Annotated in this window: 109 protein-coding genes (1 of these 109 running past the window's edge); 33 read left to right on the forward strand and 76 right to left on the reverse strand. The window is 69.6% G+C overall.

What is annotated here, in order from left to right; translation table 11 throughout:
* Positions 1 to 101: 101 nt before the first annotated feature.
* From P3H15_RS13530 to P3H15_RS13570, 9 genes are all read right to left on the reverse strand, one after another.
* Positions 102 to 1,604, reverse strand: coding sequence for a glutamate synthase subunit beta (locus P3H15_RS13530; RefSeq protein ID WP_276137710.1), 1,503 nt, complete (start codon positions 1,602 to 1,604; stop codon positions 102 to 104).
* On the reverse strand, positions 1,597 to 6,180 hold the full coding sequence (gltB, locus tag P3H15_RS13535) for a glutamate synthase large subunit (RefSeq protein ID WP_276137711.1): 4,584 nt from the start codon (positions 6,178 to 6,180) through the stop codon (positions 1,597 to 1,599). Before gltB ends, P3H15_RS13530 begins: the two co-directional genes overlap by 8 nt.
* Positions 6,181 to 6,454: 274 nt before the next feature.
* Complete coding sequence (locus P3H15_RS13540; RefSeq protein WP_276137712.1) at positions 6,455 to 7,294, reverse strand: TM2 domain-containing protein; 840 nt, start codon at positions 7,292 to 7,294, stop codon at positions 6,455 to 6,457.
* Entirely contained in the window at positions 7,287 to 8,369 is a 1,083-nt protein-coding gene (gene lgt / locus P3H15_RS13545; RefSeq protein ID WP_276137713.1) for a prolipoprotein diacylglyceryl transferase, read from the reverse strand. The genes P3H15_RS13540 and lgt overlap by 8 nt, the downstream gene beginning before the upstream one ends.
* Entirely contained in the window at positions 8,366 to 9,169 is an 804-nt protein-coding gene (trpA, locus tag P3H15_RS13550) for a tryptophan synthase subunit alpha (RefSeq protein WP_276137714.1), read from the reverse strand. Before trpA ends, lgt begins: the two co-directional genes overlap by 4 nt.
* Positions 9,166 to 10,485, reverse strand: coding sequence for a tryptophan synthase subunit beta (gene trpB / locus P3H15_RS13555; protein WP_087556303.1), 1,320 nt, complete (start codon positions 10,483 to 10,485; stop codon positions 9,166 to 9,168). Before trpB ends, trpA begins: the two co-directional genes overlap by 4 nt.
* A 62-nt stretch (positions 10,486 to 10,547) precedes the next feature.
* Complete coding sequence (trpC, locus tag P3H15_RS13560) at positions 10,548 to 11,357, reverse strand: indole-3-glycerol phosphate synthase TrpC (RefSeq protein WP_012687986.1); 810 nt, start codon at positions 11,355 to 11,357, stop codon at positions 10,548 to 10,550.
* Positions 11,358 to 11,443: 86 nt separating this feature from the next.
* Positions 11,444 to 12,148, reverse strand: coding sequence for a TIGR02234 family membrane protein (locus tag P3H15_RS13565; RefSeq protein ID WP_276137715.1), 705 nt, complete (start codon positions 12,146 to 12,148; stop codon positions 11,444 to 11,446).
* Positions 12,145 to 13,731 (reverse strand): anthranilate synthase component I, encoded by a 1,587-nt coding sequence (locus P3H15_RS13570; RefSeq protein ID WP_276137716.1) that lies wholly within the window; start codon positions 13,729 to 13,731, stop codon positions 12,145 to 12,147. Before P3H15_RS13570 ends, P3H15_RS13565 begins: the two co-directional genes overlap by 4 nt.
* A gap of 59 nt (positions 13,732 to 13,790) precedes the next feature.
* Here P3H15_RS13570 and P3H15_RS13575 point away from each other — a divergent pair, with 59 nt between their 5' ends.
* Positions 13,791 to 14,255, forward strand: a complete 465-nt coding sequence (locus tag P3H15_RS13575; protein ID WP_276137717.1) for a peroxiredoxin — start codon at positions 13,791 to 13,793, stop codon at positions 14,253 to 14,255.
* On the opposite strand, the gene P3H15_RS13580 is transcribed toward P3H15_RS13575, so the two are convergent.
* A complete protein-coding gene (locus P3H15_RS13580; protein ID WP_276137718.1) occupies positions 14,243 to 15,022 on the reverse strand; it encodes a dioxygenase in 780 nt (259 codons plus the stop codon). The two genes, P3H15_RS13575 and P3H15_RS13580, sit on opposite strands and share 13 nt — an antisense overlap.
* A gap of 202 nt (positions 15,023 to 15,224) precedes the next feature.
* Here P3H15_RS13580 and P3H15_RS13585 point away from each other — a divergent pair, with 202 nt between their 5' ends.
* Positions 15,225 to 15,734: a MarR family winged helix-turn-helix transcriptional regulator gene (locus P3H15_RS13585; protein ID WP_276137719.1), complete on the forward strand. Its 510-nt coding sequence runs from the start codon at positions 15,225 to 15,227 to the stop codon at positions 15,732 to 15,734.
* 30 nt (positions 15,735 to 15,764) lie between these two features.
* Here the strand turns inward: P3H15_RS13585 and P3H15_RS13590 are convergent, their stop codons facing one another.
* From P3H15_RS13590 to P3H15_RS13650, 13 genes are all read right to left on the reverse strand, one after another.
* Positions 15,765 to 15,944: a 2-hydroxymuconate tautomerase family protein gene (locus P3H15_RS13590; RefSeq protein WP_072945232.1), complete on the reverse strand. Its 180-nt coding sequence runs from the start codon at positions 15,942 to 15,944 to the stop codon at positions 15,765 to 15,767.
* A gap of 80 nt (positions 15,945 to 16,024) precedes the next feature.
* Positions 16,025 to 16,369: a phosphoribosyl-AMP cyclohydrolase gene (hisI, locus tag P3H15_RS13595; protein ID WP_095865270.1), complete on the reverse strand. Its 345-nt coding sequence runs from the start codon at positions 16,367 to 16,369 to the stop codon at positions 16,025 to 16,027.
* Positions 16,366 to 17,139: an imidazole glycerol phosphate synthase subunit HisF gene (gene hisF, locus P3H15_RS13600; RefSeq protein ID WP_276137720.1), complete on the reverse strand. Its 774-nt coding sequence runs from the start codon at positions 17,137 to 17,139 to the stop codon at positions 16,366 to 16,368. The genes hisI and hisF overlap by 4 nt, the downstream gene beginning before the upstream one ends.
* A complete protein-coding gene (locus P3H15_RS13605) occupies positions 17,136 to 17,969 on the reverse strand; it encodes an inositol monophosphatase family protein (RefSeq protein WP_276137721.1) in 834 nt (277 codons plus the stop codon). Before P3H15_RS13605 ends, hisF begins: the two co-directional genes overlap by 4 nt.
* A 9-nt stretch (positions 17,970 to 17,978) precedes the next feature.
* Positions 17,979 to 18,713 carry a bifunctional 1-(5-phosphoribosyl)-5-((5-phosphoribosylamino)methylideneamino)imidazole-4-carboxamide isomerase/phosphoribosylanthranilate isomerase PriA gene (gene priA, locus P3H15_RS13610; protein WP_005247511.1) on the reverse strand — a complete coding sequence of 245 codons (735 nt, stop codon included), beginning with the start codon at positions 18,711 to 18,713 and terminating at the stop codon, positions 17,979 to 17,981.
* Between the two features lie 19 nt (positions 18,714 to 18,732).
* On the reverse strand, positions 18,733 to 18,990 hold the full coding sequence (locus P3H15_RS13615) for a hypothetical protein (RefSeq protein ID WP_072945241.1): 258 nt from the start codon (positions 18,988 to 18,990) through the stop codon (positions 18,733 to 18,735).
* A complete protein-coding gene (gene hisH, locus P3H15_RS13620; RefSeq protein WP_124390018.1) occupies positions 18,987 to 19,622 on the reverse strand; it encodes an imidazole glycerol phosphate synthase subunit HisH in 636 nt (211 codons plus the stop codon). Before hisH ends, P3H15_RS13615 begins: the two co-directional genes overlap by 4 nt.
* 9 nt (positions 19,623 to 19,631) lie before the next feature.
* On the reverse strand, positions 19,632 to 20,813 hold the full coding sequence (locus P3H15_RS13625; RefSeq protein WP_276137722.1) for an MFS transporter: 1,182 nt from the start codon (positions 20,811 to 20,813) through the stop codon (positions 19,632 to 19,634).
* The gene (locus tag P3H15_RS13630) at positions 20,813 to 20,965 is read right to left on the reverse strand and encodes a hypothetical protein (protein WP_007297398.1); all 153 of its coding nucleotides are present in this window, start codon (positions 20,963 to 20,965) and stop codon (positions 20,813 to 20,815) included. Before P3H15_RS13630 ends, P3H15_RS13625 begins: the two co-directional genes overlap by 1 nt.
* Positions 20,966 to 20,978: 13 nt before the next feature.
* Positions 20,979 to 21,593: an imidazoleglycerol-phosphate dehydratase HisB gene (gene hisB, locus P3H15_RS13635; RefSeq protein WP_276137723.1), complete on the reverse strand. Its 615-nt coding sequence runs from the start codon at positions 21,591 to 21,593 to the stop codon at positions 20,979 to 20,981.
* Positions 21,590 to 22,732, reverse strand: a complete 1,143-nt coding sequence (locus tag P3H15_RS13640; RefSeq protein WP_276137724.1) for a histidinol-phosphate transaminase — start codon at positions 22,730 to 22,732, stop codon at positions 21,590 to 21,592. Before P3H15_RS13640 ends, hisB begins: the two co-directional genes overlap by 4 nt.
* Complete coding sequence (gene hisD / locus P3H15_RS13645) at positions 22,729 to 24,051, reverse strand: histidinol dehydrogenase (protein ID WP_276137725.1); 1,323 nt, start codon at positions 24,049 to 24,051, stop codon at positions 22,729 to 22,731. Before hisD ends, P3H15_RS13640 begins: the two co-directional genes overlap by 4 nt.
* Before the next feature lie 232 nt (positions 24,052 to 24,283).
* Complete coding sequence (locus P3H15_RS13650) at positions 24,284 to 26,227, reverse strand: acyl-CoA dehydrogenase family protein (RefSeq protein ID WP_276137726.1); 1,944 nt, start codon at positions 26,225 to 26,227, stop codon at positions 24,284 to 24,286.
* Positions 26,228 to 26,314: 87 nt separating this feature from the next.
* Here P3H15_RS13650 and P3H15_RS13655 point away from each other — a divergent pair, with 87 nt between their 5' ends.
* Together P3H15_RS13655 and P3H15_RS13660 are read left to right on the forward strand one after the other, a co-directional pair.
* On the forward strand, positions 26,315 to 27,592 hold the full coding sequence (locus tag P3H15_RS13655; protein WP_276137727.1) for a glycoside hydrolase family 1 protein: 1,278 nt from the start codon (positions 26,315 to 26,317) through the stop codon (positions 27,590 to 27,592).
* A 34-nt stretch (positions 27,593 to 27,626) separates the two neighbouring features.
* On the forward strand, positions 27,627 to 28,256 hold the full coding sequence (locus tag P3H15_RS13660) for a LysE family transporter (RefSeq protein WP_095865264.1): 630 nt from the start codon (positions 27,627 to 27,629) through the stop codon (positions 28,254 to 28,256).
* Positions 28,257 to 28,307: 51 nt separating this feature from the next.
* On the opposite strand, the gene nadC is transcribed toward P3H15_RS13660, so the two are convergent.
* From nadC to nadA, 3 genes are read right to left on the reverse strand one after another with little or no spacing between them, the layout of a single operon-like run.
* Positions 28,308 to 29,177 carry a carboxylating nicotinate-nucleotide diphosphorylase gene (gene nadC, locus P3H15_RS13665; RefSeq protein ID WP_276137728.1) on the reverse strand — a complete coding sequence of 290 codons (870 nt, stop codon included), beginning with the start codon at positions 29,175 to 29,177 and terminating at the stop codon, positions 28,308 to 28,310.
* On the reverse strand, positions 29,177 to 30,745 hold the full coding sequence (locus P3H15_RS13670) for an L-aspartate oxidase (protein WP_276137729.1): 1,569 nt from the start codon (positions 30,743 to 30,745) through the stop codon (positions 29,177 to 29,179). The genes nadC and P3H15_RS13670 overlap by 1 nt, the downstream gene beginning before the upstream one ends.
* Positions 30,742 to 31,779 (reverse strand): quinolinate synthase NadA, encoded by a 1,038-nt coding sequence (nadA, locus tag P3H15_RS13675; protein ID WP_276137730.1) that lies wholly within the window; start codon positions 31,777 to 31,779, stop codon positions 30,742 to 30,744. The genes P3H15_RS13670 and nadA overlap by 4 nt, the downstream gene beginning before the upstream one ends.
* Before the next feature lie 78 nt (positions 31,780 to 31,857).
* On the opposite strand from nadA, the gene P3H15_RS13680 reads away from it, so the two are divergent.
* A complete protein-coding gene (locus P3H15_RS13680) occupies positions 31,858 to 32,592 on the forward strand; it encodes an NUDIX domain-containing protein (RefSeq protein ID WP_124390009.1) in 735 nt (244 codons plus the stop codon).
* 9 nt (positions 32,593 to 32,601) lie between these two features.
* Here P3H15_RS13680 and P3H15_RS13685 read toward each other — a convergent pair whose 3' ends face one another.
* Positions 32,602 to 32,946, reverse strand: a complete 345-nt coding sequence (locus tag P3H15_RS13685) for an SDR family NAD(P)-dependent oxidoreductase (protein ID WP_276137731.1) — start codon at positions 32,944 to 32,946, stop codon at positions 32,602 to 32,604.
* Between the two features lie 95 nt (positions 32,947 to 33,041).
* Positions 33,042 to 33,641: a TetR/AcrR family transcriptional regulator gene (locus P3H15_RS13690; RefSeq protein ID WP_276137732.1), complete on the reverse strand. Its 600-nt coding sequence runs from the start codon at positions 33,639 to 33,641 to the stop codon at positions 33,042 to 33,044.
* Positions 33,642 to 33,724: 83 nt separating this feature from the next.
* On the opposite strand from P3H15_RS13690, the gene P3H15_RS13695 reads away from it, so the two are divergent.
* Complete coding sequence (locus P3H15_RS13695; protein WP_276137733.1) at positions 33,725 to 34,537, forward strand: SDR family oxidoreductase; 813 nt, start codon at positions 33,725 to 33,727, stop codon at positions 34,535 to 34,537.
* 3 nt (positions 34,538 to 34,540) lie between these two features.
* Here P3H15_RS13695 and P3H15_RS13700 read toward each other — a convergent pair whose 3' ends face one another.
* From P3H15_RS13700 to bioB, 3 genes are read right to left on the reverse strand one after another with little or no spacing between them, the layout of a single operon-like run.
* Entirely contained in the window at positions 34,541 to 35,098 is a 558-nt protein-coding gene (locus P3H15_RS13700) for a DUF2567 domain-containing protein (protein ID WP_276137734.1), read from the reverse strand.
* A 10-nt stretch (positions 35,099 to 35,108) separates the two neighbouring features.
* Positions 35,109 to 35,348: a hypothetical protein gene (locus tag P3H15_RS13705; RefSeq protein ID WP_276137823.1), complete on the reverse strand. Its 240-nt coding sequence runs from the start codon at positions 35,346 to 35,348 to the stop codon at positions 35,109 to 35,111.
* A 5-nt stretch (positions 35,349 to 35,353) separates the two neighbouring features.
* Entirely contained in the window at positions 35,354 to 36,367 is a 1,014-nt protein-coding gene (gene bioB, locus P3H15_RS13710) for a biotin synthase BioB (protein WP_276137735.1), read from the reverse strand.
* Positions 36,368 to 36,521: 154 nt separating this feature from the next.
* Here bioB and P3H15_RS13715 point away from each other — a divergent pair, with 154 nt between their 5' ends.
* The 4 genes from P3H15_RS13715 to P3H15_RS13730 all read left to right on the forward strand — a co-directional run bounded on the left by P3H15_RS13715 (position 36,522) and on the right by P3H15_RS13730 (position 39,821).
* Complete coding sequence (locus P3H15_RS13715; RefSeq protein ID WP_276137736.1) at positions 36,522 to 37,151, forward strand: TetR/AcrR family transcriptional regulator C-terminal domain-containing protein; 630 nt, start codon at positions 36,522 to 36,524, stop codon at positions 37,149 to 37,151.
* 77 nt (positions 37,152 to 37,228) lie between these two features.
* A complete protein-coding gene (locus P3H15_RS13720) occupies positions 37,229 to 38,359 on the forward strand; it encodes a lipase family protein (protein ID WP_276137737.1) in 1,131 nt (376 codons plus the stop codon).
* Positions 38,360 to 38,415: 56 nt separating this feature from the next.
* Positions 38,416 to 39,153, forward strand: coding sequence for a FadR/GntR family transcriptional regulator (locus P3H15_RS13725; RefSeq protein WP_276137738.1), 738 nt, complete (start codon positions 38,416 to 38,418; stop codon positions 39,151 to 39,153).
* Positions 39,150 to 39,821 (forward strand): sterol desaturase family protein, encoded by a 672-nt coding sequence (locus P3H15_RS13730; RefSeq protein WP_276137739.1) that lies wholly within the window; start codon positions 39,150 to 39,152, stop codon positions 39,819 to 39,821. The genes P3H15_RS13725 and P3H15_RS13730 overlap by 4 nt, the downstream gene beginning before the upstream one ends.
* Positions 39,822 to 39,864: 43 nt before the next feature.
* Here P3H15_RS13730 and P3H15_RS13735 read toward each other — a convergent pair whose 3' ends face one another.
* Genes P3H15_RS13735 through P3H15_RS13750 form a run of 4 tightly spaced genes read right to left on the reverse strand, consistent with a single transcriptional unit; the run spans position 39,865 to position 43,680 of the window.
* Positions 39,865 to 40,617, reverse strand: a complete 753-nt coding sequence (locus P3H15_RS13735) for a succinate dehydrogenase/fumarate reductase iron-sulfur subunit (protein ID WP_276137740.1) — start codon at positions 40,615 to 40,617, stop codon at positions 39,865 to 39,867.
* A gap of 1 nt (position 40,618) precedes the next feature.
* Complete coding sequence (locus tag P3H15_RS13740; protein WP_276137741.1) at positions 40,619 to 42,553, reverse strand: fumarate reductase/succinate dehydrogenase flavoprotein subunit; 1,935 nt, start codon at positions 42,551 to 42,553, stop codon at positions 40,619 to 40,621.
* Between the two features lie 21 nt (positions 42,554 to 42,574).
* A complete protein-coding gene (locus tag P3H15_RS13745) occupies positions 42,575 to 43,399 on the reverse strand; it encodes a hypothetical protein (RefSeq protein ID WP_072945277.1) in 825 nt (274 codons plus the stop codon).
* Positions 43,396 to 43,680 (reverse strand): hypothetical protein, encoded by a 285-nt coding sequence (locus P3H15_RS13750; protein ID WP_219458763.1) that lies wholly within the window; start codon positions 43,678 to 43,680, stop codon positions 43,396 to 43,398. The genes P3H15_RS13745 and P3H15_RS13750 overlap by 4 nt, the downstream gene beginning before the upstream one ends.
* A 172-nt stretch (positions 43,681 to 43,852) precedes the next feature.
* On the opposite strand from P3H15_RS13750, the gene P3H15_RS13755 reads away from it, so the two are divergent.
* Entirely contained in the window at positions 43,853 to 44,239 is a 387-nt protein-coding gene (locus tag P3H15_RS13755; RefSeq protein WP_276137742.1) for a VOC family protein, read from the forward strand.
* Between the two features lie 25 nt (positions 44,240 to 44,264).
* Complete coding sequence (locus P3H15_RS13760; RefSeq protein WP_276137743.1) at positions 44,265 to 44,639, forward strand: VOC family protein; 375 nt, start codon at positions 44,265 to 44,267, stop codon at positions 44,637 to 44,639.
* Between the two features lie 9 nt (positions 44,640 to 44,648).
* Here the strand turns inward: P3H15_RS13760 and bioD are convergent, their stop codons facing one another.
* Both bioD and P3H15_RS13770 read right to left on the reverse strand, forming a co-directional pair.
* Positions 44,649 to 45,344 (reverse strand): dethiobiotin synthase, encoded by a 696-nt coding sequence (gene bioD, locus P3H15_RS13765; RefSeq protein WP_276137744.1) that lies wholly within the window; start codon positions 45,342 to 45,344, stop codon positions 44,649 to 44,651.
* A complete protein-coding gene (locus P3H15_RS13770; protein ID WP_276137745.1) occupies positions 45,341 to 46,495 on the reverse strand; it encodes an 8-amino-7-oxononanoate synthase in 1,155 nt (384 codons plus the stop codon). The genes bioD and P3H15_RS13770 overlap by 4 nt, the downstream gene beginning before the upstream one ends.
* A 65-nt stretch (positions 46,496 to 46,560) precedes the next feature.
* Between P3H15_RS13770 and P3H15_RS13775 the strand changes: the two genes are divergently transcribed.
* Genes P3H15_RS13775 through P3H15_RS13790 form a run of 4 tightly spaced genes read left to right on the forward strand, consistent with a single transcriptional unit; the run spans position 46,561 to position 53,545 of the window.
* Entirely contained in the window at positions 46,561 to 47,853 is a 1,293-nt protein-coding gene (locus P3H15_RS13775) for an adenosylmethionine--8-amino-7-oxononanoate transaminase (protein ID WP_276137746.1), read from the forward strand.
* 54 nt (positions 47,854 to 47,907) lie between these two features.
* Positions 47,908 to 50,181: a glycogen debranching protein GlgX gene (gene glgX, locus P3H15_RS13780; RefSeq protein ID WP_276137747.1), complete on the forward strand. Its 2,274-nt coding sequence runs from the start codon at positions 47,908 to 47,910 to the stop codon at positions 50,179 to 50,181.
* A 13-nt stretch (positions 50,182 to 50,194) separates the two neighbouring features.
* Positions 50,195 to 52,552, forward strand: a complete 2,358-nt coding sequence (gene treY / locus P3H15_RS13785) for a malto-oligosyltrehalose synthase (protein WP_276137748.1) — start codon at positions 50,195 to 50,197, stop codon at positions 52,550 to 52,552.
* 54 nt (positions 52,553 to 52,606) lie between these two features.
* Entirely contained in the window at positions 52,607 to 53,545 is a 939-nt protein-coding gene (locus P3H15_RS13790) for an NADP-dependent oxidoreductase (RefSeq protein ID WP_276137749.1), read from the forward strand.
* 11 nt (positions 53,546 to 53,556) lie between these two features.
* Here P3H15_RS13790 and P3H15_RS13795 read toward each other — a convergent pair whose 3' ends face one another.
* Together P3H15_RS13795 and P3H15_RS13800 are read right to left on the reverse strand one after the other, a co-directional pair.
* Complete coding sequence (locus tag P3H15_RS13795) at positions 53,557 to 54,186, reverse strand: TetR/AcrR family transcriptional regulator (protein WP_276137750.1); 630 nt, start codon at positions 54,184 to 54,186, stop codon at positions 53,557 to 53,559.
* A gap of 91 nt (positions 54,187 to 54,277) precedes the next feature.
* Positions 54,278 to 54,466: a DUF1918 domain-containing protein gene (locus tag P3H15_RS13800; RefSeq protein ID WP_005247576.1), complete on the reverse strand. Its 189-nt coding sequence runs from the start codon at positions 54,464 to 54,466 to the stop codon at positions 54,278 to 54,280.
* 109 nt (positions 54,467 to 54,575) lie between these two features.
* Between P3H15_RS13800 and P3H15_RS13805 the strand changes: the two genes are divergently transcribed.
* The gene (locus P3H15_RS13805) at positions 54,576 to 54,725 is read left to right on the forward strand and encodes a hypothetical protein (protein WP_276137751.1); all 150 of its coding nucleotides are present in this window, start codon (positions 54,576 to 54,578) and stop codon (positions 54,723 to 54,725) included.
* Positions 54,726 to 54,765: 40 nt separating this feature from the next.
* A complete protein-coding gene (gene treZ, locus P3H15_RS13810; protein ID WP_276137752.1) occupies positions 54,766 to 56,499 on the forward strand; it encodes a malto-oligosyltrehalose trehalohydrolase in 1,734 nt (577 codons plus the stop codon).
* Here treZ and P3H15_RS13815 read toward each other — a convergent pair.
* A complete protein-coding gene (locus P3H15_RS13815; protein WP_276137753.1) occupies positions 56,466 to 58,031 on the reverse strand; it encodes an MFS transporter in 1,566 nt (521 codons plus the stop codon). The two genes, treZ and P3H15_RS13815, sit on opposite strands and share 34 nt — an antisense overlap.
* Positions 58,032 to 58,155: 124 nt before the next feature.
* Between P3H15_RS13815 and P3H15_RS13820 the strand changes: the two genes are divergently transcribed.
* The gene (locus P3H15_RS13820; RefSeq protein WP_276137754.1) at positions 58,156 to 58,680 is read left to right on the forward strand and encodes a TetR/AcrR family transcriptional regulator; all 525 of its coding nucleotides are present in this window, start codon (positions 58,156 to 58,158) and stop codon (positions 58,678 to 58,680) included.
* Between the two features lie 4 nt (positions 58,681 to 58,684).
* On the opposite strand, the gene ilvA is transcribed toward P3H15_RS13820, so the two are convergent.
* Genes ilvA through P3H15_RS13835 form a run of 3 tightly spaced genes read right to left on the reverse strand, consistent with a single transcriptional unit; the run spans position 58,685 to position 62,344 of the window.
* Positions 58,685 to 60,064 carry a threonine ammonia-lyase IlvA gene (gene ilvA, locus P3H15_RS13825; protein ID WP_241031270.1) on the reverse strand — a complete coding sequence of 460 codons (1,380 nt, stop codon included), beginning with the start codon at positions 60,062 to 60,064 and terminating at the stop codon, positions 58,685 to 58,687.
* A 16-nt stretch (positions 60,065 to 60,080) separates the two neighbouring features.
* The gene (locus P3H15_RS13830; RefSeq protein ID WP_276137755.1) at positions 60,081 to 61,856 is read right to left on the reverse strand and encodes a pyruvate dehydrogenase; all 1,776 of its coding nucleotides are present in this window, start codon (positions 61,854 to 61,856) and stop codon (positions 60,081 to 60,083) included.
* A gap of 53 nt (positions 61,857 to 61,909) precedes the next feature.
* Positions 61,910 to 62,344, reverse strand: a complete 435-nt coding sequence (locus tag P3H15_RS13835) for a nitroreductase family deazaflavin-dependent oxidoreductase (protein WP_276137756.1) — start codon at positions 62,342 to 62,344, stop codon at positions 61,910 to 61,912.
* Positions 62,345 to 62,514: 170 nt separating this feature from the next.
* Here P3H15_RS13835 and P3H15_RS13840 point away from each other — a divergent pair, with 170 nt between their 5' ends.
* Positions 62,515 to 62,751, forward strand: a complete 237-nt coding sequence (locus tag P3H15_RS13840) for a hypothetical protein (protein WP_276137757.1) — start codon at positions 62,515 to 62,517, stop codon at positions 62,749 to 62,751.
* 18 nt (positions 62,752 to 62,769) lie between these two features.
* Here P3H15_RS13840 and dnaE read toward each other — a convergent pair whose 3' ends face one another.
* From dnaE to lspA, 5 genes are all read right to left on the reverse strand, one after another.
* On the reverse strand, positions 62,770 to 66,306 hold the full coding sequence (dnaE, locus tag P3H15_RS13845) for a DNA polymerase III subunit alpha (RefSeq protein ID WP_276137758.1): 3,537 nt from the start codon (positions 66,304 to 66,306) through the stop codon (positions 62,770 to 62,772).
* A gap of 98 nt (positions 66,307 to 66,404) precedes the next feature.
* On the reverse strand, positions 66,405 to 67,322 hold the full coding sequence (gene rarD, locus P3H15_RS13850; RefSeq protein ID WP_276137759.1) for an EamA family transporter RarD: 918 nt from the start codon (positions 67,320 to 67,322) through the stop codon (positions 66,405 to 66,407).
* Positions 67,319 to 67,996: a hypothetical protein gene (locus P3H15_RS13855; protein ID WP_276137760.1), complete on the reverse strand. Its 678-nt coding sequence runs from the start codon at positions 67,994 to 67,996 to the stop codon at positions 67,319 to 67,321. Before P3H15_RS13855 ends, rarD begins: the two co-directional genes overlap by 4 nt.
* A gap of 1 nt (position 67,997) precedes the next feature.
* Positions 67,998 to 68,924 carry an RluA family pseudouridine synthase gene (locus P3H15_RS13860; protein WP_005260233.1) on the reverse strand — a complete coding sequence of 309 codons (927 nt, stop codon included), beginning with the start codon at positions 68,922 to 68,924 and terminating at the stop codon, positions 67,998 to 68,000.
* Entirely contained in the window at positions 68,921 to 69,517 is a 597-nt protein-coding gene (gene lspA / locus P3H15_RS13865; RefSeq protein ID WP_276137761.1) for a signal peptidase II, read from the reverse strand. Before lspA ends, P3H15_RS13860 begins: the two co-directional genes overlap by 4 nt.
* A gap of 51 nt (positions 69,518 to 69,568) precedes the next feature.
* On the opposite strand from lspA, the gene P3H15_RS13870 reads away from it, so the two are divergent.
* The gene (locus P3H15_RS13870; protein ID WP_276137762.1) at positions 69,569 to 70,522 is read left to right on the forward strand and encodes a hypothetical protein; all 954 of its coding nucleotides are present in this window, start codon (positions 69,569 to 69,571) and stop codon (positions 70,520 to 70,522) included.
* Complete coding sequence (locus P3H15_RS13875) at positions 70,522 to 71,274, forward strand: sensor domain-containing protein (RefSeq protein ID WP_276137763.1); 753 nt, start codon at positions 70,522 to 70,524, stop codon at positions 71,272 to 71,274. The genes P3H15_RS13870 and P3H15_RS13875 overlap by 1 nt, the downstream gene beginning before the upstream one ends.
* A 100-nt stretch (positions 71,275 to 71,374) precedes the next feature.
* Here the strand turns inward: P3H15_RS13875 and P3H15_RS13880 are convergent, their stop codons facing one another.
* From P3H15_RS13880 to P3H15_RS13995, 24 genes are all read right to left on the reverse strand, one after another.
* Positions 71,375 to 71,875, reverse strand: coding sequence for a hypothetical protein (locus tag P3H15_RS13880; RefSeq protein ID WP_012688046.1), 501 nt, complete (start codon positions 71,873 to 71,875; stop codon positions 71,375 to 71,377).
* 150 nt (positions 71,876 to 72,025) lie between these two features.
* Positions 72,026 to 73,360, reverse strand: coding sequence for a DNA polymerase IV (locus P3H15_RS13885; protein WP_276137824.1), 1,335 nt, complete (start codon positions 73,358 to 73,360; stop codon positions 72,026 to 72,028).
* A gap of 46 nt (positions 73,361 to 73,406) precedes the next feature.
* Positions 73,407 to 76,541 carry an isoleucine--tRNA ligase gene (gene ileS, locus P3H15_RS13890; protein ID WP_276137764.1) on the reverse strand — a complete coding sequence of 1,045 codons (3,135 nt, stop codon included), beginning with the start codon at positions 76,539 to 76,541 and terminating at the stop codon, positions 73,407 to 73,409.
* Between the two features lie 261 nt (positions 76,542 to 76,802).
* The gene (locus P3H15_RS13895; protein WP_276137765.1) at positions 76,803 to 77,054 is read right to left on the reverse strand and encodes a hypothetical protein; all 252 of its coding nucleotides are present in this window, start codon (positions 77,052 to 77,054) and stop codon (positions 76,803 to 76,805) included.
* 49 nt (positions 77,055 to 77,103) lie between these two features.
* The gene (locus P3H15_RS13900) at positions 77,104 to 77,949 is read right to left on the reverse strand and encodes a DivIVA domain-containing protein (RefSeq protein ID WP_276137766.1); all 846 of its coding nucleotides are present in this window, start codon (positions 77,947 to 77,949) and stop codon (positions 77,104 to 77,106) included.
* Positions 77,950 to 78,051: 102 nt separating this feature from the next.
* Positions 78,052 to 78,354 (reverse strand): YggT family protein, encoded by a 303-nt coding sequence (locus P3H15_RS13905; protein WP_012688051.1) that lies wholly within the window; start codon positions 78,352 to 78,354, stop codon positions 78,052 to 78,054.
* Positions 78,355 to 78,487: 133 nt separating this feature from the next.
* Entirely contained in the window at positions 78,488 to 79,165 is a 678-nt protein-coding gene (locus P3H15_RS13910) for a cell division protein SepF (RefSeq protein ID WP_072945350.1), read from the reverse strand.
* A gap of 85 nt (positions 79,166 to 79,250) precedes the next feature.
* A complete protein-coding gene (locus P3H15_RS13915; RefSeq protein WP_276137825.1) occupies positions 79,251 to 79,976 on the reverse strand; it encodes a YggS family pyridoxal phosphate-dependent enzyme in 726 nt (241 codons plus the stop codon).
* Positions 79,977 to 80,023: 47 nt separating this feature from the next.
* Positions 80,024 to 80,767 (reverse strand): peptidoglycan editing factor PgeF, encoded by a 744-nt coding sequence (pgeF, locus tag P3H15_RS13920; RefSeq protein ID WP_276137767.1) that lies wholly within the window; start codon positions 80,765 to 80,767, stop codon positions 80,024 to 80,026.
* Entirely contained in the window at positions 80,764 to 81,963 is a 1,200-nt protein-coding gene (gene ftsZ, locus P3H15_RS13925) for a cell division protein FtsZ (RefSeq protein WP_276137768.1), read from the reverse strand. Before ftsZ ends, pgeF begins: the two co-directional genes overlap by 4 nt.
* A gap of 217 nt (positions 81,964 to 82,180) precedes the next feature.
* A complete protein-coding gene (locus P3H15_RS13930) occupies positions 82,181 to 83,065 on the reverse strand; it encodes a cell division protein FtsQ/DivIB (RefSeq protein WP_276137769.1) in 885 nt (294 codons plus the stop codon).
* Positions 83,062 to 84,573, reverse strand: coding sequence for a UDP-N-acetylmuramate--L-alanine ligase (gene murC / locus P3H15_RS13935; protein ID WP_276137770.1), 1,512 nt, complete (start codon positions 84,571 to 84,573; stop codon positions 83,062 to 83,064). Before murC ends, P3H15_RS13930 begins: the two co-directional genes overlap by 4 nt.
* Positions 84,570 to 85,718 carry an undecaprenyldiphospho-muramoylpentapeptide beta-N-acetylglucosaminyltransferase gene (gene murG, locus P3H15_RS13940; protein WP_276137771.1) on the reverse strand — a complete coding sequence of 383 codons (1,149 nt, stop codon included), beginning with the start codon at positions 85,716 to 85,718 and terminating at the stop codon, positions 84,570 to 84,572. The genes murC and murG overlap by 4 nt, the downstream gene beginning before the upstream one ends.
* On the reverse strand, positions 85,715 to 87,250 hold the full coding sequence (gene ftsW / locus P3H15_RS13945) for a putative lipid II flippase FtsW (RefSeq protein WP_276137772.1): 1,536 nt from the start codon (positions 87,248 to 87,250) through the stop codon (positions 85,715 to 85,717). The genes murG and ftsW overlap by 4 nt, the downstream gene beginning before the upstream one ends.
* On the reverse strand, positions 87,247 to 88,746 hold the full coding sequence (gene murD, locus P3H15_RS13950; RefSeq protein WP_276137773.1) for a UDP-N-acetylmuramoyl-L-alanine--D-glutamate ligase: 1,500 nt from the start codon (positions 88,744 to 88,746) through the stop codon (positions 87,247 to 87,249). Before murD ends, ftsW begins: the two co-directional genes overlap by 4 nt.
* Positions 88,747 to 88,750: 4 nt before the next feature.
* Positions 88,751 to 89,830, reverse strand: a complete 1,080-nt coding sequence (gene mraY, locus P3H15_RS13955) for a phospho-N-acetylmuramoyl-pentapeptide-transferase (RefSeq protein WP_072945365.1) — start codon at positions 89,828 to 89,830, stop codon at positions 88,751 to 88,753.
* Positions 89,827 to 91,341: a UDP-N-acetylmuramoyl-tripeptide--D-alanyl-D-alanine ligase gene (gene murF / locus P3H15_RS13960; RefSeq protein WP_276137774.1), complete on the reverse strand. Its 1,515-nt coding sequence runs from the start codon at positions 91,339 to 91,341 to the stop codon at positions 89,827 to 89,829. The genes mraY and murF overlap by 4 nt, the downstream gene beginning before the upstream one ends.
* Positions 91,338 to 92,951, reverse strand: a complete 1,614-nt coding sequence (locus P3H15_RS13965; RefSeq protein WP_276137775.1) for a UDP-N-acetylmuramoyl-L-alanyl-D-glutamate--2,6-diaminopimelate ligase — start codon at positions 92,949 to 92,951, stop codon at positions 91,338 to 91,340. The genes murF and P3H15_RS13965 overlap by 4 nt, the downstream gene beginning before the upstream one ends.
* A gap of 170 nt (positions 92,952 to 93,121) precedes the next feature.
* A complete protein-coding gene (locus P3H15_RS13970) occupies positions 93,122 to 94,972 on the reverse strand; it encodes a penicillin-binding protein 2 (RefSeq protein ID WP_346348775.1) in 1,851 nt (616 codons plus the stop codon).
* The gene (locus P3H15_RS13975; RefSeq protein ID WP_276137777.1) at positions 94,969 to 95,643 is read right to left on the reverse strand and encodes a hypothetical protein; all 675 of its coding nucleotides are present in this window, start codon (positions 95,641 to 95,643) and stop codon (positions 94,969 to 94,971) included. Before P3H15_RS13975 ends, P3H15_RS13970 begins: the two co-directional genes overlap by 4 nt.
* Entirely contained in the window at positions 95,640 to 96,656 is a 1,017-nt protein-coding gene (gene rsmH, locus P3H15_RS13980; RefSeq protein WP_276137778.1) for a 16S rRNA (cytosine(1402)-N(4))-methyltransferase RsmH, read from the reverse strand. The genes P3H15_RS13975 and rsmH overlap by 4 nt, the downstream gene beginning before the upstream one ends.
* 196 nt (positions 96,657 to 96,852) lie before the next feature.
* The gene (mraZ, locus tag P3H15_RS13985; RefSeq protein ID WP_005247637.1) at positions 96,853 to 97,284 is read right to left on the reverse strand and encodes a division/cell wall cluster transcriptional repressor MraZ; all 432 of its coding nucleotides are present in this window, start codon (positions 97,282 to 97,284) and stop codon (positions 96,853 to 96,855) included.
* Between the two features lie 498 nt (positions 97,285 to 97,782).
* Complete coding sequence (locus tag P3H15_RS13990) at positions 97,783 to 98,211, reverse strand: DUF3040 domain-containing protein (protein WP_012688068.1); 429 nt, start codon at positions 98,209 to 98,211, stop codon at positions 97,783 to 97,785.
* Positions 98,212 to 98,443: 232 nt separating this feature from the next.
* A complete protein-coding gene (locus P3H15_RS13995) occupies positions 98,444 to 98,824 on the reverse strand; it encodes an SAV_6107 family HEPN domain-containing protein (protein WP_276137779.1) in 381 nt (126 codons plus the stop codon).
* Positions 98,825 to 99,081: 257 nt separating this feature from the next.
* On the opposite strand from P3H15_RS13995, the gene P3H15_RS14000 reads away from it, so the two are divergent.
* From P3H15_RS14000 to P3H15_RS14020, 5 genes are read left to right on the forward strand one after another with little or no spacing between them, the layout of a single operon-like run.
* The gene (locus tag P3H15_RS14000; protein ID WP_072945379.1) at positions 99,082 to 99,693 is read left to right on the forward strand and encodes a GNAT family N-acetyltransferase; all 612 of its coding nucleotides are present in this window, start codon (positions 99,082 to 99,084) and stop codon (positions 99,691 to 99,693) included.
* A complete protein-coding gene (locus tag P3H15_RS14005) occupies positions 99,690 to 101,264 on the forward strand; it encodes an NAD(P)/FAD-dependent oxidoreductase (RefSeq protein ID WP_276137780.1) in 1,575 nt (524 codons plus the stop codon). Before P3H15_RS14000 ends, P3H15_RS14005 begins: the two co-directional genes overlap by 4 nt.
* Positions 101,261 to 102,073 (forward strand): carotenoid biosynthesis protein, encoded by an 813-nt coding sequence (locus P3H15_RS14010; protein ID WP_276137781.1) that lies wholly within the window; start codon positions 101,261 to 101,263, stop codon positions 102,071 to 102,073. Before P3H15_RS14005 ends, P3H15_RS14010 begins: the two co-directional genes overlap by 4 nt.
* 31 nt (positions 102,074 to 102,104) lie before the next feature.
* A complete protein-coding gene (locus P3H15_RS14015) occupies positions 102,105 to 102,818 on the forward strand; it encodes a DUF3153 domain-containing protein (RefSeq protein ID WP_276137782.1) in 714 nt (237 codons plus the stop codon).
* Positions 102,815 to 103,975, forward strand: coding sequence for a glycosyltransferase family 2 protein (locus tag P3H15_RS14020; protein ID WP_276137783.1), 1,161 nt, complete (start codon positions 102,815 to 102,817; stop codon positions 103,973 to 103,975). The genes P3H15_RS14015 and P3H15_RS14020 overlap by 4 nt, the downstream gene beginning before the upstream one ends.
* On the opposite strand, the gene metF is transcribed toward P3H15_RS14020, so the two are convergent.
* A complete protein-coding gene (gene metF, locus P3H15_RS14025) occupies positions 103,968 to 104,933 on the reverse strand; it encodes a methylenetetrahydrofolate reductase [NAD(P)H] (RefSeq protein ID WP_276137826.1) in 966 nt (321 codons plus the stop codon). The two genes, P3H15_RS14020 and metF, sit on opposite strands and share 8 nt — an antisense overlap.
* Positions 104,934 to 105,003: 70 nt before the next feature.
* Here metF and P3H15_RS14030 point away from each other — a divergent pair, with 70 nt between their 5' ends.
* The 4 genes from P3H15_RS14030 (at position 105,004) to P3H15_RS14045 (ending at position 110,497) form a co-directional block, all read left to right on the forward strand.
* Positions 105,004 to 106,221: a polyprenyl synthetase family protein gene (locus P3H15_RS14030; protein ID WP_276137784.1), complete on the forward strand. Its 1,218-nt coding sequence runs from the start codon at positions 105,004 to 105,006 to the stop codon at positions 106,219 to 106,221.
* A gap of 8 nt (positions 106,222 to 106,229) precedes the next feature.
* Positions 106,230 to 107,828, forward strand: a complete 1,599-nt coding sequence (gene crtI, locus P3H15_RS14035; protein ID WP_276137785.1) for a phytoene desaturase family protein — start codon at positions 106,230 to 106,232, stop codon at positions 107,826 to 107,828.
* Positions 107,829 to 107,949: 121 nt separating this feature from the next.
* Positions 107,950 to 109,554: an alpha-(1->6)-mannopyranosyltransferase A gene (locus P3H15_RS14040; RefSeq protein WP_276137786.1), complete on the forward strand. Its 1,605-nt coding sequence runs from the start codon at positions 107,950 to 107,952 to the stop codon at positions 109,552 to 109,554.
* 7 nt (positions 109,555 to 109,561) lie between these two features.
* Complete coding sequence (locus tag P3H15_RS14045) at positions 109,562 to 110,497, forward strand: phytoene/squalene synthase family protein (RefSeq protein ID WP_276137787.1); 936 nt, start codon at positions 109,562 to 109,564, stop codon at positions 110,495 to 110,497.
* A 7-nt stretch (positions 110,498 to 110,504) separates the two neighbouring features.
* On the opposite strand, the gene P3H15_RS14050 is transcribed toward P3H15_RS14045, so the two are convergent.
* Positions 110,505 to 110,873, reverse strand: a complete 369-nt coding sequence (locus tag P3H15_RS14050) for an Rv2175c family DNA-binding protein (RefSeq protein WP_276137788.1) — start codon at positions 110,871 to 110,873, stop codon at positions 110,505 to 110,507.
* A 110-nt stretch (positions 110,874 to 110,983) separates the two neighbouring features.
* Here P3H15_RS14050 and pknB point away from each other — a divergent pair, with 110 nt between their 5' ends.
* Positions 110,984 to 113,002 carry a Stk1 family PASTA domain-containing Ser/Thr kinase gene (gene pknB, locus P3H15_RS14055; RefSeq protein ID WP_276137789.1) on the forward strand — a complete coding sequence of 673 codons (2,019 nt, stop codon included), beginning with the start codon at positions 110,984 to 110,986 and terminating at the stop codon, positions 113,000 to 113,002.
* A gap of 41 nt (positions 113,003 to 113,043) precedes the next feature.
* On the opposite strand, the gene P3H15_RS14060 is transcribed toward pknB, so the two are convergent.
* Both P3H15_RS14060 and P3H15_RS14065 read right to left on the reverse strand, forming a co-directional pair.
* The gene (locus P3H15_RS14060; RefSeq protein WP_276137790.1) at positions 113,044 to 114,429 is read right to left on the reverse strand and encodes a class II 3-deoxy-7-phosphoheptulonate synthase; all 1,386 of its coding nucleotides are present in this window, start codon (positions 114,427 to 114,429) and stop codon (positions 113,044 to 113,046) included.
* Positions 114,430 to 114,471: 42 nt separating this feature from the next.
* Positions 114,472 to 114,963 (reverse strand): polyadenylate-specific 3'-exoribonuclease AS, encoded by a 492-nt coding sequence (locus P3H15_RS14065; protein ID WP_276137791.1) that lies wholly within the window; start codon positions 114,961 to 114,963, stop codon positions 114,472 to 114,474.
* Between the two features lie 67 nt (positions 114,964 to 115,030).
* Here P3H15_RS14065 and P3H15_RS14070 point away from each other — a divergent pair, with 67 nt between their 5' ends.
* Positions 115,031 to 115,343 carry the 5' end (the start) of a glycosyltransferase 87 family protein gene (locus P3H15_RS14070; RefSeq protein WP_276137792.1) on the forward strand. 1,010 nt of this gene lie beyond the right edge of the window, so only the first 313 of its 1,323 coding nucleotides appear in the window; it begins with the start codon at positions 115,031 to 115,033; its stop codon lies off the right edge, out of view.

A 115,343-nucleotide genomic window follows, 5' to 3' on the forward strand; every position in this document is an offset into this window, starting at 1 on the left:
GAATACGGTCACCGGTGGCGGTAGCAGGTCCAAGTGTGCATACGATCTTCGTGCGTCGGTTCACGGCCTCGAGCCTAGTCGCCCCGCGCGCCCTTCTCCATTTAGACGACTGCCAGCGGAAGCGCCGTCGGATGCACCGGCGACGGGAGGTCCGACGCCCCGGTCAGGTACACGTCGACGGCGTGCGCCGCGGACCGGCCCTCCGCAATCGCCCACACGACGAGCGACGCGCCGCGATGTGCGTCCCCGCAGACGAAGACCCCGGGTGCGGTGGTCTGCCAGTCCGGGCCGCAGGAGAGCGCTCCGCGCCGGGTCGGCGACAACCCGTAGTCGTCGAGCAGCGGACCGAGATCGACGCCCTCGAAACCGATCGCGAAAAGTGCCAACTCGCAAGGCAATTCGATCTCCTCGCCGACCGGCGTGATGATGCGTTTGCCGTCCTCACGGGTGACTTCGACCTCGGCGAGCACCATGGACCGGACGTTCCCGTTCGCGTCGCCGAGGAACCGCTGCACCGCGACCTGGTACCGGCGGACACCGCCCTCGGCGTGCGCGGGCGACGTCCGGAGCACCATCGGCCACGCCGGCCACGGCGTCGCGGCCTCGTCCCGCTCGGTCGGCAACTCCGGGTTGTAGTCCAGCAGGGTCACCGACAGGGCGCCCTGGCGGTGCGCCGTTCCGAGGCAGTCGGCGCCGGTGTCGCCGCCGCCGATGATGACGACGTGTTTGCCCTTGGCGGTGATGTCCGCGGGACCGTCGCCCTCGCATTCCTTGTTCGAGGTGACGAGATGTTCCATCGCGAGATGAATACCGTTCAGCTCCCGGCCTTCGACGGTGGTGTTGTCGCGGGCCCGCAGCGCACCGATCGCGAGCACGACCGCGTCGAAGTTCGCGCTCATCTGCTCCACGGTGAGGTCGACGCCGACCTCGCAGTCGGTGACGAAGTGGGTTCCCTCGGCGCGCATCTGCATCAGGCGCTGATCGAGAATTGCCTTCTCCATCTTGAATTCCGGGATGCCGTACCGCAGCAGTCCCCCGAGCCGGTCGTCGCGCTCGTAGACGGTGACGTCGTGCCCCGCCCGGGTCAGCTGCTGAGCTGCCGCCAGACCGGCCGGACCGGAACCGACCACCGCGACCTTCCGTCCCGTGGCGATCATCGGCGGTGTGGGCACCACCGTCCCCGACTCCCACGCGACGTCCGCGATGGCCTGCTCGATCCGCTTGATCGTGACACTGCCCGTCGTGTGCGTGTCGGCGAGCGAGAGCACACACGCCGACTCGCACGGCGCCGGGCACACCCGGCCCGTGAACTCCGGGAAGTTGTTGGTGGCGTGCAGCCGCTCGCTCGCCGCCGACCAGCGGCCGCGCCGCACGAGGTCGTTCCACTCCGGGATCAGGTTGCCCAGCGGGCAGCCCGCACTTCCCGAGTGGCAGAACGGGATTCCGCAGTCCATGCACCGCGCGGCCTGTTCGGACACCTCGGCGGCCCGCTCCGCGGAACTCTGCGGCGCGTACACCTCGTTCCAGTCGTGTATCCGCTCCGCGACCGGGCGCTTGCGCGCCTCCTTCTTCACGATGTGCAGAAAGCCCTGGGGATCAGCCACGTGCCGCCTCCATGATCGCGGTGTCGACGTCGAGTCCCTCCGCCTTCGCCATCCGGGTCGCGTCCAGCACCCGCTGGTAGTCGACCGGCATCACCTTGGTGAACAGCGCGGACCGCCGGGGCCAGTCGGCGAGCACCGACGCCGCGACCGCGGAACCGGTCCACCGGTGGTGCCGGGTGACGGCGCCGCGCAACCAGTCCAGATCGTCCGGGTCGGGTTGCATCAGCTTCACCATCGCCTGGTTCACGTCCTCCGGGTCCAGGTCGAGGACATACGCGATGCCGCCGGACATGCCGGCCGCCATGTTCCGTCCGGTCGGTCCGAGGATCACGACCCGCCCACCCGTCATGTACTCGCAGGCGTGGTCGCCGACACCCTCCACGACGGCGGACGCACCGGAATTGCGCACCGAGAAGCGTTCACCGACGCGTCCGCGGAGATAGACCTCCCCGGAGGTGGCGCCGTAGAGCAGGGTGTTGCCCGCGATCACCTGCGTCTCCGGGACGAACAGGACGTCGTCGGCGGGACGGACCACGATCCGCCCACCCGACAATCCCTTGCCGACGTAGTCGTTGGCGTCCCCGGTCAGGTCGATGGTGATGCCCGGCGGAAGGAACGCGCCGAGCGACTGCCCCGCCGAACCGGTGAACGTGAGCCGGATCGTGTCGTCCGGCAGCCCGGCGGCGCCGTAGCGGCGGGTGACCTCCGCGCCGAGCAGCGTGCCGACGGTCCGGTTGACGTTGCGCACCGGCATCTCGATCTCCACGGCGTGGGCGTCCTCGAGGGCACCCTCCGCCAGCTGGATGAGCGTGCGGTCCAGTGCCCGGTCCAGTCCGTGGTCCTGGTCGCGGTCCCGGCTCCGCTGCGACAGCGGCTCCCCGTCCGGCCCGGTGGGCACTGCGAAGATCGGGGTGAGGTCGAGGCCGCGGTTCTTCCAGTGGGCGATCCCCTGCGCGGTCTCGAGGACGTCGGCGTGACCGACGGCCTCGTCGATGCTGCGGAACCCGAGGTCCGCCAGGTACCGGCGCACGTCCTCGGCGACGAACCGGAAGAACTCCTCCACGAACTCCGGTTTGCCGGTGTACCGCTTGCGCAGCTCCGGGTTCTGGGTGGCGACGCCGACCGGGCAGGTGTCGAGGTGGCACACCCGCATCATGATGCAGCCCGCCACGATCAGTGGGGCGGTGGAGAACCCGAACTCCTCCGCACCCAGCAGCGCCGCGACCACGACGTCCCGCCCGGTCCGCATCCCGCCGTCGCACTGGACGGTGATCCGGTCGCGGAGACCGTTGAGCACGAGCGTCTGCTGGGCGTCGGCCAGCCCGATCTCCCACGGCGCCCCGGCATGCTTCATCGACGTCAGCGGAGTGGCGCCGGTACCGCCGTCGTTGCCGGAGATGAGGACCACGTCCGCGTGCGCCTTGCTGACCCCGGCGGCGACGGTTCCCACCCCCACCGAGCTGACCAGCTTCACGTGGACCCGGGCCCGATCGTTGGCGTTCTTCAGGTCGTGGATCAGCTGCGCGAGATCCTCGATCGAGTAGATGTCGTGGTGCGGCGGCGGGGAGATCAGCCCGACCCCCGGCGTCGAGTGCCGGGTCTCCGCGACCCACGGGTACACCTTGTACGCCGGCAACTGGCCGCCCTCGCCGGGCTTGGCGCCCTGCGCCATCTTGATCTGGATGTCGCTGGCGTTGATCAGGTAGTCGCTGGTGACGCCGAACCGCCCGCTCGCCACCTGCTTGACGGCGCTGCGCCGCGACGGATCGTAGAGCCGGTCGACGTTCTCGCCGCCCTCACCGGAGTTGGAGCGTCCGCCGAGATTGTTCATCGCGACGGCCATCGTCTCGTGGGCCTCGGCGGAGATGGAGCCGTAGCTCATCGCGCCCGTGTTGAACCGGGTGACGATCCGCTCCACCGATTCCACCTCGTCCAGCGGCACCGGCGGCCGCACCCCCTCGCGGAACGTGAACAGGCCGCGCAGGGCGCCACCGGCCTCGGCGAGCCGGTTCACCTCCTCGCTGTACTTGGCGAACACCTCGTGCCGACCGGTGCGGGTGGCGTGCTGCAGCAGGAACACCGTCTCCGGGGTGAACAGGTGCAGTTCGCCGTCGCGGCGGAACTGGTACTCGCCGCCGTCCTCGAGGCGCCGGTGGGCGAACTCGGCCGGGTTGTCCGGGTACGCCTGCCGGTGGCGGACGGTGACCTCGCGGGCGATCTCGTCGAGACCGGCGCCACCCAGTTTGCTGACCGTGCCCGTGAAGTACTCCTGGACGAGGTCGCGGTCCAGGCCGATCGCCTCGAACACCTGCGCCGCGGTGTACGAGCCGACGGTGGAGATGCCCATCTTCGACATCACCTTGAGCACACCCTTGCCGAGCGCGGTGAGGTAGTTCCGGACGGCGATCGTGTGCTCGACTCCGGTGAGTTCGCCCTCGGACACGAGGTCCTCGATCGACTCCATCGCGAGGTAGGGGTTGACGGCGGCGGCGCCGTACCCGATGAGCAACGCCAGGTGGTGGACCTCGCGGGCGTCACCGGATTCGACGACCAGCGCCACCTTGGTGCGTTCCTTCGTCCGCACCAGGTGGTGGTGCACCGCGGCCACCGCGAGCAGTGACGGGATCGGCGCCCGCGTGTGGTCGGAGTCTCGGTCCGAGATCACCAGCGTCCGGTAGCCGTCCGCGATGGCGGCGCTCGCCTGCGCCCGCAGCTCCTCGATCGCCTCGGCCATCCCCGCGCCGCCGCGCTCGACGTCGTACAGCGCGCGCAGCACCGCCGCGGCGAGCCCGGGATGGTTGCCGTCAGCGTTCACGTGGATGATCTTGTTCAGCTCTTCGTTGTCGAGCACCGGCCACGGCAGCACGATCTGCCTGCACGACGCCGCGGTCGGCTCGAGCAGATTCTGCTCCGGGCCCATGACCCGCGACAGCGAGGTCACGATCTCCTCGCGGATCGCGTCGAGCGGCGGGTTCGTGACCTGCGCGAACAGTTCGACGAAATAGTCGTAGAGCAGCCGCGACCGCTGCGACATGACGGCGATCGGCGTGTCCGTCCCCATCGAGCCGAGTGGCTCGCCGCCGGACGTGGCCATCGGGGCGAGCAGGATGCGCAGATCCTCCTCGGTGTACCCGAACGCCACCTGCCGCCGCACCACCGACTCGTGGTTGTGCTGCGCGTGCGGGCGATCCGGCAGCGTCTTCAGTTCGAGCAGACCGGCGTACAGCCACTCGGCGTACGGCCACTCCGCCGCGAGCCGCATCTTGATCTCCTCGTCGGGCACGATGCGGCCCTCGGACGTGTCGACCAGGAACATCTGCCCCGGCTCGAGGCGGCCCTTGGCCACGACCTCCGACTGCGGGACGTCGAGGACACCGCTCTCGCTCGCGAGGACCACCCGGCCGTCGACGGTCTGCCACCAGCGTCCCGGGCGCAGGCCGTTGCGGTCCAGCACGGCGCCGACGACGGTCCCGTCGGTGAACGTCACACACGCGGGCCCGTCCCACGCCTCCATCAGCGATGCGTGGAACTGGTAGAACGCCCGCCGGTCCGGGCACATCGACGTGTCGTTCTCCCACGCCTCCGGCACCATCATCATCACCGCGTGCGGCACGCTGCGGCCTGCGAGGTGCAGCAGTTCGAGCACCTCGTCGAACGACGCCGAATCCGACGCGTCGGGGGTGCAGATCGGATAGACCCTGCGCAGGTCGCCCGGGATCACCGCACTCGACAGCAGCGCCTCGCGGGCCCGCATGCGGTTCCGGTTGCCGCGGACCGTGTTGATCTCCCCGTTGTGCGCGACGAACCGGAACGGGTGCGCGAGCGGCCACGACGGGAACGTGTTGGTCGAGAACCGGCTGTGCACGATCGCGATCGCGCTCGCCATCCGCGGGTCGCGCAGGTCCGGGAAGTACCGCGCCAACTGGGACGTGGTGAGCATTCCCTTGTAGACGATCGTCCGGCTCGACAGCGACGGGAAGTACACGCCGCTGCCCGCCGACTCGATGTCGGGGGTGACCTGCTCGGCCCGCTTGCGCAGCGGGTAGACCAGGCGGTCGAGGTCGAGCCCGCCGGGCCGGATCCCGCCGACGGCGGGTGCGGCGACGAACAACTGGCTCATGTGCGGTGCGCAGGCGCGGGCCGTGGAGCCGACATCCGCGCCGTCCGGATCGACGGGCACCGGACGCCAGCCGAGGATCTGGAGGCCCTCCTCGTCCGCGAGGTCGGACACGCGTCGTTGCGCGGCCGCCCGCGCCTGCGGGTCCTGCGGGAGGAAGCAGATGCCCGCCGCGTACGTGCTGCTGCCGTCGTCCAGGGGCGCGGGGAGGTCGAACGGGGCGAGAGCCCCGAAGAATTCGGTGGGGAGCTGGAGCAGGATGCCGGCACCGTCGCCGCTGTTCGGTTCGGATCCCGCCGCGCCGCGGTGCTCGAGATTCTCGAGAGCGAGGAGGCCGTCGGAGACGATGGAGTGGGAGCGGCGGCCGTGCACGTCCGCGACCATGGCAACACCGCAGGAATCGACTTCCTGGTCCGGGTCGTACAAGCCCTGGGGACCGGGCAACTGCGAGAACAGCACCGATATACCTCCACATCGGCCGGGAAGACCACCAGTGTGTGCGCTCCGCACGTGCTGTCGGCGGCCTCCGCTAGCGGGGTCGCCACGACGGGCGCTAACTGCTTTTCGGGGGTCTACCGGGACAGCATCGGCCCGTGAAGGTTGTTACCGGACATACATCCGGCGCGCTCAGCTTACCAGGACCGATACCCGGCAAGATATGCCGAATCGGGCCCGGAACGGGCGGTGGCCCGTGTCGCATCAGCAACACGGGCCACACGGTGTCCGGGGATCGTCACTGGTCCCGCAAGGGCCGTCCGTACTGGTCCTTCACGCTCCCGGTCAGCATCATGATGCCGTCGACCAGCGGCCAGATGCCGCCGATTCCACAGGTCAGCCACGTCACGGCGATCTGCGCCACGGCGATGCCGGGCTGGTTCAGGTAGAACCGCCCGACGCCGAACGCGCCGAGGAAGATCTGCAGCAGTCCGGCGGTCAGCTTGGACTTGTCGGAGTACGGCTCACCCGTCAGCGGGTGCCTGCCGAACGGCGCCGACGGATCGGCGTACGCGTTGTAGCCGGGGGCGTACCCGGGCGGCGGGTACCCCTGCTGGGGGTAGCCCTGCTGCTGTCCGTACCCCGGCTGCTGGTACCCGGGCTGCTGGTAGTCCTGCGGCGATTGCGGAGCAGCCCCGTACTGCGCGCCGTAATTCGGATCCGGCGCCCCGTAGGTCGGACCGTCCGGCTGCTGGGGCTTCTCGTACCCGGTGTACGGCGCGGTCGGCGAAGTCGATTCGCCCACGTTCGGGAACGGGGCCGTCGGCTCGGTTCCGCCCGGCGACGGGTAGGTGGGCGTCGACCCCCAGCCCGGGCCGTTACCGACACCCGAATAGGTGTCCCAGCCCGGTCCCGTTCCGGACGACCCAGGTGACGGCGTCGCGTCGGACGTGGCGGGCGGCTGGGACAGCGAGGCCTCGGCGGTGGCGTCGTAGTCGAAGGGCGAGCCGAATTCGGGCGGCAGGCTCGAGTCGCTGCTGTTCTCGGTGCCGTCGCTGCTCTTTCCCAGGTCGACCTTGGGTGTGTCCTCGGATGCACCCTGGCCGGAATCGTCGGATGCTTTCCCCGGTTCAGTCATTCGCGTCATCCTTCTTGCTGTCGATGGTCTTCGTGCCCGCGTCGCCGCCGGCACTCGCAGTGCTCGCGGCCTTGTCGTCCGATACCGACTCCGATGCAGACGCCTTCCCGTCCTCGTCCCTGCCCTCGACCTTCTTCTCCCCTTCCGCCGGTGCGGTCTCGTCCGGCTCCGCCGGTGCGGTGCCGGCCGCGACCGGTTCGCCGTCGGCAGGCCGCAGGTCGGCCGGATCCTCGCGCCCCTTCGTGGCAGCGAAGAAATACACCACGGCCGCGACGAACACGAGGGCGGAGGTGAACGAGTTCACGCGGACACCCGCGATGAGGCTCGCGTGGTCGCTGCGCATCAGTTCGATCCAGAAGCGCCCGGCGCAGTACCCGGCCACGTACAGGGCGAAGAGGCGACCGTGCCCGATGCGGAATCGGCGATCGACCCACACCAGCAGGATCACGATCAGCACGTTCCACAGTGCCTCGTACAGGAACGTCGGATGCACCACGAACGCGACCTCGCCGGTGGACACCCCATCGATCAGCTGCGGAGACACCTGGCCGACGTCGTTGCGGCGCTCGAAGATCTCGAGCCCCCACGGAACGTCGGTCTCGCGACCGTAGAGTTCCTGGTTGAAGTAGTTTCCGAGCCGTCCGATCGCCTGCGCGAGCAGGATGGCGGGCGCGACCGCATCGCCGAGCGCCGGCAGCGGGATGCCGCGGCGCCGGCAACCGATCCAGGCACCGACCCCGCCGAGCGCCACGGCGCCCCAGATGCCGAGGCCGCCCTGCCACACCTTCAGGGCGTCGACGGGGTCGCCGCCCTCCCCGAAGTACGTCGGCCAGTCGGTCATCACGTGGTAGAGGCGGCCGCCGATCAGGCCGAACGGCACCGCCCAGATGGCGATGTCGAGGACGGTGCCCTTCTCGCCGCCGCGGGCGACCCAGCGACGGTCGCCCCACACGATCGCGACGACGATCCCGACGATGATGAACAGCGCGTACGCGCGCAGGGCCACCGGTCCGACATACCAGACACCTTGGGGCGGACTCGGAATGTAGGCCAGTACGTCCACAGTGGAAGTCACGACGCCACGGTAGCGGAGCGAACGCCCTCGGCGAGTTCCTCCGTCAGCGAGCGCACCGCGTCCAGACCGTTCTCCGCCGCGGTGACCAGCGCGGATCCGACGATGACCGCGTCGGCGTACGCGGCGATCTCGGCGGCCTGCGCGCCGGAGCGGACACCCAGTCCGACACCCACCGGAATGTCCGAGTGGGCGCGGACGCGGGCCGTCAGTTCGGGTGCCATCGACGACACGGCGTCACGGGCGCCGGTGACACCCATCGTGGACGCGGCGTAGACGAACCCGCTGCTGGCGTCGAGGGTGATCGCGAGACGCTCCTCGGTCGACGACGGCGCGACGAGGAAGATCCGGTCGAGGTCGTGTTCCTTCGACGCCGCGATCCACTCACCCGCTTCCTCGGGGATGAGGTTGGGGGTGATCAGCCCGAGGCCGCCTGCGCTCGCCAGATCGCGGGCGAACTTGTCGACGCCGTACTGCAGAACCGGATTCCAGTACGTCATCACGACGGCCTTGCCGCCGACGGAGGCGATCGCCTCGACCACCGTGAACACGTCGCGTACCCGGACGCCGTTCTTCAGCGCCGTCTCGGCCGCCGCCTGAATGGTGGGTCCGTCCATCACCGGATCGGAGTAGGCGATGCCGACCTCGACGATGTCGCAACCGGATTCGACCATCGCCTTGAACACGTCGATGGATTCCTGCACGGTCGGGAACCCGGCCGGGAGGTACCCGACGAGCGCGGCACGCTTCTCCTCGCGGCACTGCGCGAACGTCGGGGCGAGGCGCGAGAGTCGTTCGCTCACTTGGCCGAACCTTCCTTGTCAGTCGTGGTGGTCTCGGTCGAGTCGTCCGGATCGAACAGTCCGAACCACTTGGCTGCCGTGTCCATGTCCTTGTCGCCGCGCCCGGACAGGCTGACGACGATGATCGCGCCCTCCCCCAGTTCGCGGCCCAGTCGCAGCGCACCGGCGACGGCGTGAGCGGACTCGATGGCCGGGATGATGCCCTCCCGCTCGGACAGCAGACGCAGCGCGTCCATGGCCTCCGAGTCGGTGACCGGCTCGTAGGTGGCGCGGCCGATGTCCTTGAGGAGCGCATGTTCCGGGCCGACCCCCGGGTAGTCGAGGCCCGCGGAGATCGAGTGCGACTCGATGGTCTGGCCGTCCTCGTCCTGCAGCAGGTACGAGTACGCGCCCTGGAACGCGCCCGGGGTTCCTCCCGCGAACGTGGCGGCGTGCCTTCCGGTCTCGACACCGTCACCGGCGGCCTCGTACCCGACCAGTCGCACGGACGGGTCGTCGAGGAAGGCGTGGAAGATGCCGATGGCGTTGGAACCGCCGCCGACGCACGCCGTCACGGCGTCGGGCAGGCGACCCGTCAGCGCCTGCACCTGGACCCGCGTCTCCAGACCGACGACGCGCTGGAAGTCGCGGACGATGGTCGGGAACGGGTGCGGTCCGGCGGCGGTGCCGAAGCAGTAGTAGGTGTTGTGGGCGTTGGTGACCCAGTCGCGCAGCGCCTCGTTGATCGCGTCCTTCAGGGTCCTCGACCCCGACTCGACGGACACGACCGCGGATCCGAGCAGCCGCATGCGGGCGACGTTCAGTGCCTGCCGCTCGGTGTCGACGGCGCCCATGTAGATGATGCATTCCAGACCGAGGAGCGCGCAGGCGGTGGCGGTGGCCACGCCGTGCTGGCCGGCCCCGGTTTCCGCGATGATGCGGGTCTTGCCCATGCGCTTGGCGAGCAGCACCTGCCCGAGCACGTTGTTGATCTTGTGCGAGCCGGTGTGGTTGAGGTCTTCGCGCTTGAGGATCAGCCGCGCCCCACCGGCGAATTCGCTCATCCGCGTCGCCTCGAAGATCGGTGACGGACGGCCGGTGTAGTCGCGCTGGAGGCGGTCGAGTTCGTTCAGGAACGACTCGTCGCCGCGCGCCTTCTCGTATTCGGCGGTGACCTCCTCGATCACCGCCATCAGGGCCTCCGGCACGTGCCGTCCGCCGTACACGCCGAAGTGTCCTCCGGCATCGGGGTCGTGCGTTGTACGCTCGGCGATTCCGGCGCTGGCAGTCGGCAGATTGCCACCCTTGAAGACGGTTTCCTGATTACGTGAAGTCACAGGTCCAGTCTGCCTCGAGGCCGGGTTCCGCCGCCGTCCGGGTCAGGTCCGCCGGGGCTACCTCAGCGCGACGGCTTGGGGCAGGACGGGTGCGCGCCGGCGTTGACCAGATCGGCCACCGCCTTGCGCGGATCACCGCTGGTGACGAGGCCTTCGCCGACCAGCACCGCGTCGGCTCCCGCACCGGCGTACGCCAGCAGGTCGGCCGTGCCGCGCACCCCGGACTCCGCGATCTTGATGATCTCGGTGGGCAGTCCGGGAGCGATCTCGCCGAACGTGTTCTTGTCGACCTCGAGCGTCTTGAGGTTGCGCGCGTTGACACCGATGACCTTGGCGCCCGCCTCGATCGCCCGGTTCGCTTCTTCCTCGGTGTGGACCTCGACGAGGGCCGTCATACCGAGCGACTCCGTCCGGTCGATCAGCGACGCGAGCGCGTCCTGCTCGAGGGCGGCGACGATGAGCAGCACCATGTCGGCGCCGTGCGCGCGGGCCTCGTGGATCTGGTAGGGCCCGACGATGAAGTCCTTGCGGAGGATCGGGATGCTCACCGCGCGGCGGACGGCGTCGAGGTCCGCGAGGGACCCCTGGAACCGGCGCTCCTCGGTGAGCACGCTGATCACGCGGGCGCCACCGGCCTGGTAGGCGGCGGCCAGTTCGGCGGGATCGGCGATGTCGGCGAGCGCACCCTTCGAGGGGCTGGCGCGCTTGACCTCGGCGATGACTCCGATGCCCGGCTCGAGCAGGGCGGCCGCGGCATCGAGGGCCGGCGGTGCGGCGGCGGCGGCAGCCTTGACTGCGGCGAAGTCAAGGACGGCTTCGCGGGCGGCGACGTCGGCGCGCACCCCGTCGAGAATCGAGTCGAGAACGGTCATCGTGGCCCGAGTCCTTTCTGGGCAGAAACCCGATGTGAGGAACATCATCAGGGGTGAAGCCAGCCTAGATGGCACTCTGATTGTGTTTACGTCCGGGTACCCGGGTCTTCGTCCGAACCGTCAACTTGGTCGACAGGTTCGGCTTTCTTGTCTTCCACCGTGGGGTCCTCCCCCGCGTCCAGGGCGTCCCAGAGCATGCGCTGGGTGACGGTACCGTCGGCGGAATCGGCACCGGCCTTCTTCGCTGCGTCACGTCGCGCACCCGGGCTGTCGTACTTGGAGGACAACCCCGCCCGCACCCTCGGCCTGCGGACCAGTTCCACCGCGGCGGCGAGCGCCGCCAGGGCCCCCACCAGCACGAGAACGGCGGGTCCGGCGTGCACGGACACCGACTGGACCTCGGCCCGGCCCGGCAGCTCGGCCAGCCGCGCCGCCTCGTCGTCGGAGGCGCCGGACACGAGCAACCCCACCGCCGGGACGGCGGCCGCGACGGCCACCACCGCGACGAGCACACCCAGCACGCGCAGGGCCCAGCCCTTCACGGCGAACGACGCGGCGATCGCGGCGACCAGGGTCAGCGCCAGCGGCGTGAGCGCCGCCGCCCACGTGCCGCCCACGAGCACCGACGTGCGTTCCTCGCCGAGCCCGTCGGAGGAGGTGACCTCCACCCACGTCATCCGTGAGGCGCCCCACAGGCACACGGCGGCGACCGCGAGGAGCAACACCGCGATCATCGATCGGCGACGCCCCGCCCGCGCGGGGTCCCGGGCCGGCTCCGACGGATCGCTCACTGCCCGTCGCCTCCCAGGGTCTTCAGCGTGTGCGCCGCCGCGATCGCGCTGAGCACCGCCATCGCCTTGTTCCGCGCCTCGGTGTCCTCGTACTCGGGGTTCGAGTCGGCGACGACGCCCGCGCCTGCCTGGACGTACCCGATGCCGTCCTTGATCAGCGCGGTGCGGATCGCGATGGCCGTGTCGGCGTCGCCCGCGAAGTCGAGGTACCCGATGATGCCGCCGTAGATGCCGCGGCGGGTGGGTTCGAGTTCCTCGATCAGCTGCATCGCCCGGACCTTCGGCGCTCCCGACAGGGTGCCGGCCGGGAAGCAGGCGGTGACGGCGTCGAGGGCCTGCTTGCCGTCCGCGAGGTGACCGGTGACGGTGGAGACGAGATGCATCACGTGGCTGTACCGCTCGATGTGGCGGTAGTCGTGGACCTTCACCGTGCCCGGTTCGCAGACGCGCCCGAGGTCGTTGCGGCCCAGGTCCACGAGCATCAGGTGCTCCGCGTTCTCCTTCTCGTCGGCGAGCAGGTCCTTCTCGAGCAGGATGTCCTCCTCCTCGGTGTGCCCGCGCCACCGGGTGCCCGCGATCGGGTGCGTGGTGGCCACGCCTTCCGACACGGTCACCAGCGCCTCCGGGCTCGAGCCGACGATCGAGAACGCGGTCTCGTCGTCGCCGTTCGGCACGTTGAGGAGGTACATGTACGGGCTGGGGTTGGACGCGCGCAGCATCCGGTAGACGTCGATCGGGTCGGCGGTGCAGTCGATCTCGAAGCGCTGCGACAGCACCACCTGGAAGGCCTCGCCGGCCTCGATGTCGCCGACGAGTTTCTGCACGTCGGCGCCGAACCCTTCGGTCGTGCGCTGACGGCGGTAGTCGGGGGCGGGTTTCGCGAACGTGGACACGGTCGACGACGCCGGGGCCGACAGGGCGCGTGTCATCCGGTCCAGCCGCTCGACCGCGGAGTCGTAGGCCTCGTCGACGCGTTCGTCCGTGCCGTCCCAGTTGACGGCGTTGGCGATCAGGGTGATGGCGCCCTCGTGGTGGTCGACTGCCGCGAGATCCGTCGCCAGCAGCATCACCATCTCGGGGATCTGCAGGTCGTCGGTGGCGTGCTCGCCGATGCGCTCGATGCGCCGCACCGCGTCGTATCCGAGGAAGCCGACCATGCCGCCGGTCAGCGGCGGCAGATCGGGCAGCCGCTCGCTGCGGAGTAGTTCGAGGGTCTGGCCGAGGGCGGCGATCGGATCGCCGCCGGACGGTGCGCCCGCGGGAACGTTGCCGTACCAGGCGGCTTCCCCGTCGACGACGGTCAGCGCGGCGGGGCTGCCCGCGCCGATGAACGACCATCGCGACCAGGATCGGCCGTTCTCCGCCGACTCGAGCAGGAAGGTGCCGGGCCGGTTCGCCGTCAGCTTGGTGTAGGCGGACAACGGTGTTTCCGCGTCTGCCAGCACCTTGCGCGTCACCGGGACGACCCGGTGTTCGGCGGCGAGAGCGTGGAACTGCTCACGTGTGGTGGTCGAGTCGGACCCGCCGTCGGCCGGGGTGGCGGCGGACTCGGGTGCGGGAATCGTGGTGGGCTCGCCGTGCATGCCGACCATCATCCCAGGCGCACTCGCACCGTCTGCGTGCGCGGGTAGCCTCGGCACCCATGAAGCCAGGTCAGCTCGCACCGGAATTCACCCTGCCCGATCAGGACGGCATCGAACGATCGCTGTCGAGCCTCCTCGAGGACGGCCCCCTGGTGCTGTTCTTCTACCCCGCGGCGTCGACGCCGGTCTGCACCGCCGAGGCCTGCCACTTCCGGGACCTCGGAACGGAGTTCTCAGCCGTGGGAGCGTCGCGTGCCGGAATCAGCACCGATGCGGTGGCGAAGCAGGCGTCGTTCGCGCAGGCGCAGTCCTTCGACTACCCGCTGCTGTCGGACGGCGACGGAGCCGTCGCCGAGCTGTTCGGCGTCCGCCGCGGACTGCTCGGCAAACTCGCCCCGGTCAAGCGGTCGACGTTCGTCATCGACACCGACCGCACCGTGCTCGAGGTCATCTCGAGCGAGTTCCGCGCGAACACCCACGGCGATCAGGCACTGGCCTTCCTCCGGACGCGTCAGGCCACCTGAATCGACCGCTTGGCCAGTCCCATCCAGAAACCGTCGATCACCTGCCGGGGAATCTGCTCGGGGTCGCTCGACGCGCCGAGCGTGACGAAGAGCGGCGCGAAGTGCTCGATCGTCGGGTGCGCGTACGGCATGCCCGGCGCGAGCGAGCGGAAATCGATCAGCGAATCCACGTCGCCCGCGGCGAGACGCTCGTCCGCCCAGGCGTCGAATTCCGACGACCAGCCCGGCGCCTTCGCGTCGGGTGACGGGTCGCGCAGGAACGGCAGTCCGTGGGTGGTGAATCCGGAGCCGACGATCAGCACGCCCTGCTCGCGCAGGGGACGCAGCCGCTCACCGAGGTGCAGCAGGCGTTGCGGGTCGAGGGTCGGCAGCGAGATCTGGAGGACCGGGATGTCGGCGTCCGGATACATGACCGTCAACGGCACGTAGGCGCCGTGGTCGAGGCCGCGATGCGGCTGGTGCGACACGGTCTCGTCGTCCGGCATCAGGGACACGACCTGCGCCGCGAGTTCGGGGGCGCCGGGCGACTCGTACGTGGTCCGGTAGAAACGCTCGGGGAAGCCCCCGAAGTCGTAGACGAGGGGGGTGCCGGTGGTGGTGGATCCGATCGTGAGCGGCGCCGATTCCCAGTGCGCCGACACCATGAGAATGGCCTTGGGCCGTGGCAGGTCGCCCGCCCACTTCGCCAGCTGTGACACCCACAGGTCGCTGTCCACCAGCGGCGGCGCACCATGACTGAGGAACAGGGCGGGCATGGGGTTGGTCATCGCGACTCCTTCGGATCGAGGTCCCGCATCGACGAAGAAGCGAACTCGCCACCCACCGCAATGTTGAACCTTCAAGTTACTATAGGAGTCAACATGCGGGCGCGGCAACTATTCCCCGAGCACGAATCGGCCCCGCGGCGTGCTAACTATGGAGGACACGCTGCACACGCGTGGGGCGACGTACGGATGGAGGACACCACCGATGAGTGGTAACGACGAGGGCACATCGGCAGAGCCCGGCACCCGATGGCTCGACGCAGAGCAGCAGGAGGCATGGCTCACCCTCATCGCACTGGTCACCCGGCTCCCCGCCGCACTGGACACCCAGCTCCAACGCGACTCGGCCCTCACCCACTTCGAGTACTTCGTCCTCGCCTCGCTGTCCGGCGAAGCGAACCGGCGCCTGCAGCTGTCCCTGCTCGCCCAGCGCGCCAACGCGTCCCTGTCCCGGCTGTCCCACGTCGTCACCAAAATGGAGAAAGCCGGCTGGGTGCGCCGCGAAAGCATCCGCGGCAGCCGCGGCTCCGACGCCGTCCTCACCGACGAAGGCATGGCCAAGGTCGTCGAGGCCGCGCCGCCACACGTCGAATCCGTCCGGTCACTGATCTTCGACGGCCTCTCCCCCGACCAGGTCCGTCAACTGTCCGAACTGTCCGGCGCCATGCTCACCCAACTCGACAAGAGCATCGCCTCGGGAACCGGCAAGGCCTGACGCCGCTCACCCCAGCGGCGTCCCGACAGCTCACCCCAGCGGCGTCCCGCCGACACCCCAGCTGTCGCGCGGCACCTCGGTGATCGTCACCCACACCGTCGCCGCATTCTTACCCGTCGCGTCGGCGTAGGCCTTCGTGACGGCCTCGATCGTGGCGCGCTTCTGCTCCGCCGTGAGCCCCGGCGTCTGACTGATCTGAATAAGTGGCATGCGGCCATCCTGCCCGAGGGCATACGACATGCGGCCATCCTGCCCGAGGGCATACGAACAGCCCACCGAGGGCCGCCGCGCTAGTCGGCGGCGAGCAGGACGTCCGAGTCGAAGCAGGTGTGCGTGCCCGTGTGGCACGCCGCCCCCTCCTGGTCGACGACGAGCAGCACGGTGTCGCCGTCGCAGTCGAGCCGCACCTCGTGGACGTACTGCGTGTGACCGGACGTCTCGCCCTTCACCCAGTACTGCTGACGGGAGCGGGAATAGTACGTACCCTTACGGGTCTCGAGGGTGCGCGCGAGGGCCTCGTCGTCCATCCACGCCACCATCAGGACGTCGCCCGTCGACCGCTCCTGCGCGACGGCGCTGAACAGCCCCGCCTCGTTGCGCTTCAGCCGTGACGCGATGGCCGGGTCGAGACTCATCGGACGGTGATCCCCTCTGCACGCATGGACTTCTTGACGTCGCCGATCGTCATGTCGCCGAAGTGGAAGACACTGGCGGCGAGGACGGCGTCCGCGCCGGCCCCGACGGCGGGTGCGAAGTGCTCGACGGCGCCCGCTCCCCCGCTGGCGATCACCGGCACGTGCACGGCAGCGCGGACCGCGCGGATCATCGGCAGGTCGAAACCGGCCTTCGTGCCGTCCGCGTCCATCGAGTTGAGCAGGATCTCCCCGACGCCCAGTTCGGCGCCGCGGACCGCCCACGCGACCGCGTCGATGCCGGTGCTGCGCTTACCGCCGTGGGTCGTGACCTCCCACCCCGACGGGGTGTCCGGTTGGCCCTGCGGCACGGTGCGCGCGTCCACCGACAGCACGATGCACTGGGAGCCGAAGCGTTCGCTCAGTTCGCGGAGCAACTCGGGCCGCGCGATCGCGGCGGTGTTGACGCTCACCTTGTCGGCGCCGGCACGCAGCAACCGGTCGACGTCCTCGACGGTGCGGACACCACCGCCGACCGTGAGCGGGATGAATACCTGTTCCGCCGTCCGGCTGACCACGTCGAGCATGGTGCCCCGGTCGGCGGTCGACGCGGTGACGTCGAGGAACGTGAGCTCGTCGGCGCCCTGGGCGTCGTACGCTGCCGCCAGTTCGACGGGGTCGCCCGCGTCCCGCAGGTTCTCGAAGTTGACGCCCTTGACGACGCGTCCGGCATCGACATCCAGACACGGGATCACTCGAACCGCCAGAGTCATTGCGTACGCCCTCCTGAAGGCTCGGAACGGGGATCACCCAGTGATCCGAGGATATCGAGAATTTCGCCGTGCACCCCGGGCGATCCGGCGAGCACCGAGTCGGACGTCACGGTCCAGGGCTTGCCGCCCAGATCGGTCACCATGCCACCCGCGGCGCGCACCAGCGCCACACCGGCCGCGTTGTCCCACGCATTGTGGCCGAACACCACCGCACCGCCGAGTATTCCGGCCGCGGTGAACGCGAGGTCGACACCGGTGGACCCGTGGATCCGGATCCGCGAGGACACCCGGCTGAGCTGCGCGAGGACCTGCAGCCGGTACGCGCCGGGGATCCGTCCGCGACTGTCGATGTTCAGCGCCCCCAAGCCCACGATCGACGAGGCCAGCGACGTGCGGCCGAGCCTCGGCAGCGGCTGACCGCCCTCGAGCAGCGGGCCGTCCGCGACGGCCGCGTAGCGCCGCCCGACGAGCGGCAGCCAGGTGAGACCGAGAACGGGAACGCCGTCGTCGAGGAGCGCGAGCAGCGTACCCGCGGTGGGCAGACCGGCCGAATAGTTGAAGGTGCCGTCGATGGGGTCGAGCACCCAGACGGGTCCGCTGTCGAGGTCGGGTCCGCCGAACTCCTCGCCGTGGACGTCGATGCCGGTCCGGTCACGCAGTTCGCCGGTCAACCGCTTCTCGAGTTCGAGGTCGACGGCGGTCGCGAAATCGTCGGGGCCCTTGTGGACGGCGCTGGGCGCACCCACCCCGGAGACGAACCGGTCGTGCACCCCGTCGAGCAGCTCACTGGCGACGGCGAGAAGTTCCCGGGGATCGCGGGACAGGGCCATGGCGCGAACTCAGCCCGAGACCGCGGCGAGCGCCTCGGGGAGGGTGAACCGCCCCGCGTACAGCGCCTTGCCGACGATGGATCCCTCGACGCCCTGGTCGACGAGTCCGGCGATCGCCCGGAGGTCGTCGATGGTGGACACACCACCCGAGGCGACGACGGGGGCGTCGGTGGCCGCGCAGACCTGCGCGAGGAGTTCGAGATTGGGGCCGGTGAGAGTGCCGTCCTTGCTCACGTCGGTGACGACGTAGCGGGAGCAGCCGTCCTTGTCGAGCCGGGCGAGGGTCTCCCACAGGTTCCCGCCCTCGGTGACCCAGCCGCGGCCGCGAAGCTGATATTCGCCGTCGACGAGGCGCACGTCGAGACCGACGGCGATCTTCTCGCCGTACTTGGCGATGGCGCGGGCACACCACTCGGGGTTCTCGATGGCGGCGGTGCCGAGGTTGACGCGACCGCAGCCGGTGGCCAGTGCGGCCTCGAGCGACGCGTCGTCGCGGATTCCGCCGGACAGTTCCACCTGGACGTCGAGTTCCCCCACCACGTCGGCGAGGAGTTCACGGTTCGAGCCGCGACCGAAGGCGGCGTCGAGGTCGACGATGTGGACCCACTCGGCACCGTCGTTCTGCCATGCGAGGGCGGCATCACGAGGCGAGCCGTATCCGGTCTCGCTTCCCGCCTCCCCCTGGACGAGGCGAACAGCTTCACCGTTGACGACATCTACAGCAGGCAAAAGGACCAGGCTCACGTGCGACAACCCTAGTCGCTCAGCGGTCGGAACCCGGCTTCGGGTCCTCGGGGTCGCGGCCGTAGGCGTTGCGGGTCATGCGTTTCGACACGTAACCCATGGCGGCGATCGCACCGGCGACGCCGAGCAACCCGACGATCAGCCCGAGGACGGGGCCCGGTTTCAGCACCAGAATGATCACGGTCGCGAGGACCAGGACCGCGGTGGCGGCGCCCATCGCATACACGGCGAGCCGGCCGATCGACAGGTCGCCGCGCCCGTCCCCGGGTTCGGTCACAAACTGCGAACCCAGTTGCGGAGCAGTTCCGCGCCCGCGTCGCCGGACTTCTCGGGGTGGAACTGGGTGGCGGACAGCGCGCCGTTCTCGACGGCGGCGAGGAACTTGCCGCCGTGGTCGGCCCAGGTCAGGGCGGGCGGCGCCAGCCGCTCCGGCGTCGGCAGTTCCCAGGTCTGGGCAGCGTACGAGTGGACGAAGTAGAACCGGGTGTCGGGATCGATTCCGGCGAACAGCGTGCTGTTGGCCGGTGCCTCGACGGTGTTCCACCCCATGTGCGGCAGCACGTCGGCCTGGAGCCGTTCGACGGTGCCGGGCCATTCACCGCAGCCTTCCGCCTCGACGCCGAACTCGACGCCGCGTTCGAAGAGGATCTGCATGCCGACGCAGATCCCGAGGACCGGCCGCCCGCCCGCCAGACGCTGACCGATGATCCGCTCCCCCCGCACCGCGCGGAGCCCCTCCATACACGCCGCGAAGGCGCCGACGCCGGGAACGACGAGACCGTCGGCCGCGAGTGCGACCTTGTGATCGGACGTGACCTCGACGCGCGCGCCGGTCCGGGCCAGAGCGCGGGTGGCCGAATGCAGGTTGCCGGAGCCGTAGTCGAGGACGGCAATCGTGGAGACGGTCATGACACAACCTTATCCGGAGGCCGAACGACGCCGGAGGGCGCGGCCGACGACCGTTCCGGCGGCCGGGACCACCGCGACCGCCGTCGCCGCGACCCCGAACACCCAGGAGTACCCGGCCACCGACGCGACGGCTCCGAGTGCGAGGGAACCGAACCCGGTGCCGGCGTCGAACCCGATGTTCCAGCCGGCGCTCGCCGAGCCGAATCGGGCCGGTCCCGCGGCGGTGAAGATCATGACGAGCGACTCGTTCTGCACCGCGCCGAACCCGAACCCGAAGGCCAGCGCCGCGCACACCAGCAGCGGCACGGGCGCCGCTGTCGCCGCGGCGACGGCGAACAGGACCAGGCCGAGGCACACGACCGTCAGGGCGGGAATCAGGGCACGGCCCACCCCGAGCCGGTCGGAGACCGATCCCGCGGCGTACCGCCCGATCAGCGTCGCCCCGCTCGACACGGCGAGGATCACCCCGGCGAGCGACGCCCGCTCCGAGATCGCGATCGGCAGCAGGCTGGACAGACCGCCGAACGCGGCCGCCACGATCGCGATCGACAGCCACGGGGTCAGCACGGCGGCGAGCGGGATGCGACCCTGCGACGCGCGATCCGCGGGGGCGTGGGTCGCCGGGAGCCGCGTGACCGCGACGACCGCGAGCGCGGGAATGAGAGCGCCGATCACGAAGACGGGGGTCGCGGACCAGTGCGCCATGATCGCGAGCCCCGCCGGCAACCCGACCATCTGCGCGGCGGCCACCGCGATTCCCTGCGCACCCGTCGCGCGGCCGAGCATCTGCCGCGGAACGAGTTCGGCGACCAGCGCACTGCTCGCGACGGTGAGCATGCCGAAGCCCGATCCGCGGACGGCCGACACCGCCAACACCGGGATCGCGTCGGTGGAGAGCAGGAGGAGAAGCGACGGCGGCCCGAGCAGCATGCAGCCCGCGGCGAGCACCCAGCGGTGCCCCCATCTGCGCAGGAGCCGGGGCACGCCGAGTTGGGTGGCGACGGTCGCGGCCATGAACACGGCCGTCACGCTGCCGGCGAGAGTGTCCGAGCCGCCCGACAGCGAGACGATCAGCGGAACCACCGGCAGCAGCACCGCCCAGCCGCCGAACGCCGCGGCGCCCATCACCATCGCGGTGGGCAGACCGCGGGTGCGGAGCAGGCCGCGGCGCTCCCCCACTGCGACCGGCACTACATCAACCTGAGAACGCCCGCCACGGCTGCCAGCACCGCCAGTGCCAGCAGCACGCCCGAGGCCAGTTTGTTGAACTTCCACATGGAGTACGCGCCGCCCGCCGCGATACCCGCGGCGATGAACAGGACGTAGACGAGGACGACGCTCACGAATGCGTCCGGTTCACAGGCTGCCCTTGGTGGACGGCACGCCCGTGACGCGGGGATCGGGTTCGACGGCCTCACGCAGTGCACGGGCGACGGCCTTGAACTCGGCCTCGGTGATGTGGTGCTGATCGCGCCCGTAGAGCACGCGCACGTGCAGGGCGATGCGCGCGTTGAGCGCGATCGACTCGAACACGTGCCGGTTGATCACGGTCGCGTACGGCACCCCCGGGTACCCGCCGATGACGGCGTGCAGCAGGTGCTCCGGTTCGCCGGTGTGGACGCAGTACGGGCGCCCGGACACGTCGACCGACGCGTGGGCGAGCGTCTCGTCCATCGGGATGAACGCGTCACCGAACCGGCGGATGCCCTTCTTGTCGCCGAGGGCCTGCCCGAGCGCCTGTCCGAGCACGATCGACGTGTCCTCGACCGTGTGGTGCGCCTCGATCTCGATGTCGCCCTTCGCGTGGACGGTGAGGTCGAAACTCGCGTGGGAGCCGAGCGCGGTCAGCATGTGGTCGAAGAACGGAACTCCGGTGGAGACGTCGACGGTGCCGGTGCCGTCGAGGTTCAGTTCGACGGTGATGCTCGATTCCTTGGTGGTGCGCTCCACGCGGGCGATGCGGTCGGTCATCCTCGGTCTCCTGAGCTGGTGAGTTCGGTGGCGGCGATCTCGTCGCTCGCCACGATGAAGGCGTCGTTCTCGGAGGCCAGCCCGACGGTGGCGCGCAGGTATCCGGTGATCCCGACGTCCCGGATCAGCACTCCGCGGTCGAGGTAGGCCTGCCAGGCGCGGGCACTGTCGGTGAACTCACCGAACAGGATGAAGTTCGCGTCGCTGGGGATGACATGGAAACCCGTGTCCTCCAATGCCTTCGACACCCGCACCCGCTCCGCCGCGAGGGCGTGCACGCTGCCGAGCGTCTCGTTCGCGTGCCGCAGCGCCGCGCGGGCAGCGGCCTGCGTGACCACCGACAGGTGGTACGGCAGCCGGACCAGGAGCAGCGCCTCGATGAATGCCGGGGCGGCCGCGAGGTATCCGAGCCTGCCGCCGGCGAACGCGAACGCCTTGCTCATCGTCCGCGACACCACCAGCTTCGACGGGTACTCGTCGATCAGCGTCAGGGCGCTCGGCGCGTCGGAGAATTCGGCGTACGCCTCGTCGACGATCACGATGCCGGGCGCGGCGTCGAGGACACGGCGCAGTTCCGCGATGCCGACGCTGTGCCCGGTGGGGTTGTTGGGGCTGGTGACGAACACGACGTCGGGCCTGCGCTCGGCGATCGCCGCGGTCGCGGCGTCCACGTCCAGCGCGAAGTCGGCGCGGCGGAAGATCGGTAGCCACTCGGTCTCGGTGCCGTCCGCGATGATCGGGTGCATCGAGTACGACGGCACGAAGCCCATCGCGCTGCGACCGGGACCGCCGAACGCCTGCAGCAGCTGCTGCAGGATCTCGTTGGACCCGTTGGCCGCCCACACGTTGTCGACCGTGACCGGCACCCCGGTCTGGCGGACGAGGTACGCGGCGAGGTCGGTGCGCAGGGCCACCGCGTCGCGGTCCGGGTAGCGGTGCAGTTCGCGTGCGGCCTCCCGCACGGACTCCGCGACGTCGTCGACGAGCGCCTTCGTCGGCGGGTGCGGATTCTCGTTGGTGTTCAGCTGAACGGGGACCGTCAGCTGGGGCGCCCCGTACGCCGACTTACCGCGCAGATTTTCCCGGATCGGCAGGGCGTCGACCCCGATCGACGAACCGGGCACGTTCGCGGCGGTCACCGCAGCGCCTCGAACCGCAGCCGCACGGCCTCACCGTGTGCGGGCAGGTCCTCGGCGTTCGCGAGGGTGATGACGTGGCCGGAGACCTCCTTCAGCGCGGATTCGGAGTAGTCGACCACGTGGATGCCGCGCAGGAACGTCTGCACGCTCAGGCCCGAGGAGTGCCTGGCGCAGCCCGCGGTGGGCAGGACGTGGTTGGACCCGGCGCAGTAGTCGCCGAGGCTGACCGGCGCCCACGGCCCGACGAACACCGCGCCCGCACTGGTCACCTTCGCGGCGACGGCGGTGGCGTTCTCGGTCTGGATCTCGAGGTGCTCGGCGGCGTACGCGTTGACCACCCGCAGCCCGGCCTCCACGTCGGAGACCAGGACGGTGCCCGACTGGGTGCCGGACAGCGCCGCGGTGACGCGCTCCTTGTGCTTGGTGATCTCGAGCTGCGCGGCCAGCGCGGTGTCGACGGCGTCGGCGAGTTCGACGCTGGACGTGACGAGCACGCTCGCGGCCATCACGTCGTGCTCGGCCTGGCTGATCATGTCGGCGGCGACGTGCACCGGGTCGGCGGTGTGGTCGGCGAGGATCGCGATCTCGGTGGGGCCCGCCTCGGCGTCGATGCCGACCAGGCCGCGGCAGAGGCGCTTGGCGGCCGTGACGTAGATGTTGCCCGGGCCGGTGATGAGGTCGACGGGGGCGAGTTCGGAACCGTTCGTGTCGGTGCCGCCGTAGGTGAGCAGCGCGACGGCCTGACCGCCGCCGACGGCCCACACCTCGTCGACACCCAGCAGGGCGGCCGCGGCGAGGATGGTCGGGTGCGGCAGACCACCGAACCCGGACTGCGGCGGCGACGCCACCACGAGCGAGCGGACGCCGGCCGCCTGCGCGGGCACCACGTTCATCACGACGCTGGACGGGTAGACGGCGTTGCCGCCCGGGACGTACAGCCCGACGCGGTCGACGGGCACCCAGCGTTCGGTGACGGTACCGCCCGGGACGACCTCGGTGGTGGTGTCGGTGCGGCGCTGGTCGGCGTGGACCTTGCGGGTGCGTTCGATCGCGACCTCGAGGGCGGCGCGGACTGCGGGGTCCAGTTCGTGGAGGGCGCGGTCCAGTTCGGCCTGCGGCACCCGCACCTGCGCGGGGCGGACGCCGTCGAACTTCTCACTGAATTCGAGGGCGGCGTCGGCGCCGCGTTCACGGACCGCCTCGACGACGGGGCGAACCTGATGCAGGACCGCGTCCACATCCACTCCACCTCGAGGAAGTGCGGCGCGAAGTTCGGCCGTGGAAGGGGTACGACCACGAAGGTCGGTGCGGGCGAGCATGAGAGGTCCTCTCTGCGACTGTCGGGACACGGTGTCTCGGACGAGCGGACTGTTCTGCGGAGAACAGGGCTCGACACCGATTATCCAGGATAGGCGCACCCCGTTTTCACCGGTCGGCGGCCGACCGGGTTTCAAGTCGGTGGCCGTGCACGCAACAGCACCCGCCGACGTCGTGACGCCGGCGGGTGCCGCACTGTGCTGCGCGTCGTCCCGGCCGCGGGAACCTGGCGGCCTAGAGACGGGTCGAGTGCAGGAACCTCCTCGCCAGGTTCTCCTCGGTCGACGCGCCCGGCGTCCACTCGGTGATCCAGGGGCCGGTGCCCTCGCTGGGGTCGACCACTCCCCGCTCCAGCCACGCGTACCGTCCTTCGAGGATCGAGTGCGCGACCTGCTTGTCGGCGTCGTCGGTGTTGTGCCACAGACCGTCGAACAACTTCTCGACCCGCAGCGCCGCCTGTCGGCAGAACACGTCGGCGAGTTCGTAGGCCGCGGCGCCCTCGGCCTCGTTCTCCTCCCGCTGCATCTCCGCCTTGACGCAGGTGGCGGACATCGCGAACAGTTCGGCGCCGATGTCGACGACCCGGCCGAGGAAGCCCTGCTGCTTCTCCAGGGCAGCCTGCCACCGGGCCATGCCGTAGAACGTGGAGCGGGCCAGCTTGCGGGAGTGCCGTTCGACGAAACGCAGATGCTTGGCCAGGACTCCGAATTCGCCGAACGACGTCGGCACCTGCCCCTTGCCCGCCACGAGTTGCGGCAGCCACTTCGCGTAGAAGCCGCTCGCCTTGGCCGCCGCCCGGGCCTTCGCACCGGTGTCGGCGTGCGGGTCGGCGAGATCGCCCGCCGCCGTGAGGTGCGCGTCCACGGCCTCGCGCGCGACCAGCAACCGCATGATCTCGCTCGACCCCTCGAATATCCGGTTGATGCGCAGGTCGCGGTCCAGCTGTTCCACCGGCACCGCCCGTTCACCGCGGGCGGCCAGCGACGCCGCCGTCTCGTATCCGCGACCGCCGCGGACCTGGATCAGCTCGTCGGAGATGACGCAGGCCATCTCGGACGACCACAGCTTGGCGAGCGCCGCCTCGATCCGGATGTCGTTGCGACCCTCGTCGTTCATCTGCGCCGACAGGTCCACGACCGCCTCGAGCGCGTAGGTGGTCGCGGCCATGAACGACAGCTTGTTGGCGACGGCCGCATGCTCGGCGATGGCTTTGCCCCACTGGACGCGGACACCGGACCATTCGCGGGCGATCTTCAGCGACCACTTGCCTGCGCCGGCGCACATCGCCGGAATCGCCAGCCGGCCGGCGTTGAGGGTGGTGAGTGCGATCTTCAGTCCGTCGCCCTCCCGCCCGATCAGGTTCTCCCGCGGAACGCGCACCTTGTACATGCGGGTGACGCCGTTCTCGATCCCGTGCAGGCCCATGAATGCGTTGCGCCGTTCCACGGTGATGCCCGGGGTGTCCGCCTCGACGACGAAGGCGGAGATGCCGCCGCGATGGCCTTCACTCTTCGGTACCCGCGCCATGACGACGAGCAGTTCCGCGACGACGCCGTTGGTCGTCCACAGCTTCACGCCGTCCAGTTCGTAGGCGGCACCGCCCTCGATGGGTACCGCCGAGGACGCCAGCCGCGCCGGATCGGACCCGACGTCGGGTTCGGTGAGGAGGAACGCGGAGATGGCGCCGCGGGCGCAGCGCGGCAGGAATTCGCGCTTCTGTTCGGGGGTGCCGGCCAGCTTGAGCGGTTCGGGGACGCCGATCGACTGATGGGCCGACAGCAGCGCGCCGAGGCTCGGGTGCACCGACGCGACGAGCATCAACGCCCGGTTGTACGCGACCTGGGAGAGTCCGAGGCCGCCGTACTCCTCCGAGATCTTCAGGCCGAAGCACCCGAGGTCGGCGAGGCCGCGGACGTAGTCGTCGGGAATGCGGGACTGCGATTCGATGACGCTGCCGTCCATCTCCTCGCAGTATGCGCGGAGGCGGACGAGGAATTCCTCGGCCTTGGCGGCGTCCTCGGCAGCCGGCCGTGGGAAGGGATGAACCAGATCCAGCCGGAACCGTCCGAGAAACAGTTCTTTCGCGAAGGAGGGTTTGTCCCAGCCGGATTCCCTCGCCTCCTCTGCGACTGCTCGTGCTTCTTCTTCGGTGACCTTGGGAGCTGAGGTGTCGACCATGACGCGCCTCCTACTGGCGGGTAGTCCTACTCGCCAGTATCCCCCAATCTGCGCACTCGGGACAGCGTTTCCGCTACTGTTCGGCCGGTGCGGACCCCCACACGACTCCTGGGTGCCGGCGCGGTCCTGCTGTGCTTGCTGAGCCCCGCCGCCGCGGTGCATGCCGCCCCTCTCCCCGACGACTTCCTGTGGGGTGTGGCGACGTCCGGGTTCCAGTCGGAGGGTTCCTCCCCGGACAGCAACTGGCGGCGGTATTCCGACTCCGGCCGCACCCACGACGCGATCGGCACCTCCGTCGACTTCCGGCACCGGTACGCCGAGGACATCACAAGCGCCGCGGATCTGGGTGTCGACGTCTTCCGGTTCGGCGTCGAGTGGGCACGACTGCAGCCCGCGCCGGGCGTGTGGGACGAGACGGAGCTGCGGTACTACGACGACGTCGTCCGTGAGATCACCGGCCGCGGCATGACCCCGATGATCACGCTCGACCACTGGGTGTACCCCGGATGGGTCGCCGACCGGGGCGGGTGGGCGAACCCGGAGATCGTCGACGACTGGCTCGCGAACGCGCAGAAAGTGGTCGAGCGCTATGCCGGTATGGGCGCGCTCTGGATCACGATCAACGAGCCGACCGTGTACGTGCAGAAGGAGCTGTCATTCGGTGGCATCGGCCCCGACCGGGCGCCGCAGATGCTCGACCGGCTCGTCGACGTCCACCGCCGCGCCTACGACCTGATCCACGAGATCGACCCGGGCGCGCGGGTCAGCAGCAATCTCGCCTATATCCCGGCCGCCATGGACGCGCTCGACGCCACGTTCGCCGACCGCGTCCGCGACAAACTCGACTTCCTCGGCGTCGACTACTACTACGGTCTCTCCCTCGACAACCTCACCGCGGTGAACGCGGTCACCGACGCCTTCTACGACGTCAATCCCCAGCCGGACGGCCTCTACCACGCCCTGATGCGGTACACCCGCAAGTTCCCGGGACTACCGCTGTACGTCGTGGAGAACGGCATGCCCACCGACGACGGGACACCCCGCCCGGACGGCTACACCCGGTCCGATCATCTCCGCGATCACCTCTACTGGATGGAGCAGGCGCGGGCCGACGGCGCACCGGTGATCGGATACAACTACTGGTCGATCACCGACAACTACGAGTGGGGCACGTTCCGTCCCCGGTTCGGCCTGTTCACCGTCGACGCTGTGACCGATCCGACCCTCACCCGGCGGCCGACCGATGCGGTGGCGACCTACCGGGACGTCGTCGCGAACGGGCTCCCGCCCGGCTACGAACCCCGCCGTCGCGCCGGAATCTGTTCCCTCGTCGATCCGCCCCTCAGCTGCACGAATCCCCCGTAACGGGACCACCGCGGACGCGACGTACGATCAGCTCGTGTCGTGGCAGATGTGGTGTGCAGTGCTCGGGGCGTCCTGCGTGATCAGCCTGTCGCCGGGTGCGGGCGCGATCGCGTCGATGGCCACCGGAATGCGATTCGGGTTGCGGCGCGGCTACTGGAACATCGCCGGTCTCCAGCTGGGGTTGCTGTTGCAGATCGCGGTGGTCGCCGCGGGGCTCGGGGCGCTGCTCGCGAACTCGACCCTCGCGTTCACCGTGATCAAGTGGTTCGGCGTCGCGTACCTGGTGTATCTCGGCGTCCGGCAGTGGCGGGCGAGCGCAACCGATGTGTCCGGCGTCGACGGCGAGGTCGCCGAGACCAGCGGGCCCGCGATGACACTGCGCGGTTTCCTCGTCAACGCCAGCAACCCGAAGGCCGTCGTCTTCATGCTGGCGGTGCTCCCGCAGTTCATCACCCCGTCGGCGCCGCTGCTCCCGCAGTACCTGATCATCGCCGCCACCATGGTCGCGGTCGACGTCGCCGTCATGACCGGCTACACCGGCCTGGCGTCGAAGGTCCTGCGGCTGATGCGCTCACCGCGCCAGCAGCGGGCCACCAACCGGACGTTCTCCGGGTTGTTCTTCGTCGCGGCCACGTTCCTGGCGACGATTCGCCGTGCCGTCTGACCCGTGAGTACTTCTTAACCGCCGGCGGTTGAGAAGTACTCACGGGTGGGGTCACATGTCGAGGCCGAGATCCAGCACCGTCACCGAATGGGTGAGCGCACCGACCGCGAGGTAGTCGACCCCGGTCGCGGCGTACTCGGCCGCGACGTCCAGCGTGAGACCACCCGACGACTCCAGCTTGGTGCCGGGGGCGTTCGCGTCGCGGCGCTGCACGGCGATCTGCGTCTGCCACAGCGGGAAGTTGTCGAGCAGCACCAGTTCCACGTTCTCGGCGAGCACCTCGTCGAGTTGCGCGAGGCTGTCGACCTCCACCTCGCATTCGATGTCCGGCGCCGCGGCGCGCACGGCCCGCAGTGCCGCCACCACCGACCCCGCGGCGGCGACGTGGTTGTCCTTGATCAACGCGGCGTCGCCGAGACCCATGCGGTGGTTGACGCCACCGCCCACCCGGACGGCGTACTTCTGCAGCGACCGCAGCCCCGGCAGCGTCTTGCGGCTGTCGCGGATCTTCGCCCCGGTGCCCTCGACCGCATCCACCCACGCGGATGTGGCGGTGGCGATGCCGGACAGGTGGCAGACCAGGTTGAGCATCGTCCGTTCCGCGGTGAGCAGCCCCTGCGTGGGCGCGGACACCGTCAGCACGGCCTGGCCGGGCACGATCCGGGTGCCGTCGGCGACCCTGTCGAGGACGTCGTAGCGGCCCGCCCCGATCACCTCGTCGAGCACCAGCAGTCCCACGTCGAGGCCGGCGACGGTACCGTGTGCACGGGAGACCACGGACGCCTTGGCGACCGCGTCGGCCGGGACCGTGGACGCGGACGTCACGTCGGGGCCGTATCGCAGGTCCTCGTCCAGGGCGAGGCGCACGAGCGTACGGACCTCGTCCGCGTCCAGACCGCCCGGAAGGACGTGGTCGGCCATCACAGCACTCCTGTCAGTTGGGGTTGGAGAAGCTCGAGTTCGCCGTCACGCAGGCGCACGTGCGTGCTGCGGCGCCACTCGCCGGACGTCTCCGGGTAGTCGCTGCGGGTGTGGCATCCGCGACTTTCGGTGCGCGCGCCCGCGGCGAGCACGAGCGCTGCCGCCGTCAGGGTCAGCGCGGCGTCTTCGAGCGCAGTCTGTCCCTCCGGCACCGTGCGCGGCGCGGCGGCGAGGGCGGCGGCGACCGCCTCGAGGCCTGCGCCGTCCCGGACGACGGAGGCGTTGCCGGTCATCAACTGCTGCACCAGTTCCCGCGGCGCGGACGGCAGTGCTTGACGGCCGGGATCGGCCGCCTCGACGCGTAGGTCGGCGCGTTCGACGGCTGCGGCGCCGGCCCGTTCGCCGACCACCAGGCCTTCGAGCAGGCTGTTGGAGGCCAGCCGGTTCGCGCCGTGCAGCCCGGTGCGGGCCACCTCCCCCGCCGCGTAGAGGCCGGGGACCGAGGTGCGTCCGTCGACGTCGGTGACCACGCCGCCGCACGAGTAGTGGGCGGCAGGGGCGACCGGAATCAGCTGTTCGCGCGGGTCGATCCCGGCTTCCAGGCAGGACGCCGTCACGGTCGGGAACCGCCGCGCGAACCCGGGCAGCTGACGGGCGTCGAGGTAGACGTGGTCGTGTCCCAATTCCCGCAGCCGCGACGCGATGGCCCGCGACACGACGTCGCGGGGTGCCAGGTCGCCGCGCGGATGCACGCCCGCGGTCACCGAATCGCCGTTGGCGTCGACGAGGATCGCGCCCTCGCCGCGGACGGCCTCGCTGATCAGCGGGCGCCGGCCGAGACCGCCGGGGGTGAACAGCACGGTCGGGTGGAACTGCACGAACTCGAGATCGGCGACGGCCGCGCCTGCGTCGAGTGCGAGGGCGATGCCGTCGGCGGTGGCGCCGGGCGGGTTGGTACTGCAGGCGTACAACTGCCCGAGCCCGCCGGTCGCCAGGAGAACGGCGGGTGTGTGGATCACGCCGAGGCCGCGCGGGGAGTCGACGAGCACCCCGGTGACTCCGCGCGCATCGGTGAGCACGCGGACCGCGGAACTGTCGAACAGGACCGGAAGCCCCGCCGCGCCCAGCGCGCGCTGCACCTCCGCACCGGTGGCGTCGCCGCCGGCATGGATGATCCGCCGGGTGCTGTGCCCGCCCTCGCGGGTGCGTGACACGGTGCCGTCGCGGCCGCGGTCGAACACCGCACCCAGATCGGTCAATGCGGCCACGGCGTCGCGGCCGCCGGCCACGATCGACCGCACGGCCTCCTCGTCGCACAGGCCGACGCCGGCCTCGCACGTGTCAGCGACGTGAGAGTCCACCGAATCGGTGACGGCGTCACCGACCACGGCGATACCGCCCTGCGCGTACTGCGTCGCGGTGTCCGTCGTCCCACCCTTGCTGACGGTGAGCACGGTCAGCCCCCGCAGTGAGGCGGTGCGTGCGGCCGTCAGTCCGGCCACACCACCGCCCACCACTACGAGGTCGGCGTGCTCTTCCCAGGAAATCCCCCGGGCCGGGCTGCTCACTCGCCGCCGCCCGGGTTTCCGATCTCGATCATCCGCTGCACCGACTTGCGGGCACGCTCGGCGGTCGCGAGATCGACGTGAACCTCGTCCTTGCCCTCGAGCAGGCAGCGGAGCAGGGCGGCGGGGGTGATCATCTTCATGTACGGGCAGGACGCGCGGTCGTTGACGGCCTGGAAGTCGACCTCCGGCGCGGCCTTGCGCAACTGGTGCAGCATCCCGACCTCGGTGGCCACCAGAACCTGCTTGGCCCCGGTGGCACGGGCGGCGTCGAGCATGCCGCCCGTCGACAGGATCTTCACCTTGTCCTCGGGCACGAATCCCTCACCGGCGAGGTAGAGCGCCGAGGTGGCGCAACCGCATTCGGGGTGGACGAACAGTTCGGCACCGGGGTGCGCCTTCGCCTGCGCGGTGAGCTCGTCGCCGTTGATGCCGGCGTGGACGTGGCACTCGCCGGCCCAGATCTGCATGTTCTTGCGACCGGTGACGCGCTTGACGTGGGCGCCGAGGAACTGGTCGGGCAGGAACAGGACCTCGCGGTCGGGGTCGATCGACGCGACCACGTCGACGGCGTTGGACGACGTGCAGCAGATGTCCGTCAGACCCTTCACCTCGGCGGTGGTGTTGACGTACGACACGACGACGGCGTCGGGGTATTCCGCCTTCCACTCGCGCAGCTGATCGGCGGTGATCGAGTCGGCCAGCGAGCAGCCCGCGCGCTCGTCCGGGATCAGCACCGTCTTGGCGGGGCTGAGGATCTTCGCGGTCTCGGCCATGAAGTGCACGCCGCAGAACACGATGGTGTCCTCCGGGGCCTCGGCCGCGATGCGCGAGAGTGCCAGGGAGTCGCCGACGTGGTCGGCGACGTCCTGGATGGCGGGCAATTGGTAGTTGTGCGCGAGGAGGGTCGCTCCCCGCTCGCGTGCCAGCCGTTTGATCTCGGCAGCCCACTCTTCGCTCGCCTCGACGCCCGCGTAACCGCCGGGACCGTCCTGAATCTGCGGGTCGGTACCCGCCCACAACGTCGTGGTCGTCATGGCTTGCTCCTTCACCGTGAACTCGGGCGGGCTGGCCCGAATTTCCGAAATCGAGGTTTTCGACTTAGGATCGAAAACATGCCCAATAGTAACACCACGCATGAAGTGCTTACCGCGGTGTTCCAGGTTCGCCACTTCCCCGGCTATATCGACGCAGGTCACAGCGGTGATATGCGTCACGCGGGAGGCACCGGCGAGCTCGCCGTGCTGCTGTGGCAACGGGCCCTCGATCCGCAGGCCGGCGCATGGTCGCTGCCCGGCGGACTCCTCCGCGAAGACGAGGACCTCACGACGTCCGCGCGACGCCAGCTGGCCGAGAAGGTGGACGTGCAGGAGGTCTCCCACCTCGAGCAGCTGTCGGTGTTCAGCGATCCGCGACGGGTGCCCGGACCGCGCACCATCGCGTCGACATTCCTCGGGCTCGTCCCCCTCCCCGCCGACCCGCAGTTGCCGCCGGACACCGCGTGGCATCCGGTGTCCGCGCTGCCCGAGATGGCGTTCGACCACGGCACCGTCGTCCGGCACGCCCGGACCCGCCTCGCGGCCAAGCTCTCCTACACCAACATCGCGTTCGGTCTGGCGCCCGACGAGTTCTCCATGTCGACGCTGCGCGAGATCTACTGCGCCGCACTCGGTTACCAGGTGGATGCAACCAACCTCCAGCGCGTCCTCGGACGTCGCGGGGTGCTGACCCCCACCGGCAACACAGCGCCGTCCGGCCGCACCGGCGGTCGCCCGGCCGCCCTTTATCGCTTCACCGACTCCACCCTGCGGGTGACGGACGAGTTCGCGGCGCTTCGACCGCCGAGCTGAATCCGATCGTCAGGCGGCCGCGGATCCACCTGCCTGCGTGGTGCGCCGCCGCCACGCCGACGCGACCGAGGGCTCCGCGCCGAGCACCGAATCGATGCGGCCGAAGCGGCCGAGAACGCGGTCGAGAAACTGCTCGACCTGGCGGGGATCGTCCGGATCGGCGGCGACCGCGAGGAGTCGGTGACCGGACATGCCCGGCATGATCCGGGCCAGTTCCGCGACCGTGCGTGCGGTGACCGCAACGCACCAGCCCGAATCGAGCAACTCCTGCGCGGTGCGCCTGCCCTGCTCGCCGCCTGCGGCAGTCACCACCACGACACCACGGGCCGAGCCGGCTTCGTCGGTACGCATCATCTTCGCCTCCTGGGGATCGACATTTCCGACTCCAGGTAAGCGCCGGTACTCGAGACTGCGACGGGAGTGCGCTGTGAAATCGCCGGGAGACGGTGTCACACCCGGGCGAGACCCCGCCAGAACGTGTCGGATGCGGCGGTGACCACTTCGTCCACCGGCGCGTCGTCGAGCATTCCGCCGGCGGCGAGGGTCGCGATCCCGTGGAAGGTCGCGAACGCGACGAGGGCGATGCGCGAGGCGTCCCCGGGTCCGATGTCGCCCGCGGCCTGGGCCTCGGTGACGATCCGGACGGTCAGATCCATCGAGCTGTGGCCCGCCTCGACGACCTGGGAGGCGGCCCCGGGCGCGTGCTTGTTGCCGTACATCAGGGCCAGCAACTCCCGGTGCGCGAGCGCGAACGTCACGTAGGCGTCGGCGAGCGCCGCGAAGCGGGCCCGGGCATGGGGTTCGGCCTGGTCGACCGCGCGTTCGAGGGCGGCGGTGAGCCGCCGGAAACCGGATTCGGCGAGTGCGTCGAGCAGCGCCTGACGGTCGCGGAAGTGCTTGCTGGGTGCGGCGTGACTGACCCCGGCCTCTCGGGCGAGCTGTCGCAGGGACAGGCCGTCGACGCCGTCCCGCTCGAGGGTGCTCTCGGCGCGTGCGAGCAGCACCCGGCGAAGACTCCCGTGGTGGTAGGGCTGTTCGGCGGCGGACACGGCGCAAGCGTAACAAAATGTTGTCATTGACTACATAGATGGCACTGACTACATTCGGAATCACCCCACCGCTAGGAGCAGACATGCCTTTCGACGTATCCGGAACCACCGTCCTCGTCACCGGCGCGAGCGCGGGCCTCGGTGCCGAATTCGCCCGCCGGTTCGCCGGGCGCGGCGCCGACCTCGTCCTCGTCGCGCGGCGCGCCGACCGGCTCGACCAACTCGCCGCCGAACTCCGCGCCGCACACCACGTGACGGTCACCGTGCTCCCGTTCGACCTCGCGGCACCCGGCGCAGGCGCGCGGTTGCGCAGCGAACTCGCCGCGCGCGACATCCGCGTCGACTCGCTGATCAACAACGCGGGATTCGGGACGCACGGAGACTTCGCGTCCGCCGACCTGGAGCGGCTGACCTCCGAGATCCAGCTCAACGTCACCACTCTCGTCGAGTTGTCGCACACGTTCCTGCCCGACCTGCTCCGGGGGCGCGGCGCACTCGTCAACGTGGCGAGCACCGCCGCGTTCCAGCCGACGCCGGGCATGGCCGTCTACGGGGCGACGAAGGCGTTCGTCCTGAACTTCACCGAGGCGTTGTGGGCGGAGGCGCGAGGAACCGGCCTCACCGTGCTCGCCGTCTGCCCGGGCCCCACCCGCACCGAGTTCTTCGACGTCGTCGGCTCCGACGACGCCGCCGTCGGCCGCATGCAGACCGCCGACCAGGTGGTCGCGACGGCGCTGCGAGCCCTGGACCGGCGCAGCACGCCGCCGAGCGTCGTCTCCGGGCTGATGAACTGGGTGTCGTCGGTCAGCACCCGCTTCGCGACCCGCCGCATCGGCGCTCTCGCCAGCGGGCGCCTGCTCGGTGACGTGCGGATGCGGGCCTCCGTCACCCGGTAAGCGTCACGACGTCACCGTCGCGTCGTGCTCCTCCGGCTCGTCGAGTTCGACCGGCGCATCACCGACGCCGAGATCGTCGTACGGGTTGAGCGCGGCGAGCACCAACGTCACGACGCACGCGACGAGCGGTTGGAAGATCAGCACCAGCGGGGTCCCGATCCCCGGCGCGACTGCCACGACGGCACCGGCGGTCGAGGTGTCGGGGTCGGGGAAACGCAGGGCCGCCACACCGATTCCGCCGAGGGCCATCACGCAGGCGCCGGCCACGCTGCCGGCGAGTACGGCGCCCAGCGCCACCGGTCCGCGACTTCGCCGCGCCGTCCACGCCGCGACCGCGGTGAGGATGCCGACCACCAGGCCGGCACAGGCGAACATCCCGATCGCGTCGAACCGGTGCACGCTCTCCCCCGTCAGCGACACCCCACGGTCGGGGGACACCACGAGCAGGTGTTCGGGTGGTGCCAGGAGTCCCCACAGCACCCCGGCGAGCGCGCTCGCCACCACCGTCCCGCAGAAGATTCCGGCGGCAGATCGAACCCTGAAGCGCGGGAGCGTGGTCACGCGTCCGACGCTACCGCCGTCCGCGGCAGATCGAGTCGAACACACCGTGGCGGGAACATTTCGCCCACCAGCCGTCGGGGCTGATCTGCACCACCATCCGGCGGCCGCACGCCTCGCAGAAGCGGGGCGGTTCCAGCCCGAGTTGCGCGGCGGTGGGGACCGTGTCGTCCACACCGGCCACCACGCGGCGGCCGGTGTACGGGTTGTAGCGCTCCTCCAGACCGTCGGCGTCGCCCGCGGTCGTCTCCATGGTCGTCACAGGGTGTCGTTCAGGGCCTTGATCGGCATCTGCAGATCGACGAGCAGGTCGAGGTCCTGTTCCGCCGGACGGCCGAGGGTCGTCAGGTAGTTGCCGACGATGACGGCGTTGATGCCGCCGAGGATGCCCTGCTTGGCGCCGAGGTCGCCGAGGGTGATCTCGCGGCCGCCCGCGAAGCGGAGGATGGTGCGGGGCAGCGCGAGCCGGAAGGCGGCCACCGACTTGAGGGCCTCGCTCGCCGGCAGCACCTCGAGGTCGCCGAACGGGGTTCCCGGACGCGGGTTGAGGAAGTTCAGCGGGACCTCGTCGGGTTCGAGTTCGGCCAGGTTGGCCGCGAACTCGGCGCGCTGCGCGAGGCTCTCACCCATGCCGAGGATGCCGCCGCAGCACACCTCCATACCGGCTTCGCGGACCATGCGGAGGGTGTTCCAGCGTTCGTCCCACGTGTGGGTGGTGACGACGTTCGGGAAGTGGGACTTCGACGTCTCCAGGTTGTGGTTGTAGCGGTGCACCCCCATCGCGGCGAGCTGGTCGACCTGTTCCTGGGTGAGCATGCCCAGCGAGCAGGCGATCTGGATGTCGACCTCGTTGCGGATCGCCTCGATACCGGCGGCGACCTGGGCGAGCAGCCGCTCGTCGGGCCCGCGGACGGCGGCGACGATGCAGAATTCGCTGGCACCGGACTTGGCGGTCTGCTTGGCGGCCTCGACGAGGGACGGTATGTCGAGCCACGCGGCGCGCACCGGCGACTGGAACAGCCCGGACTGCGAGCAGAAGTGGCAGTCCTCGGGGCAGCCGCCGGTCTTGAGGCTGATGATGCCCTCGACCTCGACCTCGGGGCCGCACCACTTCATCCGCACGTCGTGCGCGAGGGCGAGCAGTTCCTCGAGGCGGTCGTCGGGAAGTTGCAGGACTTCGAGCACCTGGCTCTCGTTCAGCGCTTCGCCGCGCTCGAGAACCTGCTCACGCGCGAGGGCGAGGATGTCTGTCTGTACCGGGGCCGAGGTCACACGTATCTCCTGGAAAACGGGCCGATCACGTGCCGTGAGTCGACGGAACCGAAAAATTGAACACCGTACAAGTTGAACGGTGTTCACGTTAGATCCGTGATGGAATACTGTCAAAGCCGGAGCAAGCTTTTCGACGAGATTGGGAGATCACACAGTGCAATTGCGACGCGGCGACGTACTCGACGGCGCAATGGCCATCCTCGACGAGTTCGGCCTCGCCGACCTCACGATGCGCAGACTCGCAACGGCCCTCGGCGTGCAGCCCGGCGCCCTGTACTGGCATTTCCCCAACAAGCAGACGTTGCTCGGTGCCCTCGCCGACAAGATCCTCGAAGACGTCGACGCCCCGGTCACGGTGCCCGGATGGGACGCGGAGTTCACCGAATTGGCGCATCGGCTACGCACAGCGCTGCTCGCCCACCGTGACGGCGCCGAACTGGTCTCCGCCACCTACGCGTCCCGCATGACCAACTCCCGGGTGCGGGAAAGCTTCGCGGCGGTGGGTCTGCGATCCGGGCTGTCCCGCGAACACGCCGAACTGTCGTCCTACTCGCTGCTCTACTACGTCCTCGGCCACACGGTCGACGAGCAGTCGCGGGCGCAGATGGAATCGGCAGGCGCCCTCACCCGCGCCGCGCTCTCCCCCGACGCCCCGCAGTCGCAGATCGCGGCGTACGACGAGGATCTCCTCGACGGCGATCCGGCGGTGCGGTTCGACTTCGGTTTGTCGCTGTTCGTCGACGGAATTCGCGCGCGACTGAAAGACTCCGCCCACCGCCCTTGAGCGGGCACAATTGAGTGGACGCCGCGCTGGCCACTCGCGGACCGCGCGACGCCTCCCACGGCCCAGGGACGGACGCGATGACGTCTTCGCTCGGCCGCCGCGCCGGAACGGTCCTCGCGGCGGCACTCGCACTGTCGCTTCTCGGCGCGCCCACCCCGGCGCCGGCACAGACCGCGGTGGGCGACCCCGGTGCCGTCGTCGCCGAGACGCCGGTGGCGCCGGACGCGCGGCCGGCAGGTGTCACCGAGGCCACGTACGTCACGTACTGGACGACGGGGCCGATGAACGAACCCGCGCTCAGCACCGGCGCGGTCCTGCTGCCGCCCGGTCACGCGCCGCCCGGCGGATGGCCCGTGGTGTCCTGGGCCCACGGAACGGTCGGCATCGCCGACGCGTGCGCGCCGACGGTGACGGGGAAACTCGCCGGACCGTACGTCCGAGCCTGGCTAGACCAGGGGTACGCCATCGTCGCAACGGATTACGTCGGCCTCGGCACACCCGGCGTGCACCCGTACCTGGACGGCCCCACCGAGGCGCACAGCGTGATCGACATGGTGCGCGCGGCGCGGGCCGTCACGCCGTCCCTGTCGAACCGGTGGGTCGCGATCGGCCAATCGCAGGGCGGCCACGCCGCTCTCGTCGCCGCCTCGATGGCCACCACCTACGCACCCGATCTCGACTTCCGCGGCACCGTCGCCACCGGCGCCCCGTCGAATCTGGAGAACCTCGCGCCCCTCGTCGGCCCCGGTTTCCCGCAGCTCCCCCTCACCGGCAGCACGGTGTTCGTGGCGTACGCGCTCGCGGGACTGCGCGCGTCGCGGCCCGACCTGGACGTCGACAGCTACCTCACCCCGCTCGGCGTCGACGTCCTGAATCGCGTCGAGTCGCTGTGCTATGAGGAGGCGGCCCCGCAACTCGCCGGCATCTCCATCGGGCAGTTGATGTCGCGCCCCCTCGACGATCCGGCGGTCCTGGCGGCGGTGCGCACCACACTCGGAGTCCCCGTCCGGGGCTACGACCGGCCGTTGTTCATCGGCCAGGGAGTGTTCGACGACGTCGTCCCCATCGCCCTCACCTGGAAGTTCACCGCCGACCTCACCGCGAACGGGCAGCAGTTCCTCTTCCGGACGTATCCGACGGGCCACCTCACGACCATGCCCACGTCCCTGCCCGACACCACCGCGTTCGTCCGGAGCCTGTTCGGCTGAGATTCACTGGTAAGACCACTTGACCTCTTACCTGTAGCCGCCCTAGTGTCGGGGTCATGATGTTCGAGCCGATCGCGCGGAAATCCGCCTCCACCGAAGTCTTCGACCAGATCACCGCGCGCGTACTCGGCGGCGACCTCGCCGCCGGCGAGGCCCTGCCCAGCGAGCGGCGCCTGGCCGAGGCGTTCGGGGTGTCCCGGCCCGCGGTCCGGGAGGCGATCCAGAAACTCGCCCAGGCCGGGCTCGTCGAGGTCCGGCAGGGCGACGCCACGTCGGTCCGCGACTTCCGGCAGCACGGCGGGCCCGAACTGCTGTCCCAGCTGCTGATCCGCGGCGGTGAACCCGACTGGGCGGTGGTCCGCAGCGTCCTCGAGGCGCGGCGGATGATCGGCGTGCAGGTCGCCCGGCTCGCCGCCGACCGGGCCACCGAGAAGTCGGCCGCAGCTCTCCGCGAAGCCGTGGATCACCTTGCCTCCGAGAGCGATCCGGTCGCGCAGCAGGTCGGTGCACTGGCCTTCTGGGAGCGCGTCGTCGACACCGCCGATTCCATCGCGTTCCGGCTCATCTTCAACAGCCTCCGCAACGCGTACGAACCGACCATGACGGCGATGGCCGCCGTGATGGTCGCGGAGGTCGGCCGCGCCGACCTGTACCACCGGCTTGCGGAAGCCATCTCCGCACACGACGAGGACCTCGCGGCGCACACCGCCACCACCCTGCTCGACCTCGGGACGGCGGCCGTGACCGCCGTGATCGACACACTGCAACAACACGATTCGGAGAAGGACACATGACCACGACACCTCCCGCAGATCGCCGCCAACGCAGGTCGATCACCCTCCGCGACGCCGCCGACCAGTTCCGCCGCCACCCGTCACCGTGGATGATCGGCGGCATGCTCGCCGCTGCCGCGGTCGCCCGCGTCGTCGTCGGCGACTGGCAGGTCACCGATGCCGTCGTGCCGCTGGTGATGATGGCGGTGTTCCCGTTCGCCGAATGGGTCATCCACGTCTGCATCCTGCACTGGAAGCCCCGGAAGGTCCTGGGCCTGACCGTCGATTCGCTCCTCGCCCGTAAGCATCGCGAGCACCACGTCGATCCCCGCGACGTGCCGCTCGTCTTCATTCCGTGGCAGACCCTGATGTGGCTGATCCCGGTTCTCGTGGCGCTCGCAGTGTTCGCGTTCCCCCGCACCGGGCTCGGGCTGACCTTCCTCGTGGTGCTGAGCGTCCTGGGCGTCCTCTACGAATGGACCCACTACCTCATCCACAGCGACTACAAGCCGAACTCCCGCCTCTACCGCGCGATCTGGCGCAACCACCGCCATCACCACTACAAGAACGAGCACTACTGGTTCACCGTCACCACCTCGGGAACCGCCGACCGGATCCTGGGCACCGACCCGGATCCCGGATCGGTCGAGAAGTCGCCGACCGCCCGCAACCTCCACACGATGCGCTGACGCACCCGTGAGTACTTATCAACGTCGGGCGGTTAACAAGTACTCACGGGCGGCGACGCCGCAGCTTGTTGCCCAACCAGACGATCGGGTCGTACCGCCGGTCGACCACCCGTTCCTTCATCGGAATGATGGCGTTGTCGGTGATCTTGATCCCTTCGGGGCACACCTCGGTGCAGCACTTGGTGATGTTGCACAGTCCGAGACCGAAGTCTTCCTGCGCCGCGTCACGACGGTCCGCCGTGTCGAGGGGATGCATCTCCAGTTCGGCGACGCGGATGAAGAAGCGGGGACCGGAGAACGCCGGCTTGTTGTCGTCGTGATCACGGATGACGTGGCACGTGTTCTGGCAGAGGAAGCACTCGATGCACCTGCGGAATTCCTGCGACCGTTCGACGTCGATCTGCTGCATCCGGTACTCGCCCGGTCCGAGTCCCGGCGGCGGGGTGAACGACGGGATCTCCCTCGCCTTCTCGTAGTTGAACGACACGTCGGTGACGAGGTCCCGGATGACGGGGAACGCCCGCAACGGCGTCACCGTCACCACCTCGTCCTCCGTGAACGTCGACATCCGGGTCATGCACATCAGCCGCGGCTGACCGTTGATCTCCGCGGAACACGACCCGCACTTGCCCGCCTTGCAGTTCCATCGCACCGCGAGGTCCGGGGTCTGCGTCGCCTGCAGCCGGTGGATGATGTCGAGTACCACTTCACCCTCGTTGACGGGGATGGAGTAGTCCTCGAGGGCGCCGCCGTCGGCGTCGCCGCGCCATACCCGGAACTGCGCGTCGTATCCCATCTCAGGCCTTCCTTCCCGGATGTTCCGCGAGTTCGGCGTCGGTGTAGTACTTGGCCAGTTCGTCGATGTCGAACAGCTCCAGCAGTTCCGGTCGCATCGGAAGCTGCGGCTCGCGGGTGACCGTGACGTCCGGGACCACGGAATCGGGGTGCGCGGACATGTCGCCGACGACGCTGCACACCAGCAGGGTGTTGCGCCACTCCGCCTCCATGTTCGGGTGGTCGTCTCGGGTGTGCCCGCCGCGACTTTCCGTGCGCAGCAGGGCCGCCTGCGCGACGCATTCGCTGACCAGCACCATGTTCCGCAGATCGACGGCGAGGTGCCAGCCCGGGTTGAACTGACGGTGCCCCTCCACCTCGACGCCCCCGATCCGGCCCTTGATCTCGGTGAGTTTCTCCAGGGCGCGCGCGATCTCGTCTTCCTTCCGGATGATGCCGACGAGGTCGTTCATGGTCTGCTGCAGTTCGGTGTGGAGCGTGTACGGATTCTCGGTGGTGCCGGCCTCCCCGACCGCGGGATCGAACGGCGACAACAACATCCGGGCCGCGGCGTCCACCGCGTCGGCGGAGACGACCGGCCGCTCCTGCAGCGACTTCACGTATTCCGCGGCCCCGAGTCCCGCGCGACGGCCGAACACGAGGAGGTCGGACAGCGAGTTGCCGCCGAGCCGGTTGGAACCGTGCATCCCGCCCGAGCACTCCCCCGCGGCGAACAGACCTGCGACGCTGGACGATCCGCTGTCGGGGTCGACCTCGATGCCTCCCATCACGTAGTGGCAGGTGGGTCCGACCTCCATCTGCTCCTTCGTGATGTCGACGTCCGCGAGTTCCTTGAACTGGTGGTACATCGACGGCAGGCGCCGGACGATCTCGTCGGCGGGCATCCGGGAGGCGATGTCGAGATACACGCCGCCGTGCGGGGTCTGCCGTCCCGCCTTGACCTCGGAGTTGATGGCGCGGGCCACCTCGTCGCGGGGCAGCAGGTCCGGTGTGCGGCGGTTGTTGTCGGAATCCTCGTACCAGCCGTCGGCCTCTTCCTCGGTCTCCGCATATTGCCCTTTGAAGACGGGCGGGATGTACGAGAACATGAACCGCTCGCCCTCGGAGTTCTTCAGCACCCCGCCGTCGCCGCGGACACCCTCGGTCACGAGGATCCCCTTGACGCTGGGCGGCCACACCATTCCGGTGGGGTGGAACTGTACGAATTCCATGTTGATGAGGTTGGCGCCGGCGCGCAGGGCGAGGGCGTGTCCGTCGCCGGTGTACTCCCACGAGTTCGACGTCACCTTGAACGACTTCCCGATTCCGCCCGTGGCCATCACCACTGCGGGCGCCTCGAACAGCACGAAACGTCCACTCTCGCGCCAGTATCCGAAGGCGCCCGAGATCCGGTCGCCGTCCTTGGTGAGCTCGGAGACGGTGCACTCGGCGAAGATCTTGATGCGGGCCTCGTAATCGCCGGTGGCGGCGAAGTCTTCCTGCTGAAGCGACACGATCTTCTGCTGCATGGTGCGGATCAGTTCGAGTCCGGTGCGGTCACCGACGTGCGCGAGCCTCGGATACGTGTGACCGCCGAAGTTGCGCTGACTGATCCGGCCGTCGGGTGTCCGGTCGAACAGGGCGCCGTACGTTTCGAGTTCCCACACCCGGTCGGGGGCCTCCCGGGCGTGCAGTTCGGCCATCCGCCAGTTGTTGAGGAATTTGCCGCCGCGCATCGTGTCCTGGAAATGGGTCTGCCACGTGTCCTTCTCGTTGGCGTTTCCCATCGCGGCGGCGCAGCCGCCCTCGGCCATGACGGTGTGCGCCTTGCCGAACAGCGACTTGCAGACGACGGCCACGGACAGGCCCTGCTCCCGGGCCTCGATGACGGCTCGCAGTCCGGCGCCCCCGGCACCGATGACCACGACGTCGTACTGGTGCCGTTCGACTTCCGTCATTCCACTCCCTCTTCGGTGAAGTCAGTTGATCAGGCGCAGGTCGGAGATGGTGCCGCTGGCCACGAGCATCACGTAGAAGTCGGTGACGATCAGTGTGGCGAGGGTGGTCCAGGCGAGCTGCATGTGCCGCGTGTTCAGTTTGCTGACCCCGGTCCAGAGCCGGTAGCGGATCGGGTGCCGGGAGAAGTGGGTGAGCCTGCCGCCGGTGACGTGCCTGCAGGAATGGCAGGAGACGGTGTACGCCCAGAGCAGGATCACGTTGCCGACCATGATAAGGGTGCCGAGCCCGATTCCGAATCCGCCGTCGGCGCCGTGGAACGCGCGGATCGCGTCGTACGTGTTGATCAGCGAGACGACGAGTGCGACGTAGAAGAAGTAGCGGTGCGCGTTCTGGACGATCAGCGGCAGCCGCGTCTCCCCCGTGTACTTGCCGTGTGGTTCCGCGACCGCGCACGCGGGCGGCGAGAACCACACCGACCGGTAGTAGGCCTTGCGGTAGTAGTAGCACGTGAGCCGGAAGCCGAGCAGGAACGGCAGCACCAGGAACCCGAGCGGGATGATCATCGGCAACTCGCCGATGGGTGTCCCGAAGTCGCTCGAACCGGGCACGCACGAATCGCTCAGGCACGGCGAATAGAACGGGGTGAGGTAGTGGTAGTCCTCGACGAAGTACGCGGTGCGGACCCACGACCGGACCGATGCGTACACCACGAAGACGGACAGGCCGAGCACCGTCAGCAGCGGCGCCAGCCACCACCGGTCGGTGCGGAGCGTGCGTTCCGCGATCCGGGCACGCGTCGGCGCCCCCACACCGGCACTTTCGGAATTCTTCGGCGGCGCGCTCATCCGCGCTCGTAGTGGAGCCCGCCCAGCCCCTCGTCATCGACACCGAGCCACATCGACGCGTCGTACGGGGTGTCCGACACCTTGATTCGTTCCACCGGTTCGCGGTGAACGACGTTCGGTGGCGAGGAGTCGAGGTCGCGCGCGTCGATCTCGAGGCGCTCCAGATCGTTGCTCAGCCGCCGCACGGATGCGGCGTCGCCGTACATCGTTCGCAACGAACCGACAGCGCGCCGAAGGCGGTCGATGGTGCGATTCAATTCGAGCATTTCGGAGGTCGACATGTGACCCCTCCCAACCCAGCCGGATGTAGCCGTGACCTGAATCACACTACCGATATTCCGGAAAACCGGGGCAGCTTTCGGCCCGCAGAAAACCGGGGACGATGAATTTCGCCGGGCGGCCGAGTCGATACCTATAGGACCACCGAAACCGAACCCTCACCGGGAGGAAATCATGGCCGACGCCACCATCGGAAGCATCCTGCTCGCCAGCACGCACCCCGAACGATTGCGGGACTGGTACACGGCCGCGTTCTCGCCGAAGGTCGACCGCACCCCCGGCGAACCGGGCTACGACGTGCTCAATTTCGACGGCTTCTCCATCATGCTCGACCGGCGCGACGACGTCGGCGACACGAATCCCGAACCCGGGCGCGTCCTCCTCAACGTCGAGGTCGCCGACGCCCGCGCCGCGGCCGGCCGCCTCGACGAGCTCGGGGCGACGTGGCTGTCCCCGCTCGAGGATCGTGACGGCAGCTGGTTCGGCACCGCCGTCGACCCCGACGGCAACTACGTTCAGATCATCCAGCTCAGCGCGCAGGCGCGCGCCGAGATGTCCTGACCACCGGTAGGAAAGAGACAGAGCCATGTTGAACAACGCGAGAGCATTCAGCGGATTCGCCGTCGACGACATCGCCGCGGCCAAATCCTTCTACACCGACACCCTGGGGCTCGAGGTCACCGACGAGGAGATGGGCCTGCTGGGCCTGCACCTCCCCAAGGGTCCCGTGGTGCTGATCTACCCGAAACCCGACCACACACCGGCGACGTTCACGATCCTGAACTTCGCGGTCGACGACGTCGAGAAGGCCGTCGACGCGCTCACCGAGCGCGGGGTCCGGTTCGTGCGATACGACGGTTTCGATCAGGACGACAAGGGAATCATGCGCGGCAACGGGCCGGACATCGCCTGGTTCACCGACCCGGCAGGCAACGTGCTGTCGGTGCTCGCGGAATCCTGACCGTCGCGGTCAGCGAACCGTGATCGTCGTCTTCAGCCACGTACCGTCGAACCACGTGGACGCGGACGCGGCGAACGACGCCGGGTCGAGCCGGCCGCTGCCCGCCGGGATCGAGCCGGCCAGTTCGACGCCCGTCACGGCGGGCAGGTCGTCCAGATTGCACCGCTCGGCGAGTCCGGGCTCGTCCGGCCACGACCCGATCACCGTGCCCGCGCAGGCGATCCCGGCCGCCGCCAGAGCCCGGGTCGTGAGTTCGGTGTGGTTGAGCGTGCCGAGTCCGGCAGCCGCGACCACGACAGCCGGTGCGCCGAGCGCGAGCGCGAGATCGACGAGCGTGAAGCCCTCGGCGCCCATCCGCACCAGCACCCCGCCCGCGCCCTCGACGAGGACCAGATCGTGCCGGTCGGCGAGAGCGCGGACCGTCTCGACGACGTCGTCGCACCGCAGCATCGGCAGGCCGCTGCGCCGGGCGGCGGTGTCGGGGGCCAGCGGCTCCGGATAGCGGGCAAGTTCCACCACCGCTGTGACACCGGACAGGCGGGTCACCTCCGCCAGATCGCCCGGCTCTCCCGGGGCGACCCCGGTCTGCGCGGGCTTGCACACCGCGACGGACAGCCCCGCCTCGCGCGCGGCCGCCGCGAGCGCCGCCGTCACCACCGTCTTGCCGACGTCCGTCGACGTTCCGGTGACCATGAGGATGCTCATGCCGACGCTCCCGCCAGGACGTCGGTGAGCACGGACTCGATCCGGGCCAGTTCGTCCGGATCGAGCGTCGCGCGGGCGGTGAGCCGCAGCCGCGACGTGCCCTCGGGCACCGACGGGGGCCGGAAGCAGCCGACGTGCAGCCCCTGCTCGCGGCAGGCGGCCCCGGCGTCGAAGGCGCGCTGCGGGTCGCCGAGGATCACCGAGACCACCGCCGACTCGGGTGCCGCAGCACCGGTGAACCGCGCGAGATCCCGGGCGCGGTCCAGGACGGAGTCGGCGCGGTGCGGTTCACGCCGCAGAACGGCGAGGGCGGCCCGGGCCGCACCGACGGCGGCCGGGGCCAGTCCGGTGTCGAAGATGAACGTGCGCGCGGCGTCGACCAGATGTGCGCGCACCTTCTCCGACGCCAGCACCACACCGCCCTGGCTGGCCAGCGACTTCGACAGCGTGGCCGTGACGACGATGTCGGGTTCGCCCGCGAGCCCCACCTCGTGCACGAGTCCGCGGCCCCCTGCGCCACGGACTCCGACACCGTGGGCCTCGTCCACCACGAGAAACGCGCCGTACTCGCGGCACACCCGGTGCAGGTCGACGAGGGGCGCGAGATCACCGTCCGCGCTGAACACCGAATCCGTGACGACCAGCGCCCGCTCCTCCGGCCGGGTGGCCAGTGCGCTGCGGACGAAGTCGAGATCGGCGTGCGGTGCGATGGCCACCCTGGCCCGGGACAGCCGGCACGCGTCGACCAGCGACGCGTGGCTGCCCGCGTCGGAGACGATCAGCGATCCGGCGCCGGACAACGCGGTGACGGCGCCGAGATTGGCGGTGTATCCGGAGGAGAACACCAGCCCGGCGTCGGCGCCGACGAACTCGGCCAGTTCCGTTTCGAGCAGTTCGTGCTCGGTGGTCGAACCGGTGACCAGTCGCGAGCCGGTGGCCCCGGCGCCCCACCGCCGCAGCGCGGTCATCGCGCCGTGCAGCACCTCGGGGTGCCGTACGAGCCCGAGGTAGTCGTTGGACGCCAGATCGATGAGCGCGCTGCCCGGTGTGCGTGGACGCAGCTCGCGGCGCAGTCCCGCAGCGCGCCGCCGCTCCTCGACGTCGTCGAGCCAGGTGGTGAAGGTGTGGTCGGTACTCACACTCGGCACCATACGCGACTTGAACGGTGTTCAACCCGGGTGGACCCGTTTTTCCTCCGATGGCTAGGGTCGAGACCGTGACCTCCCCGAGCCTGTCCGCCGATGACATCACCTCCCTCGACGCCTCCCTGCTCTGGCATCCGTACGGCGCCTTTCCCGCCTCGACCACCCCGCTCGTGGTGGCCGAGGCGAGCGGCACCCGCCTCACACTCGCAGACGGACGCGAACTCGTCGACGGCATGAGTTCGTGGTGGGCGGCGGTCCACGGCTACCGGCATCCCGTCCTCGACGCGGCGGCGACCGCGCAGCTCGGCCGGATGAGCCACGTGATGTTCGGCGGGCTGACCCACGAACCGGCAGCGCGGCTCGCCCAGCTGCTCGTGGAGATCACCCCGGACGGACTCGACAAGGTGTTCCTCGCCGATTCCGGTTCGGTGTCCGTCGAGGTCGCCGTCAAGATGTGCCTGCAGTACTGGCGCAGCCGCGGCAGGCCGGAGCGGCATCGGCTGCTGACCTGGCGCGGCGGCTATCACGGCGACACGTTCGCGCCGATGAGCGTCTGCGATCCGGACGGCGGCATGCATTCCCTGTGGACGGACGTCCTCGCGCGGCAGGTCTTCGCGGGACCGCCGCCGCGCGAGTTCGACCCGCGGTACGTCGCGGAGTTCGAGCGCCTGGTGGCCGCGCACACCGGCGAACTGGCGGCCGTCATCGTGGAGCCGGTGGTGCAGGGCGCCGGAGGCATGCGTTTCCACGACCCCCGGTACCTGTCGGAGCTGCGCCGCATCTGCGACGAGCACGGGCTCCTGCTGGTGTTCGACGAGATCGCCACGGGCTTCGGCCGCACCGGCGAACTGTTCGCCGCGGACCACACCGGGACCCGCCCCGACATCATGTGCGTCGGCAAGGCCCTCACCGGCGGATACCTGACCCTCGCCGCGACGCTCTGCTCCACCGACGTCGCCGAGACCATCAGCGCCGGCGACGCAGGCGGGCTGATGCACGGCCCCACGTTCATGGCGAACCCACTGGCCTGCGCCGTCGCGGTGGCGTCGATCGAACTCCTGCTGTCGCGCGACTGGCGCGGCGAGGTCGAGGACGTGCGCCGGGGGCTCGAATCGGGTCTCACGCCTGCCCGGGAACTGCCCGGCGTCCGGGACGTCCGGGTGCTCGGCGCGATCGGAGTGATCGAACTCTCCGAGCCCGTCGACATGCGGGCCGCGACCGACGCCGCGGTGGCGGCGGGGACCTGGTTGCGGCCCTTCCGCAACCTGATCTACGCGATGCCGCCGTACGTGTGCACCAGCGAGGACGTGCGGAAGATCACAACCGGAATGCTTGCTGCCGCACGGACCTCCACCCGGGGCTGACGGTGCGCTCTCGTCGGGCTGAGAGCGACGCGAACGCGGGCTAGTGTTCTCGATATGGAAGCGAGCGAGTCGACCGGCACCACGCCCATTCCCGTGTGGCCCGGCAGCGCCTACCCGCTGGGCGCCACCTACGACGGGGCCGGGACGAACTTCTCCTTGTTTTCCGAGGTCGCCGAGGCGGTCGATCTGTGCCTGATCGCGAAGGACGGCACGGAGACGCGGGTGCGCCTCGACGAGGTCGACGGCTACGTGTGGCATGCATACCTGCCGACCGTCGTGCCCGGGCAGCGGTACGGGTACCGGATCCACGGCCCCTGGAACCCCTCGGCCGGGCACCGCTGCGACCCCAGCAAGCTTCTCCTCGACCCCTACGGCAAGGCGTTCGACGGTGAATTCGACGGCGACCGGTCCCTGTTCTCCTACGACATCGACGCGTCCGCGGAGGACGCCCCCAGGGACTCGGGGGACGAGGAATCCGGGGACGACGCGCGGATCGTCGACACCGACGACGACATCGAGGCGGAGGACGCCGAGGACACACTCGCAGCGGAAGCCGAGGACGACTCGGCGCCGGGACTGCCCGGACACGATTCGCTCGGCCACACGATGACGACGGTCGTGATCAACCCGTTCTTCGACTGGGCCGCCGACCGCGCACCGAAACACCCGTACCACGACACCGTGATCTACGAGGCCCACGTCAAGGGCATGACGGCGACGCATCCCGGTGTGCCGGAAGAACTTCGCGGCACGTATGCGGGCCTCGCGCATCCGGTGATCATCGACCACCTCGTCGACCTCGGCGTCACCGCGATCGAACTGATGCCGGTGCACCAGTTCATGCACGATCAGACCCTGCTCGACAAGGGGTTGCGGAACTACTGGGGCTACAACACATTCGGCTTCCTGGCCCCGCACACCGGGTATTCGTCGGCGGAGAAGCCGGGCGCCGCGGTGTCGGAGTTCAAGGCGATGGTCCGCTCGTTCCACGAGGCGGGCATCGAGGTGATCCTCGACGTCGTCTACAACCACACCGCCGAGGGCAACCATCTCGGTCCGACCATCTCGTTCCGCGGCATCGACAACGCCGCCTACTACCGGCTCGTCGACGGCGACGCCGAGCACTACATGGACTACACGGGCACCGGGAACAGCCTCAACGCCCGGCACCCGCACACACTGCAGCTGATCATGGACTCGCTGCGGTACTGGGTCACCGAGATGCACGTCGACGGCTTCCGCTTCGACCTCGCGTCCACGCTCGCCCGCGAACTGCACGACGTCGACCGGCTCTCCGCGTTCTTCGACCTCGTCCAGCAGGATCCGATCGTCAGCCAGGTCAAGCTCATCGCCGAACCCTGGGACATCGGCGAGGGCGGCTACCAGGTGGGCAACTTCCCCGGCCTGTGGACGGAGTGGAACGGCAAGTACCGGGACACCGTCCGCGACTACTGGCGGGGCGAACCGGCGACGCTCGGCGAATTCGCGTCCCGGCTCACCGGCTCCTCCGACCTCTACGAGGCGACCGGCCGCCGCCCCGGCGCGAGCATCAACTTCGTCATCGCCCACGACGGGTTCACCCTGCACGACCTGGTGTCGTACAACGAGAAGCACAACGAGGCCAACGGCGAGGACAACAACGACGGCGAGAGCCACAACCGGTCCTGGAACTGCGGCGTCGAGGGACCCACGGACGATCCGGAGATCCTCGATCTGCGGGGGCGGCAGAGCCGCAACATCCTGGCCACCCTCCTGCTCAGCCAGGGGACGCCGATGCTGGCGCACGGTGACGAGATGGGCCGCACCCAGCAGGGCAACAACAACGTGTACTGCCAGGACTCGGAACTGTCGTGGATGGACTGGTCGCTGGCGGACACCAACGCCGACCTCGTCGAGTTCACCAAACGGGTCATCGCGCTGCGGATGAAGAATCCGGTGTTCCGCCGCCGCCGGTTCTTCGAGGGCACCCCCATCCGCAGCGGCGACCAGACCCGTGACATCGCCTGGCTCACCCCGTCCGGTGAGGAGATGACCCCCGAAGACTGGGACAGTGGTTTCGGGAAGTCCCTCGCGGTGTTCCTCAACGGCGAGGGCATCCCCGAACCCAACCACCGCGGCGAGCGGGTGGTCGGCGACTCGTTCCTGCTGTGTTTCAACGCGCACGACGAGGAGATCGAGTTCTCCACGCCGAACTCCGACTACGCCGACGAGTGGGCGGTCGTGCTCGACACCGCCGTGCCGACGGGGGCGAAGGACGCGGTGATCAAGGCCGGGAATTCGCTGCAGGTCGAGGCCCGGTCGCTGGTCGTGCTGCGCCGGACCGCCTGAGCCGGGGACGACGATGGGGATCACGGCGACCTACCGGCTGCAACTGCGCGGAGACTGCTTCACCCTGGCGGACGCCGCCGCCGTCGCCGACTATCTGGACGACCTCGGGATCTCGCACGTCTACCTGTCGCCGATCCTGACGGCCACCACCGGTTCGACCCACGGTTACGACGTCACCGACGTGACCCGCGTGTCCCCCGCCCTCGGTGGCCGGGAGGCGCTGGCCGCGCTGTCACGGGAGTTGCGCGGCCGCGGCATGGGCATCGTCGTCGACCTGGTCCCCAACCATGTGGGGGTCGCGAATCCGCGTGAGAACGCCTGGTGGTGGGACGTTCTCACGCACGGTCGCGGCTCCGGGTACGCCGACTTCTTCGACATCGACTGGAGCGAAGACAACGGCACGGGCGGGCGGCTCGCGCTGCCCGTCCTCGGATCGGACGCCGACCTCGAGTCGCTGACCGTCGACCGCTCGGGACCGGAGCCGCTGCTCGCGTTCTACGAGCACCGCTTCCCCATCGCCCCCGGCACGGACGCGACCGAGCCGGCGTCGGTGCACGACGCGCAGGCGTACCGCCTGGTCCCGTGGAACTCCGGGCTCGTCGGGTACCGCCGATTCTTCGCGGTCAGCGACCTGGCCGGGATCCGTCAGGAGGATCCCCGCGTGTTCGAGGCCTCGCACCGCGAACTGCGGAGCTGGGTGGCGGACGAGTTGATCGACGGCGTGCGCATCGACCACCCCGACGGGTTGTCCGATCCGGCCGAATACCTCGACCGGCTGCGCGGCGTGATCGGCGCGGACCGCTGGCTCGTGATCGAGAAGATCCTCGGCCACTCCGAACCCCTGGACGATCACCTGCCGATCGAGGGCACCACCGGCTACGACGCACTGGCCGAACTCGGCGGCGTGTTCGTCGACCCGTCGGGAGCTCCCGCGCTCACCGCCCTGTCGGCGTCCCGCACGGGCGACCGGGGTGACGCGACGTGGATCCACGGGCACGAAACCGCGATCAAACGCGACGTCGCGAGCACCGGCCTCGCCCCGGAGGTCCGGCGCCTCGTCCGCGCGATCCGCGCGGAGACCGGCACCGACTGCGCAGATCCTGACCTGCGCGACGCCGTGGTGGACGTCGTCGCGGCGATGCCCGTGTACCGGTCCGACTACAGCCCGCTCGCCGGGCTCGCGACCCGCGTGATCGGGGACGCCGCGCGGCGCGAACCGGGGCGGTCCGCGGCGCTGTCCGCCCTCGCCGCCGCCCTGATCGCCGGCGGTGAGGCGGCCACCCGCTTCCAGCAGGTTTGCGGCGCGGTGATGGCGAAATCCGTGGAGGACTGCCTGTTCTACCGCACGGCCCGGCTGGTGTCGCTGCAGGAGGTGGGCGGCAATCCCGCGAACGTCGGCATCTCCCCCGCCGAATTCCACCTCGCCGCGGCCGAGCGCGCCGCCCGGTGGCCGCAGGCGATGACAACGCTCTCGACGCACGACACCAAACGCGGCGAGGACGTCCGCGCCAGGATCGGCATCCTGTCGCAGGTGCCGGACCTGTGGGCCGAATGCGTCGACCAGTGGGAGCGCATCGCCCCCAGCCCCGATCCCGCCACCGGACTGTTCCTGTGGCAGAACCTGTTCGGGGTGTGGCCGGTCGACGGCCGGGCCGCGGGCGACGTGCCCGACTTCCGCGACCGCGTCCACGCGTACGCGGAGAAGGCCGTCCGGGAGGCCGGGACCCGGACGTCGTGGAACGACGTGAACGAGGACTTCGAACGCGACCTCCACCGCTGGCTGGACACGGTGATCGACGGCACCGTCGGCAAGGCACTCGGATCGCTGTGCACGCAACTGGCGCCGCACGCCTGGTCCGATGCGCTCGGCCAGAAGCTCCTCCAGCTGTGCGGGCCCGGGATCCCGGACGTGTACCAGGGCACCGAGCTGTGGGAGGACTCGCTCGTCGACCCCGACAATCGCCGACCCGTGGACTACGACGTGCGGCGGACCGCGCTCGCGGGGCTGGGGACCCCTCCGGTCGACGCCACCGGCGCGGCGAAGATGCACGTCGTGCGGACGGCCCTGCGCCTGCGCCGGGACCGTCCGGGAAGCTTCGTGGGCGGCACGTACGCGCCGGTCTTCGCATCGGGGACCGCGGCCGAGCACCTGATCGGTTTCACCCGCGGGCCCCAGGGATCGGCGCCGGACGTCGTGGCCCTGGCCACCCGGCACAGCGTGGGACTGCACCAGGACGGCTGGGGCGACACCGCGGTGACCCTCCCGGACGGCGCCTGGACCGACCTGCTCACCTCCGTGACGCACCCCGGCGGCCGCGTCGACACGTCCACCCTGTTCGCCCGCTACCCCGTGGTGCTGCTGGCCCTGTGAGTACTTCTCAACCGCCCGCGGTTAAGAAGTACTCACAGGGGTACTGGCCTGTGTATGCGACGTGTGGTTGCCCGGGCGTACGGAGGGCCGGAGGTCCTCGCGGTGGTCGATGCGGAACCGGCGGATCCGGGACCGGGTGAGGTGGTGATCGAGGTCCGCGCGATCGGGGTCAACCCGATCGACTACAAGCTGTACAGCGGCGCGTTCGGCACCGATCCCGCCGTCCTGCCGATGCGGCTGGGCAGCGAGGCGGCGGGCGTCGTCGCGCAGGTGGGTGACGCCGCCACGGGCCCGAGGGGCCCGATCGCGGTGGGCGACGAGGTGATCGCGTACCCGTTGTCGGAGGCGTACGCGGACCGGCTTGTCGTGTCCGGTGATTCGGTGGTCCCGAGACCGGCGTCGTTGCCGTGGAACGAGGCGGCCGGACTTCTCGCGGTGGGTGCCACCGCGGTCGACACCCTCGACACGGCGAACGTCGGCACCGGCGACCTGCTGCTCGTGCACGGGGCGGCAGGCGGCGTGGGGTCGTTCGTCGTGCAGTTGGCCCGGGCCCGCGGCGCCACGATCATCGGCACGGCCCGCCCCGTGCACCACGACTACGTGCGGTCGCTCGGCGCGACCCCGGTGTCGTACGGGGACGGCCTGAGCGACCGGATCCGTGTCCTGGCACCGGACGGGGTGGACGCCGTCATCGATACTGCGGGCAGCGACGAGGCCGTGGACGTGTCCGTGGACCTGGTGCGGGACCGGTCGCGGTTGGTGACGACGGTCCCCGGGCCACGGCCGGTCGAGGCGGGATTCCGGATCGTGGGAGCGCTGGGCGCGGAAGGCATGGAACTGCGTAAGCGGTTCCGAGCCGCCCTCGTCGACCTCGCGGGCAACGGCGACGTGCGGGTGCGGGTCGCGCGCACGTACGCGCTGTCGGAGGCGGCGCGCGCTCACGCCGATCTCCGGAAGCCGCACGCGGCGGGCAAATTCATCCTGTTGCCGTAGACGGAACCCGTTCAGTGCAGCAGACTCGCCCGGATCGTCGCCTTCATCCAGTTCCGGTAGTCGTCGACATCCCACCCGCACTGCACGCGCAGCATCGAATACACCTGCGGCGACACGACGGTGAACAGCACGTCGGCGGCCCGCTGGACGGAGATCTCGGGGCGCAGCAGTTCGTGCGCGGCGAGTCCCTCGGCGAGGGTCATCGCATTCTCGGCGGACGCCCGCGCTCCCTCGTCGGCGAACCGCCGCATGTCCTCGTCCGCCCCCGAGGATTCGATCGACGTCGCCATCAGGGTTCCGGCCCGCTCCAGGACGTCGGTGCTGTAGCCCACCATCTGTTCGAGGATCCGCTCCACCGGGTCGCCGTCCCGGGGTGTGCGGGCATCACGCGCGACGTCGGTCTCGCCCTGAATCGCCGCGTGCAGTGCCTCGTGGAACAGTTCCGCCTTGCCGCCCGGAAACGCGGTGAACACCGTGCGGGTCGACACCCCGGCTGCTTCGGCCACGTTTCGCACCGTGGTGCTGACGTATCCGCGTTCGGTGAACAACCGGGCCGCGGCATCCCGGACGAGGAGGCGGGTCCGGCGCGCCGATTCCGCACGCAGCGGCGAAGAGTAGGGCCTCTTGGCGGAGTCGGGCACGGTCTCACGATAGACGCATTCGATTCATCGATCGTGCAACCAATGAGGCACGGCGATCCGCCGCGCCTGGACCGGGCGAAACGCCCGATGCCTACGACTTCGGGTGTTCCACCCAGGCATCGGATCCGGGAAACACGAGGGCCTCGTGGCCGTCGTCGTATCGGACGAGATAGGGCGGTTCGCCGTTCTCGCCGTGTACCTCCACGACCTCGGCGGTCGTCTCGTGCACCCCGACCACCCTGCCTTGTACGTGCAACCGGTCTCCCACTGCTACGTGCATGACTGCTCCTCGCGACGTTCGAGTCCGTACTCTCAGCTTGCTACTTCCGGAACCTGGGCGAAAGGGCCGACTCGCCGCCATCTCCGCCGACGTGTGCCATCGTGGGGACATGGCTAGGTATCGATACCTCGACAAGGACCGTAACGTGCTCGAGGAGCAGGACTTCGGCACCGTGCAGGACGCCGAGGAACACCGGTTGTCGGTTCTCGGCGCCGAGATCATCGAGGAGGTCGAGGACTCCGGCACGCCCGAGAGCTGACTGTCCTGCGCGGCCCGCCCGGTCGAGGCATGCTGATCGGGTGCACACATTCGAGGTTTGGGCCCCGATCCCGACATCGGTTTCCGTGGAGGTCGACGGCAGGCGCCACGAGATGACCCCGTCACCGGACGGGTGGTGGCGGGCCGACGTCGACGCGTCACCGGACTCCCGGTACGCGTTCCTCCTCGACGACAGCGACACCCCGCTCCCCGATCCGCGGTCGCCGCGCCAGCCCGACGGCGTGCACAGCGCGTCCCAGCTCCACACGCTCGACGAGGGCCTCTGGACCGACTCGCAGTGGACCGGGCGGCAGCTCGCCGGCTCCGTCGTCTACGAATTGCACGTCGGCACGTTCACTCCGGAGGGCACCTTCACCGCCGCGGTCGACAGGCTCGATCATCTCGTCGGCCTCGGCGTCGATTTCGTGGAACTGATGCCCGTCAACGGGTTCAACGGTACCCACAACTGGGGATACGACGGCGTCCTCTGGTACACGGTGCACGAGGGCTACGGCGGACCGGACGGGCTGCAGACCCTCGTCGACGCGTGCCACGCCCGCGGTCTCGGTGTGGTCCTCGACGCCGTCTACAACCACCTCGGACCGTCGCGGAACTACCTCGACCGGTACGGCCCGTACCTGGCGCAGGGCGCCAACACCTGGGGCCGCAGCATCAACCTGGACGGACCGGACAGCGGCGAGGTGCGCCGCTACATCATCGGCAACGCGCTGCGGTGGTTCCGCGAGTTCCACATCGACGCGCTCCGACTCGACGCCGTCCACGCGCTCGTCGACCACACCGCCACCCATCTTCTCGAGGATCTGGCCATCGAGACCCGCCGATTGTCCGCGCACCTGAGGCGACCGCTGACACTCATCGCCGAGAGCGACCTCAACGATCCGCGCCTGATCACGTCGCGGTCGGCAGGCGGCTGCGGCCTCGACGCCCAGTGGGACGACGACGTGCATCACGCCATCCACGCTGCGGTGTCGGGCGAGAGGCAGGGCTATTACGGAGATTTCGGTTCGATGGCCTGTCTCGCGGACACGCTGCGCCAGGGCTGGTTCCACGCGGGCACGTTCTCGACGTTCCGGGGTCGCACGCACGGCAGGCCGCTGGACACGCGGCGGACCCCTGCCAGTTCGCTGGTCACGTACACGTGCACGCACGATCAGATCGGCAACCGGGCGACCGGCGACCGGCCCGGCACGTATCTCGATTCCGGGCAGCTCGCCGTGAAGGCGGCGCTCGTGCTCTGCTCGCCGTTCACGCCGATGCTGTTCATGGGCGAGGAGTGGGGGGCGAGCACCCCGTTCCAGTTCTTCACCTCGCACCCGGAGCCGGACCTCGCGCGGGCGACGGCGGAGGGACGCAAGGCCGAGTTCGCGGAGCACGGCTGGAGCACGGACGACGTTCCCGACCCGCAGGACCCGGAGACGTTCGAACGGTCCAAGCTCGACTGGGACGAACCGGCCCGGCAGCCGCATGCCCGGCTGCTGGACTGCTATCGCTCGCTGCTCCGGCTACGGCGGGAGCGCGCCGAGCTGACGGACCCGTGGCTCGAGAACCTGTCCGTCGACTACGACGAGGCACAGCAGTGGATCGTGGTGCACCGCGGCGCACTTCGCCTCGCCTGCAACCTGAGTGCCGAACCGGTGACCGTCCCGGTCGGCGGCTCCCCCGTGCTGTGGTGGGAGCCGCCGACGCAGGACGGGACCGGGTCGGCGACGGTGCTACCGGGTCACTCGTTCGTGGTGCTCGACAGCTCGCCCTGACGGTCGCGCAGCATCCGCAGGACGAGGATCGCGGTCGTGAACAGGATCACGGCCGTCGCGCCCGCGGCGACGTGCATGCCGTCGACGAACGCCGACTGCGCGGACTCCAGGAACACTGCCCGCGCCGCCTCGGGGAGATGCTGAGCCTCCGCGACCGCGGCGCCGAGCGTGCCCTGGGCGGGCTCGATCCGTTCCTGCGGCAGCATCGACGTGTCGAGTCCGTTCCGGAAGATCGCCATGACGACGCTGCCGAGCACGGCGACACCGAGCGCGATGCCGAGTTCGTATGCGGTCTCGGACACCGCGGAGGCGGCGCCGGCCCGTTCGGGCTCGACGGCGCTCACCACGAGGTCGGACGTCAGCGTCAACGCGATACCGACACCCGCTCCGGCGAGACCGAAGCCGACCACGAACATCGTCGGGGCACCGTCCACGCCGAGCGTGAGCATCAGTGCCGCACCCACACCCGCGACGGCGAGACCGCCGCCGAGCACGTGCGAGGTGGCCCACCGGCGCACCATCCAGGCCGCCGCGAGCGCGGTCACCGCGCTCATCAGCATGCCGGGCAGCATCAGCACACCCGATTCGAACGCAGTGTTGCCCAGCACCAACTGCAGGTACTGCGAGCCGAAGAACAGCACACCGGCGAGCGCGAAGATGGACAGCAGGTTGGTGAGGACGGCGGTCGAGAACGCGGGCTTCGCGAACAGTCCGATGTCGATCATCGGGTCCTTCATCGACTTCTGCCTGCGCACGAACACCACACCCGACACGACACCGACGAGACCGACGCCGAGGAGCACCGGGTCGACGCCGTGCACCACGGTCTCCTTGACCGCGTGCACCAGCGGCAGCATCGTTGTCATCGACAACACGACGCTGAGCAGGTCGAACCGTCCCGGTGCGGGGTCCTTCGACTCGGGAATCACGATGGGTCCCACGGCGATCAGCACCAGCATCACGGGGATGTTGATCAGAAACACCGAGCCCCACCAGAAGTGCTCGAGCAGCCAGCCGCCGATCAGCGGGCCCGCCGCGGTGCCGCCACCGGCCATCGCGCCCCACACGCCGATGGCGAGGGTCCGCTGGCGCGGGTCGACGAAGATCGTGCGGATCAGGCCGAGGGTCGCGGGCATCAGGGTGGCACCCGAGATTCCCTGCAGCACACGGGCCGCGATCAGCATCTCGGGTGTCGGCGCCCACGCCGCGATCAGCGAGGCGATACCGAATCCGGCGGCGCCGAGGAGCAGCAGCCGGCGCCGCCCGATCCGGTCGCCGAGCGTGCCCATGGTGATGAGCAGTCCGGCGAGGACGAAGGAGTAGACGTCGATGATCCACAGCAGCTGCGTGCTGCTGGGCTCGAGGTCGGCGCTGATGAACGGCAGTGCGAGGTCGAGCACCGTGCCGTCGACGGCGATCAGGAGGACGGCGAAGGCCAGGACGACCAATCCGAGCCAGTCTCGGCGTGATGCGGAGGACTGACCTGGCGCGCCGTAGGCGTCGTTGATCCCGCGATCCGTGGAGACAGACATTTATCTTCCTGCAACTTTCCGATTGGGGCCGGCACCGTGATGAACCGTCCGGCCGGTACAGTACCGTTACCTTACCGTTAACCGTCCGGACGGTAAAGTTATTTCCCGGGTACAGTCCCTCTCCATGGCTGCCGGTACGCGCGATCGAATACTCGACGCCCTCGAGAAGCTGCTGCTCGACGTGGGGATAGCCCAGGTGACCCTCGAAGCCGTCGCGGCGGAGGCCGGGGTGTCCAAGGGCGGACTGCTCTATCACTTCCCCAGCAAGGAAGCACTCCTCGCCGCCATGGTGCGCCGGCTCGGCGAGCGGGCCGACGCCCAGCTCGCCGACGCCGTGTCCGGCGGCACCTCGATGTCCGAGTGGTACCTGCAGGTCCCCGACGCGAGCACGACCGAGGAACTCGCGCTCTACCGTTCGACCATCGCCGCCCTACGGAGCGTCGACGGGCAGCACGACGAGATCCAGAAGGCCGTCACCGACGTCATGCGCAGCTGGGACGAGGGCCTGCGCGGCGAGATCGACGATCCCGTGCAGGCCGAGATCGTGCGGCTCGTTGGCGACGGCATCTACCTGGCCGCGCTGCTCAGGCTTCCCATGCCCGAGCCCGAGCTGTACAAGAAGGTCGTCGCACGGCTGCTGCAGAAGTAGCGGCTCAGGTGAGGTAGCGGTACGCGGGGCTTCCCGGCTCCAGACGTTCCACCTGCATCCGGGACTGCTCCATCCGCTCGAGCAGCTCGCCGAGCCCCTCCGCCTTGCCGAGTTCGATACCCACCAGGGCGGCGCCGGTCTCCCGGTTGTTCCGCTTCACGTACTCGAACAGCGTGATGTCGTCCTCGGGGCCGAGCACCTCGTCCAAAAATCGGCGCAGCGCGCCCGGCTCCTGCGGGAAGTCGACCAGGAAGTAGTGCTTGAGACCGAGATTCACCAGCGAGCGTTCCAGGATCTCGCCGTACCGCGAGACGTCGTTGTTGCCGCCCGAGATCAGGCACACCACCGTGGACCCCGGCTCGAACGTGATGTTCCCGAGTGCCGCCACCGACAGCGCGCCCGCCGGCTCGGCGATGATGCCCTCGTTCTGGTACAGCTCGAGCATCGCGGTGCACAGCGCGCCCTCGTCGAGGTTGGTCATCACGAACGTCTCCGGATCGAGCCGGATCGTGGACGCCCCGCCGGCCTGGCCGAGCGACGTGTGCGTCACCACCTCGGCGCCGAGGGCGGAGACCACGGCGTAGGGCAGGTCGCCGACCCGCTTCACCGACGCGCCGTCGACGAACGGGTCGATCTCCGTCAACGTCACGGGACCACCGGCCACCAGGGCCGCCGTCATCGACGCCGCCCCCGTCGGCTCCACGCCGACGATGGCCGTGCGCGGTGCGTGCGCATGCAGGTAGGTGGCGATGCCGGCGATGCACCCGCCGCCGCCGACCGGGACCAGGACGGAATCGGGGGCCGCGCCGAGCTGCGCGAGGATCTCGGCGGCGATGGTGCCCTGACCGGCCGCGGTCCGGGCGTCGTCGAACGGCGCAACCATCGTCGCGCCCGTCCGCCGCACGTCGGCGGCGGCCGCAGCGGCGGCGGCGTCGTACGTCTCCCCCGTCAGGATCAGCTCGACGAACTCGCCGCCGTGCGCACGGATGCGGTCACGCTTCTGCTTGGGGGTGCTCGACGGGACGTAGATGCGGCCGGTGATTTCCATTGTGCGGCAGGCGAACGCGACGCCCTGCGCATGGTTGCCTGCGCTGGCGGTCACGACTCCGGCGGCACGCTCGGCGGCGTCGAGCTGGGCCATGAGATTGTAGGCGCCGCGAAGTTTGTAGGAGCGGACGACCTGCAGGTCTTCACGCTTGAGGTAGACGTTCGCGCCGGTCAGGGTCGACAGGCGGTCGCTCCACTGCAGTGGGGTCGCGTCGATCACGTGGGAAATTCGCTCGATGGCCGCGTCGATATCGCCCACTGTCAGGGGCGAGGTGATGTTCTGGGCTGCGGTATCGGGCGATGTGGACACCCGGATATGTTCCCACTCTCCGGCCATGGGATACCAGTCGGGTTCAGCCGCGCGGATCGAACTGAGACGGTCGCGGCACGTTCCGGACGTTCGACTTCGCCATTTTCACGGCCTCGCCGACACCCCCGTTCATCACCATCTTCGACAACGCCAGCGCGAAACCGGTGAGCTGCCCACCCGTGACGGTCGGCGGCAGCGACAGCGCCAACGGGTCGGTGACGAGATCGACGAGGGCCGGTCCGTCGTGATCGAACGCCTGCCGCAGACCCGCTTCGATATCGGCCGGATCCTCGATCCGGCGGGCGAAGATGCCCAGCGCGGACGCCACCGCCGAATAGTCGACCGGCGCGACGTCGACCCCGAAATCCGGCAGCCCGTCCACCAGCATCTCCAGCTTGACCATGCCGAGAGTGGAATTGTTGAACACCACGACCTTGACCGGGAGCCGGTACATCGCGACCGTCACCAGTTCCCCCAGCAGCATCGACAGCCCGCCGTCGCCCGACACGGACACCACCTGCCTGCCAGGCGCGCACACCTGGGCACCGATCGCGTGCGGCAGGGCGTTCGCCATCGATCCGTGCAGGGCCGAGGAGAGGAAACGCCGCGAACCGTTCGGCGTCAGGTAGCGCGCCGTCCACACGTTCGACATTCCCGTGTCCGTGGTGAAGATCGCGTCGTCGGCAGCGAGGTCGTCGAGGATCGACGCGGCGTACTCGGGATGGATCGGGACGCGCTGCTTGGCCGGTTTCGTGTACGCGCCGACCACCTTGTTCATCAGCATCCGGTGCTTCTCGAGCATGTCGCCCAGGAATCGGCGGTCGTCCTTCCGCCGGATCAGCGGGACGAGCGCACGCAACGTGCACTCCACGTCGCCGTGCACCGCCAGATCGACGTCCGTTCTCCGGCCGATTCGCTGTGCGGCCCGGTCGATCTGCGCGGTGCGGACGCCGTCGGGGAGGAACTGGTTGTACGGGAAGTCCGTTCCGACGAGCAGCAGGAGGTCGGCGCCGTGCATCCCGTCGTGAGCCGCCCCGTACCCCAGCAACCCCGTCATCCCGACGTCGAAGGGGTTGTCGTACTGGATCCATTCCTTGCCGCGCAGGGTGTGACCGATCGGCGCACCGATCGCGTCGGCAAGGCCCAGCAACTCCTCGCGTGCCGCGCGCACCCCCTCCCCGGCGAAGATCGCGACCTTCCCAGCCGCGTTCACGGCGTCCGCGAGTGCCTGCACGTCGGACTGGTCCGGCACGATCGACGGCGCAGCCGTGCGCGGCACCGTCGGCGCTCGCCCCTCGGCGGGGCGGTCCGCGATGTCACCCGGCAGGGTGATCACCGCGACACCGGACAGCGCGGTCGCATGCGCGATGGCGGACGCCAAGACGCGCGGGGCCTGGGCGGGACTTCCGATCAGCTCCGTGTACCGGGAGCACTCGACGAACAGCCGGTCCGGGTGGGTCTCCTGGAAGTAGCCGAGACCGATCTGCTCGCTCGGGATCTGCGCCGCGATCGCGAGCACCGGCGCCCCGGACCGGTCCGCGTCGTAGAGACCATTGATCAGGTGCAGATTGCCCGGCCCGCACGAGCCGGCGCAGACCGCCAGTTTGCCGGTGACCTGCGCCTCCGCGGCCGCGGCGAAGGCGGCCGCCTCCTCGTGCCGGACGTGGATCCAGTCGATGCCGCCGTTCTCCGCCCCGCCCGAACGCCGGACGGCGTCGACGACGGGATTGAGGCTGTCACCCACGATTCCGTAGATCCGCCGGACGCCGGCGTCCTGGAGTTGACGTACCAGTTGATCGGCAACGGTTTTCGCTCTCATCGGGCCTCCGGTCGGGGACGGTCGAACGGCGAACGACAGCGGCGGGGCGCGACTCAGGCGGGTTCGAGCACGAACACCGGGATCTCCCGATCGGTCTTCTTCTGATATTCGGCGTAGTCCGGGAACGCGGCGACGGCGCGCTCCCACCACGTGACCTTCTCGTCGCCCGTGACCTCACGGGCCACCATGTCGCGGGTCGCCGAGCCGTCGCGGAGTTCGACGTGCGGTTCGGCCTTCACGTTGTAGTACCAGACCGGGTTCTTGGGGGCGCCGCCGAGCGAGGCGACGATCGCGTACGTCCCGTCGTGCTCGACACGCATCAACGGCGTCTTACGGATCTTGCCGGATTTCGCGCCCCGGGTGGTCAGCAGGACGACGGGCCTGCCGCCCAACGTCGTGCCCTCGGCCCCGTCGGTGGATTCCATCAACTCGGCCTGATCCGCTGCCCACTTGGACGGACTCGGTTCGTATTCACCTGTGAGTGGCATGCGTCCAGTCAACACCTGATCCGCGAGAGCCCGCCACCGATTCCACCGAACCAGCGCGCATGCGAACGACCGCATCCGATTGTTCGTTGCGCCGAACTCCGGATTCCGAGTACCCTGATCGCACGCGGGGACGTCCGCTCCCCCGACCCACTCCACTGAGGTGACCTGCGATGACGACACACGACGCTTGGGTGCGCCGCGATGCGCCCCGCAGCACCCCTGCCCGGACCGTCGATCTGGCCGGCACCGAGTGGCCCCTCTACAAGCTGGAGGCCCTGGCAGTCGCGCTGCTGGTCTTCGTCACGATCCTCGTCGTCACCCAGACGCTGCAGGCGGCCGTTCTCACGGCCGCCGCTGCCGCCGTCGTGGTGTGGTGGGCGCGGCGGCTCTTCCCGCCGCGCTCCTAGCCTCACCCATCGAAGCGATCACACGGACAGGCAGCTCGGTCCGAGCAGCGCCTTGAGGTCGCCCATCAACGCCGACGACGGTTCCACCCGGAGCACGTCGTCCACCTTCCACAACGTGACCTCGGTGCCGCCGATCAACCGCACGTGCACGTCCGACGTACCCGGATGGCGGGTCAGCACCTGACGCAGCGCGCCGATCTTGTCCTTGGTGCACTGACGCAGCGGCAGACTGACCGCCAACGGCTTCGCGACCCCCACCGCCGAGAGGTCCGGCACCGCAAGGTCGTTGGCGATGAGTGAGATCCGGTCGTCACGGATCGACACGCGCGCCTTGACGAGCACCACGGAGTCCTCGGTGACGTCCATCCCGTACACCGAGTAGGCCTGCGGGAAGAACAGCACCTCGATACCACCGGTCAGGTCCTCGAGCTGCGCGGACGCCCAGGTGAGACCGTTCTTGTTGATCCTCCGGTTCACCGACGCGAGGATGCCGCCGACGGTGACCTGGGTGCCGTCCTTGATGTCGCCTTCGAGGATGGTCGGGATCGCGGTGTCGGACTGCGCCGACAGCACGTGCTCGACGCCGTTGAGCGGGTGCCCGGACACGTACAGTCCCAGCATTTCCCGTTCCAGCGCCAACCGGTGCTTGGAGTCCCACTCCTCCTCGGGGATCTTCACGTTGAACACCGAGGCGATCGACTCGTCGGCGTCGTCGCCGCCGAACAGGTCGAACTGGCCGATCGCCTCCGCCTTCTTGGTGCCCATCACCGCGTCGATGGCGTCGGCGTGGACGAGCATGAGCCCCTTGCGCGGGTGGCCCAGCGAGTCGAATCCGCCTGCCTTGATCAGCGATTCGGTGACCTTCTTGGAACAGGCGGCCGCGTCGATCTTGTTGAGGTAGTCGGAGAAGTCGACGAACTTGGACTTCTCCTTGCGCGCCTTGATGATCGAGCCCACCACGTTGGCACCGACGTTGCGGACGGCGCCCATGCCGAACCGGATGTCCTCACCGACGGAGGCGAAGTTGACCTCCGATTCGTTGACGTCCGGCGGCAGCACGGTGATGCCCATCTTGCGGCAGTCCGCAAGGTAGACGGCGGCCTTGTCCTTGTCGTCACCGACCGAGGTGAGCAGACCGGCCATGTACTCGGCCGGGTAGTTGGCCTTGAGGTAGCCGGTCCAGAACGACACCAGACCGTAGCCGGCGGCGTGCGACTTGTTGAACGCGTACCCGGCGAACGGGAGGATGGTGTCCCAGAGCGCCTTGATCGCCGGTTCGGAGAAGTTGTTGGCAAGCATGCCCTCGCGGAACCCGGCGTACGCCTCCTCCAGCACCGAGAGCTTCTTCTTACCCATGGCGCGGCGGAGGATGTCGGCCTGCCCGAGCGAGTACCCGGCCACCTTCTGGGCGATCTGCATGATCTGCTCCTGATAGACGATCAGGCCGAAGGTGTCGGCCAGGATCTCCTTCAGGGGCTCCTCGAGCTCCGGGTGGATGGGCTTGACCTCTTGCCGCCCGTTCTTGCGGTCGGCGTAGTCGTTGTGCGCGTTCATGCCCATCGGACCGGGCCGGTACAGCGCGAGCACCGCGACGATGTCCTCGAACCCGGTGGGCTGCATGCGGCGCAGCAGGTCACGCATCGCGCTGCCGTCGAGCTGGAACACGCCGAGAGTGTCACCGCGCGAGAGCAGTTCGTACGTGGCCGGGTCGTCGAGCGGCAAGGTGTCGAGGTCGAGGTCGATGCCTCGGTTGGCCTTGATGTTGTCGATCGCGTCACCGATGACGGTGAGGTTCCGCAGTCCGAGGAAGTCCATCTTCAGCAGGCCGATGGCCTCGCACGACGGGTAGTCCCAGCCGGTGATGATGGCGCCGTCCTGGGCACGCTTCCACACGGGAATCGCGTCCATCAGCGGTTCGGACGACATGATCACCGCGCAGGCGTGGACGCCGGCGTTTCGGATCAGGCCCTCGAGCCCCTTGGCCGTCTGATAGATCTTCGCGACGTCCGGGTTGGAGTCGATGAGGGCGCGAACCTCCACCGCTTCCTTGTAGCGCTCGTGGTTCGGGTCGGTGATGCCGGACACCGAAATGTCCTTGGCCATGATCGGCGGCGGCAGCGCCTTGGTGATCTGGTCGGCGATCGCGAAACCGGGCTGACCGAACTGGACGCGGGCGGAGTCCTTGATGGCCGCCTTCGTCTTGATGGTGCCGAACGTGATGACCTGGGCGACGCGGTCGCTGCCCCACTTGTCCGTCGCGTAACGCACCATCTCGCCGCGACGGCGATCGTCGAAGTCGATGTCGATATCGGGCATGGACACGCGCTCGGGGTTCAGGAACCGCTCGAACAGCAGGCCGTGCGGGATGGGGTCGATGTTGGTGATGCCCATCGCGTAGGCGACGAGCGAACCGGCCGCCGAGCCTCGGCCGGGACCGACCCGGATGCCGACCTCGCGCGCATGGTTGATGAGGTCGCCGACGACGAGGAAGTAGGCGGGGAAACCCATTTCGAGGATGACGCCGATCTCGTAGTCGGCGCGGGCCAGGTACTCCTCGGGCGGTCCGTCGGGGAACCGGCGGTCCAGCCCGCGCATGACCTCCTTGCGCAGCCAGGTGCCCTGCGTCTCGCCCTCGGGGACCGGGAAGATCGGCATCCGGTCGTGGTGCGCCCACACGTCGTCGTACGACTGGACACGCTCGGCGATGAGGAGGGTGTTGTCGCACGCGCCGGGGACCTGGTCGTCCCACAGGGCCCGCATCTCCGCGGCGGACTTGAGGAAGTAGCCGTCACCGTCGAACTTGAACCGGGTGGGGTCGGACAGCGTCTTGCCGGTCTGGATGCACAGCAGCGCCTCGTGGTTCTCCGCGGCGTCCTTCGTGACGTAGTGGCAGTCGTTGGTGGCGAGCGGAGGAATCTCGAGCTTCTTGCTGATCTCGAGGAGGCCCTCACGCACGCGTCGCTCGATCGACAGGCCGTGGTCCATCAGCTCGAGGAAGAAGTTGTCCTTGCCCCAGATCTCCTGCCACTTGGCTGCCGCCTCGAGCGCCTCGCGGTCGTGGCCGAGTCGCAGCCGCGTCTGGATCTCGCCGGACGGGCAGCCCGTGGTCGCGATGATGCCCTCGTGGTGGGTGGCGATGAGGTCTTCGTCCATGCGCGCCCACTTGCCGAGCTGACCCTCGATCGACGCGAGCGAGGACAGCTTGAACAGATTCCGCAGACCGGTCGCGTTCTCGGCGACCATCGTCATGTGGGTGTACGCGCCGCTACCGGAGACGTCGTCGGACTTCTGGCTGCGGTCGCCCCACAGCACACGCTTGGTATTGAAGCGGGACTCGGGCGCGACGTACGCCTCGATGCCGATGATCGGCTTGATGCCCTGCTTCTTCGCCACGTTGTAGAACTCGCTGGCGCCGTACATGTTGCCGTGGTCGGTCATGCCCACCGCCGACATCTCGAGCCGCGCGGCCTCTTCGAACAGGGGGCCGACCTTGGCCGCACCGTCGAGCATCGAGTACTCGGTGTGATTGTGCAGATGTACGAACGAGTCAGCCACGTGCGCCTCTCTGAAGGTCTGGGAGCCTCACGAGTGTAGGCCCTCGGACCGACAGCTCCGGTCGCCGACGGCGGGTGTCGGCGAAGTCGTGACGCGAGTTACGGGACGGGCGCCTGGGACGGGTCGGGATTGCGCCGCTCGCGCCGGACCCGTACCAGCGCATCGGTACTGAAGATCGCGAGCGCCACCCAGATCAGGGCGAAACCGATCCACCGCGACGCGGGCATGTCCTCGTGGAGAACGGCGACGCCCCACGCCATCTGCAGCGCCGGTGTCAGGTACTGCAGCATGCCGAGTGTGCGCAACGGCACCCGTTGCGCCGCGGCGCCGAACAGCAGCAGCGGCAGGGCGGTCACCGGGCCTGCGGCCATCAGCAGCAGGGTGTGCCCGACGCCGAACCCGAGGAACGTGCCTGCGCCGGTGAGGGCGAGGAACACGAGGTAGCCGATCGCGACGGGTGCGGCCACGATGCCCTCGGCGGTGAGGCTCGTCCGCGGGTCGAGCGGCATCACCTTCTTGCACAGCCCGTACAGCGCGAACGAGGCGGCGAGGGTGAGCGCGATGTACGGCGGGTGCCCGTAGTCGACGGTGATCACGATCACCGCGACGGCGGCGAGGGCGAGCGCGACGATCTGGGCGGGCACGAGCCGTTCCCGGAAGATCACTACCCCGAGCAGCACGCTCACCAACGGGTTGATGAAGTACCCGAGCGCGGTCTCGACCACCCGGTCCGACGTGACCCCGTAGATGTAGGTGCCCCAGTTCACGGCGATGGCCGTCGAGGCGGCCGTGACCAGCAGCCAGGTGCGCGCGCTCAGCCCGCGCAGCGAGCGGAGCCGGCCCGAGACCGCGAGGACGACGAACATGAGTGCGAGCGTCCACACCACGCGGTGCGCGAGGATCTCCACCGACCCGGCCGGGCCGAGCAGACCGAAGAACGCCGGGAACGCGCCCCACAGCACGTAGGCGCCGACTCCGCAGGCGGCGCCCACGGTTTCCGCCTTCCGCGCCGTCACGAACCGCTCCCCGGAACGGCCCCGTCGTCGGGGCCGGGCGCGACGGTCTCGACCTGCTCCGGCAGCAGCGGGCGCACCGCGAACCGCCCGGCGACGGCGTCGGCGCCGAGCGCCTCGACCGCCCGGACGTCCGGTTCGGACCGCAGCGCGGCCAGCGCGTCGTGATCACCGCGGACGACGACGCCGATCACGCACGCGCAGTTCCGGGCGAGTTCCGCCGACGAGACCGCCGCGATCTGCGCCTGCCGCGCCGTTTCGCCCGTCATCGCCTGGACGCGGCCGGCGGCCAGGACGCTCGCCCGGGCGAGGGCCGCGTCGCCTGCCGCGACGGACACGGGCACGAGGGGGGTCTGCACCCGGTCGAGCGGCACGCGGAACAGCACCTGCGACACCCGGGTTCCGGAGGCGGCGCCCCGGACGGTCGCCGTGGTCACCGGACGCGTGAACGAGACCAGCGCCCAGTGCTCGTGGCGACCGTCCGCCTCGTCGAGCGATCGGTCCGCCCGCGCCAGGTAGTCGGCCACCGCTTCCCCGTTGTCCGGGCCCAGCGTGTCCGTCCACACGGGCGCGCGGCGAACGGGGTTCAGTGCCCCGAGCACGACGATCACCACGATCAGCACGACGGCGGTGAGCACTGCCGGCACCGCGGCACCGCCGGGGCGCGGGAGCCGCACCTCAGCTCGCCCGCAGAACCCCGAGAGCGTCCTCGAGATCCTTCGGGTACTTGGACGTGATCTCGACCCACCGCCCGTCCGCGGGATGCGCGAAACCGAGCGACCGGGCGTGCAGCCACTGACGCTCCAGCCCGAGGCGCTCCGCCAGCCGCGGATCGGCCCCGTACGTGAGGTCGCCGCAGCACGGGTGCCGCAACGCCGCGAAGTGGACGCGGATCTGATGGGTCCGGCCCGTCTCCAGGTGGATGTCGAGCAGGCTCGCCGCCTGGAACGCCTCGACCGTGTCGTAGTGGGTGATGCTGGGTTTGCCGTCGGCGGTGACCGCGAACTTCCAGTCGTTGCTGCGGTGCCTGCCGATCGGGGCGTCGATGGTTCCGCTGCTCGGATCCGGGTGACCCTGCACCAGCGCGTGGTACCGCTTGTCGATGGTCCGCTGCTTGAACGCGCGCTTGAGGAGCGTGTAGGCGCGCTCCGACGTGGCCACCACCATCACCCCGGACGTGCCGACGTCCAGCCGGTGCACGATGCCCTGACGCTCGTGCGCACCGGACGTCGAGATCCGGAAGCCCGCGGCGGCGAGGCCGCCGATCACCGTCGGACCGGTCCACCCCACGCTGGCGTGGGCCGCGACCCCGACCGGTTTGTCGACGGCGACCACGTCGTCGTCGGCGTACAGGATCTCCATGCCCTCGACGGGTTCCGCCTCGATGGTCAGCGGCCGCGGCGGTTCGGGCAGTTCCACCTCGAGCCACGTGCCTGCAGACAGCCGGTCGGACTTGCCGACGGGCGCGCCGTCGACGAGCACCGAGCCTTCCTCGGTGAGCTGCGCAACCGCGGTGCGCGACAGACCGAGCAGGCGAGCGAGGCCGGCGTCGACCCGCATCGCTTCGAGCCCGTCCGGGACCGGCATCGACCGTGTTTCCCTCACTTCTCTGCCCCCTTGCGTGTTCCGTCCGGTTCCAGCCCCACCAGGGTGAGCACGACGAGCAGGATCGCACCGCACACGATCGCGGAGTCCGCCACGTTGAACACCGGCCACCAGCCGACGGAGACGAAATCGACGACGTGCCCCTGCATCACTCCGGGCGCCCGGAAGAACCGGTCGACGAGATTGCCGAGGGCGCCCCCGAGCACCAGCCCGAGACCGAGCGCCCACCACGGCGACCGCAGCGTCCGGCCGATCCGGACGACGCCGATCACCACACCCACCGCGACGAGGGTCAGCAGCCACGTCATGCCGGTGGCCATGGAGAACGCCGCGCCCGGGTTGCGCACGAGCCGCAGCGAGACGAGGTCCCCGATCAGCCACACCGGGCGGCCGGGCTCGATGTTGGCGACGGCGAGGATCTTCGTCAGCAGGTCGGTCGCGAGGATCGTCCCTGCGATCGCGAACAGCAGCAGCCTGCGCTGATGCTTCGCCGGCCGGGGGGCTTCGGCGCCGGACGCGTCACCGTCGTTCCGGTCTTCGGCGTCGGTCTCGTTCTCTGCCGTGGGGTCTTGACTCACCCGTTCATCATCCACTACGGAGGCAAGCCGCCGTTCACGCGCTCCCGCGCGCACTAGCCTGGGGGCGTGCCACTGTTCTCGAAAGCTCTGCGACCCGGATTCTGCCTACTCGCCGCAACCCTCTCCCTGGTCGCTCTGACCGCCGGGTGCGGAGGTGACGGCGACTCCTCGGAGTCGACCCCCGCAGGGTCCACGTCCACTCCCGCCGAAGTGACCGTCCCGATCTCCGCCACCACCGTCGAACTGATCCGGCCCGGCGAGGAACCACGGGAGGTGATCTCGCGCAGACCGCCGGCGGGAGTCACGCAGGACGTCCAGCTGACCACGGACGCGCAGGTGTTCCAGCAGATCGACGACCAGCCCGCCCAGGACTTCTCCTCCCCCCAGGTGACGCTCCCCCTCACCGCCGCCGTCGGCCGGGCGACCGAGGACGCGGACGGCGGCACCACCGTCGACCTCACGCTCGGCGACGTCACCAGCCCCGACGGCCGCCTCGGCAGCGCGCTCGAAGCCAGTGCCGGTTCCGGCGCCGGCTTCACCGTCGACCCCACCGGTGCGATCACCGCGCTGCGCCTGCGACCGGACGCCGAGGCCCAGGACATCGCCCGCTCCGCGATCGAGCAGGCCTTCTACCAGGCCGTGTACCGCACTGTCCCGTTTCCGGCGGAACCGGTCGGCGTGGGCGCCCAGTGGACGATCCGCCAGCAGGTGATGAGCGGCATCGCCCTCGACCAGACGACCGTGGCCACCCTGACCGCGCGGGACGGCAACCGCCTCACCCTCGACTACACGATCGACCAGAAGCCGAAGTCCCCCGTGTGGGAACTGCCCGGCGAGGCAGGCACGCTGAACGTCGACCAGTACGTGATGCAGGGCTCGGGCACGATGACCGTCGACCTCGGTCTGCCGCTGCCGGTGTCCGGGACCGTAACCGTGGGCGGCGACCAGCAGTACAGCGACCCCGACGGCGCCACCCGCCTGCACCAGACCACGTCGAACTCGGTCCGGTGGGGTTCCTGATGCGCCGCGGACCCGTCGTCGCCTCCTGCTCCCTGCTGGCCGTGCTCGCCCTGTCCGCGTGCTCGTCGAACGCGTCCGGCGACGCGGGCGACGCCACCGCGCTGGAGCCGCTCGGTCCGGTGGTGACCGCCGCGCCGGACGCGGCGGGTACCCCGTTCACCGATCGGGCCGCGCTGAAGGCGGCGCTCCTCGACGTCGGCGACCTTCCCGTCGGATTCACCCCGGTGCCCGATCCCGAGGACGATCTGGGGTTGCCGCCGGCGTCCGAGTCGGCGGAATCCGACAAGTCGAGCACGGATCCCGCCGACTGCGGCGCGGTGCTGTCACCGGTCGCGGACCAGCGCGCGGGAGCGGCAGCCTCGGCGTCCGGCTGGTTCAGCGGCCCGGGCTTCGCGACCATCGACCAGGACGCGGCGAGCTACGCCACCGGCGCCGACGCGTCCCAGGCCTTCGCCGCGGTGCAGGAGCGGCTGTCGGGATGCACCCGGTACAGCGGCACGGACGCCGACGGCGTGCAGGTGCAGTACCGGATCGGGGGCCGCGCGCAGCAGCCCGCGGGCGACGCGTCGACGGCGTTCCGGCTCGTCACCACCAGCGAGGGCGTCAGTCTCGTCTCGGACGTGGTGGTGGTCGTCGTCGGCAGCACCGTCACTCAACTGGTCGCGACGGGACAGGACCCGATCGACGCCGGCGTCTTCGGCGACCTGACGAGCACCGCCGTGGCGAAGCTCGCGCCCGCACCCGCCGGCTGAGACGGTCCCCGTAGACGACCGATGCCGGCGTCCCCGAGGGGACACCGGCATCGGTGCGAGAACGCGGCGATCCGTCAGGACCGCACGGTTCGGCCTGGAATCAGGCAGGGCATGCAGGCGAGGTCAGCTGCGCGAGCGACACGATCTGGCATGCGGTGATCTTCGACAGCTTCCACGTTCCGTTCTCGCCGGGAACGAAGATGGCCGGAACGCCACCCTGCTGGACCTGGCCGTTGACGGTCAGCTGCAGCTGGCCGCTGGCGGTGCCGTCACCGTTGTCGATGACCGGGTCGAGAACGGTGACCTCGGCGTTGTTGGCCTTCGCGGCCGCAGCGACCTGGTTGATGAGCTCCGGATCCTGCTCCGAGCCCTCGACCATCGCGGACTTGACCTCGAGCGGAGTCGCCGGGTCGAGGCCCTGTACCAGAAGCGCGTTGAGATCGGCCGCGGTGGGCACCTCGATGGCTTCCGAGGTCTCGGCGGCTGCGGAAGTCGTCGTCGTGGTCTTGGCCGCGGTGTCGCCCTCGTCGGAGCCACACGCGGACATCGTGAGGGCTGCGGCGATTGCTACTCCGGCAACCGTGATCTTACGAAGCTTCAACTCAATAACCTCTTCATTCTCGGTGTTCGTTCTCGGACGATCTGAGCTCGTTCGCTACCCGGGCGACATTACCCAAGGGTAGGCATCAGCGCCCGAGGCTACCTTCTCGTGGAGCCGGTCTCCACTCCCTCGTTCGGGCGGTGGGTCCGGTCACGCGAGCGAGCCTTCCACATCGGCCGGTTCGAGCTGCCCGTCGTCCTCCTTGAAGGTGCGGGCCTTTCCCGGACCGGTTGTGCGCGTTTCGAATCGGACGGTCACGACGCCGTGCCCGGCACCCTGCACCCAGCCGTGGCCGAAGTCCGGGTGCGTCACGTCGAGCCCGGGATGCCACCGGGTGTCGATCTCCCGGGCATGTACCGGGACGGGCTCGGAGAGGCCGTCGTCACCGGCCGCCTCCGTGATCTTCGACTCCTGGTAGCCCGGGACGTCCAGGTCCAGTTCGGGGAACAGCGAACCCTGGCGCACCGTCGACAGTCCGGCGAACCCCACCCCGACCAGACGCACCGGCCCGAGTTCGATCGGATCGATCACCTGACGCTGCGCGGCCGCGACCAGAATCTGACGGTCGAGTGTCGCGTAGGGCAGCGTGACCGAACGCGTCACGATGCTCATGTCCGACTTCTTCAGCTTCAGCACCACCGTGCGCGCTGCCCGGCCGTCCTTCTGCAGGCGCACGAACGCGGACGCCGCGCTCGACTCGACAGCGCCCCGCAGTTCCGCCATCGTGACGATGTCGGTGGCGAAAGTCGTCTCCGCACTGACCTGTTTGGACTCGGCACGCTCGGCGACCGGCCGATTGTCGATGCCCTGCGCCAACCGGTGCAGGCCCGGTCCGATCGTGGTGCCCAGAATCGACGTGACCTCCGATTCGGGGGTCCGCGCGAAACCGCCGATGGTCTCGATGCCGAGCCGCTTCAGTTTCTCCTCCGCGACCGGGCCGATGCCCCACAGCTTCCGCACCGGAAGCTCGTCCAGCACCGCGTGCTGCTCGTCCGGTGAGATCACCGTGATCCCGTCGGGTTTGGCGAGACCGGACGCGATCTTGGCCACCTGTTTCCCCGACCCGGCCCCGATGGACGCGACGAGCCCCGTCTGCTCGAGGACCAGGGCCCGCAGACCCTCGCAATAGCGCCCCACCGCGGCCGCATCCGCTCCGGCCAGTTCGGTGGGTTCGCCGAACGCCTCGTCCATCGACAGTTGCTCGAGCACCGGCATCGGCCCGCGGAGCGCGTCGAACACGGACTTGCTCAGCATGCCGTACAGCCGGCCCCGCGGCGGCAGCACCACCGCACCCGGGCCCACCAGCCTCCGGGCCTGATGCATCGGCATGGCCGACCGCGCGCCGAACACCCGCGCCTCGTAGCTGGCCCCGGCGACGACACCGCGTCCGCCGAGACCACCGACGAGAACCGGGCGGCCGCGGAGCGTCGGCCGGGTGAGCTGCTCGACCGACGCGAAGAACGCGTCCATGTCGAGGTGCAGCACCCACCGACGACTCACCTGGTGCAAAATACCCGCCCGGTCCGACAGGTCACGCCTTCGTGATCGCCGCCCGCACACCCTCACCGAGTTCGACGGCATCGCCCGGCGCCTCGGCGAGTTCCAGTTCGACGGCGAGGATCTCGCCCGCGATCAGTTCCCGGTGCGCGAGCGCCCAGTCCCGCCGCTCCGCGGGCACGTCGAGGACGACGGTGATCCGATCCGACACCTCGAGCCCGGCCGCGCGGCGCGCGTCCTGCAACTCGCGGATCCGGTCCTTCGCCCAGCCCTCGGCTTCGAGTTCCTCGGTGACCGCCGAGTCCAGGACCACCAGACCGGCACCGTCGGGCAGGGCCGCCGTGGATTCCGGTTCGGCGGCGACGAGCCGCTGCGTGTACTCCTCCGGCAGCAACTCGATCCCCGCCGCGACGACGACGCCGTCCGAATTCTCCGACCAGTCACCGGCCTTCACGGCCTTGATGACGGTCTGCACGTCCTTGCCCAGCCGCGGCCCCGCGGCACGCGCGTTGACGACGAGCTCGAAACGGCCGTGCACGTCCACGTCGGTGGTGAGGTCGACCTTCTTGACGTTGACCTCGTCGGCGATGAGACCGAGGTACGGGCGCAGCCGCTCCGCGTCCTCGGACGCGACCGTCACCTCGGGCAGCGGCAGCCGCACCCGCAGGTTCTGCGCCTTGCGCAGACCCAGCACCGTCGAGCACACCGACCGCACCTCGTCCATCGCCGACACCAGCTCCGCATCCGCGGGCAGCGCACCCTGGGCCGGCCAGTCCGCGAGATGCACGGACCGTCCGCCGGTCAGCCCCCGCCAGATCACCTCACTGATCAGCGGCAGCAACGGGGCGGCAAGCCGTGTGACCACCTCGAGCACGGTGTGCAGGGTGTCGACGGCCTCGGCGTCCTCGTCCCAGAACCGCGAACGCGACCGCCGCACATACCAGTTCGTCAACGCGTCGCAGAACGTGCGCAGTTCGTCGCACGCCCCGGCGATGTCGTTCGTCTCGAGCGCGCCGGTGATGACGTCCCGGGTGCCTGCCAGCTTCGCGAGGATGTACCGGTCCAGGACGTTCGTCGAATCCGTGCGCCACTCACCGGACGTCGGCGCATACAACTGCAGGAAGCTCCACGCGTTCCACAGCGGCAGCAGCGCCTGCCGGACACCCTCGCGGATGCCCTGCTCGGTGACGACGAGGTTTCCGCCGCGCAGGATCGGCGACGACATGAGGAACCAGCGCATGGCGTCGGAGCCGTCGCGCTCGAACACCTCCTTCACGTCCGGGTAGTTGCCCTTGGACTTGCTCATCTTCAGGCCGTCCTCGCCCAGGACGATGCCGTGGGCCGCAACGGTCTTGAACGCGGGACGATCGAACAGCGCCGTCGCCAGGACGTGCAGCGTGTAGAACCAGCCGCGGGTCTGCCCGTTGTATTCGACGATGAAATCGCCCGGGAAGTGAGAGTCGAACCATTCCCGGTTCTCGAACGGGTAGTGCACCTGCGCGTACGGCATCGACCCGGACTCGAACCAGCAGTCCAGGACCTCCGGCACGCGCCGCATCATCGACTTCCCGGTCGGGTCGTCCGGGTTCGGGCGCACCAGGTCGTCGATCATCGGGCGGTGCAGATCCGTCGGCCGCACCCCGAAGTCACGCTCGAGCTCGTCGAGGGAGCCGTACACGTCCGTGCGCGGGTACGCCGGGTCGTCGGACACCCACACCGGAATCGGGCTGCCCCAGTACCGGTTGCGGCTGATGTTCCAGTCGCGGGCACCCTCGAGCCACTTGCCGAACTGCCCGTCGCGGATGTGCTCGGGTACCCAGGTGATGTCCTGGTTCAGCTCCACCATGCGCTCGCGGAACTTGGTGACCGCGACGAACCACGACGGGACCGCCATGTAGATCAGCGGCTGTCCGCTGCGCCAGCTGTGGGGGTACGAGTGCTCGATCGTCTCGTGCCGCAGCAACTTTCCAGCAGCCTTGAGGTCCTTGATGATCACCGGGTTCGCGTCGAACACCAGGAGACCCTCGTACGGCGGCACCATCGCCGTGAACTTGCCGCCCGGATCGAGCGGCTGCACCAGTTCGATGCCGTTGCGGACGCAGTAGTCGTAGTCCTCCTCACCGAAAGCCGGTGCCATGTGCACAATTCCGGTACCGGACTCGGTGGTCACGTAGTCGGCCGACAGCACCACGTGCGCGTTGTCGTGGCCGGCGAAGAAGTCGAACGGCGGGTCGTAGCTGAGCCCGACGAGCTCGGCACCCTTGTGCTCGGACAGCACCTCCGGCGCCTCGCCGAGTTCGCGGGCATAGTGCCCCAGCCGGTCCTTCGCGAGCACGTACCGCTTCCCGTCGCCGCCCGCGACCTGCACGTAGTCGATGTCCGGGTGCACTGCGACGGCGAGGTTGGACGGCAGCGTCCACGGGGTGGTGGTCCAGATGACGGCGTTGGCGCCGTCGAGCGGGCCCTCACCGCGGAGCGGCATGTCGACCGTGACGGCGGGATCCTGGCGCATCTTGTAGGCGTCGTCGAGCCGCGTCTCCTGGTTCGACAGCGGCGTCTGCTCGTACCAGCTGTACGGCAGCACGCGGAAGCCCTGGTAGATCAGGCCCTTGTCGAACAGTTCCTTGAACGCCCACATGACAGACTCCATGAAGTCGAGGTCCAGGGTCTTGTAGTCGTTGTCGAAGTCGACCCACCGGGCCTGACGGGTGACGTAGTCGCGCCACTCGTCCGTGTAGCGCAGCACCGACGACTTGCAGTACTCGTTGAACTTCTCGAGACCCATGACGTCGATCTCGGACTTGTCCTTGATGCCGAGTTGCTTCTCCGCCTCGAGTTCGGCGGGCAGGCCGTGGCAGTCCCAGCCGAATCGGCGCTCGACCTTGTTTCCGCGCATCGTCTGGAACCGCGGGATCAGGTCCTTGACGTACCCCGTCAGGAGGTGGCCGTAGTGCGGGAGACCGTTCGCGAACGGCGGGCCGTCGTAGAACACGAACTCGGGGGCGTCGTCACGCTGGGCGACCGAGGCCCGGAAGGTGTCGTCCGCGTCCCAGCCGGCCAGCACCCGTTGCTCGATCTGGGGGAACCGGACGCCGGCGTCCTGGGAGACGCCGTAGTCGACCTTGGGGTACGACTCGTTGCTGCTGGTCACGTTGCTGGTGTCGGTCACCGCGATCTCCTCGTGCCTGACGTACTCGGCACGGGGACGACGGGGACGCCTCCTGCGTCACCACCGCGGTACCACCCCGCTTGCACCCCGGAGGGCGCCTCTCGGTGCAGGGCTGTGACGGGCCCACCCGTTCGGTTCTACTGAGCCGGCGTGCCGGCCGTTCTTCCGAAGGCTCCCCGGTGATGGCCGGATCGTCGCCACGAAACTCGGTTACTGAATTATTCGCTGAATGCAGTCTAGCCGCCACCGCCGGATGGCAACTCAGTCGGCCTCGTCGGATCCGGGTGTCGTGCCCGTATCCGCTGCGGGACCGCGTTCACCGGGAACGCCGCTCGCGGGTTGCCGGGGCACGACCGCGGTCTTCTTACCCGCGAGGGCGCTGACGAGCAGCAGGATCGCTCCGGCGACACATACCACGATGCATCCCCAGGCCCACACGACCGAACCGGTCATGAGGGCCACCACCAGGAGAGCGAACCCCACCGCTGCAAAAGCGAGTGTCACGACCAGCACGGCTCAACCTCTATCCGGGCCGCTGGCTGGGCAACTACCGCGCGCTCAGTCAGCTATTGCCCTTGGCGTAGGACTGGCTGTAATTGGACTGCGATCCACCCTGCGCGAACGAATCCTGACCGCCGTCCACCGGAACCGCGGATCCCCGCTGCTCCAGTTCCTCGAGCTGCGACTCCAGGTACGACTTCAGGCGCACACGGTATTCGCGCTCGAACGTCTTGAGCTGCTCGATTCGACCCTCCAGCACGGAACGCTGCTGGTTGATCGTCGCCATGATCTCGGTGTGCTTCTTCTCCGCGTCCGCCTGCAGCGCGTCGGCCTTCTCCTTGGCCTGGCGCAGCTGCGTCTCGGAACGGGTCTGAGCGTCGGTGATCAGTGCTTCCGACTTCTGGCGCGCGTCCGAGATCATCGTCTCGGAACGGGTCCGCGCGTCGCTGACCAGCTGCTCCGAGTTGGTGCGCGCGTTGCCGAGCAGCTGCTCGGACTCGGTCTTCGCGTCGCTCGTGAGCCGGTCTGCCATTTCCTGGGCGAGACCCAGGACCTTGGCGGCCTGCATGTGAGCGTCGGCGCCCTGGGCGGGAGCGGCGGGAGCCGCGGCGGCCGGAGCCGGAGCGGGCGCCGGAGCCTTGGGCTGCTCGACGACGCGCGCCGGCTCCGCCTTGGGGGCGGGAGTCGGTGCTGCGGACGTGGAGCGGGGAGCCTTCTTCGCATCGGCGAGCTCCTTGTCGAGCTCCCCTACTCGCTGCCGAAGGTCGGCGTTCTCCTCGATCAGGCGCGACAACTCTTGCTCGACGAGGTCGAGAAACGCATCGACTTCGTCTTCGTTGTAGCCCCGCTTACCGATCGGTGGCTTGCTGAACGCGACATTGTGCACATCAGCGGGAGTCAGCGGCATGGAAGGATCCCTTCACGCGTCATTTGGCGGTCTAGCAAGCATTCAGTTACAGCGCAGTCTACGTAACGGTGAAACAAGACTGGATCAATGGGGTCCATTCTGTCACACCACTCCCGTGGCACGCGCTTGTCCCTGAACGATCGACATCAGGATGAAGACGATGAACAGCAAGACCATGATGGATAGATCCAACCGCACCCCACCGAGATTGATCGGGGGGATCAACCGCCGAAGCAGTTTGACCGGTGGATCGGTGACCGTAAAAATCGCTTCGAGAATGACGACCACGACGCCGGTTGGCCGCCAGTCTCGTGCGAAGGTCCGTACGAACTCGACAATGATTCTGCCGATGAGTAGCAGCCAAAAGACAAACAGTATCAAGTAGATCACCGAGAACAAGGCCACACCTTCACTCTGCCTGAGAATGTCCGGCCGATCAAAACGAGCCGCGTGGCCAGGGCGTTCTGCGCCACAGCCGTCGCGGCTCGCGTCGTGTCGGACGTTCGGATCCCGATGGTCGTTTCCCCCGCTCCCCGGCTTACTTCTGGCTGTAGAAGCCGGTTTCCGCTATGCGGCGGCGTTCCTCGGCGGACACGTCGATGTCTGCGGGTGAGAGCAAGAACACCTTCGTGGCCACCTTGTCGAACGAACCGCGCAGTGCGAACGCCAGGCCTGCGGCGAAATCCACGAGGCGCTTGGCGTCGGCGTTGCTCATCTCGACCAGGTCCATGATGACGGGGGTGCCGTCCCGGAACCGCTCGCCGATGGTGCGGGCCTCCCCGTAGTCGCGGGGACGGAGCGTGGTGATCTTGGACAGGGGGCCACCTTCGTCGAAGAGGGGTCCGCGACGGCTCTCGACCCGGTCGGAGCGCGTGTCGACGGCGAGCGCGCCGCGGGTGCTGCCGCGCACAGCCCCGCTCGCGCTCGGACGGGCCGACCGGACGGCCACGGGTTCGACCCGGGACGAGTGCCGGGGGCTCTCGTACCGGTCGAAGTCGTCGTCGAGGTCGTCGCGGCGACCGGGCGCGTAGGCGGCCTTGCTGAAGGCCGGTTCGGCGAAGTCACGGTCGTCGCGGTCGAGGTACGGATCGCGTCCACTGTCGCGCGCCGGTCGAGCGGGCCTGCGCGCAGGTTCCGGCTCGTCCAGGTACTCGTCCTCGTAGTCGTCGAGGGGAACCATGCCGAAGTAAGCCTTGAACTTGTGCAGACTGCTCATTGATCGACCTTCCTTGGCGCGGCGGACAGGATCCAACTGCGACCGGTCGCAGCGGTGTGGACGGGTTGGCGATCACCTGAGCGATCTATTTCGAGGTTATAGGCCTCGAACCCAACAGCGCGGTTCCGACACGCACGCAGGTGGACCCGTGTCGGACAGCGTGCTCGAGATCATTCGTCATGCCCGCCGAGAGTTCCGTCGCATCCGGATGGTCGCGCTGCAGCCGCGCGTGTATGTGGTGCAGTTCCTCGAACGCCGCGTCCGGGTCGGCGTCGATCGGCGGAACCGCCATCAGTCCGCGGTACTCGAGCCCCGGCGACGACTGCACCTGCGCGGCAAGGCGATCGAGGTCGGCGATCGCGGCGCCGCCACGCTGCGGGTCACCGTCCAGGCTGACCTGCAGCAGTACCCGCAGCGGCGCGGGCCGCTCCCCCGCCTCCAGTGCGGTGGCCGCCGCGCGGCCGAGGGCGCCGACGAGTCGTTCGCTGTCCACCGAATGGATCGCATACGCCCAGTGCGCGACCGCCTTCGCCTTGTTGCGCTGAAGATGCCCGATCATGTGCCACCGCACCGTCGGGTCCGTCACCGCGGTGCGGAACTCCGCGATCTTGGCAGTGGCCTCCTGCTCCCGCGACTCCCCGAATTCACGGCAGCCGAGGTCGTACAGGATCCGCGCGTCCGATTCGGGGAAGAACTTCGTGACGGGCAGGAGCGAGACCTCCGACGGGTCGCGACCGGCGTCCCGGCATGCCGCGTCGAGTCGTGCGCGCACGGCGCCGAGCGCAGCCTCGATGTCCCCGACCCTGCTCATCGTTTCCACTCCCACACCGAATCTCTCGCCGGCATCGCCGGCAGTCGTCACACGCTGTCCTGCCCAGTATCCATCCAGATCACCGCCGCGAGCCGACCGGTCGGGGCCTGGCGGCGATGACTGAACAGCGTCGGGTCCTCGATGGTGCAGCGCGGATCCTCCGCCACTCCGGCGACACCCGCGTCGAGCAGTTGTTTCCGCAGACCCGCCCGCAGGTCCAGGCCCGGGGTCCCCTTTGCAGTGCGGACGGCGCTGCCGGGAAGGAACTTCTCGACGTCCGCCTGCATCGCCGCGGGAACCTCGTACTGGCGGCCGCTCGCCGCCGGACCCAGGAACGCGCCGATCCGGTCGATCCGCGCTCCCTGCTCCACCATGACGTCGAGCACCCGCGGAACGATGCCGATGCGGGCGCCGATCCGGCCGGCGTGGACGGCGGCGATCACCCCGGCCTCGTCGTCGGACAGCAGCACCGGGACGCAGTCGGCGCTGAGGGTCGCGAGCGCGAGCCCCCGCACGGTCGTCACCAGCGCGTCCGTCGCGGGCACCGGCGTATCGGTGGGCCCGTCGACGACGGTCACGTTGCGGCTGTGGATCTGCTCCATCCACACCAGGTGGTCGAACGGCACGCCGATCTCGCCCGCGAGCCGGCGCCGGTTCGCCTCCACCGCGGCCGGATCGTCGCCGACGTGATCACCGAGGTTGAACGTGTCGTACGGTGCGACGGAGTGCCCTCCGGCGCGGGTGGTGACGACCCGGCGAACCCTGAACTCGGGGGCGGTCGGCGAACTCAACGACGCATGAAGGAGGGCACGTCGACTTCGTCTTCACCCTCCTCGTCGGACACCGGCACCGCGCGGGACTGCCCGTTTCCGGGAAGCGGCGGCAGACTGCTCGGGCTCTGGTGCGAGCTGATCGTCTCGCGGGTCACCGACATCGGTTCGCTGTTCTGCTGCTCGACGGACTGTCCGACCTCGCCCGCCCGTCCGGCGCCGATGGCGCTGCGACCGGCGGCACCCGACTCGACCGGCCTGCGGGTGGGGGTGCCGCCGTCGAACCCGGCGGCGATGACGGTGACCCGCACCTCGTCGCCGAGGGAATCGTCGATGACGGTGCCGAAGATGATGTTGGCGTCGATGTGGGCGGCTTCCTGCACCAGCGACGCAGCCTCGTTGATCTCGAACAGACCGAGGTCGCTGCCACCGGCGATCGAGAGCAGCACGCCGCGCGCACCCTCCATCGACGCCTCGAGCAGCGGAGAGTTGATCGCCGATTCCGCGGCCTTGATGGCCCGGCCCTCGCCGCGCGAGGATCCGATGCCCATCAGCGCGCTACCCGCGCCGGACATGACTCCCTTGACGTCGGCGAAGTCGACGTTGATCAGTCCGGGGGTGGTGATGAGGTCGGTGATGCCCTGGACACCGTTGAGAAGGACCTCGTCGGCGCTGCGGAACGCGTCCATGAGGCTGACCGCGGCGTCGCCGAGCTGCAGGAGGCGGTCGTTGGGGATCACGATGAGGGTGTCGCACGATTCGCGCAGCGACTGGATGCCGGTGTCGGCCTGGCCGCCGCGGCGCTTGCCCTCGAAGGAGAAGGGGCGCGTGACGACGCCGACGGTGAGGGCGCCGAGCTTGCGCGCGATACTCGCCACGACCGGTGCGCCACCGGTGCCGGTGCCGCCGCCCTCGCCTGCGGTCACGAACACCATGTCGGCGCCCTTGAGGACTTCCTCGATCTCGTCCTTGTGGTCTTCTGCGGCCTTGCGGCCGACTTCGGGATCCGCGCCGGCGCCGAGCCCGCGGGTGAGTTCCCGGCCGACGTCGAGCTTGACGTCGGCGTCACTCATCAGCAGCGCTTGCGCGTCGGTGTTGACGGCAATGAACTCGACTCCCTTGAGTCCCTGCTCGATCATCCGGTTGACTGCGTTCACGCCGCCGCCGCCGATGCCGACGACCTTTATTACGGCGAGGTAGTTGTGCGGGGGCGTCATCGGCTCTCGCCTTCCATGAGTGTGTATCACGCTTTCGTACAGATCAGCCCAGCCTGAAGCCTCAACCTCAACCATAGGGTTACGGTTATGTCAAGTGCTGCTCGACTAGAGCGAAACGCTATGCACCGTCCTACGGATACGCCATTAGGCGCGCCGAGACGCGCCGAGTTATTTGACGAACTCGCCCGCAACTCTTTCGCATCCGGGTCACGGCCCCTCACCGCACCGTCGGCAGGTCGGGACTCGACACGTCGTACGTCTGCCCGGGCTGGGTGAGCAGCGGCAGGGTGACCGCGGCCTTGCGCTCGGACTTCTCCGTGCCGCCCCACACCACGATCCGGCCGTCGAGCAACGTCACCGCGATATCCGAAATCGACTTCGCCGCAACCTGTCCCACCTGACCGCGCAGCTGGGGCGGCATCGACTCCAGCACCTCGATCGCCGCTTCCGTCGACGGGTCGCCCCACCCCGGCTTCTCCGTCACCAGTCGCGGTACCCCGGGCGGCGGCGGTGCGATCTCGTAATCCACGGCCTCGGCGTCGAGGAGATGGGTGCCGCCGGGGCTGTCGACGAACACGACGGGCACCCGCTCGGTTACCGTGACGCGGATGGTGGACGGGTACACCCGTTGCACGCGGGCGGACGCCACCTTCGGGATCGCGGCGACGCGCAGGGCCGCGCCCTCGGTGTCGACCCGGAGCAGCGGCTGCCCCTGCGGTACGGCCAGCGCCTGGCGAATCTGCTCCTCGGAAATCGACGTCGCCCCCGCGACGTCCGTCTGCCGCACCGACAGCAGCGGCGTGAACCACGCGACGAGACCGAGCGCCACGACCACGACGACGCCGACCACACCCATCACCGCAGGCCGCCGGTACCACGGACGCCGCGGCGTCTCCACCGCCGCGGACTTCCGTGCCGCCGAAGCCGATTCGCGGGTGCGCCGAGTGCCGGGGTCGGTGGCGGTCGCGCTGCGCCGACGCGATGACGTCCGGTCGCCCGCCGCCGCGCGTGCGCCGGACGTGCCCGGTCGCGGACTGCGCGCGGCGTCGCGGCGGACGGGGCGGTCCGGCCGCTCGGACCGGCCGCGGCGCTCCCGCGTCATCGCGACGGGTGGTGGTGCGGAGCCGCACGCAGAGCGTCGAGGATCTGGTTCCCGAGCATCGTCACGTCGCCGGCGCCCATGGTGATCACCACGTCACCGGGGGACGCGAGTCCCGCGACCTGACGCGGCGCCTGCGACAGGTCCGGCTGGTAGTGCACCGGCTTCGACACCGACAGCGCGACCAGGGCGCCGCTGACGCCCGGGAGCGGTTCTTCCCGCGCCCCGTACACGTCGAGGACCACGACCTCGTCGGCGAGGTCCAGGGCGTGCCCGAATTCCTCGGCGAATGTTGCTGTGCGGGAATACAGGTGCGGCTGGAAGACCACGATGACCTTGCCGCTGCGCACCGAGTCCTCGGATTCGCGGCGGTCGGCCTCGTGGGGCTGGCGCACCAGATCGGCGGCGGCGCCGAGCACGGCCCGCACCTCGGTCGGGTGGTGCGCGTAGTCGTCGAACACACGCACCCCGTGCTCGCGGCCGGTGAACTGGAACCGGCGGTGCACTCCCCCGAAACCGGCGATGCCCTCGAGGATCTCGTCCACGTCGGCGCCCGCCTCCCGGGCGGCGAGGAGCGCGGCCAGCGCATTGAGCGCCATGTGCCTGCCGGGCACATTCATCCGGATCGTTCTCGGCGCCTGCTCCCCGGCCAGCTGGAACTGCAGTACCCCGCCGACGTCCCTGGCCTCGAAACTCAGCAGGCGCGCACCGACCTCGACGCCGTCGATCGGAGCGAAGGCCCCGTCCGCGTCCTCGGCGCTGCCGTAGCCGAGCACCCGCACCCCGGGCAGTCCTCGTGCCGCCACCCGCTGCGCGAGCGCCGCGGATCCCGGATCGTCGAGGCAGGCGACGAGCAGCCCGCCGTGCGAGAGCCGGGCCGCGAAATCGTCGAATACCTGGATGTAGGCCTCGGGGCTTCCGAAGTAGTCGAGGTGATCGGCCTCGACGTTGGTGACGACGACGACGTTCGGGTCGTACTGGAGCAGTGAACCGTCGCTCTCGTCGGCCTCGGCGACGAACACGTCGCCGCTGCCGTGGTGGGCGTTGGTTCCGGCCTCGTTGAGTTCGCCGCCGACCGCGAACGACGGATCGTACCCGCAGTGTTGCAGCGCCACCACCAGCATCGACGTCGTCGACGTCTTGCCGTGGGTGCCCGACACCAGCAGGGTGCGGTGTCCCTGCATCAGCGAGGCCAGCACCGCGGGCCGCAGGATCACGGGAATCCCGCGCCGGGCCGCCTCCACGAGTTCCGGGTTGTCCTTGGGGATGGCGGCGTGGGTGGTGACCACGACGGTCGGGCCGCCGGGCAGCAGGTCGAGTGCGGAGGCGTCGTGGCCGATGCGGACCTGCGCGCCGCGGGCACGCAACGAGAGGACGCCGCGGCTCTCCTTGGCGTCCGAACCGGACACCTGTCCACCCCTGGCCAGCAGGATCCTCGCGATTCCGGACATTCCGGCGCCGCCGATCCCGACCATGTGGACACGTTCCAACTGCGCGGGCAGGTCGGTCATCGGGTTCCCCTCGTCTGCGCGGCCACGTCGATCACGATGCGCGCAACCTCGGCGGCTGCGCTGCGGTGACCCGCGCCGGCCGCGCGTCGTCCCATGTCCTCGAGCCGTGCGGGGTCGCGCAGCAGGGGGATCACGTTCTCCGCGACGAATCCGGCGGACAGGTCTCCGTCGGCCACAATCATTCCACCTCCGGCGGCGACGACCGGCCGCGCGTTCAGTTCCTGCTCACCGTTGCCGTGCGGCAGCGGCACGTACACCGCGGGAAGGCCGACCGCCGACACCTCGGCAACCGTCATCGCACCCGACCGGCAGATCACGGCGTCCGCCGCCGAATAGGCGAGGTCCATCCGCGACAGGTAGGGAACGGCCACGTACGGCGGGCCGCCCGGGGTCGCGGGAACGTCGAGGGTGTTCTTCGGTCCGTGCGCGTGCAGGACGGCCACCCCGGCCGCCGCGAGCGACTCGGCCGCGCCCGACACGGCCTCGTTCAGCGACCGCGCGCCCTGGGAACCGCCGAACACCAGCAGCACCGGGCCGTCGGCGGGGAGGCCGAAGTGTGCACGCGCCTCCGCCCGCAACGCGGTCCGGTCGAGACCGGTGATCGACGCCCGCACCGGGATACCGAGGATCTCGGCGTCCGAGCGCCCCCGTGCCGACACGCCCGAACCGGCGACCGCGGCCAGGACGCGGGCGGCGCGGCGGGCACCGATCTTGTTCGCGATCCCGGCGCTGGCGTTCGCCTCGTGCACGACGATCGGAATGCGGCGCCGGCGGCGGAGCACGCCGGGGCCTGCCGCGAGGTACGCGGGCAGCGCGACGTACCCGCCGAAACCGACGACGACGTCGGCACCGGTCGCGTCGAGCACCTCGCGGGTGCGGCGCACCGACGCGCGCACGCGCCCGGGCAGCCGCAGCAGGTCGAGGGTGGGTTTACGGGGCAGCGGCACCGGCGGAACGAGTTCGAGCGGGTAGCCCCGCTCGGGAACCAGCGTGGTTTCGAGGCCACGCGCCGTGCCGAGAGCGGTCACCACCGCGGTGTCGTCGATCGCCTTGATCGCGTCGGCCACGGCCAGGGCCGGTTCGATGTGCCCGGCGGTACCACCGCCGGCCACGATCACCGACAGGGTGGGCTTGTCGCCGTTCACCTACGAAATCCTCGCTCTCCTGCTCGGCCACCCGAGCTTCGCTGTTGACGTGCACCGCGTTCGGGGGTGCGGCCCTTGCCGCGTTCGGGGCGGCCCTTCTCGTATGTGATGCTGCGGGTCCTCGGGGCCATCTCGCGACCGGCCCGGCGACGCGCCTCGGCCCGGCGCACCGCCTCCGCGCGCGCCGCGTCCGCCCGCACCGGTGAATACGCCTCCGGTTTGCGGAGCCGCAGCAGACGACCGAACGGGCCGTCCTGCCCGGAGTGCAGCGCCGCGACCGCCTCCGGTTCGTGCCGCGCCGCGTTGGCGACGAGACCGAACATGAACAGTGTGGTGGCCGTCGACGTTCCGCCCGCCGACACCAGCGGCAACTGCAGACCGGTGACGGGGAGCAGCCCGATCACGTATCCCACGTTGATGAACGCCTGCCCTGTGATCCACACCGTCGCCGTTCCGGTGAGCAACCGCAGGAACGGGTCGGCGGATCGGGCGGCGATGCGCAGGCCCGTGTACACGAACAGCCCGAACAGGCCGAGGACCGCGGCGCCGCCGAGATATCCGAGTTCCTCGCCGATGATCGCGAAGATGAAGTCGTTGTGCGCGTTCGGCAGGTAGCTCCACTTCGCGCGGCTCTGCCCGAGCCCGCGGCCGAGGATCCCGCCGTCCGCGAGCGAATACATCGCCTGCCGCGACTGGTAACCGATGCCCTGCGGGTCGGATCCGGGGTTGAGGAACTCGCGCACGCGAGCGGACCGGTAGCCGGCGGTGAGCGCCAGGATCACGATTCCGGCGACGCCGGTGCCGACGATGGCGACGAACAGCTTCAGCGGCAGTCCCGCGAACCACAGCAGCGCCATCAGGATGATGGCCAGCGAGACCGTCGTGCCGAGGTCGGGCTGCAGGATGATCAGGACGAACGCGACGAGTGCGGCCGGAACCAGCGGCACCAGCATGTCGCGGACGCTGGAGATGTCGCTGCGGCGCGACGCCAGGATGTGCGCACCCCACGCCGCCAGCGCGATCTTGGTGAGTTCGGCGGGCTGCAACGAGAATCCGGCGACCACGAACCAGCCGCGGGTGCCCTGGGACACGGTGCCGATGCCGGGGATGAGGACCAGGACCAGCAGGATGATCGTGACCGCGAACGCCGGGAACGACAGGGCGCGCATCACCCGGACGGGGATCTGCAGCGCCGCGTAGAACAGGCCGAGTCCGAGAGCCGCGAACAGCGCCTGCCGGGTGAAGAGGGTGTAGGCCGAGCCGTCGGAGGCGTAGGCCTCGACACTCGACGACGACAGCACCATCACCAGGCCGAGGACCGTCAGCAGGAACGCGATGGTCACGACGAGGTGGAACGACGCCAGCGGCCGCGACAGCCACGCCCCGATCCGGGTGCGCGGGCTGCGGGGAGGGGCCGTCCGCGTGCGCGGACTCGACGGTGCGCGCTTGGCCACCCCGGGTGCGGCGGCGGTACGGGCCGGGGACCGCTGTCCTTCGGGGACGCGGCGGGTGCGGGCTCCGGCGGAGGTCATCGCGGCGTCCTGGAAATGTCCGACTCGTCGAGCCTGCCGACGGCGTCCGCGAAGCTGCGCCCCCGGTGACCGTAACTGTCGAACATGTCGAGCGACGCCGCCGCGGGCGCCAGGACCACGGCATCGCCTGCCGTTGCCAGCGCAGCCGCCTCGCGCACGACGACGCCCATCACGGCGTCGCTGTCGGTGTCCGCCGGCAGCACCACCCGGTGCGTCGCGGTCTGCGGGACTGCACTCACACCTGCATCGTCTCCCGTTTCCACGGTGACCACGGGAACCTCGGGGGCGTGTCGCGCAAGCGACTCTGCGATCTGCCTCGCATCGCGGCCCAGCAGGACGGCGCCCGCGAGGCGGCCGGCCACCTCCCGGACGAGGTCGTCGACCCGCGCGCCCTTCAGCAGACCACCGGCGATCCACACCACCCGGTCGTGGGCGAGGATCGACGGGCGGGCGGCGTGCGGATTGGTCGCCTTGGAGTCGTCGACGAACGTCACTCCCCCGACTTCTGCGACGTGCGCTGCCCGGTGCGGGCCCACCACGTGGGCGGCCAGGCCTGCTGCGACGGCGTCCGGTGGAACCCCGATCGCCCGGGCGAGAGCCGCCGCTGCCAGCGCATCCATCAGTCCGGCGGGCCCGGGTGGGGTGATCCCGTCGGCCGGGGCCAGCCGCTCGCCGTCCGCGAACGCGCGATCGACGAGATAGCCGTCCTCGACGCCCAGTTCGCCCGGCGCGGGCACTCCCAGCCGGAAACCCAGGGTGCGCGCCGCGAGGGACGAGGAGAAGAGAGAGGACGCGACTTCGTCGTCGAGACCGAGCACCGCGACCTCACCGGTCAAGGCGCGGGCCTTCGCGTCGATGTACGGCTGCATGCCGCCGTGCCAGTCCAGGTGATCCTCGGCGATGTTGAGGATCGCGCCCGCAGTCGGCCGGACCGAGGGCGCCCAGTGCAGCTGGAACGACGACAGTTCGACGGCCAGCACGTCCGCCCGCGGTTCGGTCTGCCGCAGTGCGTCGAGCACCGGGAGCCCGATGTTGCCGCAGGCCAGGCTCGGCAACCCGGCCGCCTCGAGAACGGAGTGCAACATGGAGGTCGTCGTGGTCTTGCCGTTGGTGCCGGTGACCACCAGCCACCGCCGCGGCGGGCCGTAGAGCCCGGCCCGGTCGACGTGCCACGAGAATTCGATGTCGCCCCAGATCGGCACCCCGTCCCCGGCGGCGACCGAGAGCAGCGGCGCATCCGGGCGGAAACCCGGACTCGTCACGACCAGCGCGAACTCGGCGACCCGCTCCCGTTCGGCGAGCAGATCGTCGATCGGCACGGTCGCCGCCCCCAGCCGTGCGCATTCGGCGAGGGCGTCGACGTTCGAGTCGGTGACGGTGACGTGGGCCCCGAGGTCACGCAGAGGTTCGATGGTGGCGCGGCCGGACACACCCGCACCGGCGACGAGGACACTGCGGCCCCGCAACCAGTCGAGCCCGCCGTGTTCCTCTGTCACGGCGTCAGCCCCCGATCGCTGCCAGGTACTCGCTGTAGAACAGCGCGAGCCCGATCGCGGAGGCGATGGCTGCCAGCAACCAGAAACGGATGATCACCGTGGTTTCCGCCCACCCGGCGAGTTCGAAGTGGTGGTGGAACGGGGCCATCCGGAACACGCGTCTTCGGCTCGACCGGAACACCGCGACCTGGATCACCACCGACGCCGCCTCGGCGACGAACAGCGCGCCGATCACGACCATCAGCAGTTCGGTGCGCGTCGTGATCGACAGTCCGGCGAGCATGCCACCGAGCGCCAGCGAACCGGTGTCGCCCATGAAGATCTTGGCGGGCGCGGCGTTCCACCAGAGGAATCCGATGCACGCACCGGCGCCGGCCGCGCAGATCAGGGCAAGGTCGAGCGGGTCGCGGACGTCGTAGCAGCCCTTGCCGGGGCTCGTCTCGCACGCGTTGCGGTACTGCCAGAACGTAATGATCACGTATGCGCCGAGCACCAGGCTCATGGAACCGGCGGCGAGCCCGTCGAGGCCGTCCGTGAGGTTGACCGCGTTCGACCACGCGCTCACCAGCAGGTAGCAGAACGCCACGAATACGACGGAGCCCATCGTGACCGTGGCGATGTCACGCACATAGGACAGGTGCTCGCTGCCGGGGGTGAGGTCGTTCGCACCGCGGAACTGCAGCGCGAGGATGCCGAACGCCACCGCCGCGATGAGCTGTCCGACGAGTTTCGCCGTCTTGTTCAGCCCCAGGTTGCGCTGCTTGCGGATCTTGATGAAGTCGTCGAGGAACCCGACGCCGCCGAGCGCCGTCGTGAGACCGAGCACGAGAAGTCCCGACGCCGACGGCCCATCCGCGTCGTACCCGATGCCGATCATGTGCGAACCCCAGTAGCCCGCCCACAGTCCGGCGAGGATGGCGACGCCACCCATCGTCGGCGTGCCGCGCTTCGACTGGTGACTCGCCGGACCTTCGACGCGGATCTCCTGGCCGAACCCCTGACGGGAGAAGGCCTTGATGAGAACGGGGGTCAGCAGAATCGAGACGGCGAGCGCGATGCCCGCCGCGAAGAGGATCTGTCTCACCGCGTAGCCTCCGAACCCTTCTGTCCCGTGCTTCCCGCCAACACCGTGTCCGCGACCTCCCACAATCCGATGGACTGCGACGCCTTGACCAGCACCAGATCTCCCGGCGCCAGTTCCTTCTCGAGCAGTGCGACCGCACCGGCGATGTCGGGGACGAGGATCGACTCCTCACCCCACGAACCTTCCATGACCGCACCCTGGTGCATGGCACGGGCGGGCCTGCCGGTTCCGACGATGATCAGCCTGCTGACATCGAGCCGGACCGCGAATCTGCCGATGGCGTCGTGTTCGACCACTGATTCCGGACCCAGCTCGGCCATTTCTCCGAGCACCGCCCAACTCCGGCGCGCCGATCCGCGGCCCGACCTGGCCATCGACACCAGCGCTTTGAGGGCGGCCCGCATCGAGTCGGGGTTCGCGTTGTACGAATCGTTGACGACGGTCACACCGTCCGGCCGGTCGCGGACGTCCATCCGGCGCCCCGAGACGGCGGCGGCGCCGGAGAGCGCCTGCGCGATCTGGTCGAGGTCCGCACCGCATTCGAGCGCCACCGCGGCTGCGGCGAGTGCGTTGCCGACCTGGTGCTCACCGTGCACGGCGAGTTCGACGGGAACGCTGCCCGCCGTCGTCGTGAGAGTGAAACGCGCCCTTGCCCTCTCGTCGAGCACGATGTCGGTGGCCCGCACGTGCGCGGATTCCGAGCTGCCGACGAGCACCACCCGCGCCGACGTGCGCGGGGCCATGGCCACCACCAGCGGATCGTCCGCGTTGAGGATCGCGACTCCACCGTCCTCCGCCGCGGGCAGCGACTCCGGGAGTTCGCCCTTGGCCGCGGCGATCGCGTCCCGCGAACCGAATTCGCCCAGGTGCGCCGTTCCCACGTTGAGGACCACCCCGATCTTCGGGGGCGCGATCGCGGCGAGAGAGGCGATGTGGCCGCGGTCCCGGGCCGACATCTCCAGAACCAGGAACCCCGTTTCGGCGTCCGCGCGCAGCGCGGTCCACGGGTGGCCGAGTTCGTTGTTGAACGATCCGGGCGGCGCGACGACGGGGCCGAGGGGCCGCAGGACGGCGGCGAGCAGATCCTTCGTCGACGTCTTGCCCGCCGAGCCGGTGACACCGACGACGGTGAGCCCCTTCGCGGTGAGGTCGTCGACGGATGCGCGCGCGAGCTTCGCGAGGGCCGCGAGTACGGCGGCGCCCGATCCGTCGGTGTCGTGTTCGAGCGCCATCGCCTTGCTCGGGCCTGCCCCGGGCGTCGGGGCGACCACCACGGCGGGGACCCCGACCGGGCGCGCGGCCAGGACCGCGACCGCACCGGCCTCGATCGCCGCTGCCGCGTGATCGTGTCCGTCGACGCGGGCGCCGGGCAGGGCGAGGAACAGTCCGCCGCCGGCGACCTTGCGCGAGTCGAACTCGACCGTTCCCGTCACCTCGGCCGACGGGTCGGCGACATCGTGCAGTTCGCCGCCCACGATCTCGGCGATCCGAGCGAGTGTCATCGGGATCATCGTGTTCCTCCGACCTGTCGCTCGATCGCGTCGCCCAGTACGTCGCGGTCGTCAAATGGGTACTTCACCCCGTGTATCTCCTGACCGATCTCGTGTCCCTTGCCTGCGACCAGAACCACGTCGCCTGCCTGCGCCCAGCCGACGGCGTCGGCGATCGCCTTCGCTCGGTCCGCTACTTCCCACACCTGTCCCCGCTCGGACTCGGGCACCCCGAGGGCGCCCTCGCGGATCGCGGCCCTGATCTTCGCCGGATCCTCGGTACGCGGGTTGTCGTCCGTGATGATCAGCAGGTCGGCTCCCCGCGCGGCCGCGGCGCCCATCAGAGGCCGCTTACCCGCGTCGCGATCGCCCCCGGCACCCACGACGACGGCGACGCGGCCGCGGACCTGCTCGCGCAGCGTCGCGATCACGGCCTCCACCGCGGCCGGCTTGTGCGCGTAGTCGACGACGGCGAGGAAGTCCTGCCCCCGGTCGATCCGCTGCACCCGGCCCGGCACGTCGACCCCGGCGATGCCGGCGACGGCGTCGCGCGGATCGACGCCCAGCGCGGCGCACAACGCGACGGCGAGCGAAGCATTCGCGACGTTGTACTGCCCCGGCAGCCGGAGTTCCACGTCGAGCGCCGTGCCCTCGGCGGTGGTGAGCGCGAACGTCTGCGAGCCGGATGCCGACACCGTCGCCGGGCCCGCCGTCCACACCGCGCCGTCGGGCACCGGCGTCGTCGCGACCGTCGTCACGATCGAATGTGCGCCGCGCGCGACCTCGGCCATCCGCCGGCCCCACACGTCGTCGACGCAGATGACTGCGTACTGCGCGTGCACGGACGAGTCGGCCGCGAAGAGCCTCGCCTTGGCGGCGAAGTAGTCCTCGAAGTCGCGGTGGAAGTCCAGGTGGTCCTGGGAGAGGTTGGTGAACGCGCCCACGTCGAAGCGGACTCCGTCGACGCGGCCGAGGGACAGCGCGTGGCTGGACACCTCCATGACGACGGTGTCGATCCCCTGCTCGAGCATCACGGCGAACAGCGCGTGGAGTTGCGGCGCCTCGGGGGTAGTCAGGGCACTCGGCACCCGGCGGCCGCTCATCCGGGTCTCGATCGTGCCCACGAGACCCGTCGTCCGGCCTGCCGCGTTGAGGGCGCCTTCGACGAGATACGAGGTGGTGGTCTTCCCCGACGTCCCCGTGATGCCGATGACCTGCATCTTCTCCGAGGGGCGACCGTAGATGGTGGCCGACAGCTCACCGAGCACGCCGCGCGGGTCGTCGTGGACGAGCACCGGAGCGTCGGTGCCCAATGCGGACACCAGCGCGAATCCGGCCTCGTCGGTGAGGATCGCGGTGGCTCCGCGGTCGAGAGCGTCGGCGGCGAACTCCGCGCCGTGCGCACGGGCCCCGGGAAGGGCTGCGAACAGATCGCCCTCCATGATCCCTTGGGCGCGCAGATCCACCCCGGTGACGATCACATGCTCGGCGGTTCCGGTGGGTGCCTCGACCCTCGCTCCGGCGAGCGCGGCCAGAGCGCTCACCGTGGTACGGACCGGCTGGGCGGGGCGAAGACCGTCTGTGACCTTCGCCTCCACTGACGCCGACTGCGGGCGGGACGGAACAGGCACCGGGCTCCTCTCGGATGTCGACTCTCACGGACAACGGCGTAGTGCACGGATCGATACAGCGTGCTACCTCGGCAGTTCCCTGCGTTCACGGCAAATGCGCGTGTCCACTGAACGGCCGACGTGTCAGATTACCGCGAGCGCTCCCGGAACCCGATTCGGCCGACCTTCGCTCAATCGGCCTGCAGCACCAGCCTGCGTCCGGGGTCCGGGGACATCGGCACGCTGTCGCGCTGCAACATCCAGGACGCGATGTTGTGGAACAGCGGGGCGGCAGACTGCCCACCGGAGCCGTCCGCACTGCGTGTCGGCGCGTTGAGCATGATTCCGACGACGTACCGCGGATTGTCGGCCGGAGCGATCCCGGCGAACGTGATCCAGTAGTTCGAGTTCGAGTAGCACTTGCACGCGGGATCGACCTGCTGGGCGGTGCCCGTCTTGCCGCTGATCTGGTACCCGTCGACGGCGGCCTGCACCCCGGTGCCGCGCTGGTTGCCCGTGTCGTTCTGGGTGACGGACCGGAACATGTCGCGGACGGTGGCCGCGGTCTGCGGGCTGACGACCGTCACCTCCTCCGGCGCCTCCGTCTCGGTCCGGTTGCCGGACGCGTCGACCGTCGCCTTGACGATGCGCGGCGGGATGCGGACACCGTCGTTGGCGATCGCCTGGTACATGCCGGTCATCTGCAGCAGGGTCATCGACAGTCCCTGTCCGATCGGAAGGTTCGCGAACGTGCCCCCCGACCACTGGTCCCGGCTGGGGACGCTGCCCGCGCTCTCACCGGGAAGCCCGACGTCGGTACGCTGGCCGAGACCGAACCTGGACAGCATGTCCGCATAACGGTCCTCCCCCACGCGCTGGGCGAGCATCAGGGTGCCCACGTTCGAGGACTTACCGAACACGCCCGTGGCCGTGTACGGCGCGACCCCGTGGTCCCAGGCGTCCTTCACCGACACACCCGCCATCTGAATGCTGCCGGGAACCTCGAGAACCTCGTCGGGTGAGGTCAGCCCGTACTCGATCGCGGCCGCTGCGGTGACGATCTTGTTGACGGATCCCGGCTCGAACGGCGTGCTCACCGGCAGGTTGCCCATCTCCACCGTTCGCGGGTTGTTGCCGACCCCGATCGCGGGATTGAACGTGCTGTCGTTCGACATCGCGAGCACCTCACCGGTGTGGGAGTCGAGCACGACCGCCGACGCGTCCTTCGCGCCGGACTTGTCCTTGGCCATCTGCACCTGCTGCTGGACGTAGTACTGCAGGTCGGAGTCGATGGTGAGCTCGACGCTCGATCCGTCCACCGCCGGTTGCTTGTCCCGCCAGCTGCCGGGAATCACCGCGCCGTCGGAGCCCCTGTCGTACGTCTGGGAGCCGTCGGTGCCGGCGAGGGTGGAGTCGAGCGAATCCTCGAGGCCGAGCAGTCCGTGACCGTCCCAGCCGGTGGCGCCGACGAGGTTGGCGGCAAGGGACCCGCCCGGGTACTCGCGGATGTCCTGGCGTTCGAGGCCGACCTCCGGGAACTTGTCGCTGATCTGCGCGGCGATGTTCGGGTCGACGCTGCGCGCCAGATAGACGAACGTCTCGTCGCCGTGCAGTTTCTCCTTCAGATCCTTCTCCGGTGCGGCGTCGCCGAGCCGGTCGTGGATCTCCTTCGCGATCGCGTCGAGTCGCGAATCGACGTCGGGGGCGGTATCGCTCTTGGCCTTCGCCTCCTCCAGTTCCTTGCGCACCCGTGTGGGCTGGAACGTCAGCGCCTTCGCCTCCATCGTGAAGGCGATGGGATTGGACTTGCGGTCGGTGATCGACCCGCGCAGCGCCGGATCCACCTCGGTGGTCGTGCGCTGGTTCGCCGCCTCCGCGGACAGTTGCGGTGCGTCGATGACCTGGATCCACAGAAGCTGCACGGCGGCGAGGCCGAGCGCCAAGAACATCAGTCCGCGCCCGATCCGTTGCCTGAACGGAAAAGACGCGGTCCCGGCGCCCGCAGGGCGCCGGGGACGATTTCTCGGTGCGCTTCGACTCACCGGCGACCACCGGAGGGTGGAGCAGTCGTCGGTGCGGCGGCCGAAGGGATCACGGGAACCAATTGTTCACCTTGCGCCTGGATCTCCGTGCCATTGCCGGGCTGCGGCGTGGCGCGCGGAGACTGCGTGGTCCCCCGGTTCGGGGCGGTAGCCACGGAGTTGCCACGCTGGGTGTTCGGGGCGGCCGCGTCGAGTGGAGGCACGGGCGCACCCGACGCCGGGGCCGGCTTTCCGACGACCTCGACGCTGCCGTCGGGGTGGACGACGAGCCGAGCCGGGTCGTTCGCGGGGACCATGCCGAGCTTGGCCGCTTCCTCCGCCAGTTTCGGGGCGGAGTTGGCGGTCTCGACGTCACGCTGGAGCGCTGCCTTCTCCTCCGCGAGCGACTGGTTGTGCGCGCGGGCGGCGCTCAGCTGGTACGAGTCCTCCGCGGACCGAGTCGTGAGCAGCAGTGTGACGGCCAGGCCCGTCGCGAGCAGAACGAGGATCGTCGCCACGAACGGAATGCGGGCGGTGAGCGTGCCGGTGCGGTTCTTGCCGGAGACGGCGATCGCGGATCCGTTGTGCACGGCCGCGCGCTGGGTGCGCTTCTTGTACGCCCGCTCAGCCGCGCCCGACCGGTTGTCCGCCCGCGCGGGCCGAATCTCGGTGGAACTCACCTGAACCGTCATGCCGCCGACCTCCTGGCAATTCTTTCTGCAGCGCGCAACCGCACCGGGGCTGATCGTGGGTTCTCTTCGACTTCCTGCTCGGACGCGCGCTCCGCCCCTCGTGTGAGGATCCGGAACTCCGGTCCCATCCCCGGTAATTCGACGGGAAGCCCCTCCGGGCTCTTCGACTTGGACCTGGGAGTGATTTCCTGCTTGACGACCCGGTCTTCCAGGGATTGGTACGACATGAACACGACGCGTCCCCCGACGGTCAACGCGTCGAGTGCAGCCGGTACCGCGGCGCGCAGTGAATCGAGCTCGCCGTTGACCTCCACTCGAAGGGCCTGGAACGTCCGCTTCGCCGGATGTCCCCCGGTGCGGCGGGTCGCCGCAGGAATGGTGCGGTACAGCAGTTCGACCAGCGGCGCGCTGGTCGTGAACGGCTCCTTCGCGCGCTGCCGGACCACCTCGGACGCGATCTTGCCCGCGAAGCGCTCCTCGCCGTACGTGCTGAGGATGCGAGCGAGATCTCCGTGGCTGTACGTGTTGAGGACCTCGGCCGCGGTGATGCCGGTGGTCGGGTCCATCCGCATGTCCAGGGGCGCGTCGATCGAATACGCGAACCCGCGATCCGATTCGTCGAGCTGCATCGAGGAGACGCCGAGGTCGAAGAGGATGCCGTGCACCGACTCCCGCGCGGAGAGACCCGCCTGGGTGAGCGCATCCTCGATGCCGTCGTAGCGGGTGTGCACGAACGTGATCCGGTCTGCGAACGGGGCGAGCCGGCCGCCGGCGATCTCCAGTGCGTGCGGATCACGGTCGAGGGCGACGAGCCTCAGCTCGGAGTAGGTCCGTAGGAAGTGCTCGGAATGCCCGCCGAGGCCGAGGGTCGCGTCGATCATCACGGCGCCCCCGCCCTGCGGGTCGTTCGCGGTGAGAGCGGGGCCCAGCAGTTCGTCTGCGCGGTGAAGCAGTACCGGGATGTGACCGAAACCATCGGCGGGCGAGGAATCTTCCCCCTCGTGATCCACCATGATCCCTCCGGCTCCTGCTCTGTGGTGCGGGTGAACAAGCCCGGTGCCGGGGTTCACTGCTCGAACTTCTCGGGTCGGCCGTTGCCGTGGCGAATGCTTCGAGGTCCCTGCCCGAAATGAAAACCTGGCGCTGGGGAAGTGCGTCAGGGTTCCGTCGGACAGAGGCCTCGCGGCATTCGCCGGGACGTGTTCACGCTCAGACGATCTCGCCGAGCGCGACTCCTGTTGCCTGCGAGTAGTTCTCCTCGTTCGCCTCGACATAGGTCTGCCAGGCTTGCGCATCCCAGATTTCGAGGAAATCGACCGAACCGATCACTACGCAGTCCTTGGAGAGACCCGCGTAACGACGGTGATCTGCCGAGAGGGTGATGCGCCCCTGGGCATCTGCGTGCTGCTCGTCGGTACCTGCCGCCAGTCCGCGAACGAAGGCTCGCGCCTCCGGATCGCTTCTCGACGCGGCCGCGGCCTTGCGTGCGAGAGCGGTGAATTCTTCCCGGGGATACACCGCGAGGCTGTGATCCTGACCCTTGGTGACCATCAACCCTCCCGCCAGCGCATCCCGGAACTTTGCAGGCAACGTGAGCCGCCCCTTGTCGTCGAGCTTCGGCGTGTAGGTACCGAGAAACACTCGACACCTCCCACCGCGTTCGAAATCGAACGCCGTATGCCCGGGCGGTTCACCTTCGCTCCCCGCTGCGCACCACAGTACCCCACTTTCCCCCACCCACAAGGCAGATAACGGCGTGTTGTCCGCCTATTTGCCCAATACTTGCTGGTCAACGCAGATTGGAGTGGGTGGGGGAAAATTCCCGACGTGATCACCGCCACGGGCACCGTCGAACGCGCCCCGGCACACAGCGACGCGGAACACCGGAAAAGCCCAGCTGAGAGCTCACCGGACGGGTGCGTTACCCCTACTCCACGGCTTGTCGCGGACCCGAGGGGGGAAAGTGGGGAAACGGGGTGGGTGAGGGTGGGGATTCGTGGGCGGGAGCATTCACTGGCCCCACCTACCGGGCACGACCGGGCCGAATGGGCGCCGGGCGACCGGGCGCCGGCCCCGGAGACAGCAGTGGCGGCGTGGCATCACATGCCACGCCGCCACTGAACTGCTGAGCGGGTCGTACTACTCCTGCTCGAATCTCTTCTTGAAGCGGTCTTCCATTCGCGACGAGAATCCGCCACTCTTGCGCCCGCTTCGGGGCTTACCGCGTTCGGCACGGCCGGTCTCACCCTGCGTGGTCGAGCCACCACGCGAGGACTGTCCGGACTTGCTCTTTCCTCCACCCCACAGGAGGAGGACTCCGGCACCGAACATGACGATGAAGCCGATCAGGCTGATGACGGGAAATCCGCCCGGCTTGATCGGAAGGGCGACGCCGGCGATGAGCAGGACCAGGCCCAGAACGAACAGGGCCACCGCCTGCAATCGACGACGACTCGATGCCGCACGCATGCGACCGCCTCGCACAGTGGAGGCGAACTTGGGATCCTCGGCGTAGAGAGCGCTCTCGATCTGGTCGAGCATGCGCTGCTCGTGCTCGGAGAGTGGCACGGTACCTCCCCCGGCACTGGAGTGTTGGCCACCGCCTCACGGTGCGAGACGGTGGGTAACCGACTTTGGCGGCTACCTAGATTTAATAATACGAGCAGTTCGATCCCCGTACCACCTACTCCACGTACGAGTTCCCCACCAACCTTACGGACTCCCGCACCGAACGACGTTCGGGGCACCGCAATGTCGCGGACGCCTCACCGTTTTCCCGCCGTTTCCGGCCGCCTGCCGCTCAGGACGCCCGCAAATCGAGACCTGCGCCACGTCCGATGTGATCTTCGACGGCCTGGAGAAAGCGCCCGACCTCGACGAAGAACTCGTCGGCCTCGAGATCGGTGAGGGTTCGCGACATTCCCGCCTCGATGGCGGCGCGGGTGCCCGAGTGACCGGCGAAGTAGTCGGCCCAATTCCCGAATTCCGGCGCCGCCCGCGCCATGAGCACCCAGGCGTTACGTGTTCGTGTCCTCCTGCTCCCCGCCGCAGGCCCCTCCGCGGCGGCCAGCACCGCGCCGGCGCCGCGTAACGCGGCCAGGTACGCGCTGTGAAATCGATCCGCCGGGCCGCCTGCCCCCACCGATTGGGCGAGGAGTGCGTCGGCGCGATCGAGCAGCACCGAACCGCGCCTCGTGGCCGGTTTGCGTACGTCACCCCGCCGGTGCAAGTTCCCAGAGGTCGGTCCCGTGACCGGGTTCGTCATCACTTCGAACACCTCCAAAACCCCGGTGCAACCACCCCGCCGGGCGTAGTCAGGCCATGAGTCCGGGGGCCGGCGATGCTCGCTTCCCTCGAGCATCGCCGGATCCCCGCCATCGAACATCTGTTCGACCTATTCAATATAGCTGGACCCACCGACACGTCGTCAAGAGAAAGGTGAGACCGGTCGAACCGAACGCTGACCAGACTCCGCGCGTGGTCGAACTCTCGGCCGCCCAGTTCCGCGACCGCCTGCACGAGGCGCTGTCGATCTACGTCGCCGCCATGGGCTATCCCCACGGCACCGAATACCACCGGGCGCCGATGTGGAACGAGCACCTCCAGCGGTCGGGGTGGCGCGGCGTCGGCGCACTCGTCCCGGCCGGTGACGGATCCACCGATGACGCGGCCGCCCGTCTCGTCGCCATCGCCTACGGCTACCGCGGGGCCCCCGAGCAGTGGTGGCACCAGCAGGTCCGTTCCGGTCTGCGCCACACCGGGTGGACTCGCGACCAGATCGACGTGATCCTCGGCAACTACTTCGAACTCACCGAACTCCACGTCCACCCGGACGCCCAGGGACACCGGCTCGGCGAGACCCTGCTCCTGCGCCTCCTCGAACGCAGACCCGAACGCGGAGTGCTGCTCTCCACCCCGGAAGTGGCGGACGAGGACAACCGCGCGTGGCGGCTGTACCGCCGCCTCGGCTTCCGGGATGTCCTGCGCCACTTCCGATTCGCCGGGGACAACCGGCCGTTCGCGGTGCTGGGACGGGGGCTTCCCCTGTGATCGACGCGGTGGTCGTCGGGTCGGGACACAACGCGCTGGTGTCGGCGTGCTACCTCGCGCGGTCCGGATGGTCGGTCGAGGTGATCGAACGCGACACCGTGCTCGGCGGCGCGGTGTCCACGGTGGAACGCTTCCCCGGATACAAGGTCGACCGTGGGTCGTCCGCGCACATCATGGTCCGGCACACGGGAATCGTCGAGGAACTCGACCTCGGCGCGCACGGCCTGCGGTACCTGGACTGCGATCCGTGGGCGTTCGCCCCCGCCCCCGCGGGGACCGACCGGCCCGGGATCGTGTTCCGCCGCAGCCTCGAGGGGACGTGCCGGTCCATCGAGGAGTCCTGCGGGGCCGCGGACGCCGACGCGTACCGCCGGTTCGTGGACGTGTGGGGTCCGCGCAGCGCCCGCGTCATGCGCGCGTTCTCGAACCCGCCGACCGCGCCCGCGCTGCTCTCGTCGTTCTGGGGGCTCGACACGGGTGGCGGCGGCAGCGACCTCTCCCGGCAGTTCCTCGGTTCCGGGGACGCACTGCTCGACGAGTATTTCGACGACGAACGGCTCAAGGCGGCACTCGCGTGGTTCGGCGCCCAGTCCGGTCCGCCGATGTCGGAGCCGGGGACGGCGCCGATGGTCGGGTTCGCGGCCCTGATGCACACCGTTCCGCCCGGCCGGGCCGTCGGCGGCAGCGGAGCCCTGACCGCGGCGCTCGCCTCTCGACTGCGGTCGGACGCCGGGACGGTCACGCTCGGCGAGTCGGTGGTCTCGCTGAGCCGCGACGGCGGCACCTGGACGACCCGGACGTCGTCGGGCCGCGAGATCCGCTCCCGCGCGGTGGTCGCGGGCTGCCACGTGCTGACCACCCTCGACCTGCTCGAACGCGGCGGGTACGACGCGCAGACGCTCGCCCGGTGGCGTCGCCGGATCCGCGTCGGCCCGGGGATCGGGATGGTGGTGCGGCTGGCGACCGACGCGCTCCCCGCCTATCCGAGTGCGCCCGACGTCACCGTCACCCACGGGCTCCAGCTGCTGGTCTCGGATCGCGCCCAGCTGCGTCTCGCGCACGGCGCGGCGCTCGCCGGGGAGCTCCCGCCGCGGCCCGCGGTGCTGGGGATGAGCTTCAGCGGCCTCGATCCCACCATCGCGCCCGAGGGCAGGCACCAGGTGACCCTGTGGTCGCAGTGGCAGCCGTACCGGCTGACCGGCGGCAGGCGGTGGACCGACCTCGCGGCGCCGGAGGCCGATCGGATCGTGGCGGAGATGGACGCGCTGGCACCCGGTTTCGGCGAGTCCGTCCTCGACCGGCACGTGCAGTCTCCGCAGGACCTCGAAGACGAGATGGGTTTGCTCGGCGGCAACGTCATGCACGTGGAGATGTCGCTGGACCAGATGATGATGTGGCGTCCCCTCCCCGAATTGTCGGGGCACCGGGTTCCCGGGGCCGACCGTCTGTACCTGACGGGGGCCTCGACCCATCCGGGTGGCGGGGTGTCGGGTGCGAGCGGCCGGAGCGCCGCACGGATCGCGCTCCGCGACGACCGAAAGGGTCTGGCCCGCGTGTGGCGCCGGCGATGACCTCCCGCGTTCCCGTCGTTCTCGCGGGGGCGGCGGTCGCGGCGCAGATCCTCTACCCGCTGGTGCACGGCGGGGTCCGCGACGTCGTCACCGTATTCGTGGTCGTCCTTCTCGCCGCCGCCTCGATCACCCATGCGGCCGTGACCCGGGGCGGACGCTGGGCGGTGGGACTGGTGGTCGTGACGGCCGGGCTGGGTCTGGTCTCCGAGGTCGCCGGGACGGCGACCGGCTTTCCCTACGGCTGCTACGACTACAGCGTCGACCGGCTCGGCCCCGCGTTCGCCGGGGTGCCCCTGGTGGTGCCGTTCGCCTGGACCGCCGGCTTCTACCCGGTGTGGTGTGTGGCGTCGGCACTCGCCCGCGGCCCGTACCGGCGGGCGGTCCGGGTCGCACTGACGACCGTCGGCGTCGTGGGCTGGGACCTGTATCTCGACCCGCAGATGGTCGCGGACGGCCAGTGGCGCTGGTGCGTCACCGACGCCGGCCTGCCCGGGGTCGAGCACATTCCGCTGACGAACTACGCGGGGTGGTTCGTCGTCGCGACGGTGATGGCGGTCGCGGTCGACCGGATCGACCGTCGCTTCGGCACGGGAACCCGGCACCGCGACGGCGTCCCGATCGGGTTGTTCCTGTGGACGTGGCTGGGTTCGGCGCTGGCCCACTCCGTCTTCCTGGACGCCCCCGAGTTGCGGTATTCGGCGGTCTACGGGTGGTGCGCGATGGGAATCCTGGGAGTTCCCCTGCTGGTCTCGCTGCTACGGCCGGGCGTCCGGCGCCCCGGGGCCCGCGACACGCACCCTCACGCCTGACACCGAACCGGTCCCCTGGCACGATACGACTGTGCAGCTGCCTTCGGTTCCGACCTCGACCCGCTCGCGGAGGGCCGCGTCCCTCGCCGTCCTCGGACTTCTCCTCGTACCGTTCCTTGCGGGATGCCTGCGGGTTCAGGTGTCGATGGGCGTGTCCGCCGACGACCGGGTCTCCGGCCAGATCGTGTCCGCCGCCGTGCCGGCGAACGATCAGGACAAGGGCCCCCAGCTCACTCCCCCCGGCTCGCTGTCGGACAAGGTGCGCATCCAGGAGTATAAGAAAGACGGCTATGTGGGCAGCCAGGCGTTCTTCAGCGACCTCACGTTCGGCGACGTGCAGCAGCTCGGCACCATGTCGGAGCAGGCCACGGGAAGTTTCCAGATCTCGCTCCAGCGGACCGGCGACCTCGTGACCCTCGACGGGAAGGCCGATCTCAGTTCGGTACCCGCGCAGGGCACCGACGTGCAGTTCACGATCGCGTTCCCGGCCCGCGTCGCCACCACCAACGGCACCCGCGAGGGCGATTCGATCGTGTCGTGGAAGTTGCCCGCCGGCGACACGTCGACGATCCGGGCCGAGGTGCGGTATTCGGATCCCAGCACCCGCAGTTTCGCCGGCTGGGCGGGCATCATGGCCGGTGTCACGCTGGGTGTCGCCGTCATCGTCGGTGCGCTGGCGTGGATGGCCCGCAACAAGGAACCGGTGCTCGGCAGCCGTCGCGGACGGGACCACTCGGAGGTGTGACCGCTGCGCCGATCGAGCGGGTGGTCCGGTTCGGCTCCCTGGTCTCGGTGCTCGGTCTCGCCGTCGCCGCCGCCAACCTGCGCTCCGCACCGCGCCTGCCTACTCCGGCCCACCGGGTCACCGAATCCGTCACGGTCTGCGTCCCGGCCCGGGACGAGCGCGACCGGTTGCCGGGCCTGATCCGCGACCTGCGGGAACAGCGCGGGGTCGACGATCTCCGGGTGTTCGTCTACGACGACGCCTCCACGGACGGGACGGCCGGGGCCGCCGAGGCGGCGGCAGGCGGCGACCCCCGATTCTCGGTGGTGCGGGGAACCGCGGAACCGCCGCCGGGGTGGGTGGGTAAACCCGCGGCCTGCCACCGGGTGAGCGAGCACGCCTTCGCACAGGGCCGGGCAGGCACCGGGATCCTCGTGTTCCTCGACGCCGACGTGCGGTTGCGCCCGGAGGCGCTGACCGCCGCCTGCGCCGCCCTGCGCGCGTCCGACGCGGCCCTGGTCTGCGCGTGGCCGTTCCAGCGGGCGGGGTCGGCAGCCGAGGCCCTGGTGCAGCCGCTGCTCGGCTGGTCGTGGGCGGCGACGCTGCCCGTCCGCGTGGCCAACCGGTCGCGCCGCCCGTCCACCGCCGTCGCCTGCGGGCAGTTCATGGTCTTCGACGCCACCGCGTACCGCGACGTCGGGGGTCACCGGGCCGTCGCGGGCAGCGTGACCGAGGATCTCGACATCGCACGCCTGCTTCGCCGGTGCGGGCGGGTGACCACGCTGGTCGTGGCCGGCCGGTCGGTGTCCTGCCGGATGTATGAGGACGCCGGAGCGCTGCGCCGCGGCTACGACCGCTGGCTGTGGACGGCCTTCGGCTCCCGCCTCGGTGCCGCGGCGGTCCTCGGTGTCGCGACCGTGGCGTACCTGGTGCCGCCGGTGGCGCTCGCGGCGGGACGGGGACGGGTCCGCCGGTGGGGCGCGGTGGGGTATCTCGCGGCCACAACGTCCCGGCTGTGTGCCCGGGCACTCGAACGCGGCGATCGCCTCACCGCCGCGGACGTGGCCGGCGCGCTCGCGCACCCGCTGTCCGTCGCCGCGGTGACAGCGCTGACCGTGTCGTCACACCACAGTCATCGGCGCGGGCGCACCCGGTGGAAGGGCCGGACGCTCAGCTGACCGGTGCCGGGGTGACCGGGGCCGGATCCGCCACACCCGAACCGACCTTGTCGCCGAGCCGGGCGAGCACCTCGCTGGTGGCGCGCGCGAAGTTGAGGGTGATGAAGTGCAGACCGGGCGCACCCTCCGCGATGAGGCGTTCACTCATCTCGGTGGCGAGGTCGATGCCGATCTCGCGCACGGCGGCGCGGTTCTCCTCGGGACCGTCGCCTGCGGCCGTGGCCAGCCGCTTCTCGAGGTGCGCCGGCAGACGCGACCCCGACAGTTCGAGCATGCGGCGGACCGACCCCAGCGACGTGATCGGCATGATCTCGGGGATGATCGGCTTCGCGCCCTGCTCGGCGTCGTAGGCCGTCACCCGGTCGCGCAGACGCAGGTAGTCGTCGACGTCGAAGAACATCTGGGTGATCGAGTACTCGGCGCCTGCCCGTAGCTTCGACACCAGGTACCGGGTGTCGTGCGCGAGATCGGGCGCGCGGTAGTGGCCTTCCGGGAACGACGCGACACCGACGTGGAAGTCGCCGAGGTCGCGGACGAGCCGAACCAGTTCCTCGGCGTACTCGACGCCCTGGGGGTGCTTCTCCCATTCGCCGAGCGGGTCACCGGGCGGGTCGCCGCGCAGGACCAGGATGTTGCTGATTCCGCGGTCGGCGTAGGCGCCGACCATCGACCGCAGTTCGTCGACGCTGTGGGACACGGCGGTGAGGTGCGCGACCGGCAGGAGCGTGGTCTCCTCGGCGAGCTGGCCGGTGACGCGGACCGTGCGGTCGCGCGTCGACCCGCCCGCACCGTAGGTCATGGAGACGAAGGCCGGGCCCATCCGCTCGAACTCACGGACGGCGCGCCACAGACGGGCCTCGGCGGCCTCGTCCCGCGGCGGCGAGAACTCGACGGAAAAGGGCACCCGACCGTCGCCGGACGACCGGATCCGGTCGACGATGGACGGGGTGCGGGTCACCCAGCCTTCGCTGGCCCGCCCCCTGACGGAATCGAATGTCACCCGTCCAGCATAGGTAGTGCCCGGCGCAATGCACCCACTGCGTCTCCGCAGGCACCCGGTATCCGGGCAACCGGCCTCCCGGACGAGCGCCCACTATGGTGGTGTCGACGCCTGCCGCCGGTCTCGGCGCACACGCGAAATTTCGATCCTGGAGGCAACACTGTCCGTTGGAACGCGCCCCTCCGCCCTCGCGGCCGAGGTCGAAAGTGCGCTGCGCGACTTCTTCACCAGCCGGCAGGACCTGGTCGGCGCCGTCGGCGGCGGCTACCGCGAGGCCGTGACGACGCTCGAGGACTTCGTCCTGCGCGGAGGCAAGCGGGTCCGTCCGGCCTTCGCGTGGACCGGCTGGCTGGGCGCGGGCGGCGACGCCCGGGGCCCCGAGGCCGCGCCCGTGCTCCGAGCCTGCTCCGCGCTGGAACTGGTGCAGGCCTGCGCCCTGGTCCACGACGACATCATCGACGCCTCCACGACGCGCCGCGGGTTCCCCACCGTCCACGTCGAGTTCGCGGAACAGCACCGCACCGGGCGGTGGAGCGGTGATTCCGCTCACTTCGGCGAGGGCGTCGCGATCCTTCTCGGCGACCTCGCGCTGGCCTGGGCCGACGACATGATCCGCGAATCGGGCATCACTCCGGACGCCTCCGCCCGCATCTCCCCCGTGTGGTCGGCGATGCGCACCGAGGTGCTCGGCGGGCAGTTCCTCGACATCAGCAACGAGGCCCGGGCGGACGAGTCGATCGACGCCGCCATGAAGGTCAACCGGTACAAGACCGCGGCATACACCATCGAGCGGCCGCTGCACCTCGGCGCGGCACTCGCAGGCGCCGACGACACCCTGGTCTCGGCGTACCGCCGATTCGGCACCGACATCGGTATCGCCTTCCAGCTCCGCGACGACCTGCTGGGCGTGTTCGGGGATCCGGCCGTCACGGGCAAGCCGTCGGGCGACGACCTGCGGGCGGGCAAGCGCACCGTTCTGTTCGCGATGTCGCTGCAGCGCGCCGATGCCGGCGACCCCGCCGCGGCCGTCCTGCTCCGCGAGGGCATCGGCACCGATCTGTCGGATTCGGACGTGGACACCCTCCGGAACACGATCACCTCGCTCGGCGCGGTCGCGGACGTGGAGAAGCAGATCGAGGATCTCGTCGCGAACGCGCTGTCCACACTGGAGACGAGCACCGCCACCACCGCGGCGAAGCAGCAACTCACCGAGATGGCCGTCGCCGCGACGCGCCGCGACTACTGAGGTCCGCGGTGGCTCGCGCGCTCCGGACGGTTCCCGGCCGCACCGATCACGTCGTGGTCGTCGGCGCGGGCCTCGCCGGTCTCTCCGCCGCCCTGCACCTCACCGGATCGGGCCGCCGCGTCACCGTCCTCGAACGGGAGTCGTCACCGGGCGGCCGGGTCGGCACCTACCGCGGTCCCGGCTACGACATCGACAACGGCGCGACCGTCCTCACGATGCCCGAACTGGTCGGCGAGGCGCTCGCCGCCGTCGGCGCGGATTTCACGTCGACCTGCCCGCCGCTGGTCCTCGAACGGCTGGCCCCGGCGTATCACGCGCGGTTCGCGGACGGTTCCTCGCTCGACGTCCACTCCGATCCCGACGCGATGGCCGCCGAGGTCGGCCGGGTGTGCGGGCCGGACGAGTCGGCCCGGTACCTGCGGCTGCGGCGCTGGCTCGGCAGGATCTTCGACGCCGAGTACCACCGCTTCATGGACGCGAACTTCGACTCGCCGCTGGATCTCGTCTCGTCCCGTGAGGCCGCGAAGGATCTGCTGAGGCTCACCGCGCTGGGCGGATTCGGCCGCCTCGGCGCCCGGGTCGACCGGACGATCACCGATCCGCGACTGCGCCGGATCTTCACGTTCCAGGCGCTGTACGCCGGCGTCGCCCCCGCCGACGCCCTCGCGGTGTACGGCGCGATCGCCCACATGGACACCTCGCTCGGCGTCTACTTCCCCCGGGGCGGGATGCGATCGATCGCGCTCGCCCTCGCCGACGCCCTCACCACCGCGGGTGGGGAGATCCGGTTCGGCACCGAGGTCGCGGCACTCGAGCGAACCGGTGATCGCGTCGGCGCCGTCGTCACGTCTGCGGGTGACCGCATCGACTGCGACGCGCTGGTGCTCACCCCCGACACGGCCGTCGTCGACGCGCTGCTGCGCCCGGTGACCCGCCGGACCCCCCGCCGGGTGCGGGTGTCGCCGTCCGCCGTGGTCCTGCACGGGACCGTCCCGACCGCGGTCGCATCGGGGTGGGCCGCCCAGCGGCACCACACCATCGACTTCGGTCACGCGTGGAAGCGGACGTTCGCGGAGATCACCGCACGCCGGGGACGCGGACGGCTGATGACCGACCCGTCGCTGCTGATCACCCGGCCCGCCGTGTCGGACCCGGGCCTCGCCGTGGACCGCGCGGGCACCGCCTCGGAACCGCTGTCGGTGCTGGCTCCCTGCCCCAACCTGCACAGCGCGCCGCTGGAGTGGTCCTCGCTGACCGGCCCGTACGTGACCGAACTGCTGCGCGAACTCGAGAAGCGCGGCTACAGCGGGATCGCGGAGCATTTCACCATCGACCACGTCGACACTCCGCTGACCTGGCTCGGGAAAGGCATGGCGGCGGGCAGTCCCTTCGCGGCAGCGCACGTGTTCCGGCAGACGGGACCGTTCCGGCGCCCCAACCTGGTCCGGGGCCTCGACAACGTCGTCCTCGCCGGTTCCGGAACCGTGCCCGGTGTCGGCGTTCCTACGGTCCTGCTGTCGGGGAAACTCTCGGCCGCACGCATCACCGGGCCGATACGAGCACGAAGTGCGGAATTGCACTCGAAAGCACGAAGTGCGGGAGGATAGGGCGAGGCGTGGCGAGAACTGGTGCCGGCAGCAATTAAACTGGTTCCTCGACCATGCGAAGCGCGCGACGACGAGCGCACCGACCGCAACCGAACTCACCTCGGGGGAGGAATCTGCACTCATGACGTCCTCTGCCCGGCAGGCGACCGTCGCCGCTGCGACGACCACGCCGCAGCGGTCGTGGCCCCAGGCCACGGCCGACTTCCTCCGCAGCCCGGAGGGGCACGCCGCGCTCCTCGGTTTCGTGGGCGCCGTGATGATCACGTTCGGCGGTTTCGGCGCGGGCAGCGTCCGCCGCGAGGACCCGCTGCTCGAGGCGATGCACCTGTCGTGGCTCCGGTTCGGTCACGGGCAGATCCTGTCGACCGTCATCGTCTGGGTGGGTGTCGTCGCGATGATCACGGCGTGGGTGCGGCTGGGCCGCGCCACGCTCGGCGGCGACGTCACGCTCCGGCAGTTGCGGATGGTCGTTCCGGTGTGGACGGCGCCGCTGCTGCTGGCCGTGCCGATGTTCAGCCGGGACGCGTACTCCTACCTGGCGCAGGGCGCGCTGCTGCGTGACGGGTTCGACCCCTACGCTGTCGGCCCGGTGGTCAACCCCGGGATTCTCCTCGACAACGTCAGCAACGTGTGGACCACCACCACCGCGCCGTACGGTCCGCTGTTCCTGCTGCTCAGTCAGGGCATCACGGCGATCACCGGCGACAACGTGATCGCCGGGACGATGCTGCTGCGCGTGACGATGCTGCCGGGGCTCGCGCTGATGGTCTGGGGCGTCCCGCACCTCGCGCGGCACCTCGGCGGTAACCCGGCCATCGCGCTGTGGCTCGCCGTGCTCAATCCGCTGGTCCTCGTCCACCTCATCGGCGGTGTCCACAACGAACTGCTGATGGTCGGCCTGATGATCGCCGGCATCGCGCTCGTCCTCGAACGTCGCCATCTGGCCGGCATCGCGCTCGTCGCGGTGGCGGTCGCGATCAAGGCGACCGCGGGCGCCGCGCTCCCGTTCATGGTGTGGATCTGGATGCTCCACGAGAAGGAGAGGGCCGAGGCGGAAGGGCGCACACCCTCATCGCCGCTCGCGTCGTTCGCGAAGACCGCAGGCGCGGGATTCGCCGTGTTCGTGGTCGTCTTCGCCGCCGCATCGGCCGTCGCCGGTGTCGGGCTCGGCTGGATGACGGCGCTGTCCGGTTCGAACAAGATCATCAACTGGTTGTCGCTGCCGACGATCCTCGCCCACTTCGTGACGGTCGGAACGTCGTGGTTCGCGGACCTGCGGCTGGGCGAGGTCCTGGCCGTCACCCGCCCGATCTGTGCGGTGGCCCTCGTCGCGATCGTGCTCGCCGCCTGGTGGCGGTACCGGAAGACCGAGCGGGATGCGATCCTCGGGATCCTCATCGTCCTGGTCGCGATCGTGATCCTGTCGCCCGCGGCGCTGCCGTGGTACTACTCGTGGCCGATCGCCATCGCGGCCGGCTTCGCGTTGTCGACGCGGACCCTGATGATCCTCGTCGGGTTGTCCACCTGGTTGATGCTGGTCTTCCAGCCGGACGGGTCGATCGGGCTCTACACGTTGGCGCACGTGATGCTCGCGACGTTCGCCGCGGTCGTGGCGGCGGTGTCGCTGCGCACGGTCGACCCGCTGCGGCTGCGCGCACCCCGGCCCGTTGGGGAAGAGCGCACCTCCGACCTCGCAGGTGCTGCGTCGTCGCACGGCCTCGAATGACCGGTCGATGACCGCGCTGTCCGAGAGTTACCGGTACTGCGGCGCGGTGACGGCAGAGCACGGACGCACGTACCACCTGGCCACCCGGTTGCTTCCTGAGCGCCGCCAGGCCGCCGTGCACGCCCTCTACGGGTTCGCCCGCACGGTCGACGACCTCGTGGACGTCGATCCCGGCCGGACCGCCGGGGAGTGCGCCGCCGAACTCGACCGGATCGACGCGGTGCTGCGGCGCGGCTTCGCGGACAAGCACGCCGTCGGTGACACCGCCTGCTCAGCGCAGATGCGGCGGGTCCTTCCCGCGTTCCTCGACACCGTGGCGGACTTCGCCATCCCCCACGACTACTTCTTCGCGTTCCTGAACTCGATGCGGATGGACGTTCCGGGCACTCCGGAGCACCGGGCCGACTACGGCAGTCTGACCGAGCTCCGCACGTACATGTACGGGTCGGCCGTCGTGATCGGATTGCAGATGCTGCCCGTCCTCGGCACCACCGGGCCCGGCGCCGAACCGCACGCCGCGGCCCTCGGGGAGGCGTTCCAGCTGACCAATTTCCTTCGCGACGTCGGCGAGGACCTGGATCGGGGCCGGGTCTATCTCCCGGCCGAGGAGCTGGCCGCGTTCGGGGTCGACACCGAACTTCTCGCGCACAGCCGACGCCGCGGCGCGACGGACCAACGCATCGTGCGGGCGCTCGCCCACCTGATCGCGGTCACCCGGTCGGTGTACCGGGACGCGGAACCGGGCATCGCGATGCTGGATCGACGCGTCCAACCCGGCATCCGGACGGCGTTCGTGCTGTACTCACGCATCCTCGACGAGATCGAACGTGGCGGGTACCGGGTTCTCGACCGGCGCGCCACCGTTCCGCGGAGGAACCGGTGGGCGACGGCGATTCCTCAGTTCGCCCGGCTCGCGGTGCCCGCCCGCGGCCGGATGTGGTGACCGGCGGTCAGAATCCCATGGCCTGGGCGCGGCGGATCACTTCGCGCGCGAGGTGACCGTGCAGGGCCTGGACGGGCGTGCCCGGCAGGCTGTCGTCCTCACGGAACAGCCACTGCAGGATTTCCTCGTCCTTGAATCCGCCGTCGTGCAGCACCGCGATGAGTCCGGGCAGCCATTTGACGGTCTCACCGGTCTCGTCGAAGAAGAGTTCGGGGACGCCGAGGACGCCGTCGCGGCGCACGGCGATCAACTGCTGATCCCGCAGAAGCTGCTGCACGCGGGTGACGGCCACACCGAGGTTCTTCGCGACGTCCACCAGCTGGAGGAGCGAGACGGAAGGGTCCAGGACATCGTCACAGTAAGGGATGGCACTCACTCCCCTAACGTTATCTGGTCGCGTCCGGCGTGGCGCTACCGGTCGGTGTCGCTGGCTACGATTGAGAGGCGCGTGGCCGGGCTGCGCGCACTGACGGGGGAACGGACACTGTGCACGATGGAGGTCAACGTTTGATCGGCGAGCTGCTCGACCGGCGCTATCGGGTGGATGCCACGATCGCGCGTGGCGGCATGTCCACCGTGTACAGGGGGCTCGACACGCGTCTCGACCGTCCGGTGGCCATCAAGGTGATGGATCCGCAGTTCGCGGCCGATCCGGCGTTCGTGACCCGATTCGAGTTCGAGGCCCGCTCGGTCGCGCGACTCAAGCACCCTTCCCTGGTCGCCGTGTACGACCAGGGACACGACCGCGATCACGCGTTCCTGGTGATGGAACTGGTCGACGGCGGAACACTGCGCGAACTCCTGCGGGAACGCGGGCCGATGCCGCCGCACGCGGTGGCCGCGGTCGTGGGGCCGGTTCTCGACGCGCTCGCCGTCGCCCACCGGGCGGGTCTCGTGCACCGCGACGTCAAACCGGAGAACATCCTGATCTCCGACGGCGGTGAGGTGAAGATCGCGGATTTCGGTCTGGTGCGGGCGGCCGCGGCGTCGAACACCACGTCGAACAGTGTGATTCTCGGCACGGCGGCGTATCTGTCGCCGGAGCAGGTGACGTCGGGGATCGCCGACACCCGCAGTGATGTCTACTCCACCGGTGTCCTGCTGTTCGAACTCCTCACCGGACGGACCCCGTTCACCGGGGACACGTCGTTGTCCGTGGCGTATCAGCGGATCAATCAGGACGTCCCGCGGCCGGGTTCGTACATCGCGGGTGTGCCGCCCGAGTTCGACGAACTCGTCGCGGAGGCCACGCACCGGGAGCCGTCGCACCGCTTCGCCGACGCCGCGCAGATGGGTTCGGCGTTGCGCGGCATCGCGGCGGCGCTCGACCTGCCCGCGTACCGGGTGCCCGCCCCGCGACGCTCGGCGCAGCACCTGAGCGCCGCGGCCGCCGCGAGCGCTCCTCCCCTGACCGCGCCGCCGGGCCCCGTCGCACCGCCGACGGTGCACCTTCCGCCCGCCGCGCCGCTGTCCCCACCCAGCCCGCTGCCTGCACAGCCCGGCCTGCAGCACACGAGGGTCGTCACCACCCAGACTCCGCGGCCACCGATGGACGAACCGCCGTTCGCGGTGGACGACGAAACCGACGACGGCTACCACTACCCGGACTTCGCCGCCGAACGGCAGCGGTCGCGCCGGACCACGATCGTGTGGCTGCTCGTGATCCTGATGCTCGCCCTGGCGGTGGGTTTCGGTGGCTGGTGGATGGGTTCGGGCCGGTTCACCGCGGTCCCGACCACCGACGGTCTGTCGCGGGGTGCGGCGGTGACGGCGATCGAAGCGGCCGGTCTGTCGACGGAGATCCGCGGGCAGTATTCGGACACGGCGGCGCTCGACACGGTGCTGGGCACCGATCCGACGGGTGGTTCGCGAATCTCCCGGGACGGCACGGTGGCCCTGCTCGTGTCCCTGGGCAGGCCGACCGTCCCGCCGCTGCCGGCGGGCGGCGAACGCGCGGGGATCGAGCAGGAACTGCGGAACCGCACGTTCACCCCGGTGGACGGCGGTCAGGCGTTCAGCGCGAAGGTCCCGATCGGCGCGGTGGCCGCGCTCGACCCGGCGCCGGGCACGGAACTCGCGACCGGTTCCACGGTCAAACTGATCGTCAGCAAAGGTGCGCCGCCGGTGGATGTTCCCGACGTGAAGGGCATGTCGGAGGCCGAGGCACGCGCGTCGCTCGAGGCGGTCGGCATCGTCGTGCAGGACACCACGACCGACTTCGACCGGAACGTCGCCGCCGGGGACGCGATCGCCACCAGCCCGAAGGCGGGCACCACTGTCAATGCGGGCACCAGCGTGACGTTGAGTGTGTCGAATGCGGTGCGGTTGCCGTCCATGCTGGGGCGGACCGTCGGATCCGCACGCGACGAGCTGAGCCGTCTCGGACTCGACGTGAAGGTGCGTCAGGTGACCGACACCGACAGGTCACTGGTCATCGGCCAGAACCCGGGCAGCGGCGATCTGGTGAAACCCGGGAGCACGGTCACCCTGGTCTCACTGCCCTGACCCCGCGGGAGCAGGGCAGTGAGGGTCTCCGATGCGGGCGGTCAGCCGCGCAGCATCTCCGCGACGAGGAACGCCAGTTCCAGCGACTGCTGGGTGTTGAGGCGGGGGTCGCACGCCGTCTCGTAGCGACCGGACAGGTCGAGGTCGGAGATGTCCTGCGCGCCGCCGAGACATTCGGTGACGTTCTCACCGGTGAGTTCGACGTGGATGCCACCGGGGTAGGTGCCGAGACCGTTGTGGACCTCGAAGAATCCCTGGACCTCGTCGACGATGCGGTCGAAGTGACGGGTCTTGTAGCCGGTGGACGCCTCGTGCGTGTTGCCGTGCATCGGGTCGCACTGCCAGATCACCTGGTGACCGGTGGCCTGCACCTTCTCGATGATGGGCGGCAGCAGGTCGCGGACCTTGTTGTTGCCCATGCGCGAGATGAGGGTGAGCCGGCCCGGCTTGTTGGTGGGGTCGAGGCGTTCGACGTATTCGACCGCCATCTCCGGAGTGGTGCTCGGACCGATCTTCAGGCCGATCGGGTTCGACACGAGTTCGGCGAACGCGATGTGCGCTCCGTCGAGCTGACGGGTGCGGTCGCCGATCCACAGGAAGTGGGCGGACAGGTCGTACAGCTTGGCGTGGTCGTCGTCGTTGTCGAGGCGCAGCATCGCGCGCTCGTAGTCGAGGACGAGCGCCTCGTGGCTGGCGAAGATCTGCGCGTGGTGCAGGCTGGGATCGGTGACACCGCAGGCGTTCATGAACTGCAGCCCACGGTCGATCTCCGCGGCGAGTGCCTCGTAGCGGGCCCCGGCAGGCGAGGAGGACACGAATTCGCGGTTCCAGTCGTGCACCTTGTGCAGGTCGGCCATGCCCGCACCGGTGAGTGCGCGGACCAGGTTCATCGCGGCGCTGGCATTCGCGTACGCCCGCACGAGCCGCGACGGGTCGTGGGCGCGCACGGCCTCGTCCGCGACGAGAGAGTTGACCATGTCGCCGCGGTACGACTGCAGCCCCAGGGCGTCGACGTTCGACGACCGCGGCTTCGCGTACTGACCGGCGATGCGCGCGACCTTGACGACGGGCAGGCTCGCACCGTACGTCAGGACGACGGCCATCTGCAGCAGGGTGCGGATGTTGCCCTTGATGTGCGGCTCGGTGTTGTCCGCGAACGTCTCGGCGCAGTCACCGCCCTGGAGGAGGAACGCCTCGCCGCGCGCGACCTGGGCCAGCTTCTCCTGCAGGGCCACGACCTCGCTGGCCACCGTGATCGGGGGCACACTCTCGAGGACGGTCCGCATCGCGGCGGCCTGACCTTCTGGCCATTGCGGCTGCTGGGCAGCGGGCTTGGCCAGCGCTGCGTCGAGGCGCTCACGCATCTCGGTGGGCAGCGGCGGGAGTTCGGGCAAGCGGTCGATCGGCACGTCGACAGTCCAGTTCACCCATACAGGATATTCGCTCGACCGGAGCGATGGCGAGTCAGGTCACCGGAGTGACCGTGCCGCCTGAACTGCCTCGAACTTCGCCAGGTTGTGCCGGGCGTCGGCGAGTGCGTCGTGAGCGTCGCCCGGTGCAGGTGGGAGCGCCGGGCTGCCGTGCTCCTCCCAGTACTGCCGGAGTTCGCGGGTGTACCGGGGCAGCGTCTGCGGCAGCTCCGTCATGTCACCCCACAGCTGGCAGAGCGCGACGTGGTCGTAGGCGGCCACCCACGCCCACAGTTCGGGGACGATGCCGGACCGGGGAATCAGGAACGCGTAGAGGTCGTCGCGAATGCGGGCGCGGCTCTTCCAGAGGGGCGACGACGGCTGCGGCAGCTTCGGCAGCACGTTCCTGCGCACCCACTTGCCCGCACGGTCGGGATCGAACTCGGTGGACACCGCGTAGAATTCACGTCCGTCCTCTGCGACCACCCCGATCGACACCAGGTCGATCGTGCGACCATCCTCGATGAACTCGCAGTCGTAGAAGTAACGCACGCCCGCAAACTATGCCTCACCCGTCGGCGTCATCCGGATCCACCCCTACCTCGTGAAGGAGGCCTCGGTGAGCGCACGCTCCGACGGTCGACAGTCCGCCGCCCCTGTCGCGGACCCGCTCGACCGGCCGCGGGTGCCCGTGCACCTCCGGGCCGGCGGTCTCGTGATCCGCGTCCTCGTGCTCGCCGGGCTCGCCGTCGGATTCGCCTACAACCTGCTCGGACTACCCGGTCTGCGGGACTTCGGCTTCTACTACCGGCTCGACCTCGACGTCTACCGCCTGGGCGGTTCGGTGTTCCTGCACGGCCCGACGCTGTACGGGTCGATGCCTGCCACCCAGATGGGCAACTTCCTGCCGTTCACGTACCCGCCGCTGGCCG

Source organism: Rhodococcus sp. T2V (genome assembly GCF_029269925.1).
Taxonomy (GTDB): Bacteria; Actinomycetota; Actinomycetes; order Mycobacteriales; family Mycobacteriaceae; genus Rhodococcus_F; species Rhodococcus_F koreensis.

Bases quoted from the DNA above. Each gene is read 5' to 3' on its own strand.
- P3H15_RS13540 (WP_276137712.1), bottom strand. From the start codon at position 7,294: ATGACTGAACCGGGGAAAGCATCCGACGATTCCGGCCAGGGTGCATCC.
- trpC (WP_012687986.1), bottom strand. From the start codon at position 11,357: ATGACCGTTCTCGACTCGATTCTCGACGGGGTGCGCGCCGACGTCGCC.
- P3H15_RS13570 (WP_276137716.1), bottom strand. From the start codon at position 13,731: ATGCACGGCGAGCCCACCACGATTCCCGCACCCGAGTCCGCCGCCACC.
- P3H15_RS13575 (WP_276137717.1), top strand. From the start codon at position 13,791: ATGAAGCCAGGTCAGCTCGCACCGGAATTCACCCTGCCCGATCAGGAC.
- P3H15_RS13580 (WP_276137718.1), bottom strand. From the start codon at position 15,022: ATGACCAACCCCATGCCCGCCCTGTTCCTCAGTCATGGTGCGCCGCCG.
- P3H15_RS13585 (WP_276137719.1), top strand. From the start codon at position 15,225: ATGAGTGGTAACGACGAGGGCACATCGGCAGAGCCCGGCACCCGATGG.
- P3H15_RS13590 (WP_072945232.1), bottom strand. From the start codon at position 15,944: ATGCCACTTATTCAGATCAGTCAGACGCCGGGGCTCACGGCGGAGCAG.
- hisI (WP_095865270.1), bottom strand. From the start codon at position 16,369: ATGAGTCTCGACCCGGCCATCGCGTCACGGCTGAAGCGCAACGAGGCG.
- hisF (WP_276137720.1), bottom strand. From the start codon at position 17,139: ATGACTCTGGCGGTTCGAGTGATCCCGTGTCTGGATGTCGATGCCGGA.
- P3H15_RS13605 (WP_276137721.1), bottom strand. From the start codon at position 17,969: ATGGCCCTGTCCCGCGATCCCCGGGAACTTCTCGCCGTCGCCAGTGAG.
- hisH (WP_124390018.1), bottom strand. From the start codon at position 19,622: ATGACCGTCTCCACGATTGCCGTCCTCGACTACGGCTCCGGCAACCTG.
- hisB (WP_276137723.1), bottom strand. From the start codon at position 21,593: ATGACCGACCGCATCGCCCGCGTGGAGCGCACCACCAAGGAATCGAGC.
- hisD (WP_276137725.1), bottom strand. From the start codon at position 24,051: ATGCTCGCCCGCACCGACCTTCGTGGTCGTACCCCTTCCACGGCCGAA.
- P3H15_RS13650 (WP_276137726.1), bottom strand. From the start codon at position 26,227: ATGGTCGACACCTCAGCTCCCAAGGTCACCGAAGAAGAAGCACGAGCA.
- nadC (WP_276137728.1), bottom strand. From the start codon at position 29,177: ATGGCCGACCACGTCCTTCCGGGCGGTCTGGACGCGGACGAGGTCCGT.
- nadA (WP_276137730.1), bottom strand. From the start codon at position 31,779: ATGACGACCACGACGTTGTGGGCGGGTACCGACCCGCAGATTCAGGAC.
- P3H15_RS13680 (WP_124390009.1), top strand. From the start codon at position 31,858: ATGCCCAATAGTAACACCACGCATGAAGTGCTTACCGCGGTGTTCCAG.
- P3H15_RS13685 (WP_276137731.1), bottom strand. From the start codon at position 32,946: ATGATGCGTACCGACGAAGCCGGCTCGGCCCGTGGTGTCGTGGTGGTG.
- P3H15_RS13695 (WP_276137733.1), top strand. From the start codon at position 33,725: ATGCCTTTCGACGTATCCGGAACCACCGTCCTCGTCACCGGCGCGAGC.
- P3H15_RS13705 (WP_276137823.1), bottom strand. From the start codon at position 35,348: ATGGAGACGACCGCGGGCGACGCCGACGGTCTGGAGGAGCGCTACAAC.
- P3H15_RS13720 (WP_276137737.1), top strand. From the start codon at position 37,229: ATGACGTCTTCGCTCGGCCGCCGCGCCGGAACGGTCCTCGCGGCGGCA.
- P3H15_RS13725 (WP_276137738.1), top strand. From the start codon at position 38,416: ATGATGTTCGAGCCGATCGCGCGGAAATCCGCCTCCACCGAAGTCTTC.
- P3H15_RS13730 (WP_276137739.1), top strand. From the start codon at position 39,150: ATGACCACGACACCTCCCGCAGATCGCCGCCAACGCAGGTCGATCACC.
- P3H15_RS13735 (WP_276137740.1), bottom strand. From the start codon at position 40,617: ATGGGATACGACGCGCAGTTCCGGGTATGGCGCGGCGACGCCGACGGC.
- P3H15_RS13740 (WP_276137741.1), bottom strand. From the start codon at position 42,553: ATGACGGAAGTCGAACGGCACCAGTACGACGTCGTGGTCATCGGTGCC.
- P3H15_RS13745 (WP_072945277.1), bottom strand. From the start codon at position 43,399: ATGAGCGCGCCGCCGAAGAATTCCGAAAGTGCCGGTGTGGGGGCGCCG.
- P3H15_RS13750 (WP_219458763.1), bottom strand. From the start codon at position 43,680: ATGTCGACCTCCGAAATGCTCGAATTGAATCGCACCATCGACCGCCTT.
- P3H15_RS13755 (WP_276137742.1), top strand. From the start codon at position 43,853: ATGGCCGACGCCACCATCGGAAGCATCCTGCTCGCCAGCACGCACCCC.
- P3H15_RS13760 (WP_276137743.1), top strand. From the start codon at position 44,265: ATGTTGAACAACGCGAGAGCATTCAGCGGATTCGCCGTCGACGACATC.
- bioD (WP_276137744.1), bottom strand. From the start codon at position 45,344: ATGAGCATCCTCATGGTCACCGGAACGTCGACGGACGTCGGCAAGACG.
- P3H15_RS13770 (WP_276137745.1), bottom strand. From the start codon at position 46,495: ATGGTGCCGAGTGTGAGTACCGACCACACCTTCACCACCTGGCTCGAC.
- glgX (WP_276137747.1), top strand. From the start codon at position 47,908: ATGGAAGCGAGCGAGTCGACCGGCACCACGCCCATTCCCGTGTGGCCC.
- treY (WP_276137748.1), top strand. From the start codon at position 50,195: ATGGGGATCACGGCGACCTACCGGCTGCAACTGCGCGGAGACTGCTTC.
- P3H15_RS13790 (WP_276137749.1), top strand. From the start codon at position 52,607: ATGCGACGTGTGGTTGCCCGGGCGTACGGAGGGCCGGAGGTCCTCGCG.
- P3H15_RS13800 (WP_005247576.1), bottom strand. From the start codon at position 54,466: ATGCACGTAGCAGTGGGAGACCGGTTGCACGTACAAGGCAGGGTGGTC.
- P3H15_RS13805 (WP_276137751.1), top strand. From the start codon at position 54,576: ATGGCTAGGTATCGATACCTCGACAAGGACCGTAACGTGCTCGAGGAG.
- P3H15_RS13815 (WP_276137753.1), bottom strand. From the start codon at position 58,031: ATGTCTGTCTCCACGGATCGCGGGATCAACGACGCCTACGGCGCGCCA.
- P3H15_RS13820 (WP_276137754.1), top strand. From the start codon at position 58,156: ATGGCTGCCGGTACGCGCGATCGAATACTCGACGCCCTCGAGAAGCTG.
- ilvA (WP_241031270.1), bottom strand. From the start codon at position 60,064: ATGGCCGGAGAGTGGGAACATATCCGGGTGTCCACATCGCCCGATACC.
- P3H15_RS13830 (WP_276137755.1), bottom strand. From the start codon at position 61,856: ATGAGAGCGAAAACCGTTGCCGATCAACTGGTACGTCAACTCCAGGAC.
- P3H15_RS13835 (WP_276137756.1), bottom strand. From the start codon at position 62,344: ATGCCACTCACAGGTGAATACGAACCGAGTCCGTCCAAGTGGGCAGCG.
- P3H15_RS13840 (WP_276137757.1), top strand. From the start codon at position 62,515: ATGACGACACACGACGCTTGGGTGCGCCGCGATGCGCCCCGCAGCACC.
- P3H15_RS13875 (WP_276137763.1), top strand. From the start codon at position 70,522: ATGCGCCGCGGACCCGTCGTCGCCTCCTGCTCCCTGCTGGCCGTGCTC.
- P3H15_RS13900 (WP_276137766.1), bottom strand. From the start codon at position 77,949: ATGCCGCTGACTCCCGCTGATGTGCACAATGTCGCGTTCAGCAAGCCA.
- P3H15_RS13910 (WP_072945350.1), bottom strand. From the start codon at position 79,165: ATGAGCAGTCTGCACAAGTTCAAGGCTTACTTCGGCATGGTTCCCCTC.
- P3H15_RS13915 (WP_276137825.1), bottom strand. From the start codon at position 79,976: ATGAGCAGGGTCGGGGACATCGAGGCTGCGCTCGGCGCCGTGCGCGCA.
- ftsZ (WP_276137768.1), bottom strand. From the start codon at position 81,963: ATGACGCCCCCGCACAACTACCTCGCCGTAATAAAGGTCGTCGGCATC.
- P3H15_RS13930 (WP_276137769.1), bottom strand. From the start codon at position 83,065: ATGACGCGGGAGCGCCGCGGCCGGTCCGAGCGGCCGGACCGCCCCGTC.
- murC (WP_276137770.1), bottom strand. From the start codon at position 84,573: ATGACCGACCTGCCCGCGCAGTTGGAACGTGTCCACATGGTCGGGATC.
- ftsW (WP_276137772.1), bottom strand. From the start codon at position 87,250: ATGACCTCCGCCGGAGCCCGCACCCGCCGCGTCCCCGAAGGACAGCGG.
- murF (WP_276137774.1), bottom strand. From the start codon at position 91,341: ATGATCCCGATGACACTCGCTCGGATCGCCGAGATCGTGGGCGGCGAA.
- P3H15_RS13975 (WP_276137777.1), bottom strand. From the start codon at position 95,643: ATGACGGTTCAGGTGAGTTCCACCGAGATTCGGCCCGCGCGGGCGGAC.
- rsmH (WP_276137778.1), bottom strand. From the start codon at position 96,656: ATGGTGGATCACGAGGGGGAAGATTCCTCGCCCGCCGATGGTTTCGGT.
- P3H15_RS14010 (WP_276137781.1), top strand. From the start codon at position 101,261: ATGACCTCCCGCGTTCCCGTCGTTCTCGCGGGGGCGGCGGTCGCGGCG.
- P3H15_RS14030 (WP_276137784.1), top strand. From the start codon at position 105,004: ATGCACCCACTGCGTCTCCGCAGGCACCCGGTATCCGGGCAACCGGCC.
- P3H15_RS14040 (WP_276137786.1), top strand. From the start codon at position 107,950: ATGACGTCCTCTGCCCGGCAGGCGACCGTCGCCGCTGCGACGACCACG.
- P3H15_RS14045 (WP_276137787.1), top strand. From the start codon at position 109,562: ATGACCGCGCTGTCCGAGAGTTACCGGTACTGCGGCGCGGTGACGGCA.